Origin of the sequence: Bradyrhizobium pachyrhizi, assembly GCF_029714545.1 — a bacterium.
Lineage (GTDB): Bacteria > Pseudomonadota > Alphaproteobacteria > Rhizobiales > Xanthobacteraceae > Bradyrhizobium > Bradyrhizobium pachyrhizi.
On record NZ_CP121667.1, the window covers coordinates 6,980,970 to 7,096,312 of the forward strand.

Annotated in this window: 88 protein-coding genes and 35 pseudogenes (2 of these 123 cut by a window edge); 50 read left to right on the forward strand and 73 right to left on the reverse strand. The window is 59.7% G+C overall.

Features of this window, described 5'->3' with window-relative positions:
* Window positions 1-158 carry the end of a TauD/TfdA dioxygenase family protein gene (locus QA639_RS33075; RefSeq protein WP_283088114.1) on the forward strand. It extends 772 nt beyond the left edge of the window, so only the last 158 of its 930 coding nucleotides appear in the window; the start codon falls outside the window, past its left edge; it ends in the stop codon at window positions 156-158.
* Between the two features lie 637 nt (window positions 159-795).
* Window positions 796-1,383, forward strand: a pseudogene (locus QA639_RS33080) (DUF938 domain-containing protein); the annotation flags it as partial.
* Window positions 1,384-1,593: 210 nt separating this feature from the next.
* Here the strand turns inward: QA639_RS33080 and cysN are convergent.
* Window positions 1,594-3,473 (reverse strand): annotated as a pseudogene (gene cysN / locus QA639_RS33085) (sulfate adenylyltransferase subunit CysN).
* Entirely contained in the window at window positions 3,473-4,372 is a 900-nt protein-coding gene (gene cysD / locus QA639_RS33090; RefSeq protein ID WP_283088115.1) for a sulfate adenylyltransferase subunit CysD, read from the reverse strand. The pseudogene cysN and the gene cysD overlap by 1 nt, the downstream one beginning before the upstream one ends.
* A gap of 476 nt (window positions 4,373-4,848) precedes the next feature.
* On the opposite strand from cysD, the gene QA639_RS33095 reads away from it, so the two are divergent.
* Entirely contained in the window at window positions 4,849-5,109 is a 261-nt protein-coding gene (locus tag QA639_RS33095) for a hypothetical protein (RefSeq protein ID WP_283088116.1), read from the forward strand.
* Window positions 5,110-5,363: 254 nt separating this feature from the next.
* On the opposite strand, the gene noeE is transcribed toward QA639_RS33095, so the two are convergent.
* The 15 genes and pseudogenes from noeE to QA639_RS33175 all read right to left on the reverse strand — a co-directional run bounded on the left by noeE (window position 5,364) and on the right by QA639_RS33175 (window position 19,577).
* Complete coding sequence (noeE, locus tag QA639_RS33100) at window positions 5,364-6,536, reverse strand: nodulation protein NoeE (protein WP_283088117.1); 1,173 nt, start codon at window positions 6,534-6,536, stop codon at window positions 5,364-5,366.
* 544 nt (window positions 6,537-7,080) lie between these two features.
* Window positions 7,081-7,341 (reverse strand): annotated as a pseudogene (locus tag QA639_RS33105) (transposase); the annotation flags it as partial.
* A 730-nt stretch (window positions 7,342-8,071) separates the two neighbouring features.
* The gene (locus QA639_RS33110) at window positions 8,072-8,203 is read right to left on the reverse strand and encodes a hypothetical protein (protein WP_283088118.1); all 132 of its coding nucleotides are present in this window, start codon (window positions 8,201-8,203) and stop codon (window positions 8,072-8,074) included.
* Window positions 8,204-8,289: 86 nt separating this feature from the next.
* Window positions 8,290-8,520 (reverse strand): annotated as a pseudogene (locus tag QA639_RS42005) (SLOG family protein); the annotation flags it as partial.
* Between the two features lie 1,158 nt (window positions 8,521-9,678).
* Entirely contained in the window at window positions 9,679-9,846 is a 168-nt protein-coding gene (gene ccoS / locus QA639_RS33125; protein ID WP_283088121.1) for a cbb3-type cytochrome oxidase assembly protein CcoS, read from the reverse strand.
* A complete protein-coding gene (locus QA639_RS33130; RefSeq protein WP_283088122.1) occupies window positions 9,846-12,032 on the reverse strand; it encodes a heavy metal translocating P-type ATPase in 2,187 nt (728 codons plus the stop codon). Before QA639_RS33130 ends, ccoS begins: the two co-directional genes overlap by 1 nt.
* An 11-nt stretch (window positions 12,033-12,043) precedes the next feature.
* The gene (locus QA639_RS33135) at window positions 12,044-12,544 is read right to left on the reverse strand and encodes a FixH family protein (protein ID WP_283088123.1); all 501 of its coding nucleotides are present in this window, start codon (window positions 12,542-12,544) and stop codon (window positions 12,044-12,046) included.
* A gap of 15 nt (window positions 12,545-12,559) precedes the next feature.
* The gene (gene ccoG, locus QA639_RS33140) at window positions 12,560-14,017 is read right to left on the reverse strand and encodes a cytochrome c oxidase accessory protein CcoG (protein WP_283088124.1); all 1,458 of its coding nucleotides are present in this window, start codon (window positions 14,015-14,017) and stop codon (window positions 12,560-12,562) included.
* Window positions 14,018-14,113: 96 nt separating this feature from the next.
* Complete coding sequence (gene ccoP / locus QA639_RS33145; protein ID WP_283088125.1) at window positions 14,114-14,986, reverse strand: cytochrome-c oxidase, cbb3-type subunit III; 873 nt, start codon at window positions 14,984-14,986, stop codon at window positions 14,114-14,116.
* A 6-nt stretch (window positions 14,987-14,992) separates the two neighbouring features.
* Window positions 14,993-15,157, reverse strand: a complete 165-nt coding sequence (locus QA639_RS33150) for a cbb3-type cytochrome c oxidase subunit 3 (RefSeq protein ID WP_157348340.1) — start codon at window positions 15,155-15,157, stop codon at window positions 14,993-14,995.
* A 10-nt stretch (window positions 15,158-15,167) separates the two neighbouring features.
* Window positions 15,168-15,902: a cytochrome-c oxidase, cbb3-type subunit II gene (ccoO, locus tag QA639_RS33155; RefSeq protein ID WP_157348341.1), complete on the reverse strand. Its 735-nt coding sequence runs from the start codon at window positions 15,900-15,902 to the stop codon at window positions 15,168-15,170.
* A gap of 8 nt (window positions 15,903-15,910) precedes the next feature.
* Window positions 15,911-17,533: a cytochrome-c oxidase, cbb3-type subunit I gene (ccoN, locus tag QA639_RS33160; protein ID WP_428841196.1), complete on the reverse strand. Its 1,623-nt coding sequence runs from the start codon at window positions 17,531-17,533 to the stop codon at window positions 15,911-15,913.
* A gap of 26 nt (window positions 17,534-17,559) precedes the next feature.
* Window positions 17,560-18,057 carry a hypothetical protein gene (locus tag QA639_RS33165; RefSeq protein ID WP_283088126.1) on the reverse strand — a complete coding sequence of 166 codons (498 nt, stop codon included), beginning with the start codon at window positions 18,055-18,057 and terminating at the stop codon, window positions 17,560-17,562.
* Between the two features lie 111 nt (window positions 18,058-18,168).
* Window positions 18,169-18,396 carry a hypothetical protein gene (locus QA639_RS33170; RefSeq protein ID WP_028332743.1) on the reverse strand — a complete coding sequence of 76 codons (228 nt, stop codon included), beginning with the start codon at window positions 18,394-18,396 and terminating at the stop codon, window positions 18,169-18,171.
* A 431-nt stretch (window positions 18,397-18,827) separates the two neighbouring features.
* Entirely contained in the window at window positions 18,828-19,577 is a 750-nt protein-coding gene (locus QA639_RS33175; RefSeq protein WP_283088127.1) for a CBS domain-containing protein, read from the reverse strand.
* Window positions 19,578-20,275: 698 nt separating this feature from the next.
* Between QA639_RS33175 and QA639_RS33180 the strand changes: the two genes are divergently transcribed.
* The 4 genes from QA639_RS33180 (at window position 20,276) to fixJ (ending at window position 22,993) form a co-directional block, all read left to right on the forward strand.
* On the forward strand, window positions 20,276-20,632 hold the full coding sequence (locus tag QA639_RS33180; RefSeq protein ID WP_283088128.1) for a hypothetical protein: 357 nt from the start codon (window positions 20,276-20,278) through the stop codon (window positions 20,630-20,632).
* A 1-nt stretch (window position 20,633) separates the two neighbouring features.
* Window positions 20,634-20,861, forward strand: a complete 228-nt coding sequence (locus QA639_RS33185; protein ID WP_028332746.1) for a hypothetical protein — start codon at window positions 20,634-20,636, stop codon at window positions 20,859-20,861.
* A gap of 93 nt (window positions 20,862-20,954) precedes the next feature.
* Entirely contained in the window at window positions 20,955-22,388 is a 1,434-nt protein-coding gene (locus QA639_RS33190; RefSeq protein WP_283088129.1) for a PAS domain S-box protein, read from the forward strand.
* Window positions 22,385-22,993 (forward strand): response regulator FixJ, encoded by a 609-nt coding sequence (gene fixJ / locus QA639_RS33195; RefSeq protein ID WP_283088130.1) that lies wholly within the window; start codon window positions 22,385-22,387, stop codon window positions 22,991-22,993. Before QA639_RS33190 ends, fixJ begins: the two co-directional genes overlap by 4 nt.
* Before the next feature lie 420 nt (window positions 22,994-23,413).
* Here the strand turns inward: fixJ and QA639_RS33200 are convergent, their stop codons facing one another.
* Both QA639_RS33200 and phbB read right to left on the reverse strand, forming a co-directional pair.
* The gene (locus QA639_RS33200; RefSeq protein WP_283088131.1) at window positions 23,414-23,539 is read right to left on the reverse strand and encodes a CBS domain-containing protein; all 126 of its coding nucleotides are present in this window, start codon (window positions 23,537-23,539) and stop codon (window positions 23,414-23,416) included.
* Window positions 23,540-23,554: 15 nt separating this feature from the next.
* Window positions 23,555-24,280 (reverse strand): acetoacetyl-CoA reductase, encoded by a 726-nt coding sequence (gene phbB, locus QA639_RS33205; protein WP_283088132.1) that lies wholly within the window; start codon window positions 24,278-24,280, stop codon window positions 23,555-23,557.
* 163 nt (window positions 24,281-24,443) lie between these two features.
* On the opposite strand from phbB, the gene QA639_RS33210 reads away from it, so the two are divergent.
* The 6 genes from QA639_RS33210 (at window position 24,444) to QA639_RS33235 (ending at window position 27,935) form a co-directional block, all read left to right on the forward strand.
* Window positions 24,444-25,280 (forward strand): universal stress protein, encoded by an 837-nt coding sequence (locus QA639_RS33210; RefSeq protein ID WP_283088133.1) that lies wholly within the window; start codon window positions 24,444-24,446, stop codon window positions 25,278-25,280.
* 62 nt (window positions 25,281-25,342) lie between these two features.
* Window positions 25,343-25,651: a c-type cytochrome gene (locus QA639_RS33215; RefSeq protein WP_225644107.1), complete on the forward strand. Its 309-nt coding sequence runs from the start codon at window positions 25,343-25,345 to the stop codon at window positions 25,649-25,651.
* Window positions 25,652-25,713: 62 nt separating this feature from the next.
* The gene (locus QA639_RS33220) at window positions 25,714-26,436 is read left to right on the forward strand and encodes a CBS domain-containing protein (RefSeq protein ID WP_283088134.1); all 723 of its coding nucleotides are present in this window, start codon (window positions 25,714-25,716) and stop codon (window positions 26,434-26,436) included.
* Between the two features lie 19 nt (window positions 26,437-26,455).
* Window positions 26,456-26,614, forward strand: coding sequence for a hypothetical protein (locus QA639_RS33225; protein WP_225643913.1), 159 nt, complete (start codon window positions 26,456-26,458; stop codon window positions 26,612-26,614).
* A gap of 189 nt (window positions 26,615-26,803) precedes the next feature.
* A complete protein-coding gene (locus QA639_RS33230; protein ID WP_283088135.1) occupies window positions 26,804-27,481 on the forward strand; it encodes a helix-turn-helix domain-containing protein in 678 nt (225 codons plus the stop codon).
* A 55-nt stretch (window positions 27,482-27,536) separates the two neighbouring features.
* On the forward strand, window positions 27,537-27,935 hold the full coding sequence (locus QA639_RS33235) for an oxygen-independent coproporphyrinogen III oxidase (RefSeq protein WP_283088136.1): 399 nt from the start codon (window positions 27,537-27,539) through the stop codon (window positions 27,933-27,935).
* A 113-nt stretch (window positions 27,936-28,048) separates the two neighbouring features.
* Here QA639_RS33235 and QA639_RS33240 read toward each other — a convergent pair whose 3' ends face one another.
* Genes QA639_RS33240 through QA639_RS33265 form a run of 6 tightly spaced genes read right to left on the reverse strand, consistent with a single transcriptional unit; the run spans window position 28,049 to window position 35,998 of the window.
* Complete coding sequence (locus QA639_RS33240) at window positions 28,049-29,377, reverse strand: glutamine synthetase family protein (protein ID WP_283088137.1); 1,329 nt, start codon at window positions 29,375-29,377, stop codon at window positions 28,049-28,051.
* Window positions 29,377-30,663, reverse strand: coding sequence for an ATP-grasp domain-containing protein (locus tag QA639_RS33245; RefSeq protein WP_283088138.1), 1,287 nt, complete (start codon window positions 30,661-30,663; stop codon window positions 29,377-29,379). The genes QA639_RS33240 and QA639_RS33245 overlap by 1 nt, the downstream gene beginning before the upstream one ends.
* The gene (locus QA639_RS33250) at window positions 30,660-31,715 is read right to left on the reverse strand and encodes a DMT family transporter (protein WP_283088139.1); all 1,056 of its coding nucleotides are present in this window, start codon (window positions 31,713-31,715) and stop codon (window positions 30,660-30,662) included. The genes QA639_RS33245 and QA639_RS33250 overlap by 4 nt, the downstream gene beginning before the upstream one ends.
* The gene (locus tag QA639_RS33255) at window positions 31,684-32,502 is read right to left on the reverse strand and encodes a gamma-glutamyl-gamma-aminobutyrate hydrolase family protein (RefSeq protein WP_283088140.1); all 819 of its coding nucleotides are present in this window, start codon (window positions 32,500-32,502) and stop codon (window positions 31,684-31,686) included. Before QA639_RS33255 ends, QA639_RS33250 begins: the two co-directional genes overlap by 32 nt.
* A complete protein-coding gene (gene rtxC, locus QA639_RS33260; protein ID WP_283088141.1) occupies window positions 32,499-33,557 on the reverse strand; it encodes a dhydrorhizobitoxine desaturase in 1,059 nt (352 codons plus the stop codon). Before rtxC ends, QA639_RS33255 begins: the two co-directional genes overlap by 4 nt.
* A gap of 29 nt (window positions 33,558-33,586) precedes the next feature.
* Window positions 33,587-35,998 carry a 2-aminoethylphosphonate--pyruvate transaminase gene (locus tag QA639_RS33265; RefSeq protein WP_410712204.1) on the reverse strand — a complete coding sequence of 804 codons (2,412 nt, stop codon included), beginning with the start codon at window positions 35,996-35,998 and terminating at the stop codon, window positions 33,587-33,589.
* A gap of 848 nt (window positions 35,999-36,846) precedes the next feature.
* Here QA639_RS33265 and QA639_RS33270 point away from each other — a divergent pair.
* A pseudogene (locus QA639_RS33270) lies at window positions 36,847-37,134 on the forward strand (integrase core domain-containing protein); the annotation flags it as partial.
* A gap of 1,146 nt (window positions 37,135-38,280) precedes the next feature.
* On the opposite strand, the gene QA639_RS33275 reads toward QA639_RS33270, so the two are convergent.
* From QA639_RS33275 to QA639_RS33290, 4 genes and pseudogenes are all read right to left on the reverse strand, one after another.
* A complete protein-coding gene (locus QA639_RS33275; protein WP_283088145.1) occupies window positions 38,281-38,532 on the reverse strand; it encodes a hypothetical protein in 252 nt (83 codons plus the stop codon).
* Between the two features lie 380 nt (window positions 38,533-38,912).
* A pseudogene (locus QA639_RS42010) lies at window positions 38,913-39,145 on the reverse strand (transposase); the annotation flags it as partial.
* 180 nt (window positions 39,146-39,325) lie between these two features.
* Window positions 39,326-39,451 (reverse strand): annotated as a pseudogene (locus tag QA639_RS33285) (IS110 family transposase); the annotation flags it as partial.
* Window positions 39,452-39,808: 357 nt separating this feature from the next.
* Window positions 39,809-40,321 carry a hypothetical protein gene (locus tag QA639_RS33290; RefSeq protein ID WP_283088147.1) on the reverse strand — a complete coding sequence of 171 codons (513 nt, stop codon included), beginning with the start codon at window positions 40,319-40,321 and terminating at the stop codon, window positions 39,809-39,811.
* Window positions 40,322-41,549: 1,228 nt separating this feature from the next.
* On the opposite strand from QA639_RS33290, the pseudogene QA639_RS33295 reads away from it, so the two are divergent.
* Window positions 41,550-41,926 (forward strand): annotated as a pseudogene (locus tag QA639_RS33295) (transposase); the annotation flags it as partial.
* 1,002 nt (window positions 41,927-42,928) lie between these two features.
* On the opposite strand, the gene QA639_RS33300 reads toward QA639_RS33295, so the two are convergent.
* The 3 genes and pseudogenes from QA639_RS33300 to QA639_RS33315 all read right to left on the reverse strand — a co-directional run bounded on the left by QA639_RS33300 (window position 42,929) and on the right by QA639_RS33315 (window position 45,584).
* A complete protein-coding gene (locus QA639_RS33300) occupies window positions 42,929-43,210 on the reverse strand; it encodes a hypothetical protein (RefSeq protein ID WP_157347771.1) in 282 nt (93 codons plus the stop codon).
* 76 nt (window positions 43,211-43,286) lie between these two features.
* Window positions 43,287-44,914, reverse strand: a pseudogene (locus tag QA639_RS33310) (putative bifunctional diguanylate cyclase/phosphodiesterase).
* A gap of 151 nt (window positions 44,915-45,065) precedes the next feature.
* A complete protein-coding gene (locus QA639_RS33315) occupies window positions 45,066-45,584 on the reverse strand; it encodes a GGDEF domain-containing protein (RefSeq protein WP_283088149.1) in 519 nt (172 codons plus the stop codon).
* A gap of 2,042 nt (window positions 45,585-47,626) precedes the next feature.
* On the opposite strand from QA639_RS33315, the gene QA639_RS33320 reads away from it, so the two are divergent.
* From QA639_RS33320 to QA639_RS33330, 3 genes and pseudogenes are all read left to right on the forward strand, one after another.
* Window positions 47,627-48,991 carry an HlyD family secretion protein gene (locus QA639_RS33320; RefSeq protein ID WP_283088150.1) on the forward strand — a complete coding sequence of 455 codons (1,365 nt, stop codon included), beginning with the start codon at window positions 47,627-47,629 and terminating at the stop codon, window positions 48,989-48,991.
* A complete protein-coding gene (locus QA639_RS33325) occupies window positions 48,988-50,934 on the forward strand; it encodes a glycosyltransferase (protein WP_283088151.1) in 1,947 nt (648 codons plus the stop codon). Before QA639_RS33320 ends, QA639_RS33325 begins: the two co-directional genes overlap by 4 nt.
* Before the next feature lie 62 nt (window positions 50,935-50,996).
* Window positions 50,997-51,527 (forward strand): annotated as a pseudogene (locus tag QA639_RS33330) (transposase family protein); the annotation flags it as partial.
* Here QA639_RS33330 and QA639_RS33335 read toward each other — a convergent pair.
* Window positions 51,525-51,701, reverse strand: a pseudogene (locus QA639_RS33335) (transposase); the annotation flags it as partial. The pseudogenes QA639_RS33330 and QA639_RS33335 sit on opposite strands and share 3 nt — an antisense overlap.
* Window positions 51,702-51,721: 20 nt before the next feature.
* On the opposite strand from QA639_RS33335, the gene QA639_RS33340 reads away from it, so the two are divergent.
* From QA639_RS33340 to tnpC (QA639_RS33355), 4 genes and pseudogenes are all read left to right on the forward strand, one after another.
* Complete coding sequence (locus QA639_RS33340; RefSeq protein WP_157348979.1) at window positions 51,722-51,907, forward strand: hypothetical protein; 186 nt, start codon at window positions 51,722-51,724, stop codon at window positions 51,905-51,907.
* Entirely contained in the window at window positions 51,904-52,254 is a 351-nt protein-coding gene (gene tnpB / locus QA639_RS33345; RefSeq protein WP_283088153.1) for an IS66 family insertion sequence element accessory protein TnpB, read from the forward strand. The genes QA639_RS33340 and tnpB (QA639_RS33345) overlap by 4 nt, the downstream gene beginning before the upstream one ends.
* 54 nt (window positions 52,255-52,308) lie before the next feature.
* The gene (locus tag QA639_RS33350; protein WP_283088154.1) at window positions 52,309-52,809 is read left to right on the forward strand and encodes an IS66 family transposase; all 501 of its coding nucleotides are present in this window, start codon (window positions 52,309-52,311) and stop codon (window positions 52,807-52,809) included.
* Window positions 52,785-53,528, forward strand: a pseudogene (gene tnpC / locus QA639_RS33355) (IS66 family transposase); the annotation flags it as partial. The gene QA639_RS33350 and the pseudogene tnpC (QA639_RS33355), both read left to right, overlap by 25 nt.
* Window positions 53,529-53,581: 53 nt before the next feature.
* Here the strand turns inward: tnpC (QA639_RS33355) and QA639_RS33360 are convergent.
* The 7 genes and pseudogenes from QA639_RS33360 to QA639_RS42015 form a co-directional block, all read right to left on the reverse strand.
* Window positions 53,582-53,905 (reverse strand): annotated as a pseudogene (locus tag QA639_RS33360) (transposase domain-containing protein); the annotation flags it as partial.
* A 74-nt stretch (window positions 53,906-53,979) separates the two neighbouring features.
* Window positions 53,980-54,258, reverse strand: coding sequence for an IS66 family insertion sequence element accessory protein TnpB (tnpB, locus tag QA639_RS33365; protein ID WP_283088155.1), 279 nt, complete (start codon window positions 54,256-54,258; stop codon window positions 53,980-53,982).
* Window positions 54,259-54,369: 111 nt separating this feature from the next.
* Complete coding sequence (locus tag QA639_RS33370; RefSeq protein ID WP_283088156.1) at window positions 54,370-55,383, reverse strand: tyrosine-type recombinase/integrase; 1,014 nt, start codon at window positions 55,381-55,383, stop codon at window positions 54,370-54,372.
* Window positions 55,380-56,294, reverse strand: a complete 915-nt coding sequence (locus QA639_RS33375) for a tyrosine-type recombinase/integrase (RefSeq protein ID WP_283088157.1) — start codon at window positions 56,292-56,294, stop codon at window positions 55,380-55,382. The genes QA639_RS33370 and QA639_RS33375 overlap by 4 nt, the downstream gene beginning before the upstream one ends.
* A complete protein-coding gene (locus QA639_RS33380; protein ID WP_283088159.1) occupies window positions 56,288-56,986 on the reverse strand; it encodes a tyrosine-type recombinase/integrase in 699 nt (232 codons plus the stop codon). Before QA639_RS33380 ends, QA639_RS33375 begins: the two co-directional genes overlap by 7 nt.
* Window positions 56,987-57,012: 26 nt before the next feature.
* Window positions 57,013-57,531 carry a hypothetical protein gene (locus tag QA639_RS33385; protein WP_283088160.1) on the reverse strand — a complete coding sequence of 173 codons (519 nt, stop codon included), beginning with the start codon at window positions 57,529-57,531 and terminating at the stop codon, window positions 57,013-57,015.
* 203 nt (window positions 57,532-57,734) lie between these two features.
* The gene (locus tag QA639_RS42015) at window positions 57,735-57,998 is read right to left on the reverse strand and encodes a transposase (protein WP_428841090.1); all 264 of its coding nucleotides are present in this window, start codon (window positions 57,996-57,998) and stop codon (window positions 57,735-57,737) included.
* A gap of 209 nt (window positions 57,999-58,207) precedes the next feature.
* Between QA639_RS42015 and QA639_RS33395 the strand changes: the two are divergent.
* Window positions 58,208-58,567, forward strand: a pseudogene (locus tag QA639_RS33395) (IS66 family transposase); the annotation flags it as partial.
* Here QA639_RS33395 and QA639_RS33400 read toward each other — a convergent pair.
* From QA639_RS33400 to tnpA, 6 genes and pseudogenes are all read right to left on the reverse strand, one after another.
* Window positions 58,495-58,947 carry a hypothetical protein gene (locus QA639_RS33400; protein WP_283088161.1) on the reverse strand — a complete coding sequence of 151 codons (453 nt, stop codon included), beginning with the start codon at window positions 58,945-58,947 and terminating at the stop codon, window positions 58,495-58,497. The pseudogene QA639_RS33395 and the gene QA639_RS33400 sit on opposite strands and share 73 nt — an antisense overlap.
* 345 nt (window positions 58,948-59,292) lie before the next feature.
* Window positions 59,293-59,514: a transposase gene (locus tag QA639_RS42020; RefSeq protein WP_428841091.1), complete on the reverse strand. Its 222-nt coding sequence runs from the start codon at window positions 59,512-59,514 to the stop codon at window positions 59,293-59,295.
* Between the two features lie 94 nt (window positions 59,515-59,608).
* A pseudogene (locus tag QA639_RS33405) lies at window positions 59,609-60,044 on the reverse strand (transposase); the annotation flags it as partial.
* Between the two features lie 743 nt (window positions 60,045-60,787).
* Window positions 60,788-62,148 (reverse strand): annotated as a pseudogene (gene tnpC / locus QA639_RS33410) (IS66 family transposase); the annotation flags it as partial.
* Window positions 62,149-62,200: 52 nt separating this feature from the next.
* Window positions 62,201-62,554 (reverse strand): IS66 family insertion sequence element accessory protein TnpB, encoded by a 354-nt coding sequence (gene tnpB / locus QA639_RS33415; RefSeq protein ID WP_283088162.1) that lies wholly within the window; start codon window positions 62,552-62,554, stop codon window positions 62,201-62,203.
* A pseudogene (gene tnpA / locus QA639_RS33420) lies at window positions 62,547-63,006 on the reverse strand (IS66-like element accessory protein TnpA). Before tnpA ends, tnpB (QA639_RS33415) begins: the two are co-directional and overlap by 8 nt.
* Before the next feature lie 79 nt (window positions 63,007-63,085).
* Here tnpA and QA639_RS33425 point away from each other — a divergent pair.
* Both QA639_RS33425 and QA639_RS33430 read left to right on the forward strand, forming a co-directional pair.
* A pseudogene (locus QA639_RS33425) lies at window positions 63,086-63,526 on the forward strand (IS66 family transposase); the annotation flags it as partial.
* A 72-nt stretch (window positions 63,527-63,598) separates the two neighbouring features.
* Window positions 63,599-63,787 (forward strand): annotated as a pseudogene (locus QA639_RS33430) (IS3 family transposase); the annotation flags it as partial.
* Between the two features lie 83 nt (window positions 63,788-63,870).
* Here QA639_RS33430 and QA639_RS33435 read toward each other — a convergent pair.
* Window positions 63,871-65,613 carry an ABC transporter ATP-binding protein gene (locus QA639_RS33435; protein WP_283088163.1) on the reverse strand — a complete coding sequence of 581 codons (1,743 nt, stop codon included), beginning with the start codon at window positions 65,611-65,613 and terminating at the stop codon, window positions 63,871-63,873.
* Window positions 65,614-66,032: 419 nt separating this feature from the next.
* Between QA639_RS33435 and QA639_RS33440 the strand changes: the two genes are divergently transcribed.
* Window positions 66,033-67,619, forward strand: a complete 1,587-nt coding sequence (locus QA639_RS33440; protein ID WP_283088165.1) for a hypothetical protein — start codon at window positions 66,033-66,035, stop codon at window positions 67,617-67,619.
* A gap of 123 nt (window positions 67,620-67,742) precedes the next feature.
* Here the strand turns inward: QA639_RS33440 and QA639_RS33445 are convergent.
* Window positions 67,743-67,904 (reverse strand): annotated as a pseudogene (locus QA639_RS33445) (IS3 family transposase); the annotation flags it as partial.
* 408 nt (window positions 67,905-68,312) lie between these two features.
* Window positions 68,313-68,609, reverse strand: a pseudogene (locus QA639_RS33450) (transposase); the annotation flags it as partial.
* On the opposite strand from QA639_RS33450, the gene QA639_RS42025 reads away from it, so the two are divergent.
* From QA639_RS42025 to QA639_RS33460, 3 genes and pseudogenes are all read left to right on the forward strand, one after another.
* Entirely contained in the window at window positions 68,608-68,808 is a 201-nt protein-coding gene (locus tag QA639_RS42025) for a PDC sensor domain-containing protein (protein WP_428841093.1), read from the forward strand. The pseudogene QA639_RS33450 and the gene QA639_RS42025 sit on opposite strands and share 2 nt — an antisense overlap.
* Window positions 68,809-68,950: 142 nt before the next feature.
* A pseudogene (istA, locus tag QA639_RS33455) lies at window positions 68,951-70,471 on the forward strand (IS21 family transposase).
* A gap of 9 nt (window positions 70,472-70,480) precedes the next feature.
* Window positions 70,481-71,138: pseudogene (locus tag QA639_RS33460) on the forward strand (ATP-binding protein); the annotation flags it as partial.
* A 213-nt stretch (window positions 71,139-71,351) separates the two neighbouring features.
* Here QA639_RS33460 and QA639_RS33465 read toward each other — a convergent pair.
* Window positions 71,352-72,386, reverse strand: a complete 1,035-nt coding sequence (locus QA639_RS33465; RefSeq protein ID WP_283088167.1) for an IS110 family RNA-guided transposase — start codon at window positions 72,384-72,386, stop codon at window positions 71,352-71,354.
* A 71-nt stretch (window positions 72,387-72,457) separates the two neighbouring features.
* On the opposite strand from QA639_RS33465, the pseudogene QA639_RS33470 reads away from it, so the two are divergent.
* The 4 genes and pseudogenes from QA639_RS33470 to QA639_RS33485 form a co-directional block, all read left to right on the forward strand.
* Window positions 72,458-72,622: pseudogene (locus QA639_RS33470) on the forward strand (ATP-binding protein); the annotation flags it as partial.
* A 209-nt stretch (window positions 72,623-72,831) separates the two neighbouring features.
* Window positions 72,832-73,950 carry an ATP-binding protein gene (locus QA639_RS33475; RefSeq protein WP_283088168.1) on the forward strand — a complete coding sequence of 373 codons (1,119 nt, stop codon included), beginning with the start codon at window positions 72,832-72,834 and terminating at the stop codon, window positions 73,948-73,950.
* A gap of 58 nt (window positions 73,951-74,008) precedes the next feature.
* The gene (locus QA639_RS33480; RefSeq protein WP_128089748.1) at window positions 74,009-74,224 is read left to right on the forward strand and encodes a hypothetical protein; all 216 of its coding nucleotides are present in this window, start codon (window positions 74,009-74,011) and stop codon (window positions 74,222-74,224) included.
* A 35-nt stretch (window positions 74,225-74,259) separates the two neighbouring features.
* Window positions 74,260-75,531, forward strand: a pseudogene (locus QA639_RS33485) (IS256 family transposase).
* A gap of 128 nt (window positions 75,532-75,659) precedes the next feature.
* Here QA639_RS33485 and QA639_RS33490 read toward each other — a convergent pair.
* The 5 genes and pseudogenes from QA639_RS33490 to QA639_RS33510 all read right to left on the reverse strand — a co-directional run.
* A pseudogene (locus QA639_RS33490) lies at window positions 75,660-76,136 on the reverse strand (transposase); the annotation flags it as partial.
* 1,062 nt (window positions 76,137-77,198) lie between these two features.
* Window positions 77,199-78,221: an IS3 family transposase gene (locus QA639_RS33495; protein WP_283090655.1), complete on the reverse strand. Its 1,023-nt coding sequence runs from the start codon at window positions 78,219-78,221 to the stop codon at window positions 77,199-77,201.
* Window positions 78,149-78,301 (reverse strand): annotated as a pseudogene (locus tag QA639_RS33500) (transposase); the annotation flags it as partial. The gene QA639_RS33495 and the pseudogene QA639_RS33500, both read right to left, overlap by 73 nt.
* Window positions 78,302-78,527: 226 nt before the next feature.
* Window positions 78,528-79,129: pseudogene (istB, locus tag QA639_RS33505) on the reverse strand (IS21-like element helper ATPase IstB); the annotation flags it as partial.
* 131 nt (window positions 79,130-79,260) lie between these two features.
* Window positions 79,261-80,276, reverse strand: a pseudogene (locus tag QA639_RS33510) (IS110 family RNA-guided transposase).
* A gap of 152 nt (window positions 80,277-80,428) precedes the next feature.
* Here QA639_RS33510 and QA639_RS33515 point away from each other — a divergent pair.
* The 4 genes from QA639_RS33515 (at window position 80,429) to QA639_RS33530 (ending at window position 82,442) form a co-directional block, all read left to right on the forward strand.
* Window positions 80,429-80,719 (forward strand): hypothetical protein, encoded by a 291-nt coding sequence (locus tag QA639_RS33515; protein WP_157348971.1) that lies wholly within the window; start codon window positions 80,429-80,431, stop codon window positions 80,717-80,719.
* Between the two features lie 117 nt (window positions 80,720-80,836).
* Entirely contained in the window at window positions 80,837-81,115 is a 279-nt protein-coding gene (locus QA639_RS33520) for a type II toxin-antitoxin system Phd/YefM family antitoxin (protein ID WP_283088169.1), read from the forward strand.
* Complete coding sequence (locus tag QA639_RS33525) at window positions 81,112-81,549, forward strand: type II toxin-antitoxin system VapC family toxin (RefSeq protein ID WP_028337910.1); 438 nt, start codon at window positions 81,112-81,114, stop codon at window positions 81,547-81,549. The genes QA639_RS33520 and QA639_RS33525 overlap by 4 nt, the downstream gene beginning before the upstream one ends.
* Window positions 81,546-82,442, forward strand: coding sequence for a hypothetical protein (locus QA639_RS33530; protein ID WP_283088170.1), 897 nt, complete (start codon window positions 81,546-81,548; stop codon window positions 82,440-82,442). Before QA639_RS33525 ends, QA639_RS33530 begins: the two co-directional genes overlap by 4 nt.
* 142 nt (window positions 82,443-82,584) lie before the next feature.
* Here QA639_RS33530 and QA639_RS33535 read toward each other — a convergent pair.
* Window positions 82,585-82,878: pseudogene (locus QA639_RS33535) on the reverse strand (transposase); the annotation flags it as partial.
* A 62-nt stretch (window positions 82,879-82,940) separates the two neighbouring features.
* Here QA639_RS33535 and QA639_RS33540 point away from each other — a divergent pair.
* A complete protein-coding gene (locus tag QA639_RS33540; protein ID WP_244486498.1) occupies window positions 82,941-83,114 on the forward strand; it encodes a hypothetical protein in 174 nt (57 codons plus the stop codon).
* Window positions 83,115-83,870: 756 nt separating this feature from the next.
* On the opposite strand, the gene QA639_RS33550 is transcribed toward QA639_RS33540, so the two are convergent.
* From QA639_RS33550 to QA639_RS33590, 9 genes are all read right to left on the reverse strand, one after another.
* Window positions 83,871-85,463, reverse strand: coding sequence for an ATP-binding protein (locus QA639_RS33550; RefSeq protein WP_283090656.1), 1,593 nt, complete (start codon window positions 85,461-85,463; stop codon window positions 83,871-83,873).
* Between the two features lie 484 nt (window positions 85,464-85,947).
* On the reverse strand, window positions 85,948-86,190 hold the full coding sequence (locus QA639_RS33555; protein WP_283088171.1) for a multicopper oxidase domain-containing protein: 243 nt from the start codon (window positions 86,188-86,190) through the stop codon (window positions 85,948-85,950).
* Window positions 86,191-86,210: 20 nt separating this feature from the next.
* On the reverse strand, window positions 86,211-86,309 hold the full coding sequence (locus tag QA639_RS33560) for a cupredoxin domain-containing protein (protein ID WP_283088172.1): 99 nt from the start codon (window positions 86,307-86,309) through the stop codon (window positions 86,211-86,213).
* A gap of 501 nt (window positions 86,310-86,810) precedes the next feature.
* Entirely contained in the window at window positions 86,811-87,200 is a 390-nt protein-coding gene (locus tag QA639_RS33565; protein ID WP_283088173.1) for a hypothetical protein, read from the reverse strand.
* Between the two features lie 1,186 nt (window positions 87,201-88,386).
* Entirely contained in the window at window positions 88,387-89,181 is a 795-nt protein-coding gene (locus QA639_RS33570; protein ID WP_283088174.1) for a hypothetical protein, read from the reverse strand.
* A gap of 783 nt (window positions 89,182-89,964) precedes the next feature.
* The gene (locus QA639_RS33575; protein ID WP_283088175.1) at window positions 89,965-90,975 is read right to left on the reverse strand and encodes a hypothetical protein; all 1,011 of its coding nucleotides are present in this window, start codon (window positions 90,973-90,975) and stop codon (window positions 89,965-89,967) included.
* Window positions 90,938-91,660, reverse strand: a complete 723-nt coding sequence (locus tag QA639_RS33580; protein ID WP_283088176.1) for a ParA family protein — start codon at window positions 91,658-91,660, stop codon at window positions 90,938-90,940. Before QA639_RS33580 ends, QA639_RS33575 begins: the two co-directional genes overlap by 38 nt.
* A gap of 890 nt (window positions 91,661-92,550) precedes the next feature.
* Window positions 92,551-92,712: a hypothetical protein gene (locus QA639_RS33585; RefSeq protein ID WP_157349000.1), complete on the reverse strand. Its 162-nt coding sequence runs from the start codon at window positions 92,710-92,712 to the stop codon at window positions 92,551-92,553.
* Between the two features lie 220 nt (window positions 92,713-92,932).
* Window positions 92,933-93,178, reverse strand: coding sequence for a hypothetical protein (locus tag QA639_RS33590; protein ID WP_283088178.1), 246 nt, complete (start codon window positions 93,176-93,178; stop codon window positions 92,933-92,935).
* 921 nt (window positions 93,179-94,099) lie between these two features.
* Here QA639_RS33590 and QA639_RS33595 point away from each other — a divergent pair.
* Complete coding sequence (locus QA639_RS33595; protein WP_283088179.1) at window positions 94,100-94,639, forward strand: YfbU family protein; 540 nt, start codon at window positions 94,100-94,102, stop codon at window positions 94,637-94,639.
* Window positions 94,640-95,118: 479 nt separating this feature from the next.
* On the opposite strand, the pseudogene QA639_RS33600 reads toward QA639_RS33595, so the two are convergent.
* Window positions 95,119-95,298, reverse strand: a pseudogene (locus tag QA639_RS33600) (ISL3 family transposase); the annotation flags it as partial.
* A 318-nt stretch (window positions 95,299-95,616) separates the two neighbouring features.
* Here QA639_RS33600 and QA639_RS33605 point away from each other — a divergent pair.
* From QA639_RS33605 to QA639_RS33635, 7 genes are all read left to right on the forward strand, one after another.
* Window positions 95,617-97,167: a pyridoxal phosphate-dependent decarboxylase family protein gene (locus QA639_RS33605; RefSeq protein WP_283088180.1), complete on the forward strand. Its 1,551-nt coding sequence runs from the start codon at window positions 95,617-95,619 to the stop codon at window positions 97,165-97,167.
* A gap of 2 nt (window positions 97,168-97,169) precedes the next feature.
* Window positions 97,170-98,702, forward strand: coding sequence for a phenylacetate--CoA ligase family protein (locus tag QA639_RS33610; protein WP_157348923.1), 1,533 nt, complete (start codon window positions 97,170-97,172; stop codon window positions 98,700-98,702).
* Window positions 98,703-98,742: 40 nt separating this feature from the next.
* A complete protein-coding gene (locus tag QA639_RS33615) occupies window positions 98,743-99,213 on the forward strand; it encodes a hypothetical protein (protein ID WP_157348922.1) in 471 nt (156 codons plus the stop codon).
* A 12-nt stretch (window positions 99,214-99,225) separates the two neighbouring features.
* Window positions 99,226-100,026: a hypothetical protein gene (locus QA639_RS33620; protein ID WP_283088181.1), complete on the forward strand. Its 801-nt coding sequence runs from the start codon at window positions 99,226-99,228 to the stop codon at window positions 100,024-100,026.
* Window positions 100,023-100,523 carry a hypothetical protein gene (locus tag QA639_RS33625; RefSeq protein WP_283088182.1) on the forward strand — a complete coding sequence of 167 codons (501 nt, stop codon included), beginning with the start codon at window positions 100,023-100,025 and terminating at the stop codon, window positions 100,521-100,523. The genes QA639_RS33620 and QA639_RS33625 overlap by 4 nt, the downstream gene beginning before the upstream one ends.
* A complete protein-coding gene (locus tag QA639_RS33630) occupies window positions 100,520-101,086 on the forward strand; it encodes a hypothetical protein (RefSeq protein ID WP_028338236.1) in 567 nt (188 codons plus the stop codon). The genes QA639_RS33625 and QA639_RS33630 overlap by 4 nt, the downstream gene beginning before the upstream one ends.
* A 320-nt stretch (window positions 101,087-101,406) precedes the next feature.
* On the forward strand, window positions 101,407-101,955 hold the full coding sequence (locus tag QA639_RS33635; protein ID WP_283090657.1) for a cysteine hydrolase family protein: 549 nt from the start codon (window positions 101,407-101,409) through the stop codon (window positions 101,953-101,955).
* Between the two features lie 1,061 nt (window positions 101,956-103,016).
* On the opposite strand, the gene QA639_RS33640 is transcribed toward QA639_RS33635, so the two are convergent.
* The 3 genes and pseudogenes from QA639_RS33640 to QA639_RS33650 form a co-directional block, all read right to left on the reverse strand.
* The gene (locus tag QA639_RS33640) at window positions 103,017-103,556 is read right to left on the reverse strand and encodes a hypothetical protein (RefSeq protein ID WP_283088183.1); all 540 of its coding nucleotides are present in this window, start codon (window positions 103,554-103,556) and stop codon (window positions 103,017-103,019) included.
* A gap of 794 nt (window positions 103,557-104,350) precedes the next feature.
* Window positions 104,351-105,504, reverse strand: a pseudogene (locus QA639_RS33645) (IS3 family transposase).
* Between the two features lie 604 nt (window positions 105,505-106,108).
* Window positions 106,109-106,547, reverse strand: a pseudogene (locus QA639_RS33650) (IS110 family RNA-guided transposase); the annotation flags it as partial.
* 203 nt (window positions 106,548-106,750) lie between these two features.
* Here QA639_RS33650 and istA (QA639_RS33655) point away from each other — a divergent pair.
* A complete protein-coding gene (gene istA, locus QA639_RS33655; protein WP_283090658.1) occupies window positions 106,751-108,289 on the forward strand; it encodes an IS21 family transposase in 1,539 nt (512 codons plus the stop codon).
* An 11-nt stretch (window positions 108,290-108,300) separates the two neighbouring features.
* The gene (istB, locus tag QA639_RS33660) at window positions 108,301-109,044 is read left to right on the forward strand and encodes an IS21-like element helper ATPase IstB (protein ID WP_283088184.1); all 744 of its coding nucleotides are present in this window, start codon (window positions 108,301-108,303) and stop codon (window positions 109,042-109,044) included.
* A gap of 257 nt (window positions 109,045-109,301) precedes the next feature.
* On the opposite strand, the pseudogene QA639_RS33665 reads toward istB (QA639_RS33660), so the two are convergent.
* Window positions 109,302-109,922 (reverse strand): annotated as a pseudogene (locus QA639_RS33665) (IS110 family RNA-guided transposase); the annotation flags it as partial.
* Between the two features lie 1,244 nt (window positions 109,923-111,166).
* Between QA639_RS33665 and QA639_RS33670 the strand changes: the two are divergent.
* Window positions 111,167-111,616 carry a DUF1842 domain-containing protein gene (locus QA639_RS33670; protein ID WP_283088185.1) on the forward strand — a complete coding sequence of 150 codons (450 nt, stop codon included), beginning with the start codon at window positions 111,167-111,169 and terminating at the stop codon, window positions 111,614-111,616.
* A 241-nt stretch (window positions 111,617-111,857) separates the two neighbouring features.
* On the opposite strand, the pseudogene QA639_RS33675 reads toward QA639_RS33670, so the two are convergent.
* From QA639_RS33675 to QA639_RS33685, 3 genes and pseudogenes are all read right to left on the reverse strand, one after another.
* Window positions 111,858-112,022 (reverse strand): annotated as a pseudogene (locus QA639_RS33675) (DDE-type integrase/transposase/recombinase); the annotation flags it as partial.
* Window positions 112,023-112,466: 444 nt separating this feature from the next.
* Complete coding sequence (locus QA639_RS33680) at window positions 112,467-112,886, reverse strand: globin domain-containing protein (RefSeq protein ID WP_283088186.1); 420 nt, start codon at window positions 112,884-112,886, stop codon at window positions 112,467-112,469.
* 439 nt (window positions 112,887-113,325) lie between these two features.
* Window positions 113,326-115,119: a di-heme-cytochrome C peroxidase gene (locus tag QA639_RS33685; protein WP_283088187.1), complete on the reverse strand. Its 1,794-nt coding sequence runs from the start codon at window positions 115,117-115,119 to the stop codon at window positions 113,326-113,328.
* 3 nt (window positions 115,120-115,122) lie between these two features.
* Here QA639_RS33685 and QA639_RS33690 point away from each other — a divergent pair, with 3 nt between their 5' ends.
* A protein-coding gene (locus QA639_RS33690; protein WP_157349005.1) for a hypothetical protein crosses the window boundary here: on the forward strand, window positions 115,123-115,343 show its 5' portion. 130 nt of this gene lie beyond the right edge of the window; 221 of the gene's 351 nt are visible here — the first part of the coding sequence; it begins with the start codon at window positions 115,123-115,125; its stop codon lies off the right edge, out of view.

Below are 115,343 nucleotides of genomic sequence, written 5' to 3' on the forward strand. Positions count from 1 at the left end.
ACCGCGCAACACAGCATTACGCGGTCAATGACTACGGCGACCAGCATCGTGTCATGCGTCGCGCCACGATCGATGGCGATGTGCCCGTCAGCGTCGACGGCCGGGTCAGTGTAACGCGCCACAAGATCTCCAAGCAACCACCCATGGTGGTCACCTAGCCCACTGAAATTCACGGAAGTTCGCTGGTGCAGATTTTTCCATTGCGCGTTCGCCTCTTTCTAGATCCGCAGACCAAACGGCCCACGCGGCGAAGCAAGATTCTACCTTTAGTCGCCGCCGCCCTCGTCGACCGCTTAGGATCAGCCAGCTTGCAACAGATTGAATTTCGCCGCGTGTACGGAGCTTGGCGGCGCAGGAACCCGTTCGAGAGGGGAAGTTTGGTCTGCCCGAGGTCACGCGGGATCCGGTCTCAGCCGGCAGGTGTGAACGTCGACCACCGAGAAGGTTTGGTCCATCAGACGATTCTCCCACGCTCCATCGCGATACGCTTTCGCTCCGCCCGACAGCGGACGCCGAGGCTCCATAGATCCGCTTCATGCCGATACCGGACGGGCAAACCGAGGCTAGCACCGCTTCGTAATTTGCCCCGAAAGACGAGTCCGGGCCATGTCTTCGCCATCGAAGCAAGGCGTACGCGATTGTCCGACGACAGACCCAACATCGATGCTTATCCGCTCAGCCCTTATGTCGCCTGGGCGGGCAACCGCAATAAGGACGCGATCCTAAAACTTCAAAGAACTCTTTCCTACTGAGGGTGACGCGCTTGAAGTAGCGACTGGGGCCGGATTACATGTCAACTACCTTGCGTCCCATTTCCCGCACATTCAGTTTCAGCCTTCCGATTACGATCAAGATGTCTTCGAGACCATCAAAAGGAAGCGCCTCGAAGGCGATAACAATAACATTGCTGATCCCGTTTTGGTCGATCTCACGGTCCCGTCAACTTGGCAAGACGCCCGTGAGCAGCTCTACGACGTCATCTTCGTCATCAACGTCTTCCATGTTGCCCCCGTCTCAATCGCCGACGGCATTGCTGCGCTTGGCGCAAAGCTCCTGAAACCAACCGGCTTCATCGCAATCTATGGTCCCTTTAAAATTGACGGGAAATACACAACGTCGTCGAACGAGGCATTCGACAGGGAGATTCGGGCGACCGACGTGCCTGAATGGGGTCTCAAAGACGTGCGGGATATTGAAAGGGAGGCTCGAAAGCATGGACTGGCGCTCAACGGCAATTGGATTTGCCCGCCAGTAATTTCATTCTGCTCCTCGGTAGATCCTGAACGGCGGATCAGCATCTCCAGTGTATGGCGCGGCGATTCCGGCTATTTCGCACGCATGGCGCCTTCCAGACCTACCGAGTGCCCAGACGCTTGGCGATGAGTGACTAACGGCTGAGAATTCGCGACAAGCACAGGGCCTGCAAGGCCAAGGCGTGCCTATCGTGCCGACCAAACTCAATGCCCATGTTGGCACTTCATTGGCAAGGACCACCCGCCTGCTGTCAAGTTCGGTTCAGCAAATCGGCGGCGGCTGTGCGCAAGGCTTGAACGATTGCACTGCAGCTGCGGCAATGATGGCAATCGGCAGATGCTAATGGCTGTCGACGATTGCACGCGCGATCAAGACCTCGATCACGAATTCCGCTAGTTGCTCCGGCGTCTTATCTGTTGTCCCGAGATGGATTTCGGGTCTTAGCGGTGTTTCGTAGGGCGCATCGATGCCGGTGAGATTCTTGATCTCTCCAGACTTCGCTTTGGAGTAGAGGCCCTTGGGATCGCGCCGCGCGCATTCTCTGATCGGCGTGTCAACAAAGATCTCGAGGAACTCCTCCTTACCAACCAGGTTGCGCACCATGTCTCGCTGGGCCGCGTAGGGCGAGATGAACGAGCAAATCACGATAAGGCCGCTGTCCACCATCAATTTGGCGACTTCACCGACCCGTCGAATATTTTCGACACGGTCAGCCTCGCTGAAACCGAGGTCCGCGCTTAGTCCGTGCCGCACGTTGTCGCCATCCTGTGGTACGCCATAGTAAACAGCTTTTGGTCGACTATGTTGGCTATTGTCGACTTTCCCGAGCCGGATAGGCCCGTGAACCAGATGATGCAAGCCTTTTGATTTTTGAGTGCGGCGCGCTCGTTCTTGCTCACTGAAAGGGGGTGCCAAGCGATATTGGTGGCCCGCCGCAGAGGATATGCAATCATCCCGGCGCCGATCGTCCGATTCGTATAGCGGTCAATGACGATGAACGAGCCGGTCTCGCGATTGATCTCGTAAGGATCGAACGCTATCGGCAGCGCCGTCGAAACATGGCAGAATCCGATCTCGTTCAGGCCAAGCGTTTTAGCTGTGAGATGCTCACCGGTGTTGACGTCGATCCGATGCCTGATTGCCGTTATACTTCCTGCGGGTACAGTCTGCGTTCCAATGCGCAGGATGTACTTGCGTTCGGCAACGAGGGGGTCCTCGTCCATCCAGATCAGATGCGCGGCGAACTGGTCGGAGACCTCTGGCGGCTCGGTCGGGCGCGTCAGGAGAGCACCACGGCTGATATCGATCTCGTCTTCGAGCGAAATGGTGATGGCATCGCCCGCCTCAGCCCGGGTAAGGTCGCCGTCATGGGTCACGATCCGCTTGATGCGCGTGGTCTGTCCAGACGTTGCGACAACGACCTCGTCCCCTGCTGAGATACTTCCGGTAACAACTGATCCGGCGTAGCCGCGGAAGTCCAAATTGGGTCGGTTCACCCACTGGACCGGAAAGCGGAACGGCTGGATCACGGCGTTAGACTGGATATCGATGCTCTCCAAGCAATCGAGCACGCAGGGACCATCATACCACTGAATGTTGGCAGAGCGGCTAGCGACGTTGTCGCCGTAGCGGGCGGAGATCGGAATCGGAATGATCGAGGCAAAGCGAAGATCGGCAGCAAAGGCGATATAGTCCCCGACGATCCGGTCGAAAATCTCCTTCTTGTAATTGATGAGGTCGATCTTGTTCACAGCCAGCACGATATTACGGATACCGAGCAGCGAACAAATGAAAGAGTGACGCTTGGTCTGCACCAGCACGCCCTTGCGGGCGTCAACCAGGATGATGGCGAGCTGGGCGTTCGAGGCACCGGTTGCCATGTTACGGGTGTATTGCTCGTGGCCGGGCGTGTCGAGCACCATGAACGAGCGGCGCGGCGTGGTAAAGAAGCGATGGGCCACATCGATCGTGATGCCTTGCTCTCGCTCTGCCTCGAGCCCGTCGACTAGCAACGCAAAATCGACGTCACTACCGTTCGTGCCGTGCTTGGCGCTATCGTGTGCCAGCGCCGTCAGCTGATCCTCGTAAATCATTCTGCTGTCATGCAGCAGCCGGCCAATCAGCGTCGATTTCCCGTCGTCCACCGAACCGCAAGTGATGAAACGCAGCTGGTCCTTCGTTCTGGCCTGGACAAGCTCGACAGCCGCTTCGGGCGCCATCAGAAGTAACCTTCCCGCTTCTTCTTTTCCATCGAAGCGGCTTCATCACTATCAATCAAGCGTCCCTGGCGCTCCGATACCGTCGCGGTCTGCATCTCAGCGACGACGTCCTCGATCGTAGCCGCGTTGGAGTTGATGGCCCCGCTCAATGGATAGCATCCCAGGGTTCGAAAACGGATCATCCGCATTTGTGGCATCTCGTCGGACTTAAGCGGCAGTCGCTTGTCGTCGACCATAATGGTTGCGCCATTTCGGAGGACCACGGGCCTTTGCTTTGCAAAGTAGAGCGGGACGACCGGGATCTTCTCGAGCATGATGTATTCCCAAACATCGAGCTCGGTCCAATTCGACATAGCGAACACGCGCATGGTTTCGCCTTGGCGGATTCGCGTATTGAACAGATTCCATAGCTCCGGCCGCTGGTCCCGCGGATCCCACACATGGCCGGCCGTACGGAAAGAGAAAATCCGTTCTTTTGCACGGCTCTTTTCCTCGTCACGTCGTGCCCCACCGAAGGCGGCGTCGAACCGATAGAGGTCGAGTGCCTGTTTCAGAGAGTCGGTCTTCATAACCTGCGTATGAAGAAGTGAACCAGAATCGACCGGATTGATCCCGCGCTCGATGCCTTCCCTGTTCACGTGCACGATCAGATCAACGTCGAGCCGCTTGGCTGTTTCATCCCGGAAGCTGATCATCTCGCGGAACTTCCACGTCGTGTCGACGTGAAGCAAGGGAAAGGGCAACTTGGCCGGGAAGAACGCCTTCATTGCAATGTGCAGCATGACGCTTGAGTCTTTTCCGATCGAATAGAGCATGACCGGTTTTCTAAACTCGGCGACTACGTCACGCATTATCGCGATCGATTCAGCTTCGAGGCGGCGCAGATGTTTTGGTAACATGTTCTTCGATGCAGATTGTGTTTAAGTTCGTCAGGTGCCATTTGATGCAGCATCTCCTGATCGCCGAAGTGACCGTTGAGGTGCGAGGTTTGCAATGGCTCGTCAACGATCTAGACGCACGCCGAGCCCCACCACGAAAGTGCGGCCAGCCCACAAGGATTGGCAGCATCGTTCTGGCGCATGACGGCCGGGCTCGACACGCAGCTTGCCCCGCTCCGCTGCGATGAGGTTGCTCGTTCATCAAGGCGTTGAGCGACCGCGACGATCTTAATCATGCGACATGCCAAAGGATGATCAAGACTCATCCAGATCAAGAATGTGCTTTATCATGATAATCGATTTTACCAGCTTTGGCGAATAACGGATAGTAAACGTCGGTTTAGACGGCTCAGGAATATCCGAATGACGACCGTCCTTCACTCTGACAACTTCGAAAAGAATTCCCTAGTGTATACCGAGCATCACTGGAAGGCGCGATGTTGGCGTTCATTTTGGCAAGCGGTATCGGCGGATTGCTGCTGGGACGCTATTTCAAAGTCTATGTATGCTTCCCTACAATCTTGATTTTGATCCCGGCAGCCTATTTTGTCGGGCACAAAGACGGTCTGACGGGCGCAATTCGGGCCTTCGTCTCAAGTTCCACTGCTATGCAGTTGTGTTATTTGATCGGCGCGGCGATCGACCTCATCATCGACCGTTTCCGGTCTCAAAGGTCTCGAACGAAAGATTCCATCTAACAAGTGCAAGCGTGCCGCGCGGCAGTCGGGTGCTCGTGGTGGAACGCCTGCCTTTGCAGCATAGCGTTTGGAAACAAACCGCATCGGCCCAGCTAACCGTAATAAGTGAAAAGGAGGCCCCGCTACCGACGTTCTGGCTCGAATGAAGACTCGAGCCGCACGCCCATTGCGGCCACGTTCTTCGGCAGCATCGCACCAGCTCGACGAGGCCTGCTCACGACGTCACCAGCGACGTTGAGACGTTCGTCACGCGATTAGGGTCCAAGCCGCGAGCCGTGACCGCCTTTCGCAGCTCTCAATACCTGCTCCAACTGCGCCACCATGGAGTTCATCAACCGCAAATGCTCTTCCGTCTTCTCAGTCAGTCGTTGCGCCTCGGAAACTGAGGAGCCGCCTCCAGCTTGTCGAACAATGCCATTTAGCTCACGCGTGTGAGTGGAGACGCCGAAAGACGAGCCTCCCGTACCGCCGCGCAGATCCCAGCAGGTTCGAAATAGTTGACGATACGACTCGGTTACTACTGGGCCCCGATCGACAATTCCGACTTGCTGTGCGTACCGAAGGTCCTGCTCATAACCAAGCTCTATCAAGAGCTCGGTGCCGACCAGATCGGTTACCACCTGCATCTCTTCGGTGCTCAATGCGGTTCGCCAAGCCTGGACCGACCGATCATCGATTGTCTTTTTCTCGAAGATCTTTCGATCCCCAAAAGTACTTGACGAGAAAACGTCGGCTTGCTCCACGCTGGCCGATGTCACGTCCGCGGGATCATAGCCTAGTCCTGCGATTACACGCCGGATTTCCTCGTCGGGGTGCACCACCAGGATTTCGTACTGCACCACTTGTGTCTGCCGGCGGCCACGCAGCGCAGCGAGCGTCGGCAAGCCCAGCACGAGATCAGCCAGGCAGGATACGACGGCAGGCGTTGGCAAGTCCCGCGCGAGATCGGTAAGACAGGATGCGATGGCAGACGGACAGCCTGCAGATGCGAGCGAAATGCCCCACGTCGATTTCAGTGATGCGGCGATCGCGTAGGGATTACGCGTTATGAGGATTCGTGGCGCTTCCGGGTAAAGCGAATCCAAGAAATCGAGCACCATCCAATAGCGCGGAGTCTTATCTATCAACATGCGCTTGCCCGCAGCTGCCAAATATTGGCCATAAGCAGCATCGGCAAGAGCCCGGCTAACGACGGCGCGATCTATCCGGTCCAGGAATTCGGAAGTGGCGGCCTCGACCAGTGAGCTTCCCGCTGGGTGTCGGTGGTCCACCGTGCCAAATGCCTCAAGTGCCAGCATCAGCCAGGGCTCAGGCGGAGACATAATATCTGGATGTCGCTGGAGCAGGTGCGCCAGCAGCGTCGTGCCCGACCGAGGAAGGCCAAGAAGAAAGCCGACCGCAGGCGAACGGTTAAGATCCCTACTCATGATACTAGGCTCCATTGCCTGCACGAGGTGATTAGCTCTCCGAGAGACATCACTCGAAGAAATGCGGTAGCGCCGTTCCTTCCGCCATCGTCATATGGAAAGAGCTTCACCTGCACCTTGTGGCTGTACAATCGAAATTCGATCCACTTACTCACAAAAGCTTCCGACGCTGCGGTTTTCGCTCCAGATCACAAGTGAAGTTGAGGGCCGGCGCAATTTGTACGAAGATAGGCGATCATTATAGAAAGGCTTGCGGACAATATACGAAGGTTTGCCGGAGCATAGTCATTACCATATAGGCGCACGTTCTGGTGACCTCACGAGCCGATTGGGCGTAGGGTTGAATGTCCTAACGAAGCAGCAGGCGGCGTACAGAACCGACATATCGCACTGGTCACGCAGAGGCACTCACTTGGGTTGCGCGCCGACCAATCAAATACTGACGCAAGGCAAATGGTTAAAGTCCGCTCTAACAACAACCACGAGTGCGCCGCGAAGCGGCCCCGAAAACCATCGCGCTGGTCCGCTTTCGACGCAATCACCACTTCTTTTCCAACAGGTCTTTCAGCGCCGTATACTCCAGCATGGTATCGGCCAGCAGCCGCCGCAACCGCGTGTTTTCATCCTCCAGCTTCTTCAACTCCTTGGCTTCTGACATTTCAATCTCACCGAACCTGGTCTTCCATTTGTAGATGCTGACATCGCTGATACCGTGCTTGTGGCATAGATCAGCGACCGAAACGCCGCCCTCGTGCTCCTTCAAAATTTCGAGGATCTGCTCTTCCGAAAAGCGGCTGCGCTTCATCTGATGCTCGTTTTGGGCCAAAACGAACTTCATAGTGGATTAAGCCCGCGCAAGGTCAGGTACCTTCTTTCCAGTGCGCGGGTCGTCGGATTGATAATCCGAGTACAAGTGAAATCATGAGCCTCTCCGCTGCAGACCTCAGCAATATGGTTTAGGTCGCCGTCGTGTCGTAAGTCGAATTCTGGTATATCAGCAGGACAAATGACGAGAGAATGGCTTTCACTCCAAAGTCTCACCTTGATTAAGAACCGCCGATACGTCAGCGAAATTGGACGAAGCGTCGGCAAAGAGCTCGGCTTGGTCACCTCGTCCTCCCGTAAAGTTGCATCCATCCGCGAATCTGACGCATGGCCGCGCGGCGGGTTCCTGACACTTGACATTGAGATCCTTTGAGGATTCCGCTCCACGGAGATCATGACGGACGCACAGGTTAGCGGGGGCGTCACCTCTCACGTCATAAGCGAAACCGATCTGGCAATCTGCTTAGGTTTGGTCGGTGCTTTCAGCCAGATGGAGTTCGCCGACGGTCCGGCGGGCATCGCGTGCGGATACTGAGCCGCGACTTTACAAGAGCTCCTGATGAGACCACTCATTTTACTGAGCCTAAGACTTCAGACATTTGTACTCTTTTGCTGCTCGTTGGCCGCCGGCTCGAGAGCTTACAACTTGACGCTACGTGCGATTCAACCCTTTTGAGACCTCCTCGCGTATATATTTCTAAATTCGCCTGTCATATGCGGGCGGACAGCTTGCTCACGCCTAACATTGCCGAACGTCCAGACTGGACGCCGAGTTCCTTCGTCTTGTCGACGAGGTTGTCCTGGATTCCGGTATCGAGGAACTGCACGATGCCGATCGGCATGGCTGCCAGTAGGGCATTTCCTAATTGAACGGAGGGGCGTTGGTTACCCGGTCGGTTTGGAGGCAATCTGCGGCATTCCCCAGCGCTCGATTGAGCGCCTTTCAGCGAGGCGCCGTGGAGCAGAATCACGTCGTAATGTTTCGCGTCGACCTTGTCGAACCGATCCCGGATGGCGAAACGTTGTTGAAGTCGGGTCCGCCCGTGAGCACGATCTTTGGGTCTGGCGGCAGCATCACCTCGGCCTCGGCGCGGCGCCTCACGACGAGAGATCTCGCGAAGATCATAGCTGCACTGAACGTCCGGTGGTTGACTACGGTCTCCGCAGCGCGTTTGCTCAAGGCCATATCCGGCCGGGGGTCCCGATCAGCCTTGATGGTGAGCGAGGGATCGACGCCGGAAACAACCGAGACGCGGCTCGGTTCGACAAGAGCTCCGGTGCGGCACCAGGCGCACGAGCAAAAGAGCATCAAGCGAAGCAGCTCAAGCTCGTGGAAGCTGGACCTCATCTCTGGTTTTTGCCAGAGCATCGTAGATTCTGATCTGAAGCATAGGAAAGCGTTTCTTTAGCTCCTCCGCTCCTGCCCAAGCTGCATCTCTGCTCGCAAATTCGGTTTTCAATCGGCCATCGACCTCGAGCGCATAGCCAGAAGCAGGCAGTCCACGTGTGCGGGCGACCATTTTGTTCCTTTCGCAGGTTAGTCTGATCGATGACACTGCTTAACCTGAGTCGCCCGGACCGAGCCAGCAGGTCGGAGACTGGCATCTTCTGCAAGGTCGGAGATGCAGGGGAATGCCGATGTCGGAAGTCCGGTCAGAATTCGTACAAACACCGGCCTGGGAAACCATTTGCGCCGACCGAATAGTAGACGAGCTGAGGCTTGCCATTGGCGCTTTTAGCGGCGCAGAACGCCCGCATTCGTCAGACGATTGCATTGCTATCGACGCCGGTGCGCTCGAGAAAGACTACGAGGCGCTTTTGCCTTTGGTCAGCCCCTGTAGGGTTCGGGTGCCACCCTTCTCGAAAGGATGACCAATAGTCGCCACGACGAACCAATGTGTGCAAGGTTGAACTACATCAACCGTGTCGACCTCCCTTTGTGCGACGATAGGGCCGTCGCTCATCAAGCAATCCGAACCGCATGCGTCGCGCATTCACCTCATGGCTTCGCCGGCTAGCCCTTTTGGGATGGCGTGATATCGCGTCGGCACCGTTCGACTGCACGATCGAGCTTGCCGTGATCGATGACAAGCGACATCCACTAGGCTTCCCCTGTGTCCGGCGCGCGGAGGGATGGTTCGATTTAGACACGATGCAACTCGTCGCAGCAGCGCCGACACACTGGCGCTACTGGCAGCCAGACGTGCCGCCGAAGAGCTGCTGCTGACTGTGACGCGGATTGACCCATCAGCAGGTTGGTCTCTCCTGGTTTTGCGACGCTGACCATCGCATCCGCGGTTTTACTGGTGTGTTTCCACTACGTCGATCGGCCGTGATCACTGACTGGCTGGTCATCGGCGATGGCGCGCCAGGCTGCGCCGTCGAGATCGTCATACTGTCCGCTCTTCAATGACCAGAGGAAGCCGAGCAGACCGACAAAGCCCAGCGAGAGGGCAAGCGGCACAAGAATGACCAGAACCTCCATCAGATCGTCTCCCTCGCCCGCGCCCTCATCGCATTGAGCATCACGATCACCGACGAGCCCGACATCGCCGCCGCGGCGATCAGGGGCGTGACCAGGCCGCCGATCGCGATCGGCACCGCCAGCACATTGTAGACAACAGCAAGCCAGAGATTTTGCCGCATCAGCCGCAACGCCTTGCGGGACACCTTGACCGCTGCCAGCACTGGCGCGAGAGACTCGCCGAGAAAGACTGCATCGGCGACAGCTTGACTCATGTGCGTGGCCGTCACGGGCGACATCGAGGCGTGTGCCGCAGCCAGTGCCGGCGCATCATTCAAACCGTCGCCGATCATCAACACCCTGCAGCCTTGACGCGCCAGTTGCCCGATCCTGTCGATCTTGTCGACCGGAGACACCTCGCCGCGCCACTCATGCACGCCGAGCACCTCGGCCGTCAGCCGGACCGCAGGCTCGCGATCCCCGGACACGATCTCGACGGCAATGCCCATGCGCGCCAGCCCTGCCACCACCTCGGCCGCGTCCGGCCGTAGCCTCTGCCGAACCGCAAAGGCATATTTGCTCTCGCCGTGGCTGAATGCGACGACGGAAGCCTCCGGATCGCGGCACAGCATCTCGTTGGCGAGACCGTCAGCGCCGCAGAAGGAGGGCCGGCCCAGGCGAATCAAGCGCCCTTCGTGCAGGCCGCAAACACCCTGCCCCGGCTCTTCCTCAATGTTCGGCAACGGCGAGGTCGCTCCCGCCTTGCGCGCGACCGCGGCAGCGACCGGGTGACGGCTCGACAGCGCCAGCCTGCCCGCGAGCCTCAAGACGTGGTCGGGAATCTCGGCAAAATTGGCGACATCGAGCTCGGGCAGCGTCAACGTGCCCGTCTTGTCGAAGATCACACGGTCGATCTCGGCAATACGCTCAATCGCATCGCCGGCATTGAGCAGCACGCCCGAACCAAACAGCGCGCCGGACGCAACGGTCTGCACCGCCGGAATGGCAAGACCTAACGCACAGGGACAGGTGATGATCAGGACCGCAATCGCCGTCACGATCGAATCATGAAAACTCGCGCCATAGGCCAGCCAGCCCAGCATCGTCAGGAGCGCGGTTGCGTGTACGACCGGGGCGTAAAGCCTCGACGCGCGCTCGGCCAGGCGCAGGTAGCGCGAGCGCGCCTGCAGCGCGTGATTGAGCAGCCGGGAGATCTCGTCGAGCAGCGTGCCGCCCGAAGCTGCGGATGCGCGGACGCGCAAGCTGCCGGAGCGCACCAGAGTGCCGGCGAACACGGCACTGCCGGGCGTGACCATCGCCGGCAAGGTTTCGCCGGTGATGAGGCTCTGATCGATCTCGGAGCGCCCCTCGATCACGTTGCCATCGACCGCGCAACGCTCGCCGGGCCGCAGCAGCACGATATCACCCGGCTGGATCGCCGCCGCCGGAACGGTTCTGATCTCGGTTGGACTGATGAATTTCGTCGCAGTTTCCGACTTTAGCGCCGCAAGGTTGCCGGCAAACGCACGCGTACGCCGCCGCATGTTCTGATCGAGATAGCGGCCCGCAAGCAGGAACGCGATCAGCATGATCGCGGCGTCGAAATAAGCATGCTCGGCGTGATTGACGGTTTCGATCACCGAGGTTGCCAGCGCGAGCACGATGCCGATGCTGATCGGCACGTCCATGTTGACGCCGCGCACCCGCAGCGCTGACAGTGCCGACGAAAAGAAGGGCTGCGCCGAATAAGCCGCGGCCGGCAGCACGATCAGCGCCGACAGCCAATGGAAGAAGTCGCGCTGCTCCGGCAACATGTCCGAGACGTTGCCCGACCATACCGGGATCGACAGCATCATCACGTTCATGGCGGCAAAGGCGGCGACACCCAGCCGGCGCAACAGGCCCTGAGCGCGCAGCGCTTCCAGCGTTTCGGCATCATCCCGCTCGAACGGATAGGCCTTGTAGCCGAGTTCGGCGAGCCGGTTCACAAACAGTGCCGGATCGAGGGCACCCGCCTTCCATTCCAGCGCAAGACGACTGTCGGTCAGGTTGACGCGGGCCGAGGTGACGTCGGGTATGGTCGACAGATTGCGCTCGATCTTGGCCATGCAGCCAGCACAGTTGATGCCTTCGACCGCGAGATCGAGATGGACAAGCCCGGCGCCCGTATTCCTCAGATAATGTGAAAAATCGATCTCCGCTTGCATCCGGACCCCCTTCAGTTCAGGACGATGCGGTTCTTCGACAGGAACATACGACGGCCATCGGCGTCGCCCTCGATCACCAGATCCCACTGTCCTGCGGTGACACCTTCGGCGCGTCCATGAAAGCTTCCTGGACCGGCTTCAGTGACCTCGATCGCCCGGTCAGCACGACGGTCGGTGGGGCGTTCGAGGTGGGCGAGGAAGTTCAATCCCTTCAGAGGCACGCCCGTATGGTCGCGCGCCTCGATTACGACCGCAGCGGCGCCGTCTGGCTGCCGGTCGATATGCGCTTGGACCTGCCAGCCTCGCTCGTTCTGCTGTCGTGACGCTACGATCTCACCCTGATAAGCCAGGCTGGCGCTGTAGGCACTATCGACCTCGGTGCCCGGCAACGTTGTGATGGCAAGGCGCATCATGACCATATTCACGCCGATGACGACAGCGAAGAACGCGATCGTCGTGATTAGAACAAAACGCCCGGTAATGGGTCGTGTGACTGAACTTGTGGTTGCCATGATCGAATTCCGCCGTTATGGAAGAACGAAGTGGTCGGTTGCGGACGCCACTTCTCCAAGACCGATGTCTGTGACGCGGAAAGTGACCGGCACGGACTTTTCCGCCTTTTCATCGAACGGTGCCGTCACCAGCACGCGCATTTCGGTAGTCGTATCGCGCGCAAGAACGATCATCGGCCGGTCAGGAGTTACCGAATCGGCACCGACGACATGCAGCTTCGCATCAGCCGGACCGTCGACGTCGATCGCGATCACACGATCGAAGCCACGCTTGTTGAGGAAACGCAGCGTGTATCCGTTGCGGATCGCGCCGTCGCTGAGACGCACCGCGATCGGGTTGCGGTCGTGCAGCACGTTGACGTCGAGCAGGGTCCGCGACATCAAAGCATAGAGCATCAGCGCGCAGACCAGGGTGATCAGGCTGGCATAAACGACCGTCCGTGCGCGAACCGGCTTGAAAATCTCCTGCTTGCCGGCGACGCGCCGCTGAACGTTGATATCGTTATCGTATCCGATCAGACCGGTCTTGCGGCTGACCTTGGTCATAACGGCGTCACAGGCATCGATGCACAGGCCGCACTGGATGCAGCCAAGCTGCGCGCCATCGCGAATGTCGATCCCGGTCGGGCACACGGCAACGCACTGGTTGCAATCGATACAATCGCCGGCCTTCTCGCCGAGCGAGCGAATGTCGAACGCCTTCTTGACGGAGCAACGCGGCTCACCGCGATCGTATTTGTATGTGACGTTGAGTGCCCATTCGTCGGTCAGCGCGGCCTGTATCCGCGGCCACGGGCACATATAGACGCAGACCTGCTCGCGCATATAGCCGGCCAGCAAATAGGTCGACGCGGTCAGCATCGCGATCCAGGCATAGGCGACCGCGGGGGCCTGAAAGGTCGCCAGATTGCGCACCAGCGTCGGCGCATCGTCGAAATAAAGGATCCAGGCTCCGCCGGTCCACCAGGCAATCATCAGCCAGATCGCGTGCTTCAGCACACGGCGACCGGCGCGACGCGCCGTCATCGGTCCGGAATCGGCCTTCATCTGCGCGCGACGGTCGCCTTCGACCAGGCGCTCGACCGCATAGAACAGATCGGTCCAGACCGTCTGCGGACACAGATAACCGCACCAGATTCGGCCGCCCAGGGCATTCATCAGGAACAGGGTCAGCGCGGCCAGCACCAACAGACCGGTGAAGTAGTAGACCTCCTGCGGCCACAGTTCGATGAGGAAGAAATAGAAGCGGCGGTTGGGAAAATCGATCAGCACCGCCTGGTCAGGTGCGCCGAGGCCACGATTCCAGCGCACGAAGGGCAACAGATAATAGATACCGAGACAAACGGCCATCAGACGCCATTTGATCGAGCGAAACCGGCCCGAGACGCTCTGCGGGTATACCTTCTTGCGAGGCGCGTAGAGCGGCCCGTCTTCGTCGGTTATGAGTTCATCAGGCGACACGGGCTTGTTCATCGGTCTGCTCGAATGAGGCTACGATTGCAGCCTACATTCCTGCGGGAGGCACGAATTGACCTCGATCAACGGACCCGGGATGGGGCCCGGCGGCGGCTACTTGCCGCCACCTAGCGAGTGCACATAGACCGCCAGCGCCTTGACGGTGACCGGGTCGAGCCGGCCGACCCAGGCCGGCATGACGCCTGCGCGGCCGTTGGTGATGGTCTCGACCAGCGTCTCCTCGTCGGAGCCATAGAGCCAGATCTTGTCGGTCAGGTTCGGCGCACCGAGCTCCTGGTTGCCTTTGCCGTTGTCGCCATGGCAGCTCGTGCAGTTCTCCGTGAAGATCTTCTTTCCTGCGGCAGCGTCGAACTTCGGCGCGGTCGGGAGGCCGGAGAGCGAACGGACATAATTGGCGACAGTAACGATCTCGTCCTTCTTCAGAACCCCGTCCCGACCGAACGCGAGCATTTGCCCCTCATGCGTCCTTGCATGTCCCGACCGCGCTCCGAACTGGATCGTCTGCATGATCTGGTCGAGCGTGCCGCCCCACAGCCAGTCGTCGTCGTTCAGATTGGGATAACCCTTTGCGCCAGCACCGCCACTGCCATGGCAGGGCGCGCAGTTGTCGGCAAACACGGTCTTGCCACGTGCGCGGGCCAACGCCAGCAGGGCCGGATCCTTCTCGATATCGGCGAGAGACGCGTTGCCGAGCACCGCCATCTTCTCGCCGCGCAGCTTCTCGAGATCGGCAAGGTCGGTAACGACACTCGCGCGGGTCGAATACTGGAACAAGCCGGTGGTGTAGCCCGACACCAGCGGCCAAGCCGGATAGACGACCCAGTAACCGATCGCCCAGATGATCGTTGCATAGAATGTCAGGACCCACCACCGCGGCAGCGGCGTGTTCAGTTCCCTGATGCCGTCCCACTCATGACCGGTCGTGCTGCGGCCGGAAACGCGGTCGATCTCATTGTGCTCGCTCATGATCGGTCAGTCCTCCCGCAGCGGCATCCGGGCTGCAGCATCGAAGAGAGATTTGTTGCGGGGCCAGAGTGCGTAGACGACGATGACTATGAAAATTCCAACGAAGATCGGGGTCCAGAGTGTGCCGACCAGGCTCGACGCAAAATTCTCGGCTTGAATGATCGCTTTCATGCGCGTGCCCTCAGCGCAGATTGGCTTTTTCGTTGTAGAGCTTGAAGTCGACGAGCGTGCCGAGCATCTGCAGATAGGCGATCAATGCGTCGAGCTCGGTCGGATTGCCGCCCTTGCCGTCGAAGTTGCGGACCAAGGCCTTCGGATAGCGCTTCTGAAAAGCATCAGAGCCGGGGCTGTCGGGATCGACCTGCGTCTTGATATCGGCGACCGCGTTGGCAATCTGCTCGTCGGTATAGGGTACGCCGACCGCGCGATTGGTCCGCAGATGAGCTATGGCGTCGGATGGGTCGAGTTCCGTCTTGGCGAGCGAGGGGTACCCGGGCATTACCGACTGCGGAACGATCGAGCGCGGATTGATCAGGTGAGTGACGTGCCAATCGTCGGAATATTTGCCACCGACGCGCGCCAGATCCGGCCCGGTGCGCTTGGAGCCCCACTGGAACGGATGGTCGTACATGCTCTCGGCCGCGAGCGAATAGTGGCCATAGCGCTCGACCTCATCGCGCAGCGGGCGGATCATCTGCGAATGGCAGAGATAGCAGCCCTCGCGGACGTAGATGTTGCGGCCGGCGAGTTCGAGCGGTGTATAAGGCCGCACGCCGTCGACAGCCTCGATCGTGCTCTTCAGATAGAACAGCGGCGTGATCTCGACCAGCCCGCCGATCGCAATGACGACGAGAATGCCGACAATCAGGATGATCGAGTTCTTCTCAAAAATCTTGTGTCGATTCCAGAGGGACATTGCGTGACCTATTCGGCAGGCTGGAGAGCGCCGGCGCCCTCGGTTTCACTGGCTCGGCCGGCATTGACCGTCATCCAGAGATTGAAGGCCATGATCAGGGCGCCGACCAGGAACAGCGCGCCGCCGGCTGCGCGGATGATGTAAAAGGGGTGCATGGCCTCGACAGATTCGATGAAGGAGTATTCGAGGAAGCCGAGCGAGGTGTAGGCGCGCCACATCAGACCCTGCAGAATTCCCGACACCCACATCGCGGAGATGTAGAGCACGATGCCGATGGTCGAGATCCAGAAGTGCCAGTTGACCAGCTTCAGGCTGTAGAGCTGGCGATTCCAGAGCCACGGGACGAGACAATACAGCGCACCGAACGAGACGAAGCCGACCCAGCCTAGTGCGCCGGAATGCACATGGCCGATGGTCCAATCGGTATAGTGGCTCAACGAGTTGACCACCTTGATCGACATCATCGGACCTTCGAAGGTCGACATGCCGTAAAACGCGACCGACACCACCATCATGCGCAGCACGGGATCGGTGCGCAGCTTGTCCCAGGCGCCCGACAACGTCATCAGGCCGTTGATCATGCCGCCCCAGGACGGCATCCAGAGCATGATCGAGAACGTCATGCCGAGCGTCTGCGCCCAGTCAGGCAGTGCCGTGTAGTGCAGATGATGCGGGCCGGCCCAGATGTAGAGGAAGATCAGCGCCCAGAAATGGATGATCGAAAGCCGGTAGGAATAGACCGGACGCTCCGCCCGCTTCGGAATGAAGTAGTACATGATCGCCAGGAAGCCGGCGGTCAGGAAGAACCCGACCGCGTTGTGGCCGTACCACCACTGGAACATCGCATCCTGCACACCGCCCCAAGCGATGTAGGACTTCGAGCCGAGGAAGGAAACCGGCAGCGCGGGATTGTTGCCGAGATGCAGCACCGCGATCGTGATGATGAACGCCAGGTAGAACCAGTTGGCGACGAAGATATGCGGCTCCTTGCGCTTCACCAGCGTCATCAGGAACACGAGCAGATACGTCATCCAGACGATCGTTAGCCAGAAGTCGGCGTACCATTCCGGCTCGGCGTATTCCTTCGACTGGGTCACGCCGAGCAGGTAGCCGGTGCCGGCGATCAGGATGAAGAAGTTGTAGCCGACCACGACGAACCAGGGCGACAGGTCGCCTGCCAGGCGAGTGCGGCAGGTCTTTTGCACAACATATAACGACGTTGCGATCAGGACGTTGCCGCCGAACGCGAAGATCACGGCCGACGTATGCAGCGGCCGCAGGCGGCCGAATGTCGTCCAGGGCAGATCGAAATTGAGCGCCGGCCAGGCCAGCTGCATCGCGATGATCAGACCCACGGTGAAGCCAGCGATGCCCCAGAACATCGCCATGGCGGACGCGAACTTGATCGGGCCGAAGTTGTAATTGGGACGCCCGCCGATCTCCGCTGGAGGCAGTTGGGCCGGACGGTCAAGGTAGCGATTGCCGATCATGACCACGGAGATCAGGCTGGCGGCACAAGCAAGCGACGCGTGAAAACTGAACGCCGCATCGTGCCCCATCGCCGCGCCCAGAAAGCTAACGAAGGCAAAAACCGCAAGTGCCGATGTCAAGCCGGCTTCGCCCATCGTCATCGACTTTGAAACGGAAGATGGACCAGTCATATGGAAGCTTTCCTTGGATGCGGTGGCGTCATGGCAACCACAATCTCGCCGCCAGCCACTTGATCGGCATCAACGCCTGCGCCATGCCGCGCGCCGCCGGCGCCGCGGCTCAGCGCCGTCAGGGTCAGTTCATTCGGACAGTATTTTGCCGGACTGGCCCGCCTTTCCCGCGCGAGATCCGCGGCGCAGCGAGCCTTCTCATGGCATAGACCGCACACCCGCTGCAGATCACGCAACACATCGCAATGGGACGAAGCGAGCATCTGCGCGGACAGACCTGCATGCTCGAGGCGCTTGCTGAGCAACTCCGGCGAACCTTGCTCGCGGGCAAGCGCACGAAGGTCCGACGTCGAGAGATTGAGCTCGTGAGCGATCTCGTCGACCTCCCTGGCGGTCAACAGATCGAATTCGTGTCGACGCACAAGAAATGCGCGCAAGCGAGCGAGAAGATTCTCGAATTGCGGCGAGCTATTGCCAGCTGATCGGTCGGTCATTTCTCACCCCTTTTGGCTCTCCACCTCTAGCCGAAGGACCCGATTGTCGATTTGATCTTGATCAAGCGCGCGATATCGCGGCAATCGATCGCGACGGCCGTCTATGGGTCGCTAGCCGCCCCACGCCGACGGCAAAGCTGGCGGCGTTCGAAGCTCCATGGAATCGGCAAAGATCGTCCAGTCGCGGACGCCCTTCTGTCTGCAGAAGTCGGCCTCGGCCAGCTGTGCAGCCGCGGAAAGCGAGACCGCGTCGACCTTGAATGCTGCCTGGCAGGCGCGATGTTCGTGGCCGGTATCGTCGCAAACCGTCTTGATGAAACGAACGTCAAATGATGTCATGGCACCCTCGCATGGGCTGATTGCTTGGTTATGCTCTCATTGGTACGAGACGCCCGTATTGATCTGCCGCAACGGAATGCTCTCTGAGGCGCGGCTATCCTCTTGCGGAGGATATCGAAGGCAAGCAGAGCCTTGAACGACCTCGACAACCAGGAATACGAGCGACGCGCTTTTCGCGAGGTACGGCTCACATGGTCAGGAATTACGAACGGACCGGACGAGGTGCTATTTGTGGTGAGATGTCCAGTCTGGGGATGACGGCCGGACTGCCGGTATTGACGTTGTTTTGCCGCTGACGGTCCATCCGGAGGCAACGACCGCGAAGCCCACGAACACAAGGATCGTAATCAATGTTGCTGCGAAGCCCACGAGATCGGCGCTGACCACCGCAGTCGCGATCAACGGGGTCAGAATGATTGCGGGGCGAACGATCATCCTGCCGTCACCTTTGCTGCTTTCCCTGCAGCTGCTCGTTCGTCTTCCGCGGATTGGATATAGAAGCCGGAATAAGTATCGACGTAGCATAGATGATCGTGCACTTCCTTGACGCCGGCGACATTCTCCGCGGCGACAATTGCCGCCTGCCTCGCCCGCTCGTCCATGATGATCCCTCGGAGGTGCACCACGCCGTTGCGCACCGAGACTTGCAGCCCGAGCGGACACCAATTTGCACCGTCGAGTGCCCGCACGATGCGATCGTGGACGTGCTTGTCATCAGCCGTAGGATCCGGGATCTGGTGCGCAATGGACGCGACTGCCCGCAACAGATCGGCGCTTGTCACGAGGCCAACGAGGCGCCCCTCGCGCATCACCGGCAGCCGTTTGATGCCTCTCTTCTCCGTGAGATTGACCAGATCAGGCAGGGGCGTTTCTTCCGTCACGGTGATGGGATCACACGACATGATCTCTCCGACCTTCCGCCCGCGCTCGTGGACAAAGTCCGCGGCTGCATAACCGGAGCCGAGAAGGAACTGAAGCCAGCGGCCACGCCGGCGTTGCGTGCCGATCTCGCTTCGCCGCAAGAAGTCGCTCTCCGATAGGATTCCGACCAGTCTTCCAGACGAATCGACCACCGGCAGACCGCTGACATGATGATCCATCATCAGCTTGGCCGCCTCGATGATGGAGGTCTCGGTTCCAACAGTGATGAGATGTCTCGCCATGATCTGATGTGCGCGCATTGCCGCTCTCCTTTCAACGCTTGCAGCAAGCTCACACAAGGTCGGCCCAATCGTCTTGATCTCTCTCAATGCCCGCGTTTGACGGGAATCAAGGCGCCACGACCGATGATCGAAGATGTTGCCAATTAGTCAGGAGACCAAATCATGTTGCAAAACCTGCTCGCCTCAATCGGAGCTCTCGCGATCGTTGTCGTGGCCCTCGTCCGGATGACCTTGCAGGCAAAGCGGCCTTCGCTGAGCCAGCCGGCCGAGTCCCGCCCTGCCCGGCATCATCGCCGTCGCCCGTTCTAGGCCACCGGCGCCGCCTCGACCGTTCGCCCGGAATTTTGACGTGCATCAATGCGGCACGACGCGTCCTGCCAGACGATGCCGCTCCGTCAGGATTGTGCAAATGGCAGACAGAACGGCTTGGCGCCCCATTATCTTCTCGTGTCCGACTACTGGTGATCGCGTCCAAGGCCTGCTTCCCGATGACGCGTCCGGACCTCTGACTGACGATCTGCATTCGATCTCCTGCGCCGCTTGTGATGGCGTCCACTTCATCAACCTGCGAACCGGCGCAGTCGTCGATCCCAAGCGCGGCTAGGTTGATCGCCAGAATCGATGCGGGGCGCTGGAAGATTGAGTTGACGCACATCAACACGCAAGTGCCGCCCATATGGGAAAGCAGGGGCCTCCCCAAACGAAGGATTTTGAACATGACAGACCAAAGTGAAGTCGGTCCCGTCTCCGACGCCATCCAGAGCTACGCAAAGCGGGCGATGGCTGTCCAGTCGGAATTTTCGGAGAAGCTGATCGAGGCGAACCGGCACTGGTTCGAGCAGATCCTGGTCGAATCGAACGAGGCCTGGGAGCTCTTCCGAAGGTTCAATTCCACCGCCTCGGTCGCCGAGAAGATCACAGCGCTGCAGGACTGGGCCAAGGGCGCTACCGCGCGCGGCGCGAACGACGCGACGTACGCGATCGAGACCGCGCGTTCGCTGGGCACGATCGAGCTGAACCTGTTTGCACGAAAGACCAGCGGTGTCGACGAGGCAACTCAGAAGGCCGCCTGATATGCCGGCACGCGACGCTCCAGAGCGCCCAGGGGCCGGCGTCAGCGAGACATGGGAGGGGGTCGCGACGGCCCCCTTCGATCGAGACCTTGAGCTCGCCGTCATCGAAGGTAACACGATTCACAAGCTCGTCTTCCCCTGCCGCCGCATCCTGGGCGGCTGGATGAAGGCGGGGACCATCGACCGCATCCTGGTGCAGCCGACGCATTGGCGTGCCTGGGTCAAATAGGTCGTCCGCCCACTGTCTTGAACAGTGCAGCTAGTAGCAGCACGCCTCCGAACGTTGTAACATCAAATAGGTTGAGGGCTTTGCCGGGGAAATATGTCCGACCGCATCTGGTACCGCTATGGCACTGCCGCGGCAGCGGCCGCACTCGTATTTGCTGTGCGCGCGGGACTAGATAACTATTTCGAGGACCGGACCTTCACGATCATCTTTGTCCCGGCCGTGCTTTTTGCCGCTTTCACCGGAGGCCGCGGTCCGGCGATCCTCACCACCCTGCTCTGCCTCGTCATCAGCGCCAAATTCCTCGGCAGGAGCCTGGTCACTGAACCTGCGAATCTGATCGATATCGCCTGTTTCGCTGTCCTCGGCCCGATCCTCGGCTTTATGGGTGACCGGCTACTGAAGGAGAGCGATCAGGCGCGAAATCGCCAGGCCCATCTGCAGTCGATCCTCGACACGGTCCCTGATGCGATGATCGTCATCGACGACCACGGCATTATTCGCTCCTTCAGCGCTGCAGCCGAGCGCCTGTTTGGCTGGAAGGCGGACCAGGTCGTCGGACAGAACGTTTCGAACCTGATGCCCCAGCCGTATCGCGGCGAGCACGACCGGTATCTCGAGCGTTACCTTACGACCGGCGAGCGGCGCATCATCGGCATTGGCCGTATCGTTGTCGGGGAACGAAGTGACGGCTCGACGTTTCCGATGGAGCTCGCCGTCGGCGAGGCCAAGGTAAGCGGAGAGCGCTTCTTCACCGGCTTTATCCGCGATCTCACCGAGCGTCGAGCGCAGGAACGGCGGCTTCAGGAGCTGCAGTCCGAGCTGGTCCATGTGTCGCGATTGACCGCCATGGGTGAGATGGCATCCTCAATCGCGCATGAGATCAACCAGCCGCTGTCAGCCATCACGAACTACATGCGCGGTGCGAAGGCGCTGCTGGCATCGGAGATACCGGATGCTAGCCGCATTCGGGACGCGCTCGAGCGGGCCGCGCAGCAAGCGCTACGGGCCGGCGACATCATCAAGCGCCTGCGCGAGTTTGTCGCGAAGGGCGAGACCCAACAGTCTCTGGAGAGCCCGGCCACCTTGCTCGAAGAGGCTGTTGCACTGGCGCTGCTCGGCGCCAAGGAGCAGGGCGTCCGGGTAGCGATCCGCAGCGACCGGGACATGCCCCCGATCATCGTCGACAAAATCCAGATTCAGCAGGTAGTGCTCAACCTGGTTCGCAACGCGATCGAGGCGATGGCGTCGGGCCCGCGCCGCGAATTGACCGTCGACGTCACCAAGACTAGCGGTGTTGCGACGTTTACCATTGCCGATACCGGCCCGGGCATCAGCCCCGATATCGCCGACCGTTTATTTCAGCCCTTTATCACGACCAAGGAGCATGGCATGGGCGTCGGCCTCTCGATCTGCCGGACCATCATCGAATCCCATGGCGGACGCATCGATGTGATGCCAAACGCTGGTGGCGGCACGGTTTTTCAGTTCATCCTCCCGTTCGCGGAGGACGGGGAAGAAGAAGCATGACTACGCGGCGCACAATTCTCGTGATCGACGATGATCCCGCGATGCGGGACTCACTGGCTTTCCTTCTCGACGTCAACGGCTTTGCCGTAACGTCTTATGAGACGGCAACCGATTTTCTCGATCATCTTGCCGGCAGCACAGTCGACTGCATTGTATCTGACATCCGCATGCCCGGCATGAGCGGCCTCGAATTGGTCCGCAAGCTCAAGGCCGACGCGCTCGCATGTCCCGTCATTCTGATGACTGGCCATGGAGACGTTGCACTCGCGGTCGAGGCGATGAAGGCAGGCGCGGTTGACTTCATCGAAAAACCGTTCGAGGACGAGGCGCTGTTGCGTGCAATCGGCGAAGCCTTGCAAACACAGTCGGCGGCCCAGGCCGACTGTACGGTCAAGCGCGAGGCCGAGGCTCGCCTGGTGGATCTCTCGCCGCGCGAACGTGACGTTCTGCGGGGGCTCGTGGCGGGCAAGATCAACAAGGTGATCGCCCACGACCTGGGCATCAGCCCTCGAACAGTCGAGGTCTACCGGGCTAACCTGATGGCCAAGACCAATGTGCGCAGCATGTCGGAATTGATGCGGATCGCGATCGCTGCTGGGCTCTAGACGTCCCAAAAAGCGATTATTCAAGGCTGCTTGTCCACGGAGATAAAGACCGCCAAGCTACGCTGGTGAGGCAGCACATGTGCAAGCGTATCCTGAAATTTCGAGCCATGCAGGACGCAACATTGCATCGGACTGACGATAGATCGTCCTGCTCGTTGCCATGCGAAAAAACCTGCTGCAGGATTCCGATCTCGTACTCCAATAGTCTGGCCGACTTCCAGGCGAGCCCATATTGCTTTGCCCGTGCCCAGGTCAGATCGGGCAACCCGTTTGCGGCAAACCGGTTGGTGAAACGCGATGAATTTCAAGATCTCTCCTGCGCAGCGCATCGTCGAGCACGGGCGACGCGGAGACTGCGTTGAAGAGCATTTGCTGCCACTGGATTAGAGCAATCCGCACACCCACACCGTCGCCCTCCAACTAAATTTGCGTACGGGCCGGCAGGCCGCGCTGATCGGTCTCAAGCAGCAGCTCGACGGCATCGAGCACGGTGGCAGTCGGCTTGATCGTCGCAAACGAGCTGCGCATCACATCGGTGGCGAGCATTGCTATCTCTCCTATTCAACACATGTGTTGACCGCCGTTGATCGAAAGCGTCGATCCGGTGATGAACCCTGCTTCGTCGGCTGCGAGAAACGCGACGGCACGGGCAATCTCTTCCGGCTGCCCCAACCGTCCGACCGGGATCTGCGGCAGAATGGAATTCTGCATGACATCAGCCGGCACCGCGGCCAGCATCTCGGTATTGATGTAACCCGGGCAGATCGCATTGACCGTGATCCCAAACCGCGCGCTTTCGAGCGCCAATGCGCGGGTGAAGCCAAGCTCGGCGGCCTTTGCCGCGGCATAATTCGTCTGGCCGATCTGGCCCTTCTGCCCGTTGATGGACGAGATATTGATGATCCGCCCGAACTTGCGCGCCCGCATGCCCTCGATGAGGGGTCGGCACATGTTGAATAGCGAATCGAGATCGGTTCGTATCACCGCGTCCCATTGCGGCTTGGTCATTCGATGCAGTGTGGCGTCGCGCACGATACCGGCGTTATTGACCAGGATGTCGATCGGGCCCAGCGCCGCCTCCACCTCGCGGACACCCGCTGCACAGGCCTGGAAGTTCGCGACATCCCACTGGAATACGGGAATTCCGGTCTGATCCTGAAACGACCACGCGGCTCCCGCATTTCCAGCATAGCAGGCCGCAACCCTGCATCCGGCGGCTGCGAGGGCACGCGAAATCGCGGCGCCAATTCCTCTGCTTCCACCCGTAACCAATGCGACGCGCGCCATGCCGGCTCCTCCAAGCTGGGTACAACATTTGCGCGAAGTACACGCTCGATGAATTGATCTCGCTCAATCAGAATCCCGGACCGCGCATGAGGCAGATCAAATTTGTTCACCTCGACCCGTGCTTTGATAGCACTTGCTCTTCCACCCCTTTGGAGAACGGCCCATGTTCAAGAACATCCTGGTCCACATTCCGACGGAGCTGTCGCCACGTCCCGCGGTCGACGGATCAGTTTCGCTCGCGCTCGGCACCGGTGCGCATCTCGACGCAATGGCGATCGGCTACGAGACCGCTAGCGTACCGTTTGTCGTTGAAGGCGGTGCGGCGGTCGCCTCCCTGTTCGAGGCTGAACATGAGCAGGCCTTCGAACGCGCCGAGGTTGCGCTGCGCATCTTCGATATCGAGGCACGGAATGCGGGGATATCGTACGCGACCCGCGCCGTAGGTGCGCTCCCCATCGATGCGCGGGAGATGATCTGCGCGAGCGCGCGACTGCATGACCTGACCGTGGTGGTGCAGCCGCTGGGCGAATATAACAGCTACGACAATGTGATCCCGCGCGAGCTCTTGTTCCAGGCCGGGGGTCCTGTTCTGTTCATGCCCTATACGTTCCACGGCGCGTTCTCGGCGAAGCGAATCGGGATCTGCTGGGATGGCAGCCGGCTTGCCGCCCGCGCGCTGCATGACTCGATGCCCCTATTGCACGCAGCCGACGCTCTCGTGGTCATCACCATTGATGGCCCTGACCCAATCCCCTCGGAAAGCTCCACCGACCATTTGGTCCGATATCTTGCAAGGGCCGGTCTTCCGGCCAAGATCACGTCGTTGTCGGCGTCCAAGTCCGAGGTTCAGTCAATCCTACTGTCGATCGCGGCGGATGAAAGCCTTGACCTTCTTGTGATGGGCGGATACGGCCACTCCCGCCTGCAGGAAACCCTGCTCGGCGGCGTGACGCGCGACATGCTGCGCACGATGACCGTCCCAGTCCTGATGTCTCACTAAGCGCGAGCCGAACTGTGAAGCATCCAGCCGGGACATTTCAGAGCCATATCGCTCGTGGCTTCGTGGTCATCAGCGCGATCTGCGCCGCGCTGACTCCAGCCGCCGCGGACCAGGAGCAGGGCCGTCGCCTTGCGCAGCTCTACTGCGCCCGCTGCCATGCAATCGATCGGGTGAGCCCGAGCCCACTGAGGATAGCACCTCCGTTCCGGACATTGCACGAACGCTATCCGGTCGAGATGCTGCAGGAATCGCTGGCGGAGGGAATCGTCACCGGCCATCCGACCATGCCCCAGTTCAGCTTCGAGCCGGACCAGGTGGGCGACTTCATTCTGTTCTTGAAATCTCTCGAGCGGGGCCAAGCGGACCGTTGAGCCAGGTCAATGCGCGGAACGCACAAAGCCTCATTGTTCAAGCTTCAACACGGAGGTCCGACATGCGTGCGCATCAGATAATGACCAAGCATATCATCGCCGTCAGTCCGCACACGAAGATCCTGGATGCGGCCAATATCATGCTGCGATGTCACCTCAGTGGTCTGCCGGTGATGGACGAAGACGGCACGCTCAGGGGCATGGTGTCCGAGGGAGATTTCCTGGACCGCGCCGAGATCGGCACAGGACACAAGCGCTCGGCATGGCTGGAACTGTTCACCGGCGTGGGTCGCGCTGCGACCGATTTCGTGCACGAGCGCGGCCGCAAGGTTGAGGACGTCATGACCACGACCCCGATCACAGTCGATGAGCAGGCGCCGCTCGACGAGATCGTGCATCTGATGCACAAGCACGCCGTGAAGCGGGTGCCGGTTGTGAAGGGCAAGACCATGGTCGGAATCGTCACCCGGGCGGACATCCTGCAGGCCGTCGCTTCGCTGGCGCGCGAAGTTCCCGATCCGACCGCCGACGACAGCCATATCCGTGAACGTATCCTGCGCGAAATCAACGCCACCGGCTGGCGTCCCGCCGGCTTCCAGGTCTGGGTGCGCAACGGCGCCGTGCATCTGCACGGCCTGATTTTCGATGAACGAGCCCGCCAGGCCGCAATCGTGCTCGCCGAGAACACCTCGGGCGTCAGGGAAGTCCACGATCATCTCTGCTTCGTCGACGGCTACTCCGGCTACTACGTGGAATCGCCGGAAGACGTCAAGGCGGCTAGCTGATCAGATCGAGGAGGCCAACATGGCAATGAGTACACTGCTTGTCGTCACGGCCGTCTGTCTCATCTTCGCGATCTTTGCGCTCGTGCTCGTCTTGACCGATCGCAGCACGACGCGCTGGCGTCAGGAACAGGACCGAGCCAGCACACGCGCTGCCTATCCCGATAAGAACGGGACCTAGCAGCGCTTTTTGCCTCGCGCGCCGAGACACTGATGTCTCGCCGTGCGGCCACCGTTTATTGCTCTGCATTCTCGGAGCTACGTACAAATACGTAAGTGGCTTCTACTTAGGGGAAATATCCAAATTTCCCGATCCAGAAGATGCGATCAATCTGCCTCCATCGATCTTCCCAATCCATGGAGCGTCGCCATGCAGACCCAGAACGCCATTTCTTTCGAGAACAGCCGTCACCCGACCAGCATCCTCAGCCGGCAGGCGCGCGTTGAAGGGCCCTTCGGCATGATTGGGACGCCGATGCGGTTCGCCCGCAACAGCGAAATTTACGGCGAGGACGAGGCCGCGGAATACCTCTATCAGGTCGTTTCCGGCGCCGTCCGAACCTACAAGATTCTGGAAGACGGACGTCGCCAGATCGGCGCATTCTATCTGCCCGGGGATATTTTCGGCTTCGAGGCCGGCGAGACCCATATCTCCTCGGCCGAGGCCGTCTCCGAGACGCGGGTCATCGTGGTCAAGCGCGCCGCGCTCATGGTCCGTGCGACCCACGAAAAGGATCTGGCACGCCAACTCTGGGATGCGACGGCCCAGGAACTGCGTCGCTTCCAGGAGCATCTGATGCTGCTGATCTGCAGCGCTGAAGATCGTGTCGTCGGCTTCCTCCACGACATGGCGCGCCGCGCCGTCAAGAATGCGGCGATCGAGCTTCCGATGTCGCGGCAGGATATCGCCGACTATCTCGGTCTGACGATCGAAACGGTGTCACGCACCTTTACCCAGCTCGAGCAGAACGGCGTGATCTCCCTTCCGACCTCGCGTCGGGTGGAACTGCGCAACCGCGCGATGTCGAACCGGAACGTGGCCGCGTAAGCGAAGGGCGCGCCAGGCTTCGATAATCGGCCGCAAGTGAGAGGCTAGGAATAGGATGCGGTCGGCCCTGGCGATCACCTATGGGCAGGACAAGCTGCCGCGCTACACCAGCTACCCCACGGCTCCGCATTTTTCTGCGGCGGTCAGCGAGGTTGATTACGGGGCATGGCTCAAGTCAGTTCCAGCTCGGCAGCCAGCCTCGATCTACCTGCACGTGCCGTTTTGCCGGTCGATGTGCTGGTACTGCGGGTGCCACACTTCCATTACCAGCCGCGACGAACCGGTCGCCGTTTACGCCGCCGGCCTTCGCACCGAAGCGCATCTCGTTACGGAAGCGGTCGGTCAGCGATTGCCCGTCTCCCACATCCATTTCGGTGGCGGCACTCCGACGATCATGACGCCCGAAACCTTTGCCGACCTCGTCGTCGGACTGCACGAAAAACGAGTAGCGTAGCGCGCTGGAGATCAGCACCGGAGGTAGGCGACCGCCTACTCGAGTTCTTCGTCAGCATCCGCGGCGGCGTCACCGATGCTACCCACGAGCGCGGCCGCAAGAGTTTGCGCACGCTAAATAATCTCGAAGTATCGTTGGCGCTCAAAGTCAGTAACTCGATGTTGAATGGCTTCCCACTCCCAACGGCGGGAGCACGAGAAGGCTTCGACAAACCTATCTCCAAATAGATCGATGGCTTTTTGCGATCGCGCAAACCGGCTTGTGGCCTCTAATAAATTTTGGGGAAGCCGCTCGAGGGAACGTTCATTTTCCTCGCTTGCATCACCAACAAACGGAGCTGCTAAGTCAGCATCCTCCTCAATTCCTAGAATGCCGGAGCCGAGGGCACTCGCGAGAGCGAGATATGGATTCACATCTGCGCCACTCAGTCTGTACTCAAGGTGGTGCGCTTCCGAGCCTCCGGGGATGACCCGCACCGCACAGGAGCGATTGTCGACCCCCCAGCTTGGGCAGATTGGAGCCCAAAAGCCGGCGACCAATCTCTTATAGCTATTCACGTTAGGCGCAACCAGCACACAAAACTCCGTCATGTACTTCAGCTGTCCGCCAATGAATTGGCTCATAGTTTCCGAGATGTTCCACCTCGTCTCGCTGTCGTAGAACGCACTGTTGCCATCAGATGACATTGAGATGTGAATATGTCCCGACTGACCCGGCCAATTCTCAGACACTTTGGCCATAAACGAGGCCGTCATCCCTTTCGTCTGCGCCCACGATTTTATCATCGACTTGAATATGACTGCTCGATCAGCTGCATCCAGGGCATCACAATGACGCAGCGACGCCTCAATCACGCCGGGCCCGGTTTCAAAATGAAGCCCACTGAGAGGCGTCCTAGCGTTTTCGCACAACGCTAGGATCTCGTCGAACAGCTCTTCGTTCGCAATGGCCCTCGTCAGTGAGTAACCGAATGGCCCAAGCGTGAAAGGAGCCCATTCATCAAAGGGCTTATTATTGATGGTCTCGGCGCTCTCCTTGAAAAGCATAAACTCAAACTCGAACGCAGCAGTACAGCTATATCCATGCTCAGCTGCTCTTCTTAGGACCTTACGCAGAACACCACGCGGGCAGATGCTCTCATGGGCGCCCACAAACTCAGCTAGGTACAGATCCCGCCGATTGGACACGGGACGACCGGTGCGCGACAGAATGCGCAGGTCCGCATCCCCGAACGCTGATGGCGGCCTCTTGGTAAAACTCGCTGGTATCACTCGGTCCGAACAATCCCAGGCAAGCACGGCTTCAGAGAATCTGACGATTTTGTCTCCATTCGAAAGATCCTCAGCCGCGACATGCTTCCCTCGAAGGACACCGTCAAAGTCGCACACTCCAGCCACCGCGACGCGAGCCGTGTTCACGCCAATCCCGATTTCGCTTGGCATTAGTTCTGACCTAGGCCCGCCAGATCGAATACCTCGTCCACCCGCATTGCTCGCAACTTGCGATAGTCACTCTCAAGCTGGTTCAAGTCGTTGTTCACGAGGTACACGATACCCGGTGTTGACGCCAAATCGGTCGTCGGAACCAGATTTTGTCCCACTGGAACGAACGCAATTGCATCCGCGAAACTTGGCAGCTTACGGATTGTTTCGAGCCCCGGATAACCGCGGACAAGACCGCCTACGTCAGAGATGAGCGAGACGCATAGCGCGTGAGCCTTCCGACCGTACGGGCCGCGCTGCCTCATATGTGCAAGAAAGCCAGCAGGATCTGCGTAGCGCCACGCCGTTAGGGTCATGTGATTGTGACCCAATGCCATCGTCCGGGCTTTTCTGGACATTGTCCCTTGGAGCCTCGCACCAAAGTCCACCAGAACCGGCCCCGCCTTGTCGACGATGATCTCCGCATGAGCCGGTCCGTTGACGATCTCGAGCGCTTGCAACGCACGCATCAAATAGTTGGACAGCTGTTCCACGACTGGATCCTCTCCATCCAGCAAGCGCTCGAGCGAGCAGACCGTTGCTGCGCCCTTTACGGGAACGGTGTCGTAGGTCCAGACCTCCGTGACGAAACTTTCTCCGTCGATCGACACGGCATTTACAGTGTATTGTTGTCCCCTTATCTTCTCCTGCCCAAGAGCAAGGTGATTCAAGGCTCCGACACGATTCGTCTTTCCTACAATGGCACTCGTAGCCCGCTGCACGTCAGCATCAGTCGCGCAGAAAAACACATCCTCCGTACCGGTGCTATTCAGCGGCTTGATTACGATTTCGTCGAAGCTTGCTTGTCGCTTCCAGCTTGTGAAGTCTTCAGCATTACTTGACACCACCTGCCTGATCGATCGCACTCCTGCGGAGGACAACGCTTCAGACAAGCGCGATTTGTCGCGTCTTGCAGCTGACCGGGCGGTTCCATTCGAAGGTAAGCCGAGCCGCTCGGACAACGAGTCCGCCAGCTCAACTCCGGTCTCGCATCCGGCTATAATGAATTCCGTCTCTCGGCATCGAAGCGCCGCCAGATGATATTCGATAAGCTCCTCGTCCCTCATGTGCTCGTCCGGACGAATTAGCTCATCATATAAAGCAGCGTCGAAATGCGAGCGAAAGATCGGAGGAACCTGCGCAGCCGACATCACATGCACCGTTCCAATCCCGTAACGTCTGAACTCCTCCGGCAGGTAACGGCCTGTCGAGTACGCATCGACTATTGCACAATGACGCTTGTTCATCTGGACCTCCGATACTGGACATAAATGGCGCAAAGGGCGACAGCCGTAATGAGAATATTTCCAATGAAGGTGTATGAAGAGGGCGCAATACGAGCATCGCAATACTGAAACAGAAACGAGATGATCGGAGCCGCGGATAGGACCATGTTTACCGTCATTGGTTCTACGCGGCGGATGCCCTCCTGAATCAGAAGCAAAGGAACAATGATCGTCGATAATGCAACGATCGCGATCGCATACCAACGCTGCGAGACCTCAAGTTCGATTGAGGAGCGATCGACGAAAAGCAGCAGCAACAAAATCGTGCCATAGAAACGATGAGCAAGCACTTGTCGGCCCGACAATCCACGGTCGAACAGCAATTTCATGAGGACATTGGTAAGGGCGAGCGATAGGCCGGCCATGATAGCCACAAAAATGCCGAAGGATGACCGAGGCCCCCATTCGACGCCGGCATTGCCGCTTGCCGAAATCCAAATCATGTAACCCCCGATGAGCGCAACCAACGCACTTACGCCGACGTCCGATTTCGGGGGAAGGCCCTGTTTTCTGATCAGGGCGTTCAGCCACACCGTCGCAGCAGGCCCCAACGCCACCATGAACGTGACGATGATAGCGGGTTCGGCGTATTTCAGTCCGATGAAAAGCCCAACCCAGCTGATTGCGGTGACGACGTTGAGCGACGCCAGGGCTGTAAGCGAGGACTTCGTGATCCTTGGCCGACCGCTTTCGCGCCGAGCCAAAAGGTTGAACGTCAGGCATACCAGAGCAAAGGACAGCAGGAGAGTGCTATAAATATCTGCCTGCTGAAAATACGATGCCGCATAGATGTCGCCTGCCGCACTAACGATGACATAGAGGACGACAAAGAGAACTCCCACGGCGAAACGATGCGCCCCCGTTTGTTCCGTCTGCACGCGCGTGGAATCGAGCGATCCAAGAGCCTTTCTCGAACCGAGTTCGAGAGACTCTTGTTCCGATTTACAAGGAGGACATTTCCCTTGGCGTTTCACAATATCCCTATCGCTTATTTCTCTGGCAGTACGCGACACATGCCTCTCCGAATGCCTTGAAGATTCGCCTGCTCAAAAGATCGGTAGCCACGTGCCACTCCGGATGCCATTGCACACCAATCTGCAGGGTCGGCGCGCCAATTACGGAAACGGCTTCGACCAAGCCGTCGGCCGTCCAGGCTTCGGGCTTCAGCGCAGAGGCAATGTTTTCTATGCCCTGGTTATGCAACGAGTTGACTTGCGCCTCGGTCGCGCCCGCTATCGGGAAGAGCACACCATCAGACGGTATTGTTACGCAGTGCGCCACATCGTACTGGCGATCCCTTGGGAGAGATGGCTTCTCGGCGTGCATCGCTCCACTCTCCGGCCTCCATTCCGACAGAGACGCATGAAGCGTGCCACCGAAATAGACGTTAAGCTCCTGGAGGCCACGGCAAATGCCCAATATGGGCATCCCGAATGCAACGGCCGCGCCAATGGCTGCCGCGGACAGCCTGTCCCGTGGACGGTCGCGGATGCCAACTTCAACATCGGTTTGGTTCGTCGGTGTAGTGGAAGCAGGCGACCGCACGACGGGAGCATCAATATTCGATTCATCTCCAGTCAGCACCAGACCGTCCAGCCTGGACATGATTGGAAGAACGCCATCGATCCCCACATCATCGGCATCGATAGTCGGTAGTATCACGTTCGTCACCCCCGCGTAACGAACGAGGGCATGCACGTATTTGCGCCGCAACCAATCGCGGTGCACGCCATCAGCCAAAAGACGGTTTGAGGTGATGCCAACCACGGCTCGGACTGATTCTGCCTGTTGCGAGATCAAGCCAGGTTCTCCCGCGCATTTGCGCCAGCCAGGGACTGCTCATACAGGCGTCGATTTCGCTGCTTTAACTGGGAGATTACGCTCGGCTGACCTTGAGGTCCCTTGACGAATAGCCCTCCCCAAGTTGAAGCAACGCTTGCGTACTGAGGATCCTGCATTCGAATTTTCTGAGCTTTGCGCAAGAGCCAGAAAGGGATGCCGGGCGACAGATGATGCTCTAGGTGGTATTCATCCAAATTCTGCCCGAAGATCGCTCTTTCCAGAAAATTCCCCTTTCGGTTGCGAGTTAGATAGACGTTCTTGGTTTCGGTCTCGCACATGGGCGAGTGCTCGGCGAGCTCGATAAACCAACCGAGGACCTGAAACGTGGTGAGATAGGGCACGATCCAGAACAGGATGACGAAGTGGAGGATACCAAGAAGATATGACCCGCCCAGTATGGCGAACCAGAACAGATAGAAGCCATACTTATCGACAAGAATGCCCGACCGATCCTGGTCCTCGCTATCTGCTATCGAAAACCGGTTCGTCCAAAGGTACTTCATATACGCGACCGTCGCGCCACCCAGTATCGGCTTCCAGATCATATTGAAGGCGTACCGCCCAGGAGGCTGGACGTCGTAAACACCGCGGGCCAAAAAGAATTTTAGATCAGGATCCTTCTCCGGGTCGCCCAAAAACGGGTGATGCAGATAGACGTGTGAGATCCGATATGCCCAATGGCGCTGGAACAGAGGATAAGCCGCGAACAGAATCCCCAGGACATAGTTCCAGGTGGTGTTTCTGGCGAGGGTACGATGGGCCGCATCGTGAGCGATTGTCGTCAATCCACGTTGATAGGCACCTATCAGTAGAACAGCGAGCGGATAGAGCCACCAGGAGAAAGAGATCGTCGCGACCACGCAGGCTGCGATTACAGCATAGTCCTTGGCGATATAAGCAGCTCCCGTTATGTTATCTGGTCTCAGCTCGGAGAGCTGCTTGTTGATCTCGCGGCTGAATTGAACCGCCTCATAACGTGACGACCTCAGTTTCCAAGCATCTGCCTGTTTCATGCGAACCCCTTCCTGACAGCTTCAGGTTGTCAGATTGCCGAAAGTGCCTTGTTCAAGTCCTTGATGATGTCGTTGACATCTTCGATGCCGACACAAAGCCGGATCGAGCCACCAAATATGCCAGCGGCTTCGCGCTTTTCCCGTGGGACGGTGGTGTGGGTCGTTGAAACAGGATGTGTCACAAGCGTGCGGGCATCCCCCACGTTTGAAACGTGGTACATCAAGTCGACGTTCTGGATGAACTTGCGTCCGGCTTGTTCGTTCTCGACCTCAAACATGACCATCGCCCCGTGCCCATACTCTGCGTTGAGTGTTTGATCGATGGTTTCTCGATCAGCTCCTTCAAATAGGCCTGGGTAAAAGACGCGACATACTTTTGGATGTTCGTTAAGAGCCTCGGCTACGATCTTCGCGTTTGCGCAATGCTGCTTCATGCGAAGGTGCAGTGTTTCAAGCCCTTGGATCAGTTGAAAGCTTGCAAAGGGGGCGATGGCCGCACCGGTATCGCGCAGCCAAGTCATCCGGGCTTTTAAGAGAAACTCGCTCCGAGCGAGATCCTCGATATCCTGCAACGCGTTGCGCCAGATGATGCCACCGTGGGCGTCGTCAGGGTTGTTGAACAAGGGAAAGCGTGAGCTCCCCCTATAATCGAAAGCGCCGTTGTCAACGATTAGTCCGCCCAGGGTCGTGCCATGGCCGCAAATGTATTTGGTCGCGGAGTACGTCGTAATCGCGGCACCGAGCGCTGATGGACGGCACACGAGCGGCGTTGTCGTATTGTCTACGACCAGGGGCACGCCGTGCTTTCTGCCGATTTCTGCCAGCTGCTTGACGGGAAGCGGAATAAGACATGGATTCGAGATCACCTCTCCGAACAGGCATATTGTGCGATCATCAATGGCACGTTCGAAGGTCTCTGGGTATCGAGGATCTGCCGTCTTAACGCTGATACCGAGACGCCTCAACGTGTTGTGGAGCAGGTTCCACGTATTGCCATATAGGTACGGAGATGCGACGACATTGTCCCCCACTTCGCCACTCGACAAGTTGACGATTGCAAGGAACGTCGCCGCTTGGCCTGATGCAACGGCGAGTGAGTCGCTTCCCATGTCGACAGCGGCATATCTCCTTTCCAGGGCACGGGTCGTCGGATTGATAATCCGCGTATAAGTGAAACCATCGGCCTTTACGTTGTAGACGTCCGCAATATGGTTGAGATCACCGTCGAGTTCGTAAGCCGTATTCTGGTAGATCGGCACTGCCACGGCCTTAGTTGTGGGATCGCGACGATATCCGGCGTGCAGAACAGCAGTTTCCGTGGAAAATGGGTACCGCGAGGCGGTCGCGATTGAATGCGATGTGTCGGCACGACTCTCGCTAGTCTCCCGGGGTGACGTCCGTCCCGCAAGCCCGGTGCGACCAGACCGAAAATATGTGCGAAAGGCGCACCCCAACTGCTCGATCCAACTGGGTTGAATTTCTCCAATACAGCCAATGCGAAAACTCCGGGTCGGAAGATGGAGCTTCGAATAGACGTACAGATTGTGGGCCGCCAAGTGACAATACAACCGATCGAACGCGACCTGATCCGAAATCCCGGCCGGCGCAGCGAACGCCACGCAGATGGGAGACTGTAAGTTCGTCGCGAGAAGCGGGGTAGCCAAACCGTCGAGTTCGTTGATGACGCGATCTTTTATCTTTTCGTACCTGCGGCGCCTAACGTCGATGCCTTCGTCTCCCAAGATCTCGAGCGCCTTCGTGGCTGCCTGAACGATATGTGTGGGCGGAGTCGATCGCCATTCACCTGTGTCCTCAAACGAGCGCCATTGATCTCTAACGTCGAGCACAAATGATTTCGGTTCTTGAACCGCATTCTCCAGAATTTCGTGAGACGCAATGACATAAGCGAGCCCTGGAGGGCCTTCTATGCACTTGTTGCTCGACGTGACCAAGACGTCTGGCCCGCCACGATTTAGGTCGATGTGGATGCCGCCGAACGAACTCATTGCGTCGACGATGGTCTTGATCCCTCGCTGCCTTGCACCGTCTACGATTGCCTCGAGCGGATTGACGATCCCCGTCGTGGTCTCGCAATGGACAAAGCATAGGTGAGTGATGGCTGGATCTTGGTTCAGACAGGCGGCGATTTCCTGAGGGTCCAAAGCATCGGTGGCTCGCTTGACAAGCTGAACTGCTTGAACACCCCAGAGCCGGAGAATCTTGAGTATGCGCTCACCATAGATGCCGTTTATGCAAACGAGCGGTCGGTCACCCTGCGACACAAATGACGAGAGAGCGGCTTCCATTGCAAAAGAGCCACCTCCCTGAATAGGGACAACCGAGTATCCTTTTGGATTTCCCGACAGATTGAGCATCAACCGCCTCATACGGGCGGTCACTTCCTTGAACTCGAAATCACGCGATGCAAGGTCGAACTGCATCTGCGTTTTGACCGCTGGCGCGAGTGCAAGCGGACCAGGCGTTAACAAAGAACGCTGCCTTGTCACCCCATCCTCCCCTATAGTTGTATTAATCCGCGACTCTGGAGCACCGCCGCGCGAGGCGCCCGGCCCTTCCTGGCTTTGACATCGAGATCCTTGAAGCGATCTGCACCGCGGAGATCATGACGGAAGCACAGGTCAAGACGGCGCCACCATCTCGAGTCGCGAACGAGACAGTCAGCCAATTTGACTGGGTCTGGCCGCTGCCGTTCAGTGAAAAATGGAAGTTCGCCAGCGGTCTTCGCCGGACCATCGCGCGAGGGCACTGAGCCAGCCAGCGAACCCACAACTGCCGCTGCTGACCGCGCTCATCTTACAAGAGCCTAAGAATTGGGACATTCGCACTTTTTGTCACTCGTTAACCGGCTATGTTTGAGATCGTACAACTTGACGCCACGTGCGATTCAACCCCCCTTTCAACGCGCGTGGACGAATATTTCCGAATTTGCATGACGTGCGGCCCCGCGCTTCACTAGCCCACGCCTACCGCTGCCAAAGTCGGCCAGCATGACGCCTTTGCGCCTAAACGCAGCTGCCCCGGCAACTCGGATTTGACGGCAAGTCGCAGCGCCTGCGATTTCTCTTCCGTTGCGTAGACTGCTTGAGAGTTTCCAACCACCGGACGCTTTCTTTTTTCTCGATGGGAATCCGGGTCGGATTGATCTTCTTTTTAAGCGCTGCCGTCCCCTTGAATTTCTTCCGGGTCCAGAACTTAACGGCCGCCAACCCCAGCGGCACCCCCTCGATTGTAACCGCGAGGCTCGAATGCATCAGGATGCCGCAAACCGCGCGGGGCTCCGTATCATCCCCAGACCCAGGGCAAGATCGAGCGCTGGCATCAGACGCTGAAGAACCGCATCCTGCTCGACAACTATTACTTACCCGGCGATCTCGAACGACAGATCAGTGTCTTCGTCGAGCACTACAACCACGTTCGCTACCATGAGAGCATCGACAATCTCACGCCGGCCGATGTCTACTTTGGCCGAGCACAGACAATCCTGGCCGAACGTCAGCGCATCAAGTGCGACAACATCGCAAATCGTCGCTTGCAGCATCGACTGCAGGCCGCTTAAAGTCTAACCCCTGATGAGCCAGAGCCTCCCTTCCCGAGCCGCCTAAGCAGTCTCAAATCATCTGACGACGGACAGAATGAACTTGAGCCTATCCATTTGCTGTAGGCCTCCCTGAGTGACTGTCAGAGCCAACCGAGAGCGTCTGTTCTGGTAGCTCCCGTCTCGCCATAAGCTCCGCGATCGTGGCAAGTGCGACGCACATTTCGGTTCGCCCCTCAGACCATTCTCGGAGCACCGCAACAGCGTTCTCGAAGGCCTGCTCATTGGTCATGGCATGATCTCCACGAAGGGACGCATTCAGCCGCGCGGGCGCGTAGTCCTGCGGGGACGCACGGACGGCTTAGAAGGCCGTCCGTGCGAACTTACGCTGGGCGCGGCGTCTCATGGGATGCGCGAAAGAAGAGCAGCCAAGCCGATGGCTCACTCAGCAATCAGCATGCCAGAATGCAGGCGTGCGGCTGACTACATGCGCTTTCAGAAAAGCGCACGGACGACGAGAGGCCGCCGCCCGTGCGAAAAGTGTCCCGGTCGAGACTTGGCCACCTTGGTGAGGGCTGTCACTAAAGCAGCCAAGCCACAGATGTCCTGTCAACGAGCGTGCCAAAGCGAACTAGAATGCAATGAAGGAAAGCGAATACCGAGATTGCAAGACTTCTGACGCGGATATCGTTCAAGCCGGCTTGGTTGAGTTGGTCTTCTGCTTTGAGGGCCGTCTAGGTAGCGAAATGGTCCTTTGAAGCTCTGCAAGTGTCAAGCAACGTCGGCCGTCGAGATAGTCCCTCGCACCGTTTGTCGAGCGCCTTTGGCTTTCTTCAAGGCGTCGTTACGGGAAGTCACGGCCAAGTCTCCGAGTTCGTACGGCTGAAAAAGACGCACGGACGGCCAGGTCTAAGAACCGCCCGTGCGAGGCTGCGCAAAGAAGAGCTTGGCTGTCTCATGGGGTGTCAACGTACGAGCATCCAAGCCCGTGCATGCCTCAGCAATCAGCGTGCCAAGCCGTTGCAGGATTCATGCGGTAGGATGGTGCACTTTCATCCCGCGTCGGGCGCTCCTCACCGCCCCTCTGTGATGACATTCCGACATACTCGTCATCAGCCGGACGCAACCGTATCAGATCGAACAACGAGACAGACAGAAAACTGAGGTTCAGTGACGCCGAGGGCGCGGGATGATTGGATCAACCTCGTCGCGGTGTAGAGCGATCAACTCACCGGGCTGCAAGCCGAGCCGTTGCAACTGCTCCTCTTCGAGTGGGCAGTTCACCATTGTGGCCTTAGCGCCGCTATCCTTCAGGCTCAGCTTTACAGCTTCTGCAGGGTCGTCGGTCGCGACCGCGTAGGTTACGTGCCTGAATGCTTCGTCGTCGTCGCCGTCTTCCTCGATGGCGACAGTTACCATCCAACCTTCCATCTTGCTGCGCTCCGGGAGGGTATTTGATGTCGGCTCGTGGAGATAAAGCAAATTCGAAGCCGTTCCGTAGCATTCCGGAAACCTCTTCCCCTCGCACCGCAGGGCTGTCCGGGGAAGTCAGGCATAGCGGAGCTCGATCTGGTCTGTGTGGGTTATCGAGTTGTTTGCTTGGGTTGATCGGTGGAGGCTTGTCGATCGTGGCGATGGCGCAGCGCGTAGATACTCGCGCGTTCGGAGAAGCGCACGACGGCGGCGGAGCCAGGCGCACACGTCTCTCGGCAATCAGCGTGCAAGCTTGGTCATAGAGCGCGGCCGGAGACTCGCGCGACTTCCGGACAAATATGTTGTTAAGCCGTATCGCTCTGAGCCCGCAGAGTGCGTTCGCCCATCTTGGATGTTCCTCCGCGCTTTTGCTTGCCGCCTGTCGATCTTTGAAGAGGTGTTGGGCCAAGCTAGGCGGCAAAGTCCCGGCCGCTGGGAAATGTCTCGACTGGTCGAGCCAAGGTCGCAATTGCCACAAACGGAGATCGGGCCAATGCCAGGAACAGTCATCAGCCTCCGTGAGTTCGTTCTCTCAAGCGGGTCGCGCGATTTCTTTTGGTGCAAGATCCGCAATCCTGTCATTGAAATCGGCGAACAGATCAAGCATCAAAAAAACATGGCGCGGGCACATCGGAAGCGGACTGATCATCTCTTCTTCCTCGATCAGATCGACCAACTTCGCCAAGTGGGGGCCCTTGGCAGCCATCTAACCGTATTCCGTGAGGCGATCCTCGGATTGCTGAGTTCGCTGCCGCACCGGCAGGTCACGGGTCCGGAACACCAGAACCGCCGCTTGTTGCTCTTTACTCTTCACGGCCACGAACTGCATGCTCGGCCGCTGAGCGGCCTCGCAAACTGCTCCAGCAAATCGTCGCGCGCGGCTCGCCCAAAGAGGGCGCCATGGCTTTGGTTACGTAACGCGTTCTCTCCGGACTCCTTGCTGCCGCAGCGCCGTTGCTTACCTTCAAGCTCGCGCTCTCAGAAGATATCTTCGGCGACGCCAACGTGATCGATGCGCCGGAGACAATCTGCCGCGGCAAGGACAGTGAACTCTGTCAATGCCGTCAGCTAAAACGTCCTCTTCGGTGAGTACCACGACCGTATCCGGGCGGCGTCCATTGTCATCTAATCTAGCGGCTGCTCCAGCCTCCCTGATTTGCCATCATCTCCCCCCGGACGATCCAATCTCGTTGTTGACCTGATTCCGCGGTGCGCTCCCGATTCAAGTATGATCGCCTGTCGCAGGAGCAAGCGAGCCGTCTGCTCGGACGACCATCTTGCGAGAGAGAGGCATGTCACGCGGCGGAACAATTGATCGCTCGACTTTCAGCGGGCGGCGGCGAGCAAACGCTGCGATCAGGCGTTGGCGCTGGCGAGCCTTCTCAACAGCCGCCTCTTTGGCACGTAGCGCGGCCCGGTATGCCCTTTGGGGCTCGCGACACCAGACCTGTACTTCAGTTACCAGCCAATGCGCATCGCCGTTCAAGGCTGTCGCACGGGGAAAATTCGGCATTTGCGCCCAACGGGCGATCGTCGCTAGCGTCCTCCTAAATTGCGCAGCGAGCTCGGTCGCTGTCATGTAAATCCCCTCAGGGTCAATTGGAGGCTGTGCAACGTTCATCGTCACGATCCCGTCGGTCATTAGGCCGATGCCATCACGCGTGACACGATATAGGAAGATCCAAGCTGCGACCGAGTGCACCTGATCGAATATCACTAGAACGCGAGCGATCATGCTCGTCGACGATGAAAGAGCAATACGACGATGGGATCGTCGTGACGGCGCCAGGGCATGCGGTGCGTCTCCAGCGGAGCGATTGGCGGCGACGTCTCGCGTCCGACGTCAGGCGCTTGCATTTGACAAGTTTCCGTAGGTTCCGGTTGACATCGTAACGAGCGTTAACGCCGCTGCTCATGCTGCCACCTCACCGCGCAACCAACGCAGACGGTGTCAAAAGCTTAAGCTGTAGCGATCCTAGAGGTAACTGCTTGATCTGGTAGTAGGCAAGGCAGTCATCGCTTTGACCCGGCGCTTCGAACGTATGGTTGCGCGGTTGAAGGCTCAAGCAGCGGTAGACGCGCCGAGTCTTGCGGCCATGGCGTCAGCCTTCACGACGCAACAGGGGGTGAACGCGCCGATGATTCTGGGCAGCCTAAGGAGCGTAAGCGGATACTTGCGCACAAGCTCTGTGCTCGCCACCGTAAATTCATCAGGACCTCCGCGCTCGCGGATGGCCTCTCGAAGTTCGGCCAACTTGGCGGGATCGGCAGAGCGATTAGCGGCCTCGAAAGCGGGTATGAATTTGAGCCTGTCCATTGGCTGCAGGCCTCCCTGAGTGATCGTCGGAGCCAACCGATCAAGAGAGCGTCTGTTCTGGAGGCGCCGTTCTCGCCATTAGCTCCGCGATCCTGGCAACGCTCGTTTCGGTCTGCCCCTCAGACCATTCTCGGAGCACCGCAATGGCGTTCTCGAAAGCCTGTTTACACGTCATAGCATGATCTTCACGAAGGGGCGCTTTAGCCGTGCGGCTGACTACTCGCGCTTTCAGAAAAGCGCACGGACGACGGGGAGGTGCCGTCCGTGCAAGGTTCCGGTCGAGACTTGGCCGCCTCGGCGAGGACCTCACTCGGGAAGCCAAGCCACAGATGTCCCAGCAACCCACGTGCCAATCGAACTATAATGCATTGGAGAAAGAGAATAGCGGCTACTAATCGCAGGACTTCCGACGTGGATATCGCTCAGCCGAAGCGGTAGGGCTGGTCTTCCGTTTGAAGATGGGCTAGGTAGCGAAATGGTGCTTTGAAGCTCTGCAAGTGTGTCAAGCGGCTCGGTCATCGAGATGTGCCCTTCGCACCATTCGTCGAGCGCCTCTTTGGCTTTCTTCAACGCCTCTTTACGACAAGTCGAGGCCATCGAGCGCGAGCTGGTTCAGATCCAGCGAGTAAATCCGATGGCGAAGTTGCTGTCCTCGATTCCGGGCATCGGTCCCATAACGGCCACGGCTCTCGCCGCGTCTGTGCTGGACACGACCATGTTCCGCTCCGGGCGGGAGTTCGCGGCCTGGCTTCGCCTAAGCAAAATTCCACCGGCGGGAAGGATCGGCTCGGCCGGATTACGAAACAGGGCGATTCCTATCTCAGGCACTTGCTTGTCATCGGAGAACGTAACGTCGTTCGCTACCCGAAGGCACGCTCCCGGGTTGGAGGCGGCTGGATCGAAGCCCTGCTGGAACGGCGTCGACCCATGGTCGTCGCCATCGCCGTTGCCAACAAGTTGGCCCGGATCGTCTGGGCGATGGTGACGACCGGGGACGTCTATCGGCCTAAGCTCGCGGTCTGACTTTCCGCGTATGTTGACCACTAATGGTGTGAGGGCAAATGACAGCATGATGGACACCGGCGGAGCTGGAGATCGAGCAAGCCCGAAGAGCTTTAAGCGAAACACGCGCGACCCGTTGATGAGGCCTCGATCCGCGATCTCCATCAGGGCCAGCGGCCATGGCATCGGTCGCACTGACAGGCCGTATACATGAACGCACCCGACCGGTATCCAAAGCGCTGTTGAAATCCCTTGCATCCGCGGGGCCGTCTATACATGAAAGCTTGGCTCCATCCTCTCAGGAGCTGGAGCCTCCGGCAAACCCGGGTCGGTTCATAAAAGCGCGTGCCTGGTGTCTGACCACGATCCGGTCGGACGGCCGCCCCCTAGAGTAGGTAGGAGCCCGATCCAATGTTTATGCTGTACTGTCAGTCGCCGTTAGCCTTTCGAGCTGGATCTGTATCTTCAGGCGGATCGCGGGAGCTGCGGCCCGTCCGTGGAGCATCGGGATTCTGTTGATGTAGAGAAAGATTACCAACTTGCGCGCCTTGAGTTAAGAAGCGCACTGCCCAGATCGAAAGTACGATGCTAGTCCAAATATAACGGGTCATGATGGAGTGTATGTCCGAGCGATCTGCTGTCAAAATGACGCCATGTGAGGGCAATGCGTAACGCCACGCGCTGAACGAACGGGTCAGCATTCTCGGGCGCGACCTTGTTGCGACGGGTAGAGAGCTAAAGCGTCAGTGGTCGGGATCCCGAAGCCGGGACGCCTAAAGAAAGAACTAGCCGCATGAAGTTAGGATACAAATACAGAAGCGGTACCCGCTCGCGTCAAGGGCAAGAGGTGCGTGGCCCGTTCGAACAACCACACCCCCATTCCGATTTAACCCCGGCCCGGATCTGTATTGGCATTGTGGTCTTAAGCACTGTTCTGCTGGTCGGGATATTAATGACGCACGTCGTGCCGTAAGTCGCCCCCAGTTGGCGGTTGAAATGGACCCCGATTTTCGGACCATGTGCTTAGTTAGAGGGCTGCGCCGTTTGATAAACGAACGCAAGAAAGCCCTTGTTGGCCTCGATCATGCCGGCCGCGACCCATCGTAAGGCCATACCGGCATCTCGCCAGCGTTTGACGTTGCGCGTGACGCGGCGAATGGTACCCCGGCATTTTGCGATATCCTTCGTCACCTTCGCCGTAGCGTTCTTTCTAGTAATGGGTACATGGTTGCCCACGCGTTGCCCAAAAGGTGATGAAATTTGACTAACGCTGATCGTGCGTGAGTACGACGGTGTGTCAGACAATGCTTGATCTTCCTGCTAAGACACCCTCGCGCGTTGCAACCAACTTTGGTCCCCGAGCAGGACTCGAAACCCCCTGTCACGATTTCACGTCTTGACGCATCTCTTCAACCGCCGTGCGGCCGGGTTCGTGACTAAGCAGCGCGGGGATACCGGCGGCCGGGACGGCATCACTGAACAGAGAACCTTGTCCTTCTGCGCAACCATTGGCCACCAGATAGGCCAGCTGGCCAGCGTCTTCGACACCCTCGGCCGTGGCCGTCAAACCAAATCCATTTGCAATGCCAAGGATAGCACGAACGATCACCTGGCTGGCGGTACTGTCGTCGAGATGCGACACGAAGCTGCGGTCTATCTTAATCTTGTCGAGACGAAACGAAAGCAGCTGGCTAAGCGTAGCATAACCCGTACCGAAATCATCGAGCGCGATGCGGACGCCGGCTTGACGGAGTTCATCCATCACGGTCTTCGCAACCCCGGTCTTTTCCACGAACGCGCTCTCCGTAATTTCAATCTCCAGGCGGCTCGGACTGAACCCGGTTTGCCCAAGGATCGATAGAATGCGCTGTCCAAGCGCGGGGTCACCAACTGAATTGGCGAAATATTGAAGGCAAGCGTAAACATCTCCGGCCACGTATTGGCATCAAAACAGGCGCGGCGAAGAAGCTGATTGCCAAGCGCGTTGATGAGGCCAGTTTCTTCTGCAATCGGAATAAACAAGTCGGGCGGAATATGCCCAAAAGTCCTGTTTTCCCAACGCGCCAGGGCCTCGAATCCGATGATGCAATTACTTTTGAGCGAAACGAACGGCTGGTAGTGCGGCTCGATAATATCGGCCGTTATCGCGCTGCGAAGCTCTCGCTCGACCTCGATACGCCGCTCGACATGCATGTCCATCTCTGGTTCGAAAAAGCGAACACACGACCTGCCATCGCCTTGTGCGCGATAAAGTGCACGTTCTGCGCCCCTGACCAATTCGTTGAGATTGACGCCGTCAATCGGAGCGATGGCGATGCCAATTCCAACACCAAGCTCGGCTGACCCCGTCTCGATCGCGAAAGTGCCGCCGGCGGACGCCACAATACGGCGCGCCAGATTGGTAGGATCCTCAAGGGAGGTAATGTCTGGCATGACGATCCCAAGTTCGTCGCCTCCAATCCTCGCCAGGACGCCATCCGTGCGCAAGACGTCGGCGAGCCTGTTGGCAAATTCGCAAAGCGCCTTGTCCCCCGCTGCGTGGCCATGCGCGTCCTTAATTCTCTTGAAGCCCCTAAGGCCAAGCATCAGAACGGCCACCTGGTGGGTGTCGCCGGCGAGGCCGAGGCACGCATCAAGTTTTTCATCAAACAGGCGACGGTTAGGCAGGCCGGTCAATGGATCATGTCGCGCCAGATCGCGCGCTTCTGCTTCTGCAATGGTTCGTGCTTTGGTTTCTCGGGCGAGATCTCGATAGCGGCGAACACTAAAGATTGTCAGCGCAACGCTCAGAAAGAATGCGACGAACATCATGAATACGATGGCGTCGAGTGCCGAATCCGCATAGCCCCGTCCCAGCTGAAACAATCGAGGGCCAAGCTCATAAACATGCGCCAAGATCGAAGCAAGAACGACGCCCCCAAAGAGAGCAATGAAATCCCTTGTGGCAGAACTACGCCAATCGAACCAATCGGCGCGCAATACGCGCGATCGTGGATTTGACAAACTCATCACAGTCGAACCTTCGCTGACGCCGGTTATTCCAGTAAGCTCTTACAAGTAGCACAAAGACACGCTTAGCACCAGCGGGTGTGCGCCGATTGCCTGAACTCGACTAACGCCTCGCAAGGCCCGCGACGGTAAGCGCGCGAATGAACGAAGCCTACGCGGCAATCACACGATTGCGACCTTCATGTTTAGCGCGATAGAGCCGCTGATCTGCGACGTTCAGCAATCCGTCAAGCGTGTCTCCATCGCGCCCGAGCTCCGACACCCCAACACTGATGGTGACGCGGACCGACGGCTGGGCGTCGACGTCCAATGCAGTGCCTTCAATCGTCGATCGTAGGCGCTTGGCTACCGCGCAAGCCGCGTCGAGCGTCGCTCCCGGCAGCAAGACCATGAATTCTTCACCGCCCACGCGCGCGACAGAGTCATAAGGGCGAATTGCCTCCAGACACTTTCGCACGAATGCACGGAGGACCTCGTCGCCGACGCTGTGACCACGTGAGTCATTGATATCCTTGAAATGGTCGAGATCGAGCGACAACAGAGATAATAGAGCACCGGTTCGTTTGGCCCGCGCGATCTCGGCGCCGATATGCTCGAGGAAGTGTCGCCGATTTCCGGCACCGGTCAGTGGGTCGGTGGCGGCAAGACGCTCTAACCTTTGATTGCTCACTTGAACTTGCTGTAGTTTGAGTCTCGACCATCGATTCGGCCAGGCGGGCCGTCTTCTTCCTGGCTATAGATGGTGAGAACGATTGCGTCGTTCGGAACGCCTGGACGACGCCATAGCTGAGCAGGAAGAATCCGCCAGCAAAGATCGCGTGGGCGAGCCACCACATATGATTCCAGGGCGCCGCCAGAATGAATGCGAGCGACGATAGCGCAAACCACGCGACCGAAATGCCGAAAATAAGCATGAGCGGCGAGTGAAGCCGCCGAGTAAGCATGGCCGTGACGTTCAGCGCGCTGAACACCAGTGCGCCGCCCTCCATGGACAAGCGTACCGCGGGGTGTCCCGCATAAGGGGAGTAGGCGATCGGGGCGACGGCTATGTCCATCGTCAGGAATAGGCCGAACCAGATCAGCCATGCGCGCGGAACCGAACACCTCTCGACCTCGTCTGACGGCTGGTTGTAGCTGAGCAGCCCAACGAAGAGCAGAATCGACATCGCGAGAGGCGACGCTGACTTATAGAGCAGAAACAGCCAAATATTGCGGTGTGCCATCTCGGTGAAGGCGCCGTGCGGCGAATAGACCAGCACGAAGCCGAGAAAACCCAGCGTCAACCAACGCAACAGAGGTTCGCCTGAAGACTGGTAGCAACGCCACGTCATATAGGTGACGAACAGCCCTTCGAGGGTGGCGACGGCAATCGCGAATTCGTGGAACAGGTGATTCTCGAACTTTAGCGTGGGATCCTGCTGGAAATACAGGTAGGCGATGAACTGGGCCGGCATCAGGGCGAAGGCGATGAGGAGAAGGCTCATATACGCCTGTGTGACCAGCCGGAGCGCGTTGGTCGGTTCGTGTACCGCAAGATTGGTGCTCATATGCGTATACCGTCTCCCATGATGACCTGCGGTCGTTTCATGGACTCTCGGCCGTCTCGCGGGATACTTTGTCCCAGAGCACCTTCGGTCCTTGTGTACTACCCAGATGAAGGAACCAGGATGCGTCGCGGCCGAACGGCCATTCAACAATTCTGCGCCCGCGATCACCGCTGCGCGGGAGCGACGGAGGCGTGAGCTTGAGCTTTCTGTCCATCTGGGGCACCCCGTCGAGCAGGCGGCGGCACCGACAGTGTCAAACGCCATCCGGAACTGAGGGGGCAGTTTTCCATGGCGCGCGACACCGACAGGGTCGGCCTTGTCGTTCAGCAGATTATTCCGGCTCCTGCCGCGAGTTGTCACGGTCTGCGAGGCGCTCGAAAACGCCCATCGAAAGACAAGGAAATCACGATCCCGTTGAGGAAGCAGTCTGCATATTACCGTACTCAACCGTCTGCCTACCGCCCGCCGGTAGTGCCGCCGCCACAATCGGTCCGTTACTGGTTCGGCTCCGTGTCAACACGCGTAATGAGCAAAATCGTAAGCGTCAGCCCGCTTTGATTGACGAGTTTCTTTTAGGCCATCTGCGATCTCCTTCGTCTGGGAATGTCCCGCACTGCGCGACCGGGGCCGTTAGGTTACGTAAGCTTGTTGAGTTGGCCGCCTGCCAAACCTTGTAGGTTCGCTAATGCAACCAGTGAGATTGGCTTGCGGCAAGGAGGAATTACTCGATCCGTCCCGGATGATCGCCGGTCCAGCTCTATCGGGCCCGCGGCCAGCAGCGTGGCCCATGTCCGGAGCCTCCTGACGCGGCGTGTCCGCCCCAGGTGTTGACACGCGCGAAGTCAATCAAGCACGTGGGACACTGATCGGCGTCCAGATCCCACGCCGATTCACAGTGTCTTCCGTCAGCGTCGAGTCTTGCAGCCGCTTTACGAGCGCGCGGTTTAGTCACACCATAAGTAGAAAATGACTGTTGAAAACGTCGAGGTTGTGTGCAACTCTCAGCCACCCAAGATAGCGTCAGTGGCCATCAATGGGCCGTCTTATAACGCCCCGTTCGGTGGGACGGTGCGCCATGTCGAAGGGGCACCCCAAAAGCACATTGGCCGTTCAGGATTACGGTTTCTGAACTCCGCGCGCACTGACAGTTCAGGGTCCGGTCATCATGAATCACGAACAGCAGAAGCCCTTTCCCGAAGATCATACGTCCATTAGCAAGGACGAGGAATCGGGCGCACGAGGGCTGCAGCGCGATTTGCAGGACCGCTTGCAGCCGGCGGACGACGAGCCGGTCAGCGAGCCTGTCAATGATAGCGCCCCCCATCCCGAAGCGCCCGCAGGCTCGGGCCGGATGGTTCGCCGCCTGCTCAAGGTCGGCATTGGCCTTGCCATCGTCGCCGTTTTCGGATGGCTGCCGCTCAAGGCCGTGTTGCAGACCTCGAGCGTGGAGGCCGTGGTCAATGCCAGGATTGTGACCTTGCGCTCGCCGATCGACGGCACCGTGAGCGCGAAGCCGCAAAAATCCACGCAGCTCAGCGTGGTTCGCGAGGGCGATGCGATCCTTCACGTCGTCAACGCACGCGGCGATCGCGCCCGGCTCGATGATCTGCGGCGGCAGATGTCCCGGCTGGAAAATGAGCGTCCGAGTCTGGCGGCCAAGCTTTCGGCCGCCGAGACGGCGCAACAGGATCTTGCCCGCCAGGCCGGCCAGTTCCGTGACGGCCGCATCCTCCAGCTCGAGGCCCGGATCGCCGAAATCCAGACCGCGATCGAGGCCGCCGCCGCAAGGCGGGAGGAGGCCGTGGCCGCCGTCGAGCGGGCGTCGTCGCTGATCAAATCGGGCAGCGTGTCGACGGTCGAAATGGCCCGCCTGACGCGCGAGCAGGCGATCTCCCAGCAGACCGAAATCGGCGCTCGACGGCGTCTCGACGCCGCCAAGGTCGAGCTCACCGCCGCAAGGAACGGCACCTATCTCGGCGACAGCTACAATGACCGGCCGAGCTCCGTGCAACGCGAGGAGGAGATGCGCCAGCGCGTCAGCGATCTGCGCGCCGATCTGGCGCATGCCGATGCCGAGATCGGCTGGCTGACCCACGAGATCGCCGCCGAGCAGCTGCACTACGTCAACCGGGCGGAAGCCGACATCAAGGCGCCGGTCGGAGGGCGCATCTGGGAGATGATGACGTCGCCCGGCGAGGACGTCAGGGCCGGGCAACCCTTGCTCAAGCTGCTCGATTGCAGCGGCGCGGTGGTCACCGCGAACGTCACCGAGAGCGTCTACAACGGTCTGAAACTCGGCGAGCAGGCGAGCTTCGAGCCGAACGACGGCAGCGCCGCGCTCCAGGGCGAGATCGTCAATCTCACCGGCGCGTCGGGCGCGCCCGCGAACCTTGCGATCAATCCGGATGCGTTGAACAAGGAGCCGTATCGCGTGACGGTCTCGATGCCGGCGCTCGACACCACGGGCAAGGATTGCGCGGTCGGCCGCACCGGACGCGTGGTGTTCAACGCGGACGCGGCAAAGTCATGATGGCGGCATTTGCGCCCGGGCTGGTCGCCTTCGGCGCCTGTCTTGCAATCCTGCCCTTGCTCCATCGCGAGCAGACCCTGGCCCGCGTCATGATGACGGGCATGTCGTTCGTCCTCTTGGTCCACTATTTCGCGTGGCGGGTGACCCACACCCTACCGCCTCCGGGCCTCACCGCAGATGCGTTGGTCGGCTATCCCTTCATGCTGGCCGAAGCGGCCTCGATGATCGCGGTGTGCCTGTCGCTGCTGTTCCTCAGCCGCACGATCGACCGTTCGCCTGAGGTCAATGCGATCCTGCGCCGATCGAGGTTGCCCGCAAACGCGCCGCTCGTCGACGTCTTCATCTGCACCTACAACGAGGAGAAGGCGATCCTGGAGCGCACCATCATCGGCGCGACCGGGCTCAACTATCCCAATTATCGCGTCTGGGTGCTCGACGATGGGCGCAGGCTCTGGCTGCGCCGGCTCGCCCAGGAGCTCGGCTGCAATTATCTGACCCGTCCGGACAACCGCCACGCCAAGGCCGGCAACATCAATCATGCGCTCCAGCACGTTTCTGGGCTACCGGAGCGGCCGGAGTTCATCTCGATCCTCGATGCGGATTTCGTCCCGATGCCGGACTTCCTGACCCGGGCGATGAGCCTGATGCAGGACGGCAGCGTCGGCGTCGTGCAGACGCCGCAGCACTTCATCAACCCGGATCCGATCCAGACCAATCTCGCGGCGACCGATGTGTGGCCCGACGAACAGCGCTTCTTCTTCGACATTTTCATGCCGGCCAAGGATGCCTGGGATACCGCATTCTGCTGCGGCACCTCATCGCTGATCCGTTTCTCCGGCCTGATGCAGATCGGCGGCTTCCCGACCGACTCGGTGACGGAGGATTACCTCGTCACACTGCGTCTGAAGGAGAAAGGGCTGCGCACGGTCTATCTGAACGAGCGCCTGACCATCGGTCTCGCGCCGGAGGGACTGAAGGAATACATCACGCAGCGCGGGCGCTGGTGTCTCGGCTTCATGCAGATCTTCCGGGGCCGCAGCGGTCCGTTCTCGCGGCGATCGAAGCTTGCCTTCATGGACCGGCTGTCGCTGGTCGACGCCTTCATGAGCTGGGCGGCGGTCTACGGCACCAAGGTGTTCGGCCTGGTCGTGCCGTGGCTTTATCTGCTGTTCGGGATCAAGGCGGTCCATGCCGACCTGTTCGAGCTGCTGAAATATTTTTTGCCGTTCTATGTCTGGCACGCCTTCACGATGGCCTGGATCTCGCGCGGCCGCTCGCTTGCGATCATGACCGACGTGTCGCAATACATCGCGGCGCCCGCGGTGTTGAAGGCGGTCGTGACCGGCCTCGCCAGGCCGCAGGGCCACAAATTCAAGGTGACGGCCAAGGGCGGCGACCGCAACAGCCGCTTCATCGAATGGCCGCTGCTGCGGCTCTATGGCGCCGCCCTGCTGATCACGCTGCTGGCGATCGCCTATGCCTTCATCCTGCATCTGCGCGGCGACAGCATAGCCTATGGCGGGCTGGCGCTGGCCTGGAGCCTGTACAATTGCATCGTGCTCGCGATCGTGTGCTTCATCTGCATCGAGCAGCCGCGGCGCCGCAAGGCCGAGCGCTTCGAACGCGACGAGCCGATCCTGATCCATCAGGACAGCGAGATGCGCTTGATCCGGATGGCCGACATCTCGATCTCGGGCGCGCGCTTCATCGATCCCGTCCCGCCCGCCATCGGTTCCTTGATCAAATGCAATGTCTACGGACAGAACGTCGCCGCGACCGTGGTCCGGCGCACTCGCGACGGCTTCGGCGTCCGCTTCGAGGACGCGGTGGCGACGCGGGTCAATGTCGTGCGCGCATTCTATGCCGGCGAATATGTCCGCGCCTTCCACGGCGTGCGCGCGGCGCCGGTCGGCAAGGCCCTGCTGATGCGGCTGTTCGGCTAGCTAGGATGTTTGATCCCGGGTTTTGATGGGGCATTCTTGTCTGCCGAATCAAAGGATGCACTATGGGCCAGGTTCTTCATGGGAGCGCCACGACGACAGAGGCGATCCGTCGAGCGATACAGCATAGTCAAGCGAGCCTGAGAACGCTGGCAAAGCGCTACGGCATCAACCAGAAGACCGTCGCCAAGTGGAAGAAGCGGACCTCGGTCGCCGACCTCCCAACCGGCCCCAAGCGGGCAAAATCAACGGTACTGTCCGTCGAAGAGGAGGCGGTTATCGTCGCCTTCCGGCGCTACACGCTATTGCCGCTTGATGACTGCCTTTATGCACTGCAGCCGACCATCCCGCAACTGACACGCTCATCACTGCACCGCTGTCTGCAGCGCCACGGTATCGGCCGACTGCCGGACGTCGAAGGCGACAGACCGGCAAAGAAGAAGTTCAAGAGCTACCCGATCGGCTTCTTCCACATCGATATCGCCGAGGTGCGGACCGAACAGGGTAAGCTCCACATGTTCGTGGCGATCGACCGAACCTCCAAGTTCGCTTACGTTGAACTGCACGAAAGGGCTACCACCGCCGTATCAAGGGAGCGAGGCGGCGATGCCTTCGCGGCGGCAGAGCTCGGAGATGTTCTCCTCGCCCCGCAGCCCCTCCAGCACAATACGGATCTTCTCTTCCGCAGAGTAATGCCGACGGGTCTGGCGCCGGATGTCCTTCAACACTTGTTCAGCCGCCGGCTTACGCGGCCCGGATTTCTGCTTCATCTTCGCTCCTGGTGGCTACGATGAACCAGAAATCCTCCTTCCGGAAAACCCTTCAATCTGTCTCAAGAGTGCTGACGGCGAACACGCGCGAGGAGCAGGCGGCAATCGAGATCGAGGTCGGCGCGGTTCGCATCCGTGTCAGGGGAACGGTCGACCGGCGGGCGCTGTGCGAGGTGCTGGCGGCAGTCGGGACGGTTGGCCGATGATCGGGCTGCGACCCGGGTTGTCGATCTGGATCGCGACGCAGCCGGTCGATTTCCGTCGCGGGATGGACTCGCTGGCGATGCTGGTGAGCGAGGCGTTTGGAGCCGATCCGTTCGACGGCGGACTTTACATCTTCCGCTCCAAGCGCCGAGATCGCGTAAAGATCCTGACCTGGGACGGAAGCGGCCTTGTCCTTTACTACAAGAGAATCGAGGGGCAGTTCACCTGGCCGCCGATCAAGGAAGGCGTCATTCCGCTATCTCATGCTCAGCTCTCGGTGCTGCTCGATGGCTCAGACTGGAAGCGTGTGCCGATGCGGGTTGTGGATCAGCCAGCACGAGCTGGTTGATCCGTATCAAGAGTAGTTCGTCACTCATGCGGAGTTGTTGTAGAATCACTTTGCATGAGTGATTTGCCTTCTGATCCAGCATTGCTCCGACAAGCCGTGATGGCGCTGTCGTCACAGCTTGCGGCGTTGTCGGCGGAATGCGGCACGCTGGCGGCCGAGCGTGATGCGGCGATTGCCCAACGCGAGGCTGCCGTCCAGGAGAACGACAAGCTCCAGATAATCCTGTCCCAGCACAAGCGCACGATCTTCGGTCCCCGCTCTGAGACACTGGATCCCAGACAACTGCCTCTCTTCGCCATCACGGCGAAGGCGGATGGTGCCGCCGCCAACGACGACGTTACCGGAGACGGGCTGCCTGACGGAGCGGAGGGCCGTGGAAAGCGACCGGCGCGACGCAACCGGGGGAAGCTTCCGGAGCAGTTGCCGCGCATCGACGTCGTGATCGATATCGAGAGCCACATCTGCCCTTGTTGCGGCGAGCGGCTGCACAAAATCGGGGAGACCGTCAAGGAAGCCTTCGACGTCATTCGATGCAGTACCGGGTCAAGCGCATAGTGCGTCCGCGGTACGGCTGCCGGGGATGCCGCCAGGGTGTGATGCAGGCGCCCGCGCCGGCCCAGGCGATCGACGGCGGGATGGTGACGGAAGCCTTGCTGGCCCACATCGCGGTGATGAAATACGGCTACCAGTTGCCGCTGTATCGGCAGGAACAGATGTTCGCTGCGCAAGGCATCACGCTCAACCGGCAGACGCTGGCCTCGTGGATGGGGCGCGCCGCCTGGTGGCTGAAGCCGCTTCACACGCTGTTGCGCGACACAGTGATGTCCTACCCGCGGCTGTTTGCCGACGAGACGCCGCTGCCGGTTCTCGATCCCGGCCGTGGCCGGACCAAAGTCTGCCAGTTCTGGGCGATCGCCACCGATGACCGTCCGTGGGGTGGCCCGGCGCCGCCGGCGGTGGTCTACATGTTTGCCGAGGATCGCAAGGCGATCCGCGCCAAGCAGCTGTTCGGGGACTACCACGGCATCCTGCAGGTCGACGGCTATCCCGCCTACAAGGGCCTGATCAAGAACGGCGGCCATCTGGTGCAGCTGGCGTTCTGCTTCGCGCATGCGCGGCGGAAGTTCTGGGACGTTCACGTCGCGACCAAGTCGCCGATTGCCGCGGAAGCGCTGCAACGGATCGCGATGTTTTACGCCATCGAGGATCGCATCCGCGGTCTGCCGGCGGCGCATAGGGCTGCTATGCGGCAAAGTGACACCAGGCCGTTGATCGAGGACTTCAAACCCTGGCTTGAGGCGCGGCTGCTGGAAGTCTCGAAGAAGTCATCCGCCTGCGCACGGCCCTTGCCGACCTGGGCCTTGATCGCAGCGATGCCGGTCTCGATCTCCTCGAAGACGAAGGCCTGCTGTTCATCGTCGCCGTTCGCCGAGCCGAGCTTTTCCGATCGTCGGCCGAACCGGGCGCGGTCGAAGGCCTTCAGGATCTGCGTCAGCCGCTCGATGCGCGCATCGGCATCGGCGCTGCGGGCCTTGAGATCGGCGACCTCGCTCTCCAGAGCATCGGCGCGGGCCGCTTTCTCGGCCATGGCAAGAACCATGGCCTTCAGCGTCTCTACGTCATTCGGGAGACTAAGATCAGGCGGCGTCATTGACCCGACCAGAGCACATTTTGCTCCGTTTCTCTTGCCCTTTCAGGCCGCTGATTCACTTCGCCGCAGTGCTTTTACCCAACAATCTCCGGCCGCTTGACCGCCACGGTCCGGACCCGCTTCCAGTCCATCCCATCCACCAGTGCCATCAACTGCGCGGGGTTCATCTGTACCCGATGATGTCCGATCCGCGGCCAGCAGAACCTCGCCTTCTCGAGACGTTTTAAATAGAGGCACACGCCGGAGCCATCCCACCATACGATCTTGATTCTGTCGGCTCTTTTGGCCCGGAACACATAAAGCGCACCGTCGAACGGATCTGAGCCCGCATCGCGCACCAGCAACAAGCCCATCGATACCCTTGCGGTTATGTGCTGCAGCACATAACCGCAATTATGTAGAGCACATGATTATGTGGAGTCCGCGGCGGGTGGAGGCCGCCCGCCGCGGTTCTCTGGGCGCGTTCACTCCGCATAATTGGACGGGCGGCCGACCGTCCTGAGCATCGCCAAGAGTTTGTCCGAGGCACGGAAGCGGCCGGGTTTCAGCATGGGCGGCGCCATCGCGGCCAGCGCTTCCAGTTTCTCGGTCGGATCGGCTCGCAGGTAGACCTCCGTGCTTTGCAGGCTCGCGTGTCCGAGCCAAAGTGAGACCTTTCGAACGTCACGGGTCGCCCGCAGCGTATGCATCGCACAGGTGTGACGCAGAACGTGCGGCGTCACCCGCTTGCCGGCGATGGACGGCTCTCTCCGTGCTGCGGTGGCGACGTGCTTGGCGAGGAGATACTCGAAGCCGGAGCGGGTCATTGCTTGTGCCTTGGCGTTTACAAACAATGCCGGATCGCTGCTCTCAGGGCGTACCTTGAGCCAAGCCTTCAAGACGATAGCGGTCTCCTTCCAGAGCGGCAGGACACGCTCGCGACGGCCCTTCCCGATGATGTGCACGCTGGACAGGCTATGACGGTCGATCTGATCGATGCGAAGGCTGACCAGCTCTGACACGCGCAGGCCCGCGGCGAAGGCAAGGTGCAGCATGGCTCGATCCCGCACGCCGGAAGCGGTGCGCGGATCTGGGGCATCGAGCAGAGCCTGCAGCTCGTCGCGGGTGAGATAGCTGACGAGTGCTTGGTCGGCCTTCTTCATCGGAATGGCATGAATCCGGCGCGCCTGATCGAGGCATGATGGCAGCCTGTACTCCAGGAACCGGAAGAACGCGTTGATCGCAGCTAGCCGGGCGTTGCGCGTCCGCGCCGAGTTGCCGCGCTTGCGCTCCAGATGCTCGAGGAACGACAGGATGAGCGGAGCATCGAGCCGCTCGATCTCAAGCTGCGATGGTCGAACCTTCAGCCTGTCTGCAGCGAAGCATACGAGGAGCTGGAAGCTGTGCGCATAGGCCTCACATGTGTGGGGGCTGGCATTGCGCTCCCTTGGCAGGTGCTCGCGCAGGAAACTGGTCAAGTGCGGGGCGAGCGTGGTCATGCGTCACCTCCAACGAGCAAGGCCTCGCCATCTCTGGCGATTTGCTTCATCAGGATTGGTGTCGCCTGCAGATACCAGTAGGTGTCGGTCACATGCGCGTGGCCAAGGTAGGTGCTGAGCGCCACGATATGGCGGGCGACCGCGTCGCGATCATGCTGGCACTGTTCTAGCGAGCGGACGGCGAAGGTGTGGCGCAGGTCGTGGATGCGCGGCTTCCTCGGGGAGGACACGCCTTCCAGGCCCGCTGACGTGAGCAACTGAAGGAAGACGCCCTTCACGGTGTTGTAAGGGAGCTGCCCGCCGGGGCCGGACACGAAGAGCGCGAGGTTCCTACACCCAAGCTTCGCGCGAGCCGCCAGATATCTGTCGAGCGCCCGCTCCGTCGTTGCATGCAGCGGCAACAGCCGGTTCTTCTGGAACTTCGTCTGCCGGATCAGAAGGCCGTCAACCGTGACGTCATCGAGCTGTAGCGCCAATGCTTCCGAGATACGCATGCCGGTTGCAGCGAGCAGGCCAAGCAAGGTCACATAGGTGAGCGGCCGCATCGACCCAGCAGGTCGGAGAGCGGCCGCAGCCCGGATCAACTCATCGATCTCGTTCGGCGTGTAGATGTAAGGTGATCGTCGTCTGACGACGGCGTTCCCGAGCGCATCCGGTGCAGGAACTTCGTGACGTCCATCTTCCGCGTGCATGGCCAGAGCAAACCGCCGCACGGTGAGCAGGCGGTTGCGGCGCTGTTCCGGTGACGGGGCGCGGGCAGCCCAAGCGAGCGCGCGGGCGTTCTTGACGTGCCCGTCGCCGTGCTCCTCGGCGAAGGCGACGAAGCCCCTGAGCAAGATATGCTGGATGCGGAACTTGAATCCCAGTGAGCGCTGCAGGTCTACGTATCTGACAAGATCTTGGCTCAACATCGCGCTTCTCCCGGCCACGGCTGCGCGATCTGCTGCAGCATGAGAATGTCGACCTTGGCGTAGTGCGCGGTCATATCGGGCGACCGATGTCGGAGCACAGTTCCGACCATGTCGAGCGTCGCGCCGCCCCGCAGCATGGCAGTCGCCGCCGAGTGCCGGAGCAGATTGGTGCCCTTCGAGGGCGCGGCGATGCCGGCCCTGTCGAGCGCTCGTCGGACAACACTGGAAACGGTTGATCCGCTGAGCGGCTGGAATGGTGCTTTCGACGTCAGAAACAGTCGGTCGCAGACAGCTCGAGATCGGCCACGATCCAAATAGTCGAGCACGGCGTCGCCCGCATCCTGGGGTAACGGAAGCCTTGTCTCGCGACGACCCTTGCCACACACCGAGAGCGTTGCCTGTTGCCAATCGATATCTTCGAGGCAAAGCATGACGATATCGCCGGCTCGCAAGCCCAGGCGCGCTAAAAGGAGCAGAATGGCCCGATCCCGAAGGCTGGACGGCGTGGCCGAATCGCACGTCGCGATCAGGCGATCTACATCGGTGGAATCGATGTAGCGCGGTAGCGCCGACAAACGCCACTGCGGAATGATCGGCACGGCGTGGTCGAGCCCTGCTCGGCAGAGGCCGCACGCACTGAGAAAACGCAGGTAACCTCTCAACGCCATGGCCATCGTCTTGACGTAGGCCATTGAGGCTCGCTTCGTCTCCGCGACAATCACCGCGCGGATGAGATCAGCGTTGTATCGTCCTTTTGCATGCTTCCAAGCGCCGGCAGCATCCGCATGACCATGCGACCGTGCCGGTTGATCGTCCGGTCCGAGATGCCGCGATGCCGTCGCAGCCACTCCTGGAACTCGCATACCTGTCGATTGGGAGCCGGTGGCGCGACGTGCGCTGCACGCTGCACAATCCCGCGCTTTGCCAAGAACTCGACAAACCTGCGCGCCCGCCTCACATACTTTGCTGACACGCGGTTTAGTCGTCGAATGCCGGGACAACGGCAACGATGTCGCGCGAAACGATGCAGGACACCCTCATCAATATTGCCGATAGCGAGTTCTGCCTTCACGAGCCAGCAGGCGAAGTGACGAGCAGAAGCCTCGTAGCCGCCCACTGTCAGGCAGGAATGTCCCTGCGCCCGTAGATCGGCCACAAACTCCGTTACCAGCGGGGCGAGTTCGCCCGCATCCATGCTGCGCTGACAAATGCAGCGACTTTGCTTTGGCTTGGCCATCGGCGGCATCCTCTCGTTGCCATTAAGACAGCGAGGGAAACCTCGAATTATGCTGAGTCAGAACCCTCCGGCTTCGGTGTAAACTGTTGATAGCAAGGAAAAACTGCGATCAGCTTACAGCCAACTCTGCATAATCATGTGCTCCACATAATTGCGGAAGTCGACGGGATGGCTGGCCAGGAACACCTTCACGCCGGAGGGGATCATGCCGAACGTACCGCCCGGATCACCCGCTGTAGCTGCGCCTCGTCGACGTCCACGCCGGCGCGCACGATCACCTCGCCAATGGCAATTTCGATCACCGCGCCTGACACAGACGCCATCTCACCCCCGCAACTCGAGTGCCGCTCGCGATAATGTCGTTCCGCCCGAGCGTCACGGCGCCACGCGAACAGCTGCGACGGGTGAATGCCGATCCGACGAGCGATCGCCGATACGCTCGCGCCAGGCTCCAGCGCCTCCGTCACAATTTGCGCCTTGAACTCGTCCGACCAGCGTCGACGAAGCTGCCGCGGGCGCTCCCTCAAGACGGTCGGCGACCGCTTCGATCATATGGAAGGTTCTAGTTCCAGAACTAGGCGCAGACATAGAAGCTCACATCGGCTCACAAACTCAGCAGCCGATAGCCGATTGCTCACCCCTTGCGCCAGACGGGGTCTCTTTTCCGCTTACGAAGAAGTCCGGTCTGGGCAAAGCCATCCGCTACACCCTCAACCATTGGGACGGCCTGACGCGCTTCATCGACGACGGACGCATTGAAATAAACAGCAATACGGTTGAGCGCAGCATCAAGCCGATAGGCCTGGGAAAGAAGAACTACTTGTTCGCCGGAAGTGAAGGCGGCGCCGAGACATGGGCCATTCTCGCCTCGCTCATCAACTCGGCAAAGCTGCAAGACATCGACCCGCGGCACTATCTGACCGATGTTCTCGAACGCATCATCTCTGGACGTACCAAGATCAATCAGCTGCACATGCTGCTGCCGTGGAATTGGAAGGCCGAGCGCGACAGTTCACCGGCAAAGCTCCCCGCCTGATCAGTTCGACGGCAGGGCATCTGGAACGTCCTGCGCATCGCTGGTGTCGTCATAGATCTCCTCGCGACGCGCAGCGTCAACTCGTGCAGATAGACTTGCAGCGCCCTCTCCAGCTCGGTGAACTCTGGCAGCAGCACTTTGTCGACGAAGCCTCGTGACGCGCGGATCATCACCGTGTTGCGTCGCTGGCGGTGATAACGAAACGGCCGCAGCCCGCAGCGACGGCAAAGCGCCAAGAACAGGTGCCGCGACCATTGGTCGGGAAGTGAGAATTGCTGTTCGATCGGTGGATCGTGGCGAGCGAGCTCCTCGACCCGGGCCCGCACCCGCCGCAGCGCGGCTTCCGCCGCAAGGCGCTCACCAGCAGTTCCCGCACCCACGAACTACGCCTCGATCTTCCGAAGCTTCTCGCGCAGCTGAGACTCGCTGGTCATTCTGATCCCCGTTGCCCGCTCCGAACCGGGATCACCCCATCACCGCGTGCCCGCGGCGTCAATCATCCCGACCGCGCTATCCGGAGCATTCCGCGCGAGTCAAGCCCCGGCACGGTGAGCTTCCCGTGACGCTCACGGTCAATCTCTGGCCGTCTCCCGTCTGGACGAACTCATGCCTTGGGCCTGGGCCGCCGAGCGCGGTAGAAGCCTCGCCGCTTGACGAACTCCGATCCTGGATCGCAGTCGAACCTGAGGGCCTCGTCGCCACCGGCACGGTGCCCTCCGGCAGCTTCAATAAGCCGTCGCGGGCCGCCCTGCGCCAGGCCGAAAGTTGCTGCGGCGAGATCTGTGCCGACGAGCGACCTCCAACATCACCGCGCCTGGCGCGTAGGACTTCGCCACGATCTCTGCCTTGACATCGTCGCACCAACGACGGCGCCGAACCCGAGCCCGCAATGCGTCAACAACATCCGCAATCATGCTGCGATCCGCTCTCTTCATAACGGAAAGCATATTGCAGGCCAGTTCGCCTACAACAAGGTGGGGGAAAATGACCGCTTACACATTAACCGTTGAACGGCGATTAACGTTTCGGTTTAGGCGTTACGAACCGACGCCGCTCGTGGGCAAGGTCGCGCGCCCGGGCCCGAGGCTCCGTATCCACAGGGCGGTGAGATAGCAGATCATTTTTCGATTCGCGTCGACGATCATGCAGACCCGTCGCTCCGACAGGCCAATCAAGGCCTTCAGGTGCGCCACAGCGGCGCACTTGGCGGCGGCCCCTACCATATTTGCAGAAGCTAGCGCATTGTAATGGCATCGAGCAGCTCGCCCAGTAGCTTCTTCAGCTTCGCGTTCTCCTTCTCGAGTTCCTTCAGCCGCCTCGCTTCAAGAAACTCCATGCCGTCGAACTTGGCCTTCCAATTGTAGATCGTCCCCTCGCAGACTCCGTGTTTGCTAGCCAAATCAGCTGTCGTCGCCCCAGCCTCATGCTCCTTCAACATCGCGATAATCTGCTCTTCCGTGAACCTTGCGCGCCTCATTTGTCCGCCTCCGGCCGACATGCGTACGTCCTACGGTTCCTCGATCCGACCGTATGTTTCGACAATGTGTTGCGTCGTAAGATGGTGGTCTTGCGTTCTCGCCTCCGCAATGTTGGCAAGCCGACGACCGGAGGGGAAGGTTAGGCGAGCGCTGATATTGAAGTGAGGGTACTTGCCTCGGATTCTTGAGTGCAATTCAGCGGCAACTGCTACATCGTACGAAGCAATGTGCCTACCGCCCCAGACCTCTATGATCTTGTCTAAAGGGTATGATCGACCCAACATCCTCTTGGTTAGTATTTGTGCGTCCAACCATTGATAGGCAATCCTCACACAGTCGTCGTGTTCATGTTCAACGCTTGCGTGTTGATAGTTGACGCGCTTTTTAGCACTCGCAATTTCGACTGCTGAGAGCATGGGTAATGCTGAGAGCATGGTTAAAGGTTTCGACATCGATATAACATGGCTCTGCTGAACGCTCGCGAGGTTAGTCTTTCACGGCTGCCGGAAGCTACTACCAAGCTTGGTAGTCGTCGCCACTCGCGGTTATTGGCGAAGGAGCCGAATTTGAGATGCAACGCCACCCGATTATCGGCTGTCGAACGATCTCAACATATTCCCCGACCTCGTTCTCAATAGAATAAATGCACTCAAACCCTAAGAAGCCGGGATGATCGGCGCTAATGCTCCGCCATTCCAGTGGAAATCGCCGATCACGGCTTCGGTGGAACCGTCGATCAGATGAATATTCGAAAGCTCAGCCCGTATTCGTTCTTGCCGTCGATCGGCATGCTGCCGTCCCCGGTGTAGCGCGTCAGATAATCCCACTGGTTCAGTGTGTAGGACAGGGCGTCGCCGAGCTTGCTGTCAGGCAAGACCTTCGGGGCCATGTCATCGAGCCATACCTTGAGAGCATTGAGGATGGGGACACTATGTTGCTGGCGGAAGCGGCGAATGCAGTCGGCCTGTGTTTCACCCCTCTCCGGTATTCCGTCCCGCGCCTGCCTTTCAACCCGGTAGAGCTGTTCGAAGAACCGGAGCGCCTGTTCCGGCGGCCCGCCACCCTTCTTTCTCGCTTTGAGTGCATCGACGAAGCGCCGCCTGGAATGGGCGATGCATCCAAGATGGGTTGCCCTCGCCAGCGTGCGCCAGGCGGTGTAGCCATCGCTCATCAATATCCCGCGGTAATCGGCGAGGAAGGCCTGCGGGTGTATCTGGCCGCGGCCCGGCTGATAATCGAGCAGCACGATCGGCTCGTCACTGTCCTCGCCGCTCCGGTAAGCCCACATATATGACGTGCTGGCGGCCTCTCTGTCCATTTCCTTCAGCACCTAGACCGTGGTCTCGTCACCATGGATGAGGGGCTGCGATCTGAGCCGCAGCTTCAGCGCGTCATAGATGCGGGAGAGATGTTTTTCGCTCGAGCCGATCACCCAGTGGCCCAGAGCGCCTCGGCTGACAGGAACGCCGGCGCGCTCGAATGCCTGCGCCAGGCGGTAGAGCGGTGTGCCATCGACATATTTGTGAACCAGCGCGAACGCCAGCGTCGAGGGCGTAGCAACGCTGCCCGGCAACGGTTGCGTCGGCATCGGCGCGGTCACGACAGGGGCGTGGATCCCGGTGCGATCGCAATGGCGGCACGCATATTTGAAGCGCACATTCTGTAAAACCTTCGCCTTCACCTCGATATGAAGTTGCTCGGTGACAGCCTCGCCCATGCGATGCATCTGGCCACGGCAGCAAGGACACGCCTTCTGATCGTCGGACAGGTCATACTCGACGCGCTCACGAGGTAGGTTCCCCGGCAGCGGCCTGCGGCCGCGCTTCTTTCCCATTGTGTTTTCGACGGGTGGCAAGCCCGTGTCCGGAAGTTCGGCGATATTGTTCGTTTCACTGCCGGCGTCCTCCTCATCGGAGGCCTGCTCGGCTTCATTGAAGAGACGATCAACATGCTTTTCGCTGCGCGGCGCAAAACGATGCAGGCGTGCCAGCGCCAGTTCTTCCTCGACTTGGCGACGCGGTCGGCGAGTTGATGGTTCTCCGCCTGTAGCGCAGCAATGCGTGCCAACAGCACTTCAACACTCGGATCGCCGGTTCGATTCATCGGATTCTTGAATCTGAACCGTACCGACGCGTCAACCGCTCAACTTGAGAGCTCAGCCGCCAACCTGATATTGCCGCACCGGATGGCGGACCATCGCATCGATATCGATGCCGTCAAGGATCCAGTGCAATTGCTCCGTCGTCAGCGTGACGATCGCCTCCTGGCGGCGCGGCCATCGGAACCTGTCTTCGGTCAGCCGCTTCAGGACCAGTACAAAGCCGGACCGATCGAAGAACAGAAGCTTCATCCGGTCGCAACGGCGATTGCAGAACGCAAAAACCGCCGGAGTGAATGGATCGAGCGCCATCGTCTCCTGGACCAGGACCGCAAGGCTGTTGATGCCAGCCCGGAAGTCGATCGGCTCACGGTGCAGATAGACCTGCAGGTCATCGCCCAGTCTAAACATCGCCCAGCGCTCCGATGATCGCCGTCAATGCATCCACATCGCCGCATTCCAGCGCGAGCTTCACGCCGTTCGGCAGCGACACGCTCACTTTGGCCGGAGAACAAAGAGCTGGAGTCCCTTTGGGTTCCGAACCACGCACTTCATCGTAAGCCGGCAAATCAACCCTCGCCACGCTGTCTTTTCGCGACAGGTCCCGCTCGGACTTCCCCTCAAGCTGAACCGGGATGAACGCCGGGCGTTGAGGACGGCGGCAGTGACCTGGTCGCGCTGTGCTTCTTGATCCACTTCCGAAGGAGGTTCGCGTTGACCCCATGTTCGAGTGCAAGCCTCGATACCGAAACCCCAGGCTCAAGGCAGGCCGCGACAAGACGCTCTTTCGATCCCGCCTCGTAGCGCCGGCGACCGTTCCGGCCGACAAGCCTGACCCGCAGTTTCTGATCGTCGTCGCTCATCAGGTGTCCATCTATTTTGGTGGACACCTCATGCATCAGGGCACTCAAAAGCAAAAGGTGCGGAGAAATTCGCGCTTACGAAACACAGGCCGACTGCATTCGCCGCTTCCGCCAGCAACACAGCATTCCCGTCCTGAACGCCCTCAAGGGATGGCTCGATGACATGGCCCCGAAGGTCTTGCCTGACAGCAAGCTCGGCGACGCCGTGTCCTACACCCGGAAGCAATGGGACTATCTGACGCGTTACACCGAAGATGGCAGGATGCCGATCGACGATAATCTTCTGGAGCGCGACATCAGGGTTTTTGCAACTGGCCGAAAGTGCTGGCTGTTCAGCGACACCGTCGACGGAGCCAGGGCCGGTGCCGTTGTCTACAGTCTGATGCTGACCTGCCGCGCCTCACGCGTCGAGCCGTTAACATGGCTGCGCCACGTGCTCACCGAGTTGCCTCAGCGCGCGGTCGATGCAGATATCGACGACCTGATGCCTTTCAACTTCGCAAAAGCCGCCACGTCCTGAAATCGCCAGGCACCGTCTTCGATACCGAAGGCGAGCCGTCAACACCGCCGGCCTCGCGTGCCGCGAAACTCGCGCTTACATTCTAACTACGCACGACCGCACTCACAGCTCGGATGGAAGACACCCTCCGAGTTCGCCTTCACCTGCCACCCGCGCCGGGATCTGGCGCTGCGCTATGCCGATGGCTCCGCGCCAGCTCCCGTCGCTACCACCGCTCAACTGGGCAAATCCAATGGCTTGAGCGAACTCAGAACTGGATAAAATCTGGGGGCAAGGTCACATCTCGTCCAGCAATGCGCCTGCAGTGCAGACAATCAACGCGCCGGGCTGATCATCCCCTTCGCCTATGTCAAGGATAAGCCGCAGTCGGTCAGCTCGACCACGACGTCGGTTGTAGAAATGACCCCTTTGCGATGAGTGATTGCCAGCACGGTCACATCTTCCGCTAGGCTGCGAATATGGTCCAAAATGTCCCGCTCGGTTCGTTCGTCAAGCGCGGAGCTGGCCTCGTCGAGAAGAAGGATCGCCGGCTCGCCATAGAGCGCGCGGGCAATAGCAATACGCTGGCGCTCCCCGCCTGAAAGCTTCAAACCGCGTTCTCCAACGGTTGTTTCAAATCCTTCCGGCAGAGCCTCGATAATGGGGAGAATAGCGGCTTTTTCCGATGCACCGCGAAGGCGCACCTCGTCGCGGGGCCGTCCTAGCAGAATGTTGTCGGCTAGCGACTCATTGAGCAACATCACGTCCTGCGGCACAACAGCAACTGCGGCATACCAATCCGTGTGATCGATGGTTGCTATATCGGTTCCATCGACCAGAATACGGCCGCAGTCTGGCTCAATCGATTTCAGGACGAGCTTGAATATTGTCGACTTCCCCGATCCGGTTTCGCCGACAAGGAAGGTAATGGCGCCGCGCCTAGCCATAAACGAGACATTCGTAACGCCACGACCGTTGTCGTAGGCATAACCAATGCCCTCGAAGGATAGCTGGCCAGCGGAGGGCGTGAAATCATGAGCATGAGATGTTCGCCGCTCTTCTGGTGCGACCCACAGTCTGGCGAGAGGAATGAGGTCGGCTCGCGACCGCGCCGCGTCAGAAATCGCGCGCGCGACCATCTCGAAGGGCATATTGAGTTGGAGTAGAAGTGTGTTGAATAGCACAATATCGCCGATCGTGACCGCGCCGGCCCGGTATTCAGGTATTAGAAGGAGAAGTGTGACAGCAAATTGTAGCGCGATGGCTAAGCCGAGCACGGCTATGTAGGCCAATCGTTGAAACACGTAGGTTCGCCAGTTATCGCGCACTTCCCGCGCCTTCATCGTAAAGCGCTGGCTCATCCAGGAATGACTGCCGAAATGGCGCAACGTGTCCATGGAGTTCATGACGTTGCCGACGAAACGCGCATTCTCCTGTCCGGCTTCGATGGCCCGGTCCAGAAACACGCGCGCCCGACGCGTGGAACTCCACCCCAATGTAATCGCGACAGCCCCATAAGCGACGACGATTGCAGCGATCTGGATATTGACGAGCACACCGAGAATAGCGAGCGTAAGCAGAAGCTGCGCTGCAGCCGGGATGAATATCATAATTCCAAGCTGGACCAACGTCGTCAACGCGCTGCACCCGCGCGCGGCCGCACTCTGTATCTCCACGGGATTGTGCTCAAGAAAAAAGGCTGAGGTTTTTATCAGGATGCGATCGAAAAAGCGAGTTGCAGCGATGAAGCCCAGGTTCTCGGCTGTCATGAAGGAAAGATACTGCAGCATGCGCTGCAATGCGGAGGCTATGCCGAGCAGGACCGCATAGCCGGCGAATCCCCAGGCAAACGCCGACATGCCTTCCCCCCGCGGGAGGCGATCAATGAGACCCGAAAATACATAGGGGGCTGCGACGCTGCTCGCGCTGGAGATCAGCACCACTGTGGCAACGATGAGAAGCAAGCGCCGATCGGATCGCCAGTACGCATGCAGAATTGCCGAAACCGGCGACAATGTGCTGTCGTCGACCTGATCTGCGGCGGATCCAGGGAATGGGGCTTTGCTTGCACTGAGAGAGCCGACATGGCCTTGCGATCTGGATTCCATAAGATCTCACGTAAAGATGCGGCTCTGCGGAATTTGCTGCCGTTTACCGTTACTAAACTCCAACCCAATTCTGTCCAGCACCGTCATCCAACCCCGCCAATCTTGGTAGGTTGTCGCCCGGCTTCCCACATGAGAGACGCTATAGAGTGGCTCGATACGCTGCCGCGCCACACGACGAGAAGCCCGATCACGCTATCAATAGGAACACGACATGAAGAGCGCAACTGCAGACACGTCTAAGCGGCCATCGCGGTCCGATACAACTGACCTCCCCTTACCGGTGCTGCCACCTCCCACTACTTCGTATCCGAAGGGCCCCTTCCCTAGCGACAGCGCTAACGAAGGTTACCTTTAAGATCATTCTTCGCTCTGTTACCGCCTCTCACACGAGAGGCGGTAACGTTTAAGTCGAGGCACAAATGCTCAAGGCCACTCTAAAAATAGCCGACCTGGAAAACTTCGATCCTGTTGTCAAAGGCTGTTCGATAGAGTTTGGTGAAAGCTGCATCTGGCCATTCCAACATAAGAGTCTTGAGAGCTCGTTAGTGAAGAGCACTGAGCAATGGTTCTTCGTCATACGTGAGCGTCAAGGAGCGGCGGACGGGGCTGGCGTTCATTCGGTCGTAATAGACCATGCGTCTACAGATCAATTTCGTCAGCACTACCAGAAATGCATGCACTGGCCGCTCGATTTTATCGTGATCGAGGCCGCTCGCCGGGGTCCTCGGTTGCGTGTACGAGCAGGCCATATTGGCAGCCTCCCAATTTACTTCCACGTGGAGGAGCGCACTCGCACGGTTACGCTCTCCTGGGATTTTGTCGAGTTTTTTGATGAATCGCGAGCGATTGATGCAGAGATTATCGCGCATCACCTGTCGATGAGAACGTTCTACTCTGCGCGACAGGCCTGCGTTGGCGTTAACCTGCTGACTGCTGGCTCCACCTTGTACGTCGACAGATCGGAAACGTCATTTGACTACGGCGCGACAACTTCATCAGCCCCTGAGCTCTCCGGACGAGAGGAGAGCGATCATGTCCTTGAGTTTTCGGATACTCTTCAGGCGGTTGTTCGTTCGCGGCCGACGACCTTCTGCGCAAGCGCTGTGGAGCTGAGCGGAGGAATGGACTCCGCTTCCGTCGCAATTGCTGTTGGCGAGAGCGTAGCATCGCTAGCATGTGGCGGGATACTATTGGGCGACGGGAGTAGCCCCAAGCAGATTGACCGCCGAGCGTGCATTTTGAGCGCACTGAACTGCCGTGATCACAAAGTTGAAATGTGCGCCCACATGCCGGCGATTGATCTAGATCTTGACCTGAAAGGACGCCTGCCACTCAATTCAGAGTATTACCTTGAGGCGTTCGGGTCACTCTGGGATCGGTTTCGCGGTGATGGCTGCGAAATAATCTGGTCCGGCATAGGAGGAGACGAGCTTTGCGCTCTCTTCAGCAGCGACGAGGGGGAACCCAGATCTCCCTCTTCACCGCATCTGGATATCGCGCTTGGGGTTGCAGAAGACCTGTTGACGAAACGCGGGCTCGACGCCGCTCGTTCATCCTTCCTTTTTAGCGCCCCCCTCAGCGCCACTCTATCCACAACTCTGCTCGCAAGTCTTTGTCATGCTCGCCCACTCGCGACGCGAGGTCTTTGGCCCGTCCGCCCATTCGGCGATCCGAGATTGATCAATTTTGGAGCGAAGCTTCCGTTTGCACTTCGCTCGGGCAAGGAACTCCTTCGTTCTTATTTGAGTGAGCGCTTGGGCTCTGACGTATTTCCACACGGATACGCAAAGGAGACTTTCGCGCTTGTACTGCCAAAGGCGATTGCGGCTCGTGCGGACATAATTTCATCACAGCTTGCGTCTTGCGCCTTGGCTGACGTCGGCTTGGTTTCGCAAGAGGCTGTCATGGCGCTCTTGAACAGGGTGATAACAACACACGAATTTTCCGCAACAAGCACCTTGGCTCGCTTTTTATGGGCGGAACGTTTCGTTCGACAACTCTGTTGATTGCTCGTTGGCCGCGGAGAGTAGCTGGTCAACCTTGACGGGTGCCTCAAAAAAGGGTGCTCGGCAGTCCAGGAGGGCTCGATGACCCGCACATGCAAAAAACGTCCAATGGTCCGGCACGCATTAGTCGAACACATCGGCGCGTGCCTCGTCTCTGGTTCGGTAGATCTTGCTGCCGGTCCGTTCGGTCTTGAGCGACGAGAAGAAGCTCTCCATCGCCACGTTGTCCCAGACGTTGCCGGAACGGCTCATGCTGAAGAGAATGCCGTGGTCGGCCATCAAGCGTACGCATACGACGAGGACCGCCTGATTGACGCGTGCGCGCGAGGCTCGGCGAGCTGTATGATGGCGATGCGTGAGGGTCAGGCGGCTTGCTGATCGGTGGGGTTGGCTTGGTGCAGGAGCTTCCATTCCCATATGTGGACGGCTCCCTCCTTGCAAGATATTGTTCAGTGATTTGACGGATCGCTTGCCACCATATGTCCGGCCTTTGCATGCGGTCGCGCATGACCGCTGGCCAAGATGGGTTCCGCAACGCGTGTTCCTAACAAGGCAGCGACCTCGGAGGGCCACTGGGAATGACGGAGTGTCACGAGTTGTGGATCGATCGATCGCACCATCTGCTCTTCTCATGCAAGTTCACAGCATCAGCGCAACACGGTAGTTTCTGTTCTCACCGTGGTCGCCAATCCTCTATATAGCCTTTGGCTGTTCCTCCATTTGCCGATACGTTTCACCGCTCACCATGAGCTTCCAGGCAACGCGGGCGATCTTATTGGCAAGCGCCACGGCGACAAGTTTGAGGCTTTTTCGTTGCAGCAGGTCGGTAAGCCATCGGGAGGCATGTTTGCTTCGACCTGCTCTTACATGCTGAAGAAGAGCGGTCGCGCCGACCACCAATGTGCTCCTCAACATTTCGTCGCCGGCACGTGTAATGACCCCAAGCCTGACCTTGCCGGCCGTCGAATGATCTCTGGGTGTGAGCCCTATGGAGCGGATCAAGGCAGAACAAAGCGGATATTATTCAGGCCGAAGCGCTATCGATGGCATTGAGCGCATATTCGCATTCCGTAAAGTTAGAGACTACCCACTTGTGGTAAGCATTGGCAGTGCGACGGACGAAGTCTGCGGATTCCGAGATGATGGTGCGCAGCGTACCGACTTGATGGTGCGCAGGGTTCCGAAATGATCGCGCGCAGCATTCCGAGCATTCTCCGCGCAGCATTCCGATTTGATCGCGCGCAGTTTCGGATGGTGTGAGGCCTGATCGTTGGGCCATTTCTCCGGCTGGAAACAGCTGGGAGAATTGGATGCCGACGAGGAGGGTTGTCATGCGCCAGGTGCGCGAGATTGTGAGGTTGAGCCTTGAGGCTGGGCTCTCGACGCGCGTGGTTGGCGAGCGGGTCGGCGTCGGGCCGACGACGGTACGTGACACGCTGAAGCGGTTTGCGCGCGCGGGTCTGGCATGGCCAGTCCCGGAAGCGACAAGCGACGCGGAGCTGGAGCAACTGCTGTACGGGGTGCCTGGCGTGAAGCCGGGTCGCCGCAAGGTGGTCGAGCCTGACTGGTCCGCTGTTGCCCGCGAGCTCAAGCGCAAGCACGTGACTTTGCAGGTGTTGTGGGACGAGTACATTGCGGACCATCCGGACGGGTACCGGTATAGCCGTTTCTGTGACTTGTTCCGCAACTGGGAAGGCCGGCTGCCGCTGCTGATGCGCCAGCACCACGGCGGGGCGAGAAATTGTTTGTCGACTATGCCGGCGACACGGTGCCGGTGTTGACCGTAAGACTGGCGAGGTGCGCGACGCGCACATCTTCGTGGCGGTCATGGGCGCGTCCAGCTTGTCGTTCGCTCTGGCGACGTGGACCGAGCAGCTCGGCGACTGGATCGCGGGACACAACGCGGCCTACAGCTTTTTTGGCGGCGCGACGCAACTGCTGGTGCCCGACAACGCCAAGGTCGCGGTGATCAAGGCCTGCCTCTATGACCCTATGGTCAACCGCAGCTACAGCGATATGGCGCAGCATTACGGCACGGCGATTTTGCCGGCACGGCCACGTCGCCCGAGAGATAAGGCGAAGGTTGAGGCCTGCGTCGGAATCGTCGAGCGCTGGCTGCTGGGGCGGCTGCGCAACCGAACCTTTTACAGCCTGGCCGAACTCAACGGCGCGATCGCCGAGTGGCTGGCCAAGCTCAATGACGGACGGGTGCTGCGTCAATATGGCCGCACACGGCGCCAGCTGTTCGAGGAAATTGATGCGCCGAATCTTAAACCGCTTCCCGGCGAGCCGTGGGTCCATGCCGAATGGCGCCGATGCCGGGTCGGCCTCGACTATCACGTCGAGATCGAACGACACTACTACTCGGTGCCCTATCGCTTCGCCCGTCGGGAGGTAGAAGCGCGGATCTGCGCGCGAACCGTTGAAATCTTCCTGGGGGGCGAGCGTATCGCCGCGCACATGCGCGGCAGTGGCAACGGGCGGCACACGACGATCAGCGCCCACAGGCCTTCCAGCCACCGGCGCTATGGCGAGTGGACGCCGGCAAAGATCCGCAGCGAGGCAAGCCGGATCGGCCCGACGCTGCGCCAGGTGGTCGACCGGATCATCGAGGATCGGCCGCATCCCGAACAGGGCTATCGTTCTTGCCTGGGCATCATCCGGCTTGAGAAGCGCTTGGCGCCGAGCGCCTCGAGGCGGCCGCGTTGCGCGCGCTTGAGATCCAGGCTCGCAACTACCCGAGCATCAAATCGATCCTCGAGAAGGGGCTCGATCGCGTCCCAACGCCTGCGTCGCCTGAGCGCGAGCCGATCCTACACACCAACATCAGAGGCTCGAACTATTACCACTAAGGAGAGAAAATGCTGACACACCCCACACTCCACCTGCTTACCCGGCTCGGCCTTACCGGCATGGCCGAGGCCTTCACGAGCCTCACCGACAACGAGGATGCCCAGGGTCTCGCTCATGCCGAATGGCTGGCGCTGTTGCTGGACCATGAAGCGACTTGGCGTAACAACCGGCGCCTGGCGCTTCGTCTTCGCAAGGCAAAGCTGCGTCATCATGCCGTGCCCGAGGACATCGACTACCGCGCTCCCCGTGGGCTCGTTCGACATGCTGCTCAAGGGAGACTGGATCAGGAACCATGAGAATTGCGCCATCGTCGGGCCAACCGGCGTCGGGAAAAGCTGGCTAGGCTGTGCGCTCGGCCACAAGGCCTGTCGGGACAACCACTCTGTGCTTTACACCCGGTTGCCGCGGTTGATCGAAGAACTGGACCTTGCCCGGGGCGATGGCCGACTCGCCTCGCGGATGAAGAGCATCGCCGCCGTCGAGCTCCTCATTTTGGATGACTGGGGCCTCCAAGCCATCGACGCCAATGCCCGTCATTATCTGCTCGAAATCCTCGAAGACCGCTACGGCCGTCGGTCAACACTCGTCACCAGCCAGCTTCCAATTGCCGAATGGCATGAGCTCATCTGTGGACGCCCCGCAAGATGCAAGCGGTTTTTGAGAAGATCGGCACGTAGTCGGATGCTGCCATCTGTCCGGCCTCTGATGCAGCGATATAGCTGCGGGCCCGTATGGGAGTTCGCGGACCGGAACCAAATCATAAATGCGTGCTCCAGGCACGATGAGTTCATCTGGTTCTTCCGGCCCCGTCTCGCCGACTGTTGTGCCATACCCCTCCTTCGACCGACTAAACCTCTGACGACTTCAGGCCCGCCAAGATCATGCCTTGGCTGCAACCGGAGCCCTGTAATTCTCCTGCTTCACAAGAAGTGCCCAGACGACCCGCGCCATCTTGTTGGCGAGCGCGACGGTTACCAGCATGCGCGGTTTGCGAGCGAGCATCTGTTCGAGCCACGAACCCTCTGGCGCGCCGCGTTTGCTCGCCTGCTGCACGACAGCGCTGCTGCCGATGATGAGGAGGCGCCGAAGCGTGCGTTCGCCCATCTTGGATGTCCCGCCGAGCTTCTGCTTGCCGCCCGTCGATCTTTGAAGAGGCGTTAGCCCAAGCCAGGCCGCGAAGTCACGGCCTTTGGCAAAAGTCTCGGCTGGCGGTGCCAGAGCAGCAATCGCGGTAGCGGACATTGGGCCAATGCCAGGAATGGTCATCAGCCTGCGCGATACTTCGTCCTCACGAGCACGTCGCGCGATCTCTTTGTCAAGATCTGCGATCTTGCCATTGAGACTGGCGAGCAGGTCTAGCATCAATCGGAACATGGCGTGGGCCGCTTCCGGAAGCGAGCTGACCATCTCTTCTTCCTCGATGAGGTCGGCAAGCCTCGCCATATGCGAAGGCCCGTTGGGTGCGATCCAACCATATTCCGTGAGGTGTCCTCGGATCGCGTTGATGAGCTGAGTTCGCTGCCGTACCAACAGATCGCGGGTTCGAAACAGCAGACCCGCCGCCTGCTGCTCTTCGCTCTTTACGGCCACGAACCGCATGCTCGGCCGCTGCGCGGCTTCGCAAATCGCCTCAGCATCGATCGCGTCGTTCTTCTGACGCTTCACGAAGGGTTTTACGTAGGCCGGCGGGATCAGTCGTACCTGGTGGCCAAGCTGGGTGAGCTGGCGAGCCCAGTGATGAGCCCCGCCACATGCCTCCAGCGCGACAGTACAACTCGGCTGAGCTGCGAAGAACTCGAGCACCTTTCCCCGGCTAATCCGCTTGCTGAACAACGCTCGACCGCGCCCGTCTACGCCGTGAGCGTGAAAAACATACTTGGCGATATCCAGACCGATTGTGATAACCTCTGACACGGACGCCTCCCTTAAGTGGTGCTCAACACTTCCACTTTGGCACATCGATGCCTCGGCGGGGCGTCCACCCCATCATAAATGACCCAACTTACGCGGATGCCATACTTGATCGCCTGCTTCACAACGCTCACCGGCTCGAACTGAACGGCGACTCCATGCCTCGCCCGCCCCGTTCTTCCTCGGCCTTGATTACGCGGGCGGCCGATGAAGACCGAGACTGCAGCCCGCGAAGCTGACCGGCCGCTACAGCACTGTTGGGGGTGCGCGTCCGGTCAGCTTCGCTCCCTCGAGCGACCACGATCAAACATCAGACGTGATCTCTTCGGCGGCCGCTTGACCGCCGGCTAACGAAAGTGCCAATTGCCTTGACGATCGGGTACTTCACCTGCGCGCGATCAGATCGGAACGCTGCGCGGCATCAGATTGGAATACCTGCGCGCGATCATTGGAATCCGCAGAAGTCTTCGCACAATACCGGCAGGACCGCGACCGAGGTATTGCGTTCGCAGCTGTATTCACCATCGTCGCCGTCATCGTTTCGGCCCTGATCGGCCGTTATCAACCTGGACTGGCGAGAGCACGCGACGCCGCTGAGAAGGGAGCACGTGCACGCTCGGAGTTTTTTGCCATGATGAGTCACGAAATCAGGACGCCGGTGAATGGGGTCATCGGCTTGGCCGACGTCCTCGCTTCGGCTGAGTTGCCGCCTGAGCAGAAGAATATAGCGACCACGTTACGCTGCTCTGCAGATCACCTTCTCCAAGTTCTCGACGACGTTCTGGATTTTTCGAAGCTGGACGCTCAGAAGGTCAAAATCGAAGCCATCGACTTCAATATTCACCAGTTAGTCTCGACGTCGATCGATCTTTTTTCGTCCCGAGCCAAAGCCAAGCATCTTCGACTGACCTCGACGATCGAAAAGAGCGTCCCGCTCATGGCGAATGGCGATCCGGCGAAGCTGCGTCAGATCGTGTTGAACCTCATCGGGAACGCGATCAAGTTTACCCAGGCGGGCTATGTCGACGTGCGAGTCAGGGCTGAGGCGGGCCGCGGAAGAGCACTGACTCTGTTTTTCGAGGTCACTGACAGCGGGGTCGGGATTCCCCCTGACGCCATGGCTTCGCTGTTCCGCGAGTTCTCGCAGGTCGATAGTTCGGTGTCTCGCCGCTTCGGCGGTAACGGCCTCGGCCTTGCCATTTGCAAGCGCTTGGTGTCCTGCATGGACGGTGATATCCAGGTCGAGAGCGCCCCGGGCAAGGGCAGCAAGTTCCGTTTCTTCATTCAGGCGACATCCGTTCTCGACGAACCACAACAGCAAAACGATCCGCCGCAGAGCTATGAAGCGAACCAATTGCATCTGCCGCTGCCGAAAGTACTCGTTGCCGAGGACAACCGTACCAATCAGTTCGTCATTTTAAGTCAATTGCAGAAACTCGGGGTCAAGCCGGATCTCGTCGAGAATGGCGAGCAGGCCGTGACCGCGCTCCGGACGGAACGCTATGACCTCGTCGGCGATCAGGGTGAGACTTCGCATTGCCTCGCCCTAAAAGTTACCGGATGCTGAGCCGTTGCCTCACGTAAATTGCTCCCTTGGACTGGGAACGAGCGGGAGCGAAGATGGGGTGGCTAAGCATGGGGACGCGGAAGGAACTGACGGCGGCGGCAGGCGCGCGCTATCCTATGAGGCGGCGGCGATCGAGGCGCTGCCGGTGACGCTGTTCCTGGAGGCGCACAAGCGAGCGCCGAAGCAGATCATCCTCGATCTCGACGCCACCGGGGATGTCCCGGGTTCTGTTGAATTTCTGAAGAGGTCGGCTTTGCCCCCCTTGAGCCGGTAGCTCGGAGTGCTGATTCCACAAAGGAGAGCAACGCCATGACGAGAGATATCACACCGGCTGGTTAGCCGGCCACTGGGGGCTGTGGACGAAGCGTATGCAGAAGTGCGGGCGAGCTTCGATCGGTTCTGCCTTGCGGCAGGGATCGAGGCGCTCGGCACGATGATGGAGGCGGATGTCACGGCGGCCTGCGGGCCGCGCCACGGTCGCGATGCGGCGCGGCGGGCGCACCGTTGGGGCCGAACGCGGGGACGGATCGGTTTTCACGGCGGCAAGATCGAGGTCGAGCGCCCGCGGCTCCGGGGCGTGGACGGCCGCGAGGTCACGATCCCGAGTTGGGAAACGGCAGCGCAGGAGGACTGGCTCGGTCGCTGGGCGATGAACCTGATGCTGATCAATGTGTCGACGCGCCGGTTCGGCCGCGCTGTCGGGCTGCCCGAGGGTGACGTGCCGGCAGCCCGGATCGGGGGGTTCGAAGTCGGCGGCCTCGCGGAGGTTCGTAGCGCTGTCGGCGGCGCGGCTGGCCGACTTCATGGCTGCTGATCTGTCCGCGCTCGACCTTCTGGTGGTCCAAATCGACGGGCTGCATCTCGGCGACGATCTCGTGCTGGTCGCCGCGATCGGGGTTGACGGCGAAGGCAACAAGCATCCGCTGGCGCTGGTGGAAGGGGCGACCGAGAATGCCGCAACGGTTCAGGTCCTGCTGGACAACCTGGTCTCGCGCGGGCTCGACCCGACGGTGCCAAGACTGTTCATCGCCGACGGCGCGAAGGCGTTGTCGAAGGCGATCCGCCGCACCTTCGGTCCGGCCGCTGCGATCCAGCGCTGCCAGATCCACAAGGCGCGCAACATCATGGAACGCCTGCCGAAAGAGCATCATGCGGCCACCCGTCGGGTGCTGCGCCAGGCCTGGGAGCTCGATGACGCCGACAAGGCCGAAAAATTGATCCGCAATCTCGCGCGTCGACTCGACCAGCAATGGCCCGGCGTAGCGGCCAGCATCCTCGAAGGCCTCGACGAAATCCTGACTGTCGTCCGGTTGAAGCTGCCGAAGCAGCTTCGTCGATCGCTCGCCTGTACCAACATCGCCGCGAAGATGATGGGCACCATTCGCCGCGTCACGCGCAACGTCAAACGCTGGCGGGATGCCGGTATGGCCTTGCGATGGTCGCGGCCGGCATGATCGAGGCCAACAAGGGCTTCCGACGATTGAAGCGCATAAGCAATTGTCGGTTCTGCGTGCGGCTCTTCAAGCTCGCCACAATCGCATGGCGATCATCCCCGTTGCCCACGTCACGAGGGCCGCGTAACATTCATTCCGGCAACGTCAGCCCGACCTAGTTCAACAGCGATCGGGACATCCCCGTTGGGTGACGATGTCTCCGAGATCGCGGGCCGCTGTCAGGACGGCCCACAGGCAAGTAACGCTTGTCGTTCTGCCGTGATGGGCAGGCAGAACGTGGGCACGGCGATAGCCGTAGTGAACGCGGGCATGACAGATCTCCTTGATCTGATGTTCGAGGGCAGCCTGGCCGGAGCGACGCGATTTGTAGTGGCATGTCGATCAGTCGAGTGCCGCGCAGGTCCTGCGGATCAAGGCCTGCCACGTGCCGCGGACTCCGTCGACCAGCTTGCGCTTGCGGCTAGCCTCTCATAGCTTTCGGCGGAGCACGTCCTGCAGCATCTCCTTGTCGAGCGACAAATCCGCCACGAGCTTCTTCAGCTTGACGTTCTCGTCCTCGAGCCGCTTCAGCCGCCGCATCTCGGTCGGCAGCAGCCCGTCATACTTCTTCTTCCAATTGAAATAGGTCGCCTGGCTGATCCCGGCCTTGCGGCTGATGTCCGCAACCGAGACCCCGTCATGGCCCTGCTCGAGAATAAACGCCTTCTGGGCGTCCGAACATTTTGAGGTCACCCACGCGCAACGAAAAGTGTCCCTGACGGGGATGGGCGCGGGCTTCACACTTTTCATAGACTCGGCAAGGCTCCAATCATGCAGCGCATCGTCCGATAAATTGGCATAGACAAGCTCACGCCAGGAGGCACCGACCTGACGCCACTTCTCCTTCCTCGCAGGAAGGGCCTTCAGCCTTCGTTGAAGGTCAAGAGCGAACTGGGCCCGCTCCGAGTTGGGGTCACTTGTAACCTCTGAGATAGCCCTCCGCATTAAGTCCTCTGCGCCCTTCCAACCCGCGTCGCCGAACCAACTTGAGGCAAAATACTCGAAGCAGGCCCGAAACTTCACGGCTCGGCCCGCGGTCCGGTGTGTCGGCACATCTGGCTCGCTCAGCCACTGTTTGAGAGCTTGGACCTGCTCGGGTTTCCCTAACGCAAGAAAAACGTCATCGCTTTCGAATAAAAAGAATCCAGCGCAGGCACCGATGTCACCTTGGACCTCTGAGTCTTGCTTTTCCAACCAACGGGCGATTGCTTCCAGCGGCGACATGGAGTCTTATTCTCCTGAGGCTGTCGATCCTGTACAGAGTGAGCGCCCCCGCGAAAGACTCACGCACCGCATTGCGGCGTTGCGATCGAAACCAAGCAGGATAGTCTACGCATCGCTAATGGGGCTTAGGCCGCTCATCGATCCTGGTAGGTCCAAATGGGGACTCCAGGTGGAACATTTAGGCTCATGCCCGAGGATGAGCCTTGCGCAACCCGACCGTCACCTTCTTAGGTAGACGAACGTTGGCCACCGAAGTTAGCAGCCTATGGCACAGCGCTAAAGTACCTGCCAAGCGCGGAGCAGCGACTGATGGTCGGGGCGGACGATAATGCCATGTGCCGATCTTCTTCATCAACTCTCAACGTTGGTAGTTGACCGTACCTAAGCAGCCGCACAACGTATGATGGTTTATCGTTCGTAGTTGAGCCTGGTTTGGTTGTGGTGTGAACCGCTCCGAGTTTGCCGGAGTGATCTTCCCCCTGCAGCGAGACCGAACTTTGGACCACCCAAAACTAGAGTTTTGCGCTTTGCTCACGTTGGCGGGCTGGTTGCGCCGACGTGGTTTTGCAGCAAAATCGGCGGTCTGTTGCCGATCGCCCCGTGGGGCCGTTCTTCGTTATAGTATCTGCGCCAAGTCTCCACTTTTTCCTGGGCGTCCGCAAGGGACAGGAACCAGTGCGTGTTGAGGCATTCGGCCCGGAAGCGACCATTGAAGGCCTCGATGAACGCATTGTCAGTCGGCTTGCCGGGCCGCGAGAAGTCCAGTGTGACGCCGCGCTGGTAGGCCCACAGATCAAGATCGCGCGACACGAACTCGCTGCCCTGATCGACGCGGATCGTCGCCGGGAATCCCACTTCCTTGCAGGCCCTTTCCAGGATCGCCACGACGTCGCTGCCGCGGAAGGTGAACCGTGGCGCCAGCGCCGGTGAGAAGCGGGAGAAGATATCGACGATCGTGAGGACACGCAGCTTGTGTCCCGTCGCCAACTGGTCATGGACGAAGTCCATCGCCCAGGTCTCATTCGATCGTGTGGCCGGTCGCCGGTCATCGCGCAGCTTGGCCTTGACCCGGCGCTTGGGCGTTTTGTTGCGCAATTGCAGGCCCAATTCGCGATAGACGCGCCGGGTCTTGTTCTGGCCATGGCGCCAACCTTCACGGCGCAGCAGGACGTGAACCCGACGGTAGCCGTAGCGGATGCGCACATGGCAGATCTCCTTGATCTTCTGTTCGAGGGCGGCCTGGCCGGAGCGGCGGGACTTGTAGTGATAGGTCGATCGGTCAAACTCGAGCGCGTCACAGGCCTTGCGGATCGAGACCTGCCATTCGCCACGGACTTCGTCGACCAGCTTGCGCTTCCGGCCAGGCTTCATAGCTTTCGGCGGATCACGTCCTGCAGCATCTCCTTGTCGAGCGACAGATCCGCAACCAGCTTCTTCAGCTTGCCGTTCTCCTCCTCGAGCTGCTTCAACCGTCGCATCTCGGTCGGCAGCAATCCGTCGTACTTCTTCTTCCAGTTGAAATAGGTCGCCTGGCTGATCCCAGCCTTGCGGCAGATCTCCGCCACCGCAACGCCATCGTTGCCCTGCTTCAGGATGAACGCTTTTTGGGCGTCCGAAAACTTCGAGGCCTTCATCGTCTTCGCTCCTCCCAGCCGCGGGAATCGACGCGAAAACTCTAGCCAAAAATGGTCCAGTTTGCCGGCCTCAGATCAGGTGCCAGAACTCGACGTCGTATAGCGCGGCGATCTGGGTCGGAAGAGCGCGGCAATCAAGGTCGCAAGTCAGTGTCGCGGCGTAGTGATGATTGCCGCGATGATTGTCGCGCGCAAGAGCTTTGTTGGCTCTGATTGACGCGGAGCGTCAATCAGCACGTGTTTTTGATGTCGCGTGCTCCGGCGGCCGTCCTGGACCGCGCTTTCGCTCGATCGCGGTGCGGCGGCGATAGCTCTCGACGTTCATCTCGATGATGGTAGCGTGGTGAACGAGGCGATCGATGGCGGCGAGGGTCATAGCGGGGTCCGGGAAGACCCTGTTCCATTCGCCAAAGGGCTGATTGGCGGTAATCAGCATCGAACGCCGCTCGTAGCGTGCGCTGATGAGTTCGAACAGCACGCTGGTCTCGGCTTGGTCCTTGGAGACGTAGGCAAGATCATCGAGGATGACGAGGTTGAAGCGATCGAGGCGATTGATGGCGGCCTCGAGATTGAGCTCGCGGCGACCACCTGGAGCTTCTGAACGAGGTCGGTGGTCCGGGTGAAGAAGACGCGCCATCCGTTCTCGATCAGGGCAAGGCCGAGAGCTGCTGCCAAGTGGCTCTTGCCGCCGCCAGGCGGGCCGAACAGGAGCAGATTGGCGCCCTTGCCCAGCCAGCCGTCGCCTGCGGCGAGCGCACTCACCTGCGCCTTGGAGACCATCGGCACGGCCTCGAAGTCGAAGCTGTGGAGGGTCTTTCCGGCGGGCAGCCCCGAGCACGTCGGCTCTTTGGCTCTAGCTGGTTTTCCTGATCCAGATTTGTTCGATCGTTGCGCCCATTCGGGTCGTCGCCTTCTCACACCCCCTTCACCAACGTCAGGCTATTTCGTGCTGCATACGATCATGCCGTCACTGCCTGCGCCGGGTTCCGATAATCCTCCTTCCGGGTGAGCATGGCCCAAATCGTGCGAGCCATCTTGTTCGCCAAGGCGATCGCCACGAGCATGCGCGGCTTCCTCGCCAGCATCTGCGCCAACCAGGATCCGCTCGGGATCGACTTGCGCCCCAGCCAGTTCAGCCGCGACATCGCCCCAACTGGCGAATGTCCGCCTGTCCTTCCCTCGAAACGCTTCCGAGCCTCTCCTTTCCGCCTGAGGAATGTTGCCGCGGGACCGGGCCCAACCAAGCCGCGAAGTCTCGGCCACGTTTGAAGCTCGTCATGTCGGGTGCGAAAGCCTCGATCGCCAGCGCAGTCAGCGGGCCGACCCCCGGCATTGTTTGCAGCCGCTGCGCCGTGCCGGTCCGCGCCGCCAGCTTCTTGAGCTGCTCTGTCTTGGTGTCGATCCGCTCCGTCTTGTGGGCGATCTGGTCAACGAGACTCTGACATTCCTCGCGGACCAGCTCGGGCAGATCGCTGTTCGGGTCCTCGAGGATCGCCTCAAGGCGCTTAAGTTGCTCGATTCCTTGTGGGATGACATGGCCGAATTCGTAGAGAACAGCACGCAATGCATTCGCCAGATCAGTGCGCTGATGAACAAGGCGCTTCCGAGCCCGAAAGAGCACTGCTCTAGCCTGCTGTTCTTCCGATTTCGGCTCGACGAAGCGCATCTCGGGGCGCTGTGCCGCGATCACGATTGCTTCGGCATCAGCCGCGTCGTTCTTTTGGCGTTTCACAAAAGGCTTCACATATTGCGGCGCGATCAGTTTCACTTCATGGCCGAGTTTGACCATCTCCCGCGCCCAATAGTGGGCGCTGCCACAGGCTTCCATCATCACCACTGCCGAGGGGGGCTCCGCCATGAACTTCCGAAACTGGAGCCGTGACAGCTTCTTTCAAAACTTCAAGTGCCCCGCCATTGATGCCCCGTGGAGGTGAAACACGTTCTTTGCCAGATCCACTCCGATCACCGTATCCATCAATTTGCCGTCCTCTCCGCTTCGTGGTTCAAACACCACGTTCTTGGCACATTACGATGCCCGTCTGGGGAGGGTGGCAACCATCCCATCTCATCTGGTGATCGGTGCCAAGGCGGGTTTCTCGAAAGCGAGTGCGTATCGGATCGAGGGCGATGCGCGTCCGCCATCCCAGAAGAAGGGGCCAGGGGGCGGGGACGGATCCGATCCGCTCGCCCCCTACTGGGGACGCCGAGATCATTCCGATCCTGAAGGCTGCACCCGGCATCCGCGTGATCGGCGTGCTGGACGAACTGCGCCGACGGCATCCCAACCTCAACCCCGCGCTCAACGGCCCCGAACAGGACGTGATCTCCGCCAGGAGCACGAGCCCGCTGGTTCCGGCCGACCGCGCCGGCCTCATTAGCCGCCGCCGGCGGCGTCTTGGTTTGTTTCGCGTGACATGACAGTTCCTTCCGTTCGCTCCCCGATATTAGCGGAACGGCGCCCCACTCGGTACCTGTTGAAAATCGCTGCGATCCAGCTTATAGTCACGCTGGTCACTATAGTCATAGGAGCGGATCGTGACAGCCTCCCGAAAGACCCCTGCCCCCGAAACCGACCATTGGACCGTGGCTGGCGCCAAGGCGCGCCTCTCCGAGGTGATCGAACGCGCCCAGACCGATCCGCAGATCATTACCCGCTACGGCAAGCCCAGTGTCGTCATCGTCTCCGCCGAGGAATGGGCGCGCAAGACCGACCGCAAGGGCACGCTCGCCGAATTCCTGATGGCCTCGCCGCTGCGTGATGCCGATCTCGATCTCGAGCGGGTTCGCGATCAGCCGCGCGACCTTGATCTATGAATGTCCTGCTCGATACCAACGTGCTGTCGGAGGTTCGCCGGCCGGCGCCCGATCCGAAAGTGCTCGCGTGGCTTGATACGATCGACGAGGACCGGGCCTTCATCAGCGTTGCGTCGATCGCCGAACTCCGGCGCGGTATTGCCCTGATGGACGACGGCCGCCGTCGCGAGGCGCTTTCCGCCTGGCTCGCGGAGGATCTGCCGGCGCGCTTCGCCGGGCGGATTCTGTCGATCGACCCGGCGATCGCCGGGCGCTGGGGTGATCTGATGGCGCAAGCCCGACAGAGCGGCTTTGCGCTCTCGGTCATGGACGGTTTTTTTGCGGCTACTGCTCTCGACCGGGAGCTCGTACTCGCGACTCGCAACACCAAGGATTTTGCGCCGCTGGGTGTGCCGCTTTTGAACCCCTGGACCGATGAAGGAGCGCTGGGATGACCGTCGCTGCCCGCCTCCCGGACGCCGCTTCGCTCGAAACCGTCCTGGCTGGCCTCGGTCCGGCGTCCGCCGACGCGGACCTGATCCCAGCCTTGACGATAGCCTTTCCAGGCTTCGCGTTCGGCATCGCGCCGATCGATGACGATTACTGGCGCGACACCCGATCGGTTCTGCGTCCCGACGGCACGCGGCTTGGCGAATTGCGGCCGTGGATGATTGCCGAACTGGCCAAGGAAAATGGCGATGTGACGGCGGTCTGGGAGCGGTTGAAGGAGATCGATCTTCAGATCACCGAATGGCGCGGCACCAGCGTCTTCGTGTCGGCGCCGACGGGGCCGGGTGTCGCCGATTACGTTCAGATAGCGCTCGGCCGCGAGATCGAGTGGCGCGCCGGCCCGATCGTCAATCCCAACTACCGCCAGCAGCGCGTGATCCGCGAAGTCGGGCCCCAAGGAACGCGCGAGACGTCGTTTCTGGAGGCGGTCCCGGACTTTTTCGACTTTGTGCCGCGCGAACTGCGGTTCTTCCGGGACTGGGAGGAATCGAGCGCCGGACCGCAGCACATCTTCGCGAATTGGGCCCTCGATGCCCGCGATTATACCCACAAGAGCGAGCGCGAAGTCGGCTTCATTCCCCGACCGCTGAAGCCCCCGAAAGAGCGGCTGCTCACAACGGGGGACATTTCGGTGCACGCGCTGATGGACCGGATCGAGGCCGTGGACCGCGAGGTCGGCCTGCCCTTCGGCTGGTTCTTCCTGATGACCCATGGCCACTGGGTCGATCCCGATGTCGGGCACGCGATCGCTGAAGGCCTGAAGGCCCAGCGCGTGCGCCTGCCCGACCCCGACGCCCGCGTCCTGCTGCGCTGGGCCGATCGAACCTACGGCTTCTGACGGAGCGCTGCCGATGGACGACGTCACCTCTCGCGCGCTGGTCTCCGCCCCCGAAACTCGGTGTGGGCTGCAGCTCGATGCGCTCTCCGCCCCTTCTTGATGTCGGCGCGCTCGAAGCCATTCCCGCAGCGCGCGGCCTTTATTTGAGCAGACGGTTCTCCAGGGTCAGATCGGCGACGGCCTCCTTCAAGGCGCCGGCCTCCCGGCGGAGGTCCTTGACCTCGCCGGAGGTCGCAGCTCGTGCCGTGTCGCCGGCCAGGCGGCGCTTGCCGGCCTCGAGAAACTCCTTGGACCAGCCGTAATACATCGAGGCGGCAATGCCTTCTCGGCGACAAAGCTTGTGAGATGTTCTCCTCGCCGCGCGATCCTTCCAGCACGATGCGGATCTTCTCTTCCGCCGAATACGGCGGGTCTGGCGCCGAATGTCCTTTAGCACTTGGTCTGCCGACGCTTTGGCCGGTCCGGATTTCTGTTTCGTCTTCGCTCCTGGTGGCTACGATGAACCAGAAATCCTCCCTCCGCAAATTCCCCCTGTTTGTCTCACAGGCCCTGACGGCGAACACTTGGCGCTTTTTTCCCAGAGATGACGCCGGCAACGACTATGTGAAGGGCCTCAAAGACGGGCTCGGCGAAAAAGCATCGACCATTATCGTCAAGGAAAGTCACTTATGAAACCTCGAACCCGACGGTAGGTTCCGAGATCGTTACGCTGAAGGACTCCGGAGCGGATACGCTCTTCACCATGGCAACTTGGTGCCCAAGCGATCCGCAAGGTGACCAAGCTCGGCTGGAAGTCGCTCAACTTCATCGTAAGCGTATCGAGCTCGATCAAAGGCGTTCTCGAACCAGCCGGCCGCGATAACTCGGTTGGGCGACGATAAATCCGCCGCCCTGAGGGCCGAGCAAATGCTCCTTCGGCACGTCGACATTGTTGTAGCGCGTGTAAGCGGCCGGTTCCCTGTCGTGAGCCTAGGATGGTTCGATTCGCAGGACGCACAGGACGCGTGCTGAGGGCGAGAGGCTGATCAGTCAGGCCGACAAGTTGGGCTACGAATCCTGGAACGAGAGGCTGTGGCCCGAGGGGGCCGATCAACGTCCCCCACGATCGACCAGGCCATCAGCGGAGGCGATCCTTGGTTGGAATCGAATGCTCGCGCTACAAGACTGGGCGGGAGGTCGACTCGCCGCTCTCCGCCGCCACCTTTGTCCACGATCTGGCCGGTCTCCATCTTCGCAGTGGCCAGAGGCCGACATACCGGATACGTCTGTGTAGACTGTTCAAACGATCCATCATGACGCTTGCAGCGGGGCGGCCCATACGTTCACGCCCGGATGAATGTCTAAGCCATCTCGTCGCCGCAGGATACCGCGCAACTTGATCCGAATATGCTCCAGCTCATCCGCCCTAGATAAACCTGCCCTACCTGCTCACGACGTCAGCGCGATCCTGAGCATCCGCGCGAGATCGGCGCTGATGTAAGGCTTCGGCAAGAGCAGCACGCCGGGGTCGAGCCGGCCATGATGGACGAGCGCGTTCTCCGTATAACCGGAGGTATAGAGTACCTTGAGCGCGGGGCGCCGCTTGAGCGCTTCGGTCGCCAACTGACGGCCGTTCATCCCGCCCGAGAGCATCACGTCGGTGAACAGGAGATCAATGCGTTCGCCCCGGTCAATGATGGCCAGCGCCTCGGCGGCATCGCGGGCGGCCAGCGTGTGATAGCCGAAGCGGCTGATCTGCGTCACGACATATTCGCGGACCAGCACGTCGTCCTCGACCAGCAGGATAGATTCGTCGCCTCCTTCGCTTCCCGACACACCGGCATCAACGGCCGGTGCCTGCGGGGGCCCCGCGGCCTGCGGCAGATAGAGCTTCACAGACGTGCCGTAACCCTGTTCGCTACAAATCTTGATATGGCCATCCGACTGCTTGACGAAGCCGTAGACCATGCTCAAGCCTAGCCCGGATCCCTTCCCTACGTCCTTGGTCGTGAAGAATGGCTCAAACACCTTGTCGAGTATGTTGCCGGGCATTCCGACTCCCGTATCGCTCACGGCCAGCATGATATATTGACCCGGTCTGACCTCGGCATTGAGGCGCGCATAATTCTCGTCGAGCACAGCATTCCTGGTTTCCAACGTCAGCTTGCCGCCGGCGGGCATGGCGTCGCGCGCATTCAGGGCGAGGTTGAGGATCGCCGTCGAGAGCTGGCTGGGATCGATCAGGGCCGGTGCGAGATCGTGCGCCAGCATCGATTCGATTTCGATGTCTTCGCCCAGCGTTGGACGCAACAGACGCGCAGCATCGACCACCAGCTCGTTGACGTCGGTCGAGCGAGGCTGCAGTGGTTGCCGGCGGCTGAAGGCCAGCAAATGCTTGGTCAGGTCGGCTCCCCTTGCGGCTGCAGAGTTGATCAGATTGGCAATCTGGGCGAGATGTGGGCGATCTTTGACTGCGTCGCCGAGGATTTCGATTGTTCCGGTGATTACGGTCAGGATGTTGTTGAAGTCGTGCGCGACGCCGCCGGTGAGCTGGCCGATAGCCTCCATCTTCTGCGCTTGCCGGATCTGGGCCTCGTGGGCCTCGATCTCCTGAAAGCGCTTCACCATGGCCTCGGCCTTGCGGCGCTGCTTCGCCTCCTCCTCAAGCGCCGCATAGGCTTCAGTTAGTTGGATACGCGTCGGCAGTACCAGGATCCGCGGCAGCATCAGCAGCAGCGCCAGCGTGATTGCAAGCGAGACCGGCGCAAGCAAGACCTTGGTAACGGCTTCAATTTCGTAAGCCGGCGCCCACATTGTGAGGATCGAAAGCAGGCGGGCCAGTCCGCAGAGTGCGGCGAAGATAGCGAATGCCAAGAGCACGCCCCCGAACATCACTTGACGCCGCCGCCGCCACACGAAGAATGCAAGCACAAAGGCGGTCGTAAAGAAGGCACCAGCGACAAAAGCGTCGGAAACGACGTTCAGCCAGATCATCTCCGGCCGCCACAGAAGGCAAGCGCCATGGGGGACGAGCGTCGACATGTCCGGAAAAACTCCAGGAAAAAGCTCAAAAAAGGCGCAGTGGCGATCCGATCCGTCGATCAAATCATGATCGACGTGGTACGAATGGAAGGCAATCGCCGAGGTGATCGCCGCGACGTCAAGGTCGTGTGCTTCCCGATTAGATGATCCCAGGAATTTGTCTACCCTCCGGCATTCCTGGACATGTGAGCGGTCGTCGCGACCATAGGGAGCAACGCCTCCTCGGTCACTGAGCGCGTTCAAATCGGCGCTCGGCGAGAGCGGTCCTTTGCCGGCAACCTGCATCGCAGCACCCTCGGAACAAGCGGCGCACAGGAGCGGTACATCATAGAATACGCAATCGAGCGCGGTGTTGAACAGCCGGCAGGAGCGGCTGCTCGACCGGCCACATCGGCAGCTCAAAGGCCGCAAATGAGAGTCCGGAGACGGCTCGCTCAGCTCAGTCATTGCGGCTCCTTATGATTGTCGGATCGGGCTGACCACTTCAGTGATGCCCGTTGGCGACGCCACCTGCTCCGTCCGGGATCGCCACCCGAACGTTCAGCATCATTCCCCGATCCTCGCGATCCAGGATGTGACAGTGAAGGACGAAATCGCCCATGTACCGACGGTAACGCGATCGAGTGATGATTGTGTACCCGCCCTTGACGAACAAAGTGTCGCGCCATTCGCCCTTTAGGTTAGCATATTGTGGATCGTCCGGTTCGCCATCGACGCTCACGTTCATGTTTGAGGAATTGCGGATCGCTACGATTTGATTTGAAATGGATTGACGTGGATATGGAAGGGGTGCCCGGGCGCGCCAGCGGTCAGGGTCCACTCGTCTGCCGATCCCAGCGTCAGCATGCGAGGCGGCCCATTGGGATCGTACGGGACGCTGTTGACCTGGAATCCTCGTGCGCGGTAGCCGTCCTCCGACGCGCGTCAGGCCATCGCTTGCTATCGCAATCGCCGCTAATTGTCTCGGCGATCCGTTGCCGCAGTTTGCGTCAGAGAGTCCGCGACGACCTGTTGAACAATCTGGGGTGGTGGCGTCACGATCCGCCTTATCCGAGCGTCCTACTGTGCAGTGACAGGATCAGGCGAGGCGAGAACCGCAACGGCACCTGCGAGCAACGCGAGGGGCCCGACGGTGACACAGCGTCCAGCGACGACCGAGGATAAGAACAATGGTCTGCGACGCATATGCATTTTCCCTTTGAGCGATCCTATCCGGATTCGATCGCCGATCAGGTTTGCTTCACCGCGATGAAGGACGCGACGTATCCTGCGGGCCCGCCCTCATGCGGCTTCGCCCGGATGACCGTCCCGACCAGCGCCGGTACTTGGCCGACACCGTTGGGCCATTCATACGCAAGGTTGGCGCGGTAATCGTATTCCCAGCCGGTCTGTGTCGGTCTTCGGTCTGCCTGAGCCGACGATGGCGACGGAAAGAGGCACCGGGCCGTTGGCTGGCTGGATCGTGCCCTGCAGATCGAGACCCCCGCCTTGCCAATCGAGCGCGCCCTTCAGCGAAGTCCCGTTGATCTCGAACGTGAATACGGCCTCCGCGAAGATCAAGCGCAACGCTTTCTGCGAGTCGCCGTCTACGAGCGCGGGACGATTGTGAAAGCTTCGGTAGGTCCATTTTCCGGCCAGTACCGATACGCCGACCGCAGGCGGCGAAGCGGCTTGGACAAGCCCCGGCGTCGCGACCAAGAGTCCCGCCGCGCTCAACAACAATCTACGTCGATCCATCGAGCATCCTCCTCTTAACGGGAGCAGTAATCCGGTCCGGCTACAGGACCCCTCTACATTTCCGATATGCAGAGATGCGCCCTCTCCGTTGCCGCGTACGGTTGGTCCGAAGCGGCCGACCTCGTGATCCCGGCCACCTGCAATCCATCCATCAACGACGATCTCGACCGGCGTCCCGTCGACGTTAGCTCCTGAAACTGACGATGGTCTGTAACCGAGTATTCGGGGCAGCGCTTGCGAAGACACCCCGCCTCGCCGTGATGATCGCCGGTTTGTCGACCTTTGCGAGCAGTAGGTCCTTCTCCACAGAGCGCCCTGTCCCTGGCCGAATCGCGACAAGAAACGCGGGACCATGGACGACCCGGCGCGTCAAGCCGTCCGCCATGACGTTCTTCCGGGATGCATAACCGACACGGGATCACATGTTGACGAATGCGATCTCGACCGCGCCCGGCCGTATGGTGCCATCCGGCCCGTTGGGCTTGACGGGCACGGGAACGAACTGAAGGCCGATCTTGCCAGACGGAGGCGGCCCGTTGGCGCTGCATCGCGCTGGTCAGGTCGGGAGAACGGACGAGGGCAGCTGCCGCGCCCAAAACACCCGCCAGAACGAGGCGCCCGGTCGAGGTACCGGACTTCTTACCTTTCGAAACGGCGCTCATTTGATCTTCCCGCCAGCGTCCTTACAAGCTTGAACAGGCTTGGAGCGCGTGCAATCGGCCAGAGAAGTTCGCGCCAATCAACTACAAGAACTTGCAGGTGACGGAAGATCAACCATCAGCTTTGAGCGTCTTTAAACCACGTATCTGTAGATGACAGTGCGTAGTCACTGTGGACGTCGCGACAGCTATCCTTGTGCGCAAGTTGTGCTTGTCGCCGCCCCTGGATTCGCTCACCACGATATTCTGACATTGCCGAATGTCCTTCAGCGCTAGTTCTGCCGGTACTTTGCCCGGTCTGGATTTCTGCTTCATCTTCGCTCCTGCTGCTGCGATGAACCAGAACTCTTCCCTCCGCAAAACCTTCAATTTGTCTCACATGCTAACGGCGAACACGCACGAGAGGCTGCGAGAGGGCGCAGACAACCATCAGCCGAGTACCTTGGCCGGGCCGTCACCACCGGCGATGCGGAAAGAAAGCGCGGCCCAACCTTCCATTATCGCCTCGCGCCACAGTTCACGCTCCGCTACGGAGCATATTGTGCCTTTGTGGATAGCAGCCAAGAGAAGTCGGCGGACAACTGTCCGCCCGTCTTCTTGCTGCCGGTCTGCGGCGTGATAACGCCCGCGGAGAAGTGGCAGCCCATGCAGCTTTCCGTCGCCATGATCTGCGTCGTTATTCCGGGCTTTGCAGGTGAACCGTTGTTGAGCGGCGTTGTCCAGATCGGCGGATTGGGAGTATAGGCCGTGATAGCGCTCCCCGGTGGCAAAGAGGCGTAATCGGACGGGCAGTTCACGTTGTTTGGAACGTTTTCCTCCTGATTGCAGGCTGGCTGATTGCTGGACTGGAAGTACGTTTCCATCGTTATGTTCGTCAGGAATACCGGTGTCGGCTGGCCACCCGGCTTGTTGCTCACGGCCTGACTGAGGCCGCTATTCCAGGCCGAAGGCTTAGATGACGGATCGGTCGGCCATTGCGTGTCGACCAGCTCATAGTATTGCCAGACCGATCCCAGCTTTGCCAATACGGCCTGCGCCTCTCGGTTCAAGGCGACCTTGTCAGACGGTATCGAAATGGTTCGCGAAGCCTGGACGGGTATCCGCGGATAAAGCCTGGTCTTGGGATCCAGCTGCGGCTGAACATTGACGGTGCACAGCGGGCAGTCAGGATCAAAGAAGGATGGACGCAGGTTGGGATGCGCCACTCGGTCGACGTCGAGATTATCGATCTGCTCAAACGTTGCCCAGATCCATTGCGGCGAGGTTTCGCTTTTATGCCCGATATGCATGCCGACGAGTCCGACCTGAACCGTCTTCTTCACCGGCCTGCCGTCGTCGCCATTCGTGTCACGTTTCGCACCGTCATGGAGGCGCTGGCGCGCCGCGGACTTGTCGTCGCGGGCCGCTCGACGGACGTGGACCGACGGGTCACACGTTGCGGGACATTATGGACCGCACCGAGACACTCACCCGGCTGTGCGGTCGAGCGGGCCTATGTCGACAAGGGCTGCTGCTACCGCTTTCGGCGAAATCCTGGAATGAGTAGCGTTGCTCAACTGCGCTTTGTTATTTTTGGTTTAGGTCTGCTTCGGCCGCGTTGCGGAGGCGCACTTGCTCCGGCGGAATCTGACCGTGCTTCCAATGCGCTCACCGTCATTTCGATCTTCTTCAAGTAAGCCATCGTAGAACGTAGAATTGCAGTCTCAAGGATCATATAAAACGGAAATTTTAAATCGATAATCGGTCGCTTTTTTCCGTCGATCCACTCCACAAAGTCACCTGTATGCGACCTGCAACAGGGAACGCCCGACAGGTTGCCTGATTCAGCATCACGCGCACAACGCGAAGTCATCGCTAAGTTGTGAATATGGTTAAAGTTCCTAGGGATTGCCTCGAGCTTGCGCCTCGCTGAGGTATCCTGGTCCTTTCAAGCTGGGCTAACGTCTTGATAAGTGGCCGCTGGAATAATACTCCGGCGCCGTTGCACAATTGACCTGGTCGTACACGGTCGGCGTCTGCACCGGCAGATCAGCCGGCTTCGCTCCGGTCCTCGCCGGCGCCCGCCCTCAGTCAAATCGGCCGCCAAATGAACGCGCTGCTCAGCTTTACATTTCTGGATCTGAAATGCGGGTCAGCATCTTAACGCGCGGGCCCGCCCGTTCGAAGATCGGCTCCCAAAAGGCGTAGGCTTTCTCGGCGAAACTCGCGCTCACGGTGAACTTCGTGACCGCCCCTCGATATGCGGCCTGTCGCCCGCAGCCCTGTCCCTTGACAAGGTGCCAGATGAATTGAGCGACCTGGCGCGTGTACGTGCTTGGACGACCTCGGTGGTTGGGTACGATCTCAAGCCGCATGGTCCCGGTGTCGCGCGTCTCCGGTTCGGTGATGTTGGCGAGCCAGATGAAGACTGATGGATCAATGCTCGCGGCATAGCCGTCGCGCTTGAGCTGCTGATTGATCATAAAGAACGCGCTGGCGGCTTCTCTGAAGCATTCGCTCAGGATGAAGTTCGCCTCATTCTGCAGCTTGCCGCTCCGAAGATCGTCCAGCAATCTGACCGCCTCGTCAGTGAGCCGCCGCATGTATCGTGGTTCCGGCTGCCCTGCGCTGTCGGCTGATGGTTCCTTCTGCACAATCAATTCGACCGCATCCGCGCGGCACTCTGTTGCGGCTTTTTTAGGAACGGTCAAGAAAGCGTTTTCAAGAATGGGACCGACTTTTGACGCCGCTTCACCTTCCACCCGGGTCTCGGCGAGGTCCGTTGCACGGTCCAGCGCAATATCCAGTCCGGCTCTGATGCTTTCAGAAGCTCTGTCTTGATCGTCATTGGAAATCGCCACCATCATCTCGATGGCAGTGTCGGAATCCAGGAGTTCGTCCTCGCGCGGCGCCGCAAAGGGACTCGGAGCCGTCGCTTGCCTTGCAAAGATTGTTTGATCAGACGTATTCGCGCCGGTGTGCTCCCATTGCGGATTGGAAGCAGCAGTCCCGCCGGACAACACAAATATGCCATCGTCAACGGCTCGGCTCGCGGCCGCGGTAAGCTCCACGAGTGAGCGTCGCGCGCAGCGCGTCTGCCTAGTACGCCGCTTTTTCGTTTCTTGCGTGCGGCTCATGAGCTGATGCCCCCTCGACAAGCTTCTTTAAGATCCAGCACCACAGCTCACGAACCTCCTCCGAGGCTCTTCCCTCTTGGGAAAACTCGGTCACGCCTAATCCTGTCCCAAGAGCATCCTGATGGTCATTGCGCTGTCCGATACAGGGAAGCGCAAGCACCCCCAGCGAATTGAGCGACGTTGCGGCTTCACTCACGCGGCAGCCCCGCGGTGGCGTCTGATTGAGCACGAAAGCAAATCGGCGGTTGAGCCTACGGATGGCAATCAGCGTAGGTATCGCAGCTTCGATGTCTGCCAGACTCGGACGTACCGGGATTAGGCAAAGATCGGCACTCGCGATGGCACGCATAGCCAGGGCATTGTTCGTGGCCGCGGTATCGATGACCGTTAGCCAGATCCCCTCAGCTTCAAGGCTGACGAGCGCCCCTTCTATTCCGGCGGGATCGGCGACCCGAACGATCGTCGGATACGGATGGTCGCGCCGCTCTCTCCACTTTGAGGTCGTCCCTTGTGGATCCGCGTCGACAATCGCAACGCGCTCCCCGTTCGCCATCGCCGCGACTGCAATTCCGACCGCCAGCGTACTCTTGCCGCTTCCTCCTTTTTGGGTAACCAGAGCAAGGACATACATCGCCTGCGCGTCCCGGACAATAACGACATGAAACACACGAGGTGCGCGTACCATTTCCTATCGTGAATCGCATCAATGGCGAGTGCGGAACTCACAACCAAATCAAGGCGCACCCACCCACTAACTATCGTACCGCGCTAAACGTCGCCAAACGTCGGCCGGTCCAAACATTGGGCCACGCGGACACCCTACGCCAAGCCCGAAGGTTTAAGGATGCCAGCCAGTCCGCTGCAAGGCAGGATGACCTTTACTGTTCGCCGCTTTCGCGACGACGCATCGAGTCATAACCTGACCTTTCTCGCTACATGCCGTTTGTGAGGAAATGTGTTTGGCGGGCATACCGGAATCGTGAGTCCGCTGTTGCCATTTTTGGCGAATTCAGCGGGAGATCGTGACAGATAATGCTTCCTTCGTAAGAGCCGCACGGATGCCCGGGCGAGAAGCTCTGCGTTTGAGCCAAGTCCCCGTAATTCATGCTCCCAAACGACGCACTCCTGTGCGGAACGGCCGAGCTGGCGAAACCACGGTCGCCATCGCAATCGATATATAACAGTGCGACGCACGCCTCGTTCTGCAGCATTCGCTTGGCTGTGCGCGGCACTAAGCATCCCCAGCACGAAGCTGACAAGGAGGCTATTGAAGTGCAGCATCGAGTAAGACGGGTCTCCGTCGAGATCATATTGCCTGGCAAGGACTTTCGCGAATACGAAAGCGGTCGCCGGTGCCATCTCGCGGCCCTCGCAGACAAATCCCGGATACCAGGTTAAGAAGGTGGGCGCAGCCGCGCCGGATCGGGTATCGCCACGGTCTTAATGTTGGCTCCAGTTCCGATGTTTGGCAATCTCCGCCATGAAGATTGCGCCTAGTTCGTCGGCCGTTTTCTCTTGCTCATGGCTTTCCTCACTGCGTACGGTGCGCGTGCATTCGCGCGGCTGATCTCGTTCTCAGCAAGCGCCCTCTATCAAAGAGCGATGGGCGTCGCCGAAGTTTTGCAGCGCAATGTCTAGCGCATCATATGAGCCTTCGTCGCTATCGAGCACTTGCCTCGCCCGTTCGGCGAGGTCGATCGCTGCGCCGATAAAGTTCTTCAACCGAGTGTCGGCCATGCTACTGCTCTCCTACTTGCAGTGGATGGTCGGTCAGCAATTCCGCCGTTTGGCGTGTGGGCGCGTTTGGCGTTATCTGGCTCAGCAACCCACGTGCCAGACGATGAAAGAATGCGAGGGAGTAAAACGGTACACTCACACCGCGCCACCTAAGTGCTCGTGTAGCTTCCGGACACGCGCGTCATCAACCCGACACGGCTGAACGAGATGAGACACGCGACTAATGATGCCGAGGATGCAAGGTGATTGGATCAATCTCGCTATCGTGTAAAATGATCAGCTCACCTGGCCTCAAGCCCAGACTTTGCAACATTTCAGGTCCAAGCGGGAAGTTGAGCATTGCGGCGTTGGCGCCGCTGTCTTCTATAGTTAGCTGCACGGCTTCGATCTGGTCAGCGACTACCGCGTAGGTTACTTGCCGGCACTCTTCATCGTCGTCGCCGTCTTTCTTGATGGCGACGGTCACTATCCAACCACGCATCTTGCTGCGCCTCGGGAAGCATACCCACGAGCTGTCGAGCCCTGCAATTCCGCAGCCAGTGGACGCGCAGGCCGTGAATCGGGCCGGGTGCCGGAGTGTGGCATTCCTGGAACCCTCTCCCTCCACACCGCACGTTGGGCTAGGCTCACAACCTCAAGAAGAGCAGTCAATCGACGAGCCAAAAGAGGATCAGCGTTATACCGCGGCCCTCGATGCTGATGCGCCTGCGACGCATGAGGAGTGGCGCGGGGCTCGGCTCCAGCGGCTGCGCGCGCATGAGCCATCCGTGCGGGCCGCCGCCGATATCTCGAAGTCAGCACCCATAGCATGGCAGCTGAGCGCGGTATGCCGCCTCTCGGATGTTGCACTATAGCTCAGTCGAACCCGGGCAATTGGCGTGCCAATCGGTCTGGTCTCGATAGCTGCGTAAGGGTACATGCAGGTAGGTTGTCGCTCCTGGATGCCGCCGTTTAAGGTGGCTCCGTGTTTCTGATATTCAAACGGAGGACTTGTGAGCGAAGATCTTTACGGCGGAGCGCTTGAAGAGAGTCCACCAGATCCCGCGATGCGAAGAATTACGTAGAATTGTTCGCGCTATTGAAGGAACAGCAAGAGATCGCCGTGCGCGGCACCCGCCAATCAGCCGCTGATTGTTGGGTACGGGACCAAAAAGTTCAATTGTACTCACTGCGCGTGAACGCTCGTTCCTTCTGGAGCCTCACCTGCTGCCCGTCGGGCCACGGGATCCGGACATACCGCGTGCAAACCGCTTAAACCACCTGATCAAGACTCTCATCCATCGATGGGGCCTCAAAACGACGAACGGATTTAACGGCTGAGAACCGTCGGCCTAAAATTGCAACCTGATCAGGCATCTAAGCCGGCTGGTGCGGAGACCCTATTGCCATGAAGATGACCGATGGAGAGAAGCTGATCGTCCTTATGCTGGCGGATATCTCGAAGCGCCTGCCAGGCGAACCCGAGGTCGATCCCGATTTCGTCGCGGAGACGATCTACGCCGATCAATTGTGGGGCTTCGATTGGCACTTCAGCGGCATTCCCGTTGAGCGATCGGAGGAGCCCAATCCAGTCGTCAAGGAAACGGTCAATATCCTGGAAATGTTCAGCTCGACCATGTACCAGTTTCAGCAGCTTGAGAACTCGGAGCAGAAGCGGGTGCGTGACGATATTGGATACGCCGCTCATGGACTCGACATCTTTCCGGGCTTTGATGGCAACCATGATCCTCATTACAGAGTTGCGAACTACCTCGTCCAGGATCTGCATCGCTTCAAGGATGTTCCGGGCGCCACGAACAACTCGCATACGCAGACATCCCTCCCGCAATATCGCAAGATGCTGCTGGTCTATCTGCCGATGCGCACAAAGCTCGGCACGGGACGATTTTCGAAAGAGGATATCATTGCCATCTTCAAAGGTGGCTAAAGCGCGCGTCCAGGGCTGTGCTGGAGGTCGTCGGAGCCGAATCGGCCCCTGTCGGCTTGGCGCGATTCCCGGAGAATCGAAGTCCGCTTGCGAAATGCTCTTGCCGTAGAGCAATGAGTATTGCTCCCCCACCAAGCGGCAGACTTGGAGCGTCATTGGACGCATGTTGCCGTCCAAGAGGATGCGCACCCTTGTCTCGGTCGGACCAAGACCAAGGATTACGTAGCGCCGCCTTTTCAACTTTGAACCGGTGCACCACGAGCACGCCTCTTCGAACCAGTCGGGGATTGCCTGCAAGAGCGTCGTCGACCGCTTCACGGCCTACATCTCTGTGAAATTGCTCCCCATCGGGATCTACGATTGCGTTTGCTTCGTCGGGCGACCTGGTCCGCCGAAGCTCCTTGAGCGCCTTGTCGACATGAGCATCCGCGATCACGCCACATCTACATGCGATTGCTGCCAAGCGTCCGGCACTGGCCGTTCTCCATCAGATGCCAACGATCAACGACCTGTACCGCGTGCGGCGGCGCCGTTGCCGTGGCTTCGCCATCTCCGCCACCACGATCGCCGGCGACAATCGCGATCGGGGAACAAGCAGATAGCCACGCTTGGGCAGTCTCTGGTTTACGATCCGGCATGATGCGGTCGAGCCGGCGCCGGCTAGTGATGGTCCTACAAATTTCAGAGCCATCGGACATGCATGCCCTCGACCCACCAGTTCCGATAGCTAGAGCTGCGCCCCATAGAGGCTCATGATAGCGGCGACCGACCATAGATGGGTGGCCACTGCTTCTGGATGGCATTCGCCGCACTGTGCGACGACACGGTGCCCACACTTTCTCCTGACCGAGGTTTCCGAGTGGCTGCCAGTCCCACCTTTGCGTCGTTCAAACAACACGACAATAGGCGTCCAAGAATGCCTACCGTCATGGAGCGTGCATCCGGCGGCGGTGAATAATAGCGTTGAGCGTGCGACGATGATGGACAAACTGAACGTGTTTGATGGAGGGTCGCCGTGTCGGCTCCAGACATTCGCCTCCGAAATAGAACCATCATTTAACGTTCGAGATTTCACCGCAGCCGCTCATTGGGCTATCGAACGGCTTGCTGACGTGCTGTCACGTGATGACGTCGAAGGCTTGCGCCTTCAAAGACCAGTAGATCTGATGGCCAGTGCCCGCAACCTCATGACGGCGGCTGATTTGGGGCGCTTCGATGTACGCCGCTTCGCCGACATCGTCGAGCTTTACCTGGAAACCGGCATCAAGGTGAACTCCCGCGGGTATATGGGACGGCAGTTCAGTTCGGTGATGCCGGTCACCGCCGTCTTCGAAATGGTTGCCGCCATGGCACCGCAGCCAGCTTCCTATTACGAGGCGGGGCAGCTCGCCAACGTTGCGGACCGGCTTATCGAAGAGGTGTTCGGCCGTTTCATTGGGTGGGCACCGGGTAGTTTCGAAATGGTGACGACGTCCGGGGCCTCGCTTGCGAACATGACCGCTGCGCTCGTCGCCCGCAACCGTTACCTTTCGGGAAGCTGGAACGGCGGACTTGCGGCCGGCCGATCAACCCGGCCTGCCATTGCCATTGGCCAGGACGCCCATTTCTCCGTCTCCCGCATTGCCGGCATCATTGGTATCGGCCAAAATCAAGTGATACGCCTGCCTCTGAACGACCGTCGGCAGATCTGCCCGGAACGGGCGGCAGCGACTTTGGACGAGGCGGCGACCCAGGGGCTGGATATTTTCTGCCTGATCGCCTCGGCAGGAACGACCGCGATCGGTGCTAATGATCCGTTACCTGACCTTGCGGCGTTGGCAAAGCGGCGCGGCGCTTGGCTGCATGTCGATGCGGCTCACAACGGCGCTTTTCTGGTTTCCGACCGGCTGCGGCCTCGCCTTGCGGGACTGGAGCTTGCCGATTCGTTTTGCCTGGACGCCCATAAGGCTCTGTTCGTCCCGGCCCTTTGCACATTGCTGTTCTACCGCGAGAAGGGTTTGGCGGAGACCGCGTTTCCCCAGAAGGACAGCTACGTATTTGACCCGTTGGAAGATGAAATGACGGCCGTGCAGAGCGGCGTGAAGAACTTCGAATGTACGAAGCGCCCCGCGATTCTGAACCTTTGGCTGGCTTGGTCGCTGTATGGTCCCCGCGCCTTCGCGGATAAGTTGGAGCGCCTGGTAATGATGACTGAGGCCGCCCACCAATACTTGGCCGATCAGCCGGACTTCATCGTCCCGTATCGGCCGGAATCCAATATTCTCTGCTTCGTCCATCGGCCGCTTGGCGTGTGCGGCAATCGGTTATCGAGCCTGCAACTGGAGTTGCGCAACCGCGTGCGGGCGGCTGGGCGTTACCTCTTGTCCAAGGTCGATATGGATGGACGGACAATGCTCCGCATGGTCCTCATGAATCATCGGATCGGCCTGTCCGACATCGCAGGCATGGTGGGAGAGATCCGACGCCATGCGCGCGAGATTCTTGCAAACAACGCTACACACGGCGAGCAGAACCGGCCTCAGGAATGACTATGCGCCACTTCGCCTTTTCACCCCGTGACTGCGCTCAGCACGTACTGCCGGAAACGATCTTGCATCCGTGCACCGTGGATGACGTGCTGGCTCTACCTTCTTTTCTAACCTCGCTCGTGCACGCGCAGACTGTCATCGGTTGCCGGATTGACGAATTGTCTCATGACATCCAGGCTGCCATCGTCGAGCGCAGGCTATCGCAACTCGTCTCCATCGCCCGCATCAATCCGCTGTGGCGTCGGCGCATCGATAGTGCCGTCGGGACCGGTCCGGTGGACAATTACGAGCAGTTCAAGACGCTGCCGCTTACTGATAAGGAAGCCTTTCAGCAAATGTTCACGGAAACGCGGCCAGGCATGGTCGTGCCCATCGACCGCTGCGGCTTCGAAATCGTGGCCAGCGGCGGTACCAGCTCCGGCAAGCCCTCAGAAACCGTCTATTCGCTCGACGAGCTGCAGGAGACCTACCGCTGGGCAGGGGATTTCATGGGCCGACACATTATGGCGCGCCACCTTAGTGGCCGCGGCGCCAAATGGGTGGCCACGACATTAGCCGATTATCAGATGTGGAGCAGCGGCACCATGGTGGGTGGCGTGCTCCAGAAGATCCCAAGGGTCAACTACATCGGCGCCGGTCCGATGAGCCGGGAAGTCTTCCAGCGGATGATGTCCTATCCGGGGCCGAAGGCGATAATGGGGATTACACGAAGCATTGCGCTATTGGCGAGTTTTGCCGACGGGCTAACTCGCGAGGCGAGGGATAGCTTCCGGATCGCTCTTTATGGCAGTGGAGTGCTCACTCCCAAGGTGCGGGCGGATCTCAGGCAGGCCTATCCAAGCCTGATCGTACTCAGTTACTTCGCCGCCACCCAGGCGGAAACCATCGGCCTGCAGCTAGATCCGGAAAGCCCCGTCCTGACTGCGGTACCTGGTCTCCACTTGGTGGAAGTGGTCAGGCCGGACGGGCAATGGACGGAAATAGGCGAGGAAGGTGAACTGGTAGTCACGCGCCTGTTCGGTAATGCGACCCCCGTGCTGCGCTACAAAATAGGCGATCGAGTCATCCGCCGCCCTGACTTGCAGTCGCCCGGCCTGAATGCCGTGCAATTTGAGTATGTCGGCCGCAGCGGCGATTTCATGCATATTGGCGACACGCAGTATTCGGCGCCGCAGGCCTTGGCGGCGATCACCGCCGAATTCCGCCAGCGACAGGTTCTGGACATCGATAGCGTCGCTACCGACGCGCAGTTCCAGATCGATCGCGCGAAGCGGCAGCTGCACTTGGTGATCGGCACTCCGGAAGCCGCATCCCTTCCGACGCAGGTCGCCATGCGGCTGGGACCGCAAGGCTCCTCGCCCTTGATCATCGCCGGCTTGCTCCGATCGCTGTCCGTCTTCGACGCGCTGGAGGCGAACGAGACGAGTCTGCGGAGTTCGGGATACAGCTTTGCCATTCGGCTTGTAGATCCAAGGAACGCGGATTTGGTCCGCACGGCATTTGACAAGGTGCCCCTCGTTGTAGACCGCATTTGATACTTGCAAACTAGGACCGCCGCCGAGCAGGAGAGAGATAATGACGCCGCTCAATATCCGGGTTTTCGTCGACGTTATCGCCCTGCTGCTTGGCAATGCGGTCGAGGGCAACGTCTTCATGTTTGACGATGGTGTCTCTGGCGGAGAAAGCCTTGGCACCGCCAAGCTGGCCAGCTCGGTCTGGCCAGGACAACTGGTTCGCTGGAGTCTAACGCCGCTTGACGTCCAGACCATGGCTTGGCTGAGCGGCGTGTCGTTTGATGGCACTGCGCCACCGGCGACGGGCCGCCTCCTCCCTTGGGCACTGCAATGGCAGGGATACGTGCCTCCTTGGAGCGATCCGGGCTCGCGCCATTCCTACCGAATGACGCTCGTCACGGGTGGCCTGAGTGGGCGCACGATCAGCATCGCCGGCCCCTCTCTTGTGCTCTTGCCTCCCCCGCTAGGAGGGGCCTTTCGGGCTCACCCCTCGCCACCGCCTGTCGAGCGACCGCACAATCCGCTCCAATAGGAGGACTATAAGATGCAGATCTCGATTGTCACCGTTATCGATATCGAGACGGCCCTGGCGGAGGGCAGTCTCGATGGAAGCGCCTATGTCATCGACAATACGGGCCCATTCGCCCAGCCGCCCCATGCCCGCGTGACGAATGTTCCCGGCGTCTATAATGCCGATGGTTCGCAGGCCATGGAGGCTGTCCTGAACTGGATCACCGTCGGTGTCGCGCAGCTGCCACCGACGCTGCCACGCAGCTATCCCCACCGCTTCAACATTGCCAACACCGCACGACGACTGCTGAGCCCCTCCGTCCGCACTCAGGAGTACATCTCCAAGATTCAGGAGCACATCTCCAAGATGCTGACTGACCCTCCGAAGCCCCTGCAGGTTCGCGACCGCGGTGCAGTTCGCACCTATGACGCACCAGTGCTGAACGCGGCCGGCAAGGTCCTGAAGCCTGATGATGCCACTACGGCGGCCAGCGTGCCTCCAGTTGTCGTGAGGATCCGCGGGGCTGCGGTGGAGGACGGTGTTCTGTATCCGGCCCTCTACGGTTCGCCCGATCCGTTGACGGATGGCTGGTACTGGAGCGCCACCGTTGATACGGCCAAGGTCGGTCGCCACGACTATACGATGGAAGTGGCGCTCTACCGCCCCGTTCAGGAGAACGGCAAGATGCTCTGGGAGCCGCGGCTCTTCACCCTGTCGTGCGGTATTCAGGTTAGTAACGTTCCGAGCGTCAACGGCTTCACTAGTGGCTTTTTGCCCGGCCTGCTGCCCATACCGCCCTCCGGACTTACCTGCGTTGAGGGAGACGCGATATGACAAAAACGATCAACATTCTACTCGTGGTGGATGTCGTCGCCGCATTGGAGGCAGATACGCTCGCTGGCTCTCTCTATATGATCGATGACAACCGCCTCGGCGGCTCGCGCAACCAGGCGACCGCCGGGCTCGCGACCTCCGTGGCCCCCGGAGACGAGATCATCTGGACGTTGTTGCCGATCGAATGCGAAAATCATGCTGCGATACGAGCGATCAAGCTGCCGGCTGAAATCTGTGAGGTTCGACGCGAAACCTATCCCGAGTCCGATGTCAGCTACTGGGTTGGTACGGTGAAGCAGCCGGTCGGCGACCTACCGTATGGCCTGACGTTGGAGCTTGGCAGCCGGATGCGGACGCTCGATAACGGTACCGACGCGCGCCTCATCGATGCCGCCCTCAACGCTTCACCGGGAGCTACCCGAACCAGGAGTTCATCCCGCATCGTCGAGGCCGCTCTCAACGCTTCCCCAGGTGTCACCCGAACCAGGAGTTCATGATGATCGTCACTCCGGCATCGCAGCGGCCCCCCAGCAGTCCAAGCTTGGCCTCCACCCAGCTGAACATCGTCACACTCATCGACGTCGCAGGAACCCTACGGACCGGCGGCCTCAGCGGGAAAACCGGGCTAATGGACAATGGCGGCGAGAGTACCGGTAAAGGCACGAACAGCTTGCGGACAGTGTGCCGCCAGGGCCAAGCCCTGAACTGGCTGGTTTATTGTACTGATATGGAAAAGCGTCCGGACGGTAGCTGGCCTCTGTTCGCGCGTATCGTGAACATCGTTTTTGTGCTGCCCGATGGCACGCCAGAGCTCCGCAAAATATGTAATGATCTCAAGATCTATGGCGGCCCGGACAAGATCCGCGGTCCGTGGACGCCCTCCTACTATTACTGGGCGGGCGCCGTCGACCTTGAGCTCGAGCCCGGGCTCTATCCCTATCGCCTCGTAGTTGAGGTCGACACAGTCGATCGAAATCGCAAATCGTACTTCAACCTGGATGGACCAGCCTTGCAGGTCATTCCTCTGAGCGCCATCCATGCAGCGAGCCAGCATGGATAAGAAGCAGCAAAGTTGTACGCGGACATACCTACCCAATCAATCGCGGACGTCCCAATCGCGTGCTGCTCTGTCGCGCGCTTCTGGGCAGCTATCGGTAACATCGAATCAAAGAAAGGTGGAACGGCGCTCGGGCCGGCGATTGCCCGATCCTTCGATTCACCTCCGAAAGGGTCCAAGCGCCCGTTAGCCTGCCTACTCAGTCGGGAAAGTGAAGGGGATTATATGGGTAACGATATCTGGTGGCCTACACGTCGCAGATCCCGCGCCTACGCGGGTCGTTCCTGATCGACTGCTTTGTCCAACAATCTGAGGGAAATCTTATGAGCCAGCGCGCCGTCATCGTCATCGACATCCAAAATGAATACTTCCCAGATGGCAAGCTGCCCCTGGTTGGTATCGTGCATGCGGCCGCCAACGCAGCTAGGGTGATTCAGACCGCCCGCGCGCGTGGGGACGCGGTTATCCACGTTCAGCACGAAATGCAGGAAAGTCATCCCTCTATCTTCGCGCCGAACACCAGAGGGGTAGAGATCAATCCCATTGTCCAGCCACTAGAACGTGAGGCCTTGGTCGTCAAGCACTATCCCAACGCCTTCCGCGACACCGATCTGAAGCAGCGGCTCGATGCCGGGGGCGTTAAGGAGGTCGTGATCATCGGAGCAATGAGCCACATGTGCATCGATGCGACCAGCCGGGCAGCCGCCGATTACGGCTACAAGACCACGATCTTGCACGACGCTTGCGCCACCTGCGACCTTCCATTCGGTGGCATAATCGTGCCCGCTGTGCAGGTTCATGCGGCCTTTATGGCGGCCCTTGGCTTGGCCTATGGCACGGTCACGATGACCAGTGACTATCTAGCAGCCTGATGCCGTTGCGGCCTCGGCTAACAATAGTCACGTGAAACCTAAGGTTCGCTAAAGTCTGCTGGCCTCCAGGCAGAAGCATTTTACAGAAGCCAAATCTGATCTGCGGGCGAGCGATATACCCGCCGCGGCGATCGCGTTCGCCCACTTAAGGAGATCGTGTTGCGTACCAACCCCAAACGCGACCCGCGCGCGCCCGCCGCTCGCTCCTGTGAGACGTATGTCGCCCGCGCCAAGTGGACTGCCCGGCGTCGCGCAGCCTCGCACGAGCGGTTGCTTCAGCTTGCTGCGCCTCTTCCGTGCGGCAAGCTGCGTGGAAGCTGTGAAGAGGGCTTTGGAGAACGCCACCAAGTCACACGCAGGCAATGGTGTGAGGGGAGATCGCAACCACTCCTAATTGGCCGATCGGTGCCTATGGATAGGCCGCCGCCTCGAAAACAGAAGTTATCTTCGAAGGGCCAGCACTCACAATCGCCTGAGGAGGCGCGCTGCGATGGACAGGCTCAAATCACACCGGCTTTCCAAGCCGCTCTTCGGTCTGCCGCCCCCTCCGACAAGCTCGCCGCATTCGGGGAAACTACCGGGGAAACTACCGCCAACGCGGAGGCCATGTGCGATGGCAACCACAGAACTCATACGCAAACATCCGCTCACGTTCTTTAGGCTGATTAAGATCATTTTCGACGCCGCGCATGAGGAGCATCGCGCATGAGCATCACTTCCGCCGTCGTTCAAAACCGCAGCGCTCGTATCGCGAGTGTGGCCATATCTGCCGTCAATGTGGCTAGTGGATGGCGGTTGTGCGTGAGGACAGACAACCCGCAAGGCCCGTCGTACGGGGCGGGATCGGGGACGAAGCGGTCAACCACGAGCGGAACGCCAGCGCAATGGCCGGTCCCGTCAATGTTCGATCGCTTGATGTGCTCGGCCGAAGTACGCCGTACAAGGTCCACCGCTTGAGGCGGCGGCCCGCTCGGTGGCGTCCACGATGTGTAGCGCGCGAACCAGACGTCGGTAGAGCAGGAGATCACTGGGTATCACAAAGCGGGCCGTGCGAAAACTGCTCATGCACTTGGCATGCCGGTTTTAGCAGCCGCCGTGGGCACCAAGGGAGGACATTCACCACTTGAAATTCCTCTCAAGTCGCATCTCGCCGGCGCTCCAATAAGAGCCTGGCGTGTTAAATAAGTCGCCGCCAAGCCATTCCAGGATTTCGCAACACGAAACCAGTTCTCCTTTCGAGCTGGCAATAGTTGTAGCTTCCTTTGCGCCTTGCGCGCAGCCGCAAACCTTCCGTCGCGTTCAGCCTGTTTCAGAGTCTTGATCAGCAGCTCCTCGGTTTGTTTCCATCCGTCCTTTGCAATTCGCCCCTCGGCAAAGTACTCGAAGACGACTCGGAAGGTCAGAGCACGACCTGCGGCGGCCCGCGAATCCAACTTTGGTTCAGTCAGCCATCGTTGAAGAGTTTCGAGCTGGTCCGGCGTACCAAGCGTGAGAACGGCACGTTCCCCGAAGAGCAGGAATGTCGCGAATGCAGCGACCTCCAGTTGCGTATCCAAGTCCTGGTCATCCAGCCAACGGGCGATTGCTTCTAATGGAGACATAGTTTGGCTCTCCTGCCTTTCAGTCCCGGTTCGAGCGTTGCGACCGGCATAAGGTGGTATGTGAGAGCGATTCGGCCCAGAGAACGCCACGCTGGTCAACTACAAGAACTTGCGGGTTCAAATCTCTATAATTGTCGGACACAATCAAACTACAAATAACCGGAAAAGACCTGATGTTGGCGCTATGACCACCTTGGTTATCGATCGCCACTGAAAACGCGGTACCGACTTGGTTACATCGCATGCGTCGGTCGGTTTTGGAACATATAGTCATCATCGGCCGATGAGCACGAAACGGACATGGCTACGACACACTTGGTATGTTTCCTTTAATCAATCGAAGGGGCCAAATCGATATCCCATTCGAGAAACCAGAACCTTTCCGAGTGAAGCTGACGCAAAGAAGTTTGCGGGCGAACTTCTGAATAGTCCTCCTGCAAGTTTGACTACGATGTTAGCTGGAACGATAAACCCGTATTATCCAAGACGCGTAATTGGATCGAGCGACATAGTGCTTTGGATTCGTGGTCGCAACTGAGCCCCATATAGCTGAGCGGGACACGCCGCTGGGAACGGTCGGCGAAAGTACTCATAGAACGCGCCCATCACAATGTCGCCGTTGTCGCTTTCGGAAACAAGCGAGCCTGGATATAACCTGGGCGGTGCTGAGAAACGGAGTGCGGTTTACGGATATTAGGCCCATGGCGGCTTAGAAGGCTTGGCGGTCCAACCAAGTGTCGAGCTGTCGCGGATATTTGCGAGAGTGAGCTGCTGCCGGTTTGATGGACACCGGGTTAAGCTAATCCCACCTTGCGCTCGAACTCAACCGGGCTGAGATAGCCGATGGTCGAGTGCCTGCGGGTCGTATTGTAGAATCTCTCGATGTAGTCGAACACATCGGCGCGTGCCTCGTCTCTGGTGCTGTAGATTTTGCTGGCGGTGCGTTCGGTCTTGAGCGAGGAGAAGAAGCTCTCCATCGCCGCATTGTCCCAGACGTTGCCGGAACGGCTCTTGCTGCAGACGATGCCATGGTCGGCCATCAGGCTCTGGAACTGCTCGCTTGTGTATTGGCTGCCCTGATCCGAGTGGTGCAACAGCGCATCCGGCTCACCCCGCCGCCAGATCGCCATCAGCAGCGCATCGGTCACCAACTGAGCCGTCATGACGGCGTTCATCGACCACCCCACCACCCGGCGTGAGAACAGGTCGATCACCGCCGCCACATAAAGCCATCCCTCGGCTGTCCAGAGATAAGTGAAGTCGGCGATCCACTTCTGGTTCGGCCGCTCGGCAGCAAACTGTCAGTCCCGCAGGTTCGCCGGCACCGTCTCGAGCTGCCGATCGCCGCTGTCCTTCGGCAAGCGCCGCCGGCGCGGCCGTGCCCGCAGGCCCTGTAGGCGCAACAGTCGTTCGATCTGGTGCAGGCCACAGTCGGCCCCGTCGGCAAGCAGATCACGCCACACTCGGCGCGCGCCATAGGTGCGGTCGCTGGCCATGAAGCTGGCCTTGACCTTGCCACCGAGCTCTTCGTCGCTGCGGGATTTGGCGCTGGGAGAGCGGTTCAGCCAGGCATGGAAGCCCGACCGCGACACCCCCAACGCATCGCATAGCCATGCCACCGGCCAGATCGCCCGGTGCTTCGCGATGAAGCCGAACTTCATGTCGCTTCCTTCGCGAAGTAGGCAGCGGCCTTTTTTAGGATGTCCCGCTCGGCTTTCAGCTTGGCGACCTCACGCCGCAGCCGTTCGATCTCCTGCTGCTCAGGCTTCATTTGCCCGTGGCCGGGAAAGGCCTGCACCGGATCGGAGCCGAACTCCTTGACCCACTTGCGCAGAACATTCTCATGAACGTGCAGGTCGCGGCCAGCTTGCGCCACCGACACCTTGCGTTCCCTGACCAGCTTGACCGCCTCGATCTTGAACTCGCGACTGAACTTCCGTCTCTTCATTGCCCACCTCCGGCTTCATGAAACACCTAATCTTGGTGTCCATCAAACCGGCAGCAGCTCAGAGGGTGACGACGAAATGGCCTGTCAATCGAACGGTGCTTCGGAAACCTGGTCAAAAAAGATGGCGGCTCAACGCCGGACGTCACGGCGGGACCGCCTCTGCCGCGATCGGCGCCTTGCTGAGTCACGCTAGTTCAAAGAACTTGCGCCTACCGTGCGCCCACCACGCGCAGCCTCGATGATCGGTCCTGCTTTGCGGTTGGCCTCGTATAGCTTGCTGAACCCGGTATAGGCTCACCCTGCATCAGTCCGGCGTATAGCGCGACATGTATGGAACGGCCCGCGGGCGCAAGAACTTTCTCAGTCGGCTTCACACATGGGAGCGGTGCGGTCATGTATACGGCCTGTAAAGCGCGGCGCATGACCGCTGGCCTCGATGAAGTCCGCGACACAAGGGGCTAAATCAATCAGACGCGCTTGATGCGCATTGTCGCGCCAGCCTCACTCATGCCGGGATTTCGTCCCGTGGGTTCATCGCCTGTTATTGCTCCTTGCCCTCTGCCGGCCCGCGCCGGTCAGATCTCTTTGACAGCCGCTATATTCATCAAGCGGCAGCCGTAGTCGTCGCCAGCGTCTCCGGACACCGGTAAATCCCGCCCTTGTTCAAGAGCGCCCAAGCAATTCGCGCTGTCTTGTTGGCCAGCGCGACCGCTGCCACCTTGTACGGACGTCTGGCGAGCAGCGCCTTCAACCATGGCCGCGTTCGATCGGCCTTCCGGGCAATTCGCAGGACGGATGTCGCCCCAAAAATGAGGAGGCTCCGAAGTTCGGGGTTTCCCATCTTCGAGATGCGTCCCATCCGCTCCTTGCCCCCCACTCGAATGCTGTCGCGGCGTCAGTCCCAGCCAGGCAGCAAAGTGACGAGAGGATTTGAAGCCGCCGGGATCTGGCACCAGCGCCTTGATGGTCGCTGCTGTAATGGCTCCAATGCCGGGGATCGTAGTCAGTCGGCGCATGTCCTTGTCGGTCTTTGCCGCAGCAATGCTGATTCCGCTCGATGTCGCCCACGATTCCTGAATGATCTCGCCCACCGTTCCGATTTGATGTCGCCCGCCATTCCGAGATGATCTCGCCCACCATTCCGGGATGATGTCGCCCGGGGTGACGAGGTCCTCTTCTGGCTCCGATACGGTCCCGCCTTTCGGCTTTGCGAAGGGGGACCTGGATGCCGACGGAGAGGTTTGCGATGCGCCATGTGCGCGATGTGATCAGATTGAAGTCGGCCGGGATGCCGACCCGCGAGATTGCGCGGCGGGTGGGGACAGCCCCTTCGACGGTGCGGTTGACGATCCACCGGTTCGAGGCAGCGGGGCTGACCTGGCCATTGCCCGACGACATCACCGACGCTGCGCTGGAAGCCCGGCTGTTCGCCAGCGCGGGAGCCGGTCCCGGCACCCGGCGGGGCCATCGCCGGCAGGCCGAGCCGGACTGGGCGGCGGTACACCGCGAACTCCGGCGCAAGCATGTGACGCTGTCGATCCTGTGGGACGAGTACATCGCGGGCGAACCCGGCGGGTATCGTTATTCGCGGTTCTGCGGGCTCTACCGCGCCTGGGAAGGCCGCCTGTCGGTGACGATGCGCCAGTCGCATACGGCCGGCGACAAGCTGTTCGTCGACTATGCCGGCGACGGCGTACCGGTGGTAATCGACCGGTTCACCGGCGAGCGACGCGCCGCGCAGATCTTCGTCGCGGTGCTCGGCGCATCGAGCTTCACCTACGCGCAGGCGACCTGGACGCAGGGGCTCGCCGACTGGATCAGCAGCCACGTCGGCGCCTTCGAGGCGATCGGCGGCGTGCCGGCGCTGCTGGTGCCGGACAATACCAAGGTCGCAGTGATCAAGGCCTGCCTCTACGACCCGCAGATCAACCGCAGCTACGCCGACATGGCGGCGCATTACGGCACCGCCATTCTGCCGGCCAGGCCGCGACGGCCACGGGACAAGGCGAAGGTCGAACAGGCGGTCCTCATGGTCGAGCGCTGGCTGCTCGGGCGGCTGCGCCACCGCACCTTCCACAGCCTCGCCGAGGTCAACGCGGCGATCACCGAGCTAATGACCCGGCTCAACGAGGAGCGGCCGATCCGGCGGCTCGGCGTGACCCGCCGCAAGCTATTGGAGGAGATCGACCGGCCGGCGCTCAAGGACTTGCCGGAGAGCCCCTACGTGTTCGCCGAGTGGCGGATCTGCCGGGTCAGCATCGACTATCACGTCGAGGTCGAGGCGCATTACTACAGCGTCCCGCATCGCTTCGTCCGCGCCGAGGTCGAGGTGCGCTTCACCGCCCGCACCGTCGAGCTTTTCCACAAGGGCGAGCGGATCGCCGCGCATCAGCGCATGAGCGGCAACCACAAGCGCACCACCGTGCCGGAACACATGGCGTCCAGTCATCGGCGCTACGCCGGCAGGACCATCGAGCGCATTCGCAAGGAGGCCGCCACGATCGGGCCGGCCACTGCGGCGCTGTGCGACCTGATCCTCGATGAGCGGGCGCACCCCGAGCAGGGCTTCCGCGCTTGCCTCGGCATCATCCGGCTCGGCCAATCCTACGGGCAAGAGCGGCTCGATGCTGCCGCCATGCGGGCGATCGACATCGGCGCGCGCACCTACGGCTCGGTCAAATCGATCCTTGCTAACAACCTCGATCGGCGTCCTTCACCCAAGCGCCCCGCGGACAACGCGCCGGTCCTTCATCCCAACATCCGCGGGCCGCGCTACTACAACTAGGAGATCACGCCTTGCTCACCCATCCGACCCTCGATCAACTCCACGCGCTCGGCCTTCATGGCATGGCCAAGGCCTTTGCCGACATCGAAGCCGGCGGCGATGCCGCAAGCCTCGGCCATGCCGAATGGCTCGCGCTGCTGCTCGAACGCGAAGCCTCGCTGCGACGCGACAAGCGGCTGTCGAAGCGGCTGCAATATGCCAAGCTGCGCCAGCAGGCCTGCGTCGAGGACATCGACTATCGCACCCCGCGTGGCCTCGACCGCAGCCTCCTGACGATGCTGGTCGAAGGCCAATGGATCGACGACCACGCCAACCTGCTGATCTGCGGACCCTCCGGCGTCGGCAAGAGCTGGCTCGCCTCGGCGCTCGGCAACAAGGCCTGCCGCGACAATCGCTCCGTGCTCTATCAGCGCGTCCCGCGGCTGTTCACCGATCTCGCTTTGGCGCGCGGCGACGGCCGCCACCCCCGGCTGCTGCGCGCGCTCGGCCGCGTCGATCTGCTCATCCTCGACGACTGGGGCGTCGAGCCACTCGACGCCGCGGCGCGCCACGACCTCCTGGAGATCCTTGAGGACCGCTACGGCCGCCGCTCCACCATCGTCACCAGGGAGCTCCCCGTCGATCAATGGCACGCGCTGATTGGCGACCCCACCTACGCCGACGCCGTTCTCGACCGCCTGGTCCATAACGCCCACCGGATCGATCTCAACGGCGAGAGCATGCGGCGAACCCGTAAGCCCGGCCGAAAAGCCTGAGCAAGTGGCGCTGTGGACATGCCGCTACGCTTGGACAACGCAAAGAGCGTAGCCCACATGCCCACAGCAGACCAACAGCAGACGAAGAAGGGCCTCAAGCCGCGATTCAAGGTTGACCCCGCGGCTTCACCGATGCCAGAAACCAAACAGCCAGAACGCCTCGTGCCCCGGGCGACATCAAATCGGAATGGTGGGCGAGATCATCTCGGAATCCTGGGCGAGATCAAATCGGTACACCCGGGCGAGATCATCGGAATCCGCACCGCAGCAACAATGGCTCGCTCGAGCTTGTCAATCTGGTCCGCCTGAGCCTCGATTTGATCGGCAACTGCCGTCAGGGCGACGCGCGCTGCCGCAGGCAAGCGGATATCTGCTACATCCCGTACGATTGCAACCAACGCCTCGACCTTTGCTCGGCCAGCGCCGGCAATGATGCCCAACTCGGCCAGATGCGAGCGCAGGGCGTTGATCGTCTGCGTTTGCTGTTTGACCAGAGGTGCGCGACTCTTCAGGAACATCATTGCGGCTTTTTGCTCAGCCGTTTTGATCGGAACGAAGCGCGTGGTCTTGCGAGTCACAGCCTCGCTGATGGCCTCGGCATCCGCCGCATCCGTTTTTCCACGCTTCACAAACGGTTTGACGTAAGCTGGTGGGATCAGCCGCACTTCATGGCCGAGAGTTGCAATCTCTCGTGCCCAATAATGAGCGCTGCCACAGGCTTCTATTCCCACAAGGCAGGCTGGCTGCTTCGAGAAGAAATGCAGCACCTCGCTGCGCCGTAGTCTCCGGTTGAACACCGGTGAGCCATCGCCACCCGCGCCGTTAACTTGAAAAATGTGCTTCGCCAAATCCAATCCGATGGTGCTAACCTGTTTCATGGAACGGTCCCTCCTTGTGGCGTTCGAACAACGACCACGTCTTAGCACGATGATGCTGTCGGAGCGGGCCGTTCCACCACATCAATCAGGATGAGAGCGAGTCTCACCCTGATCGCCGCCGCGCACCGGCGTAGCCCGCGAGATGTTGCTCCGGATGAGCGGCGAACGGCGGGTTTTGGCCGCCAGGTTCGGCGCGGGCAAATGTCCTTGCGGGCCCTTCGCGGAGGGCTGCGGTCTTGCCCGTAAAGCCAGTCAGATCCGGCATCTCGCGCTTGACGCTGAACTCGCGTCATGGATGACGAGGATCGGTCCCTATGTCGCCGTTACGCGCCCGGGCCTAGTCTCGAAATGACCGCTGATGTTCTCGATGTCGAAGGGGCGGCCTATCAAAACCCGGCTTCGAAAGACACTCAATCGTCGCGGCGAGCATCCGACGGCTTTCGGCCAGGACGCGCAGAAATTTGACGCCGTCGTTGTCGCGTTCAGCCCGTGTTAGGCTGCTGACATAGTGTTTGCAACTCGACGCTGAGCATCGAGGCTCGCACCAGCGAGGCACACCTTTTCTATCGCCATTGAGCATTCACTGCGCAATCTTCGTTGGCACGCCCGTTGCTTATTAGCTCGCAGCTCCGGGAGCTATCAACCTGGCAAAGAGCTTCAGACGTCAGGCCGATCTGCGCAAGCTCTTTTCGAGGAAGCGAATAAGACCAGCACCATGACCGCTCATCCGTGCCCGGAGAACGCGTTCGCGGCAGCGGGCGGACGCCAGCCAAGCGCGGTACTTGTCATCAGGCGTGCGGGGCTGCTGCGTGGCCTCGCCAACGCTCACCAGAAGGACAATAACAATCATGGGTTTCTATCAGACGGAGCCGTTTAAGACGGCAAAAGCCAGCTTCATCTACGGACCTGACGGATTCGGGCTATTTCTGGTCGAGGTTCAGGGTGACGCGCCAAACTTCACTACGGGAATTACCTTGGTACGCGACCCGCGTTGGGTCGGCGGCCTGAAGATTGACGTGATGGGCTGGACGGGACGCTCGGTGATGGGTCAACGCCCTACACGGTTAAGGGCAGCTTCCCCGGCCACTACGTGCCGCAAATCGTCGTGTCCGGCAGCAATAGCACGCGACTGATTCCGGTGAAGGCGGTCCCGGCGGAAGAAGCTGACGACTACGTGCGGCAGTCGGCCAAATGATCGCGGCTGATCAGCCGATCAATCCTCTAAAACGGGAAGGAATAGTTCTATGCCGGATACGACAACCAAAGACCAGGTCGGATTGTTTCATGCCAGCTATCAGATTGGCGAAAGCCGCCCCGGAGGCATAATCTTCAAGCTGGATCTGGTCGTCGACACGCCGAACAGGCGGGTCCAGGGTTTGGGCAGCATCACCCAAGCCGTTAATCCGCCGCTCGATGTCGCCACCTCCCTGCAAGGCAGTTACAGCCAGTTGCCGACGCTTCCGCCGACGCCAGCGCTACTTCTAGTACTCCTTACGGGCTACCCGCCGATCCACTGGCCGCACCATGCCGGGCTGGGACCGGTGATTCTGCCCAATGTCGATCTGCGCATGAGCCTGATCCCGAGCTGGCAATCAGGGATGGCTTCCTACCGTTATCGCAGCGGCCCCGACAGTGATTGGCAGGAGGTCGAGGCTGCGCCGGTCAAGCTGGTGTCTCCGGCCGTCGCGTCATGAAACATCAAGGTAGCGGCCGGTAGCGCTCCTGCACGACAATCGACACCGGGCTGCTCGTTCAGATACAGTAATAGTCGTCTTTGTGGAGATCCAAGCTCCCTGGTCAGTTGCTGCGGTCGAAAAGACAAGGTCGATTCGATGGCGGTGCTGAGCGCGGAGCGGGCGGATGCTTTGGCGCAGTTCCTCACACTTTCCGGACTGAGATGTGCTTGAGCCTATATCGAAAAAAAGTATCGGGCAGTTGAATCAAAACGTCGAGAACGAAGCCATTGTGATCGACAGCGCGCCAGAGCCAATGTTGTCCGCCCGCGATCGAGACAACGATCTCCTCCAGATGCCATTTGTCGCTGCGAGCGGGAGCGCGCTGGCGGATGCGGTCGGAGAACACGTTGCCGAATTTCCGCCCGCCAATGGCGCATGGCTTCACATGGCTTCATAGGTCACCTCCGCGCTCGACGAATTCTCTGCTTGCGCACCCTCAAATGCCGAAGCTAAGATCACCAAACAAAAGGCGACAAACCCCGCAAATTCCTTCATTGAGTGCTCCGGCACTTACCCGTGAACGTACATCTCTAAAGTGGCTCTACCAGCAGTGATACCGCCGCTCGGCCCGCCCAACCGCCCCCGTTCACTCGCGATCCCGCCGATCTGCCACTCCGAACCCCACGTCACACGCCTGCGCGGCAGCGGTCAGGGTGAGACTGCTCTCATCCTGATCGTCGCGCTATACACGCCAAATCCGACCGCGACGAAGGCTCGAGGAACGGCTTGTCGGAGCGTGTTGAGCTGTCAACTCCATAGACCAGCGTTGTGCCGTGACGTACTCCTATGGGTGTCGCATCCGCCGTTGTCAAAACGAACTATGCCGGCCAGTCGCGCGCAGCATCTCGTTCTGGGCGGTGGCGTAAAGTGTATGCCAGGACTCTCTCAGCTCAGGGGTGAAAGAAGCGCCGAATTTTCGCTCAAAGCTCCACATCAACGCCTCGCCCATTGCGACAAAGTGCGATGGCTGAACGCCAAGTATGGCGTGCTTGTGACCGGAAATCGCGATCAGCGACTGGAACATCGGTCTTTCGTCGAGCGAGGCGACCAGCGCCGTGATCATATCCAGCACCTTCATCCGCTGCTTCTCAGTATCGCCGCCGAACATTTGTCTTGCATCAGGAGCTAGTTCGACGAACCTGTTGTAGCACAGGTCAGCGAGGTCGCGGCGGATCGGCCACATCGCGTCAAATGATGTCCTGACAAGGTCGACCTGCTCCGGCGTCATTGGTCACACCAGCAGGCTCGTAAAGAATGGTCTTGTGATCTCTGCGGCTGAGGGCTCCCTCTCATCTGAAGTGACGACGGAGACAAACTGGTGTTTGCAGTTCCAGCAGCGCCAAAGATCTTGAGCTTCATTCGCGTTGACGAGCTCGTGCCACTCAAGGGTCACTAATCCAGAACCACAGCGAACGCATTCTTTGTGATGCACTGTTGAGCTTGGGAGCATGTGGAACCTCTTTTCTTACACACAAGCGACGCGTACGGCAGAGGGGCAAACGTTGGTGGGCCATCACTTGTGCGACCTTGAGCAGCTGCGCTGGATCAGATGTCCACTCCAATGCTCGCGCCGGCAGCGAGAACTCGGTGAATGAGGGTCTTTTGCGCAAACGATACTGGAACCGGCAGCAGGCTGGAAGCCGGTCAAAGAGGGGCGCCTAAGCGGGTCACAGTGTCTTGAGGTATTCAAGCAACGCCTTTTTGTCCTGATCGCTCAAACTTGTCCCGTACTCGTGGCCGCATCGGCTATTTCCAGAGTTGATATTGCTGCAGTCCGTCACGGATAGAGTGTCGCTCAGCGGCTCCTGGGTAGCAGCAAGACCAACGTTTTCAATGTCGTATTTCCGTCCGACGCTAAACTGCGATCTGCGCTGCCCTGATGGCTTGAGCAATTCCGCCAGCGTCGGGACCGAGCCGTTATGGAGATAAGGTGCGGCGGCCCAAATACCCTGCAGAACACGGGCCTCGTAGGAGCCCCACGGAGGGAGCTGAGCGTGAGACGCTCGTTCTGCTCCCTGCCGCCTGGCCTTCTTGATTGCTTCCGAGGTGCTGACAGTATCGAAAGCCGTTAGCAGATCCTGCAGCGTTGGCGGTAGCCGCACCAGCCCCAGAGACTCCGATGTGTCCGACGATCCCGGATCTGGCGCCGCTGCCACCCGGGCATTGGTTGAAGGGGCGCCGCCGGCCAACAGGTGTTCCGCGATCGAACCAATGACCGATGTCGCAAGAATGTTAAGAATCTCATCGTTCTCCTTGAGGGGAGCGGTCGCGAAGGGAATGTATGCTCCCTTCAGCACGCCCGTATTCGCTTTCCAGGCGAGGATGTCGTATTCTCGTGTATCGGTACCAACGTTCTGGACCGGAGTTCGCCATGTTTTGACAAATGGAAAGCGTTGCTCTCCGTCTTCTATCCCGTGGCAACCGCTACATCCCGCTTCAGCGGAATCCCTTTCAAAAATCGCTTTGCCGCGCGCGGCTAAAGCAGCGTCAATCGTCCAGGGCCATTTCGGAGGGCCGATCCGCTTCACCAGGTTTTCAAGCTGGCTCAGGCCGTCGAAATTGGTGGAATTATTGTCAAGGAAATTGATGATCGCGCCCTGGCGCTTCGGCTCGAACGTAGCGAATACTCCCAGAACCTCGCCAACGTTCCGAGCCAGCCCCAAGATGTCATTTCCATTTTTTGCGAATCCAGGCCATTGCGTCTTATCTTGCCGCGGCGAATTCCAGAGGAATGGGTATCTCACGGGAGCGTCCGCGGTTTTCATGTTTCCCGGGATCATGAAGTCGGGCGGCGGGCCTATGTCCAGTCCGGATATGCGGTTGAAAATCATCCCCACAGCGTCCAGACGGCCAACTCCCCAGCCGGTCTTGGGCAGCGCGCGCACAATAAGCGTGTGAAACCGCAAGTACCACCCCTCGACCTGCCGACGAAGATCCGCAACGTCGGCCGCGTCCGGCGTTGTGGACCGCAGGACAGCTGCAGCAAACGGAGCGAACGAGCTGTCACTGGCAATCACGTCGCCCACAGCCTTGTCCAGATCGCCAAGCAATGCGTAGAAGTCTACAAACGCCGGACCGCCATCCACCCGATACACCTTGCCATCAGCTTCGATCTGGCGCGTGTGACAGGCTGAGCAGGTCATTCCGACGACCTGGAAGTCTTGAGGGCCAGAAGCGTGAAAGCCGACGGGAAGATTGGCCGTGTTTGCAGGATTCGGTAGATAGCCGTACCGTGACAAACCATCCGCGAGGAATGGCTGTCCGTTCCTTTGCTTCAGCGCCTGCATCCAAGACAACGTAATCAAACGCGAGCCCTGATCGCGCGAATAGAAGTCAGCTCTCGCTGCCGCGGTCCAATCCACACCCTGGTCAAGATAGATGGGATTGGCGTCGGTGCCTTGAGCATCCGATTTTGTCGTGACGACAAACGTTAAGGCGATCAGAAAGAGAGTGCGGAGCATCGTGTGTCCTACCGCTTCCATTGTCGCAACAGCCCGAGGCAACTTTCGCCGGAATCCGCGCCTTTTCCGGCAAACCCGGGCTTGCCTTTCGGCCTGCAGGTTCGGCCTGCAGGCCATCGGATCATTGGTTATCAAAGGGCGCTATCCAACAAACTTCAACCTACCAAGTCTTGGGGGAAGCAACTGCATTCGGAAAACGATCATCGCGTCGCCCTGGATTTGTC

Excerpts from the sequence above, each read along its gene's own strand:
- QA639_RS33340 (WP_157348979.1), top strand. The coding sequence starts at position 51,722 with ATGAACCAGAAATCCTCCTTCCGGAAAACCCTTCAATCTGTCTCAAGA.
- ccoO (WP_157348341.1), bottom strand. The coding sequence starts at position 15,902 with ATGTCCCTCTGGAATCGACACAAGATTTTTGAGAAGAACTCGATCATC.
- QA639_RS33180 (WP_283088128.1), top strand. The coding sequence starts at position 20,276 with ATGACAGACCAAAGTGAAGTCGGTCCCGTCTCCGACGCCATCCAGAGC.
- QA639_RS33685 (WP_283088187.1), bottom strand. The coding sequence starts at position 115,119 with ATGCTCCGCACTCTCTTTCTGATCGCCTTAACGTTTGTCGTCACGACA.
- phbB (WP_283088132.1), bottom strand. The coding sequence starts at position 24,280 with ATGGCGCGCGTCGCATTGGTTACGGGTGGAAGCAGAGGAATTGGCGCC.
- ccoN (WP_428841196.1), bottom strand. The coding sequence starts at position 17,533 with ATGACGATGGGCGAAGCCGGCTTGACATCGGCACTTGCGGTTTTTGCC.
- QA639_RS33095 (WP_283088116.1), top strand. The coding sequence starts at position 4,849 with ATGTTGGCGTTCATTTTGGCAAGCGGTATCGGCGGATTGCTGCTGGGA.
- QA639_RS33165 (WP_283088126.1), bottom strand. The coding sequence starts at position 18,057 with ATGACCGACCGATCAGCTGGCAATAGCTCGCCGCAATTCGAGAATCTT.
- QA639_RS33605 (WP_283088180.1), top strand. The coding sequence starts at position 95,617 with ATGATGGACAAACTGAACGTGTTTGATGGAGGGTCGCCGTGTCGGCTC.
- ccoS (WP_283088121.1), bottom strand. The coding sequence starts at position 9,846 with ATGGAGGTTCTGGTCATTCTTGTGCCGCTTGCCCTCTCGCTGGGCTTT.
- QA639_RS33630 (WP_028338236.1), top strand. The coding sequence starts at position 100,520 with ATGATGATCGTCACTCCGGCATCGCAGCGGCCCCCCAGCAGTCCAAGC.
- QA639_RS33670 (WP_283088185.1), top strand. The coding sequence starts at position 111,167 with ATGCCGGATACGACAACCAAAGACCAGGTCGGATTGTTTCATGCCAGC.
- QA639_RS33240 (WP_283088137.1), bottom strand. The coding sequence starts at position 29,377 with ATGCCAAGCGAAATCGGGATTGGCGTGAACACGGCTCGCGTCGCGGTG.
- QA639_RS33580 (WP_283088176.1), bottom strand. The coding sequence starts at position 91,660 with ATGGTACGCGCACCTCGTGTGTTTCATGTCGTTATTGTCCGGGACGCG.
- QA639_RS33540 (WP_244486498.1), top strand. The coding sequence starts at position 82,941 with ATGAACCAGAAATCCTCCCTCCGCAAATTCCCCCTGTTTGTCTCACAG.
- QA639_RS33515 (WP_157348971.1), top strand. The coding sequence starts at position 80,429 with ATGCGCGTCCGCCATCCCAGAAGAAGGGGCCAGGGGGCGGGGACGGAT.
- QA639_RS33225 (WP_225643913.1), top strand. The coding sequence starts at position 26,456 with ATGGCAATGAGTACACTGCTTGTCGTCACGGCCGTCTGTCTCATCTTC.
- QA639_RS33245 (WP_283088138.1), bottom strand. The coding sequence starts at position 30,663 with ATGAACAAGCGTCATTGTGCAATAGTCGATGCGTACTCGACAGGCCGT.
- QA639_RS33325 (WP_283088151.1), top strand. The coding sequence starts at position 48,988 with ATGATGGCGGCATTTGCGCCCGGGCTGGTCGCCTTCGGCGCCTGTCTT.
- QA639_RS33640 (WP_283088183.1), bottom strand. The coding sequence starts at position 103,556 with ATGTCTCCATTAGAAGCAATCGCCCGTTGGCTGGATGACCAGGACTTG.
- QA639_RS33380 (WP_283088159.1), bottom strand. The coding sequence starts at position 56,986 with ATGGCCTACGTCAAGACGATGGCCATGGCGTTGAGAGGTTACCTGCGT.
- QA639_RS33680 (WP_283088186.1), bottom strand. The coding sequence starts at position 112,886 with ATGACGCCGGAGCAGGTCGACCTTGTCAGGACATCATTTGACGCGATG.
- QA639_RS33290 (WP_283088147.1), bottom strand. The coding sequence starts at position 40,321 with ATGATCGCTCGCGTTCTAGTGATATTCGATCAGGTGCACTCGGTCGCA.
- tnpB (WP_283088153.1), top strand. The coding sequence starts at position 51,904 with ATGATCGGGCTGCGACCCGGGTTGTCGATCTGGATCGCGACGCAGCCG.
- QA639_RS33625 (WP_283088182.1), top strand. The coding sequence starts at position 100,023 with ATGACAAAAACGATCAACATTCTACTCGTGGTGGATGTCGTCGCCGCA.
- ccoG (WP_283088124.1), bottom strand. The coding sequence starts at position 14,017 with ATGAACAAGCCCGTGTCGCCTGATGAACTCATAACCGACGAAGACGGG.
- QA639_RS33275 (WP_283088145.1), bottom strand. The coding sequence starts at position 38,532 with ATGGTAACTGTCGCCATCGAGGAAGACGGCGACGACGACGAAGCATTC.
- QA639_RS33200 (WP_283088131.1), bottom strand. The coding sequence starts at position 23,539 with ATGCTCGCCACCGATGTGATGCGCAGCTCGTTTGCGACGATCAAGCCG.
- rtxC (WP_283088141.1), bottom strand. The coding sequence starts at position 33,557 with ATGAAACAGGCAGATGCTTGGAAACTGAGGTCGTCACGTTATGAGGCG.
- QA639_RS33370 (WP_283088156.1), bottom strand. The coding sequence starts at position 55,383 with ATGACCACGCTCGCCCCGCACTTGACCAGTTTCCTGCGCGAGCACCTG.
- QA639_RS33615 (WP_157348922.1), top strand. The coding sequence starts at position 98,743 with ATGACGCCGCTCAATATCCGGGTTTTCGTCGACGTTATCGCCCTGCTG.
- QA639_RS33620 (WP_283088181.1), top strand. The coding sequence starts at position 99,226 with ATGCAGATCTCGATTGTCACCGTTATCGATATCGAGACGGCCCTGGCG.
- QA639_RS33135 (WP_283088123.1), bottom strand. The coding sequence starts at position 12,544 with ATGGCAACCACAAGTTCAGTCACACGACCCATTACCGGGCGTTTTGTT.
- QA639_RS33170 (WP_028332743.1), bottom strand. The coding sequence starts at position 18,396 with ATGACATCATTTGACGTTCGTTTCATCAAGACGGTTTGCGACGATACC.
- QA639_RS33550 (WP_283090656.1), bottom strand. The coding sequence starts at position 85,463 with ATGTCGACGCTCGTCCCCCATGGCGCTTGCCTTCTGTGGCGGCCGGAG.
- istA (WP_283090658.1), top strand. The coding sequence starts at position 106,751 with ATGCGCCATGTGCGCGATGTGATCAGATTGAAGTCGGCCGGGATGCCG.
- QA639_RS33210 (WP_283088133.1), top strand. The coding sequence starts at position 24,444 with ATGTTCAAGAACATCCTGGTCCACATTCCGACGGAGCTGTCGCCACGT.
- QA639_RS33385 (WP_283088160.1), bottom strand. The coding sequence starts at position 57,531 with ATGGCCAAGCCAAAGCAAAGTCGCTGCATTTGTCAGCGCAGCATGGAT.
- QA639_RS33265 (WP_410712204.1), bottom strand. The coding sequence starts at position 35,998 with ATGCAGTTCGACCTTGCATCGCGTGATTTCGAGTTCAAGGAAGTGACC.
- QA639_RS33175 (WP_283088127.1), bottom strand. The coding sequence starts at position 19,577 with ATGCGCGCACATCAGATCATGGCGAGACATCTCATCACTGTTGGAACC.
- QA639_RS33555 (WP_283088171.1), bottom strand. The coding sequence starts at position 86,190 with ATGAACGTGAGCGTCGATGGCGAACCGGACGATCCACAATATGCTAAC.
- QA639_RS33610 (WP_157348923.1), top strand. The coding sequence starts at position 97,170 with ATGCGCCACTTCGCCTTTTCACCCCGTGACTGCGCTCAGCACGTACTG.
- QA639_RS33350 (WP_283088154.1), top strand. The coding sequence starts at position 52,309 with ATGAGTGATTTGCCTTCTGATCCAGCATTGCTCCGACAAGCCGTGATG.
- QA639_RS33130 (WP_283088122.1), bottom strand. The coding sequence starts at position 12,032 with ATGCAAGCGGAGATCGATTTTTCACATTATCTGAGGAATACGGGCGCC.
- fixJ (WP_283088130.1), top strand. The coding sequence starts at position 22,385 with ATGACTACGCGGCGCACAATTCTCGTGATCGACGATGATCCCGCGATG.
- QA639_RS33230 (WP_283088135.1), top strand. The coding sequence starts at position 26,804 with ATGCAGACCCAGAACGCCATTTCTTTCGAGAACAGCCGTCACCCGACC.
- QA639_RS33185 (WP_028332746.1), top strand. The coding sequence starts at position 20,634 with ATGCCGGCACGCGACGCTCCAGAGCGCCCAGGGGCCGGCGTCAGCGAG.
- QA639_RS33635 (WP_283090657.1), top strand. The coding sequence starts at position 101,407 with ATGAGCCAGCGCGCCGTCATCGTCATCGACATCCAAAATGAATACTTC.
- QA639_RS33110 (WP_283088118.1), bottom strand. The coding sequence starts at position 8,203 with ATGCCGATCGGCATCGTGCAGTTCCTCGATACCGGAATCCAGGACAAC.
- QA639_RS33565 (WP_283088173.1), bottom strand. The coding sequence starts at position 87,200 with ATGGATCGACGTAGATTGTTGTTGAGCGCGGCGGGACTCTTGGTCGCG.
- cysD (WP_283088115.1), bottom strand. The coding sequence starts at position 4,372 with ATGTTACCAAAACATCTGCGCCGCCTCGAAGCTGAATCGATCGCGATA.
- QA639_RS33220 (WP_283088134.1), top strand. The coding sequence starts at position 25,714 with ATGCGTGCGCATCAGATAATGACCAAGCATATCATCGCCGTCAGTCCG.
- QA639_RS33525 (WP_028337910.1), top strand. The coding sequence starts at position 81,112 with ATGAATGTCCTGCTCGATACCAACGTGCTGTCGGAGGTTCGCCGGCCG.
- QA639_RS33595 (WP_283088179.1), top strand. The coding sequence starts at position 94,100 with ATGAAGATGACCGATGGAGAGAAGCTGATCGTCCTTATGCTGGCGGAT.
- tnpB (WP_283088162.1), bottom strand. The coding sequence starts at position 62,554 with ATGTTTAGACTGGGCGATGACCTGCAGGTCTATCTGCACCGTGAGCCG.
- QA639_RS33190 (WP_283088129.1), top strand. The coding sequence starts at position 20,955 with ATGTCCGACCGCATCTGGTACCGCTATGGCACTGCCGCGGCAGCGGCC.
- QA639_RS33320 (WP_283088150.1), top strand. The coding sequence starts at position 47,627 with ATGAATCACGAACAGCAGAAGCCCTTTCCCGAAGATCATACGTCCATT.
- QA639_RS33585 (WP_157349000.1), bottom strand. The coding sequence starts at position 92,712 with ATGGCCGACACTCGGTTGAAGAACTTTATCGGCGCAGCGATCGACCTC.
- QA639_RS33235 (WP_283088136.1), top strand. The coding sequence starts at position 27,537 with ATGCGGTCGGCCCTGGCGATCACCTATGGGCAGGACAAGCTGCCGCGC.
- QA639_RS33375 (WP_283088157.1), bottom strand. The coding sequence starts at position 56,294 with ATGTTGAGCCAAGATCTTGTCAGATACGTAGACCTGCAGCGCTCACTG.
- QA639_RS42020 (WP_428841091.1), bottom strand. The coding sequence starts at position 59,514 with ATGCTTTCCGTTATGAAGAGAGCGGATCGCAGCATGATTGCGGATGTT.
- QA639_RS33440 (WP_283088165.1), top strand. The coding sequence starts at position 66,033 with ATGCTCAAGGCCACTCTAAAAATAGCCGACCTGGAAAACTTCGATCCT.
- ccoP (WP_283088125.1), bottom strand. The coding sequence starts at position 14,986 with ATGAGCGAGCACAATGAGATCGACCGCGTTTCCGGCCGCAGCACGACC.
- QA639_RS33575 (WP_283088175.1), bottom strand. The coding sequence starts at position 90,975 with ATGAGCCGCACGCAAGAAACGAAAAAGCGGCGTACTAGGCAGACGCGC.
- noeE (WP_283088117.1), bottom strand. The coding sequence starts at position 6,536 with ATGAGTAGGGATCTTAACCGTTCGCCTGCGGTCGGCTTTCTTCTTGGC.
- QA639_RS33150 (WP_157348340.1), bottom strand. The coding sequence starts at position 15,157 with ATGAAAGCGATCATTCAAGCCGAGAATTTTGCGTCGAGCCTGGTCGGC.
- QA639_RS33435 (WP_283088163.1), bottom strand. The coding sequence starts at position 65,613 with ATGGAATCCAGATCGCAAGGCCATGTCGGCTCTCTCAGTGCAAGCAAA.
- QA639_RS33560 (WP_283088172.1), bottom strand. The coding sequence starts at position 86,309 with ATGCTGACGCTGGGATCGGCAGACGAGTGGACCCTGACCGCTGGCGCG.
- QA639_RS33530 (WP_283088170.1), top strand. The coding sequence starts at position 81,546 with ATGACCGTCGCTGCCCGCCTCCCGGACGCCGCTTCGCTCGAAACCGTC.
- tnpB (WP_283088155.1), bottom strand. The coding sequence starts at position 54,258 with ATGGGCTTGTTGCTGGTGCGCGATGCGGGCTCAGATCCGTTCGACGGT.
- QA639_RS42025 (WP_428841093.1), top strand. The coding sequence starts at position 68,608 with ATGGAGCGGATCAAGGCAGAACAAAGCGGATATTATTCAGGCCGAAGC.